Origin of the sequence: Pseudomonas sp. 008, assembly GCF_016861935.1 — a bacterium.
Taxonomy (GTDB): Bacteria; Pseudomonadota; Gammaproteobacteria; order Pseudomonadales; family Pseudomonadaceae; genus Aquipseudomonas.
Genome location: NZ_BOMA01000005.1, coordinates 114,171 through 225,954, shown reverse-complemented (window position 1 = coordinate 225,954; position 111,784 = coordinate 114,171). Strand labels below are relative to the sequence as shown.

At 58.5% G+C, this 111,784-nt stretch carries 109 protein-coding genes and 2 pseudogenes (2 of these 111 only partly in view); 58 read left to right on the top strand and 53 right to left on the bottom strand.

The annotated features are described in order from the left end of the window. Positions 1-1,258, top strand: the 3' portion of a protein-coding gene (locus JUI81_RS12560) for an MATE family efflux transporter (protein WP_204124367.1). 104 nt of this gene lie to the left of the window's left edge; 1,258 of the gene's 1,362 nt are visible here — the last part of the coding sequence; the start codon falls outside the window, past its left edge; the stop codon is at positions 1,256-1,258. A gap of 8 nt (positions 1,259-1,266) precedes the next feature. On the opposite strand, the gene JUI81_RS12555 is transcribed toward JUI81_RS12560, so the two are convergent. The 7 genes from JUI81_RS12555 to JUI81_RS12525 form a co-directional block, all read right to left on the bottom strand. Then, positions 1,267-2,016 (bottom strand): SDR family oxidoreductase, encoded by a 750-nt coding sequence (locus JUI81_RS12555; protein WP_096480747.1) that lies wholly within the window; start codon positions 2,014-2,016, stop codon positions 1,267-1,269. Between the two features lie 249 nt (positions 2,017-2,265). Beyond that, positions 2,266-3,201, bottom strand: a complete 936-nt coding sequence (locus JUI81_RS12550) for an SdiA-regulated domain-containing protein (protein WP_096480746.1) — start codon at positions 3,199-3,201, stop codon at positions 2,266-2,268. After that, positions 3,198-4,718: a glycosyltransferase family 39 protein gene (locus JUI81_RS12545; RefSeq protein ID WP_019582029.1), complete on the bottom strand. Its 1,521-nt coding sequence runs from the start codon at positions 4,716-4,718 to the stop codon at positions 3,198-3,200. Before JUI81_RS12545 ends, JUI81_RS12550 begins: the two co-directional genes overlap by 4 nt. Before the next feature lie 3 nt (positions 4,719-4,721). Next, a complete protein-coding gene (locus tag JUI81_RS12540; protein ID WP_018928220.1) occupies positions 4,722-5,000 on the bottom strand; it encodes a lipid-A-disaccharide synthase N-terminal domain-containing protein in 279 nt (92 codons plus the stop codon). Further along, a complete protein-coding gene (locus JUI81_RS12535) occupies positions 4,997-5,737 on the bottom strand; it encodes a glycosyltransferase family 2 protein (protein WP_204124366.1) in 741 nt (246 codons plus the stop codon). The genes JUI81_RS12540 and JUI81_RS12535 overlap by 4 nt, the downstream gene beginning before the upstream one ends. A 47-nt stretch (positions 5,738-5,784) precedes the next feature. Next, positions 5,785-6,762, bottom strand: coding sequence for an NAD-dependent epimerase (locus tag JUI81_RS12530; RefSeq protein WP_204124365.1), 978 nt, complete (start codon positions 6,760-6,762; stop codon positions 5,785-5,787). A 290-nt stretch (positions 6,763-7,052) separates the two neighbouring features. Beyond that, complete coding sequence (locus JUI81_RS12525; RefSeq protein WP_026331911.1) at positions 7,053-7,841, bottom strand: alpha/beta hydrolase; 789 nt, start codon at positions 7,839-7,841, stop codon at positions 7,053-7,055. A 256-nt stretch (positions 7,842-8,097) separates the two neighbouring features. On the opposite strand from JUI81_RS12525, the pseudogene JUI81_RS12520 reads away from it, so the two are divergent. After that, positions 8,098-8,917: pseudogene (locus JUI81_RS12520) on the top strand (aldo/keto reductase). 152 nt (positions 8,918-9,069) lie between these two features. Here JUI81_RS12520 and JUI81_RS12515 read toward each other — a convergent pair. The 3 genes from JUI81_RS12515 to fnr (JUI81_RS12505) form a co-directional block, all read right to left on the bottom strand. Next, complete coding sequence (locus tag JUI81_RS12515; protein ID WP_019582035.1) at positions 9,070-10,884, bottom strand: DAHL domain-containing protein; 1,815 nt, start codon at positions 10,882-10,884, stop codon at positions 9,070-9,072. Positions 10,885-11,055: 171 nt separating this feature from the next. Beyond that, a complete protein-coding gene (locus JUI81_RS12510) occupies positions 11,056-12,039 on the bottom strand; it encodes a zinc-dependent alcohol dehydrogenase family protein (RefSeq protein ID WP_204124364.1) in 984 nt (327 codons plus the stop codon). Between the two features lie 33 nt (positions 12,040-12,072). Next, on the bottom strand, positions 12,073-12,819 hold the full coding sequence (fnr, locus tag JUI81_RS12505; protein WP_204124363.1) for a fumarate/nitrate reduction transcriptional regulator Fnr: 747 nt from the start codon (positions 12,817-12,819) through the stop codon (positions 12,073-12,075). Positions 12,820-13,033: 214 nt separating this feature from the next. On the opposite strand from fnr (JUI81_RS12505), the gene JUI81_RS12500 reads away from it, so the two are divergent. After that, entirely contained in the window at positions 13,034-15,415 is a 2,382-nt protein-coding gene (locus JUI81_RS12500; protein WP_204124362.1) for a phosphoketolase, read from the top strand. A gap of 16 nt (positions 15,416-15,431) precedes the next feature. On the opposite strand, the gene JUI81_RS12495 is transcribed toward JUI81_RS12500, so the two are convergent. The 3 genes from JUI81_RS12495 to groL all read right to left on the bottom strand — a co-directional run bounded on the left by JUI81_RS12495 (position 15,432) and on the right by groL (position 19,502). Next, complete coding sequence (locus JUI81_RS12495) at positions 15,432-15,857, bottom strand: potassium channel family protein (protein ID WP_111453728.1); 426 nt, start codon at positions 15,855-15,857, stop codon at positions 15,432-15,434. A gap of 55 nt (positions 15,858-15,912) precedes the next feature. Next, a complete protein-coding gene (gene ftsH, locus JUI81_RS12490) occupies positions 15,913-17,739 on the bottom strand; it encodes an ATP-dependent zinc metalloprotease FtsH (protein ID WP_204124361.1) in 1,827 nt (608 codons plus the stop codon). A 146-nt stretch (positions 17,740-17,885) separates the two neighbouring features. After that, on the bottom strand, positions 17,886-19,502 hold the full coding sequence (groL, locus tag JUI81_RS12485; protein WP_204124360.1) for a chaperonin GroEL: 1,617 nt from the start codon (positions 19,500-19,502) through the stop codon (positions 17,886-17,888). A gap of 296 nt (positions 19,503-19,798) precedes the next feature. Between groL and JUI81_RS12480 the strand changes: the two genes are divergently transcribed. The 8 genes from JUI81_RS12480 (at position 19,799) to JUI81_RS12445 (ending at position 26,933) form a co-directional block, all read left to right on the top strand. Further along, complete coding sequence (locus JUI81_RS12480; RefSeq protein ID WP_204124359.1) at positions 19,799-20,296, top strand: BCAM0308 family protein; 498 nt, start codon at positions 19,799-19,801, stop codon at positions 20,294-20,296. A 90-nt stretch (positions 20,297-20,386) separates the two neighbouring features. Further along, the gene (locus JUI81_RS12475) at positions 20,387-20,620 is read left to right on the top strand and encodes a hypothetical protein (protein WP_204124358.1); all 234 of its coding nucleotides are present in this window, start codon (positions 20,387-20,389) and stop codon (positions 20,618-20,620) included. 175 nt (positions 20,621-20,795) lie between these two features. Further along, positions 20,796-21,680 (top strand): universal stress protein, encoded by an 885-nt coding sequence (locus JUI81_RS12470; protein WP_204124357.1) that lies wholly within the window; start codon positions 20,796-20,798, stop codon positions 21,678-21,680. A 72-nt stretch (positions 21,681-21,752) separates the two neighbouring features. After that, positions 21,753-23,516, top strand: coding sequence for an acetate--CoA ligase (acsA, locus tag JUI81_RS12465; RefSeq protein WP_204124356.1), 1,764 nt, complete (start codon positions 21,753-21,755; stop codon positions 23,514-23,516). Further along, positions 23,513-24,496 (top strand): pyruvate dehydrogenase (acetyl-transferring) E1 component subunit alpha, encoded by a 984-nt coding sequence (pdhA, locus tag JUI81_RS12460; protein ID WP_028939737.1) that lies wholly within the window; start codon positions 23,513-23,515, stop codon positions 24,494-24,496. Before acsA ends, pdhA begins: the two co-directional genes overlap by 4 nt. Next, entirely contained in the window at positions 24,493-25,479 is a 987-nt protein-coding gene (locus JUI81_RS12455) for an alpha-ketoacid dehydrogenase subunit beta (protein ID WP_096480737.1), read from the top strand. Before pdhA ends, JUI81_RS12455 begins: the two co-directional genes overlap by 4 nt. A 46-nt stretch (positions 25,480-25,525) precedes the next feature. Then, complete coding sequence (locus tag JUI81_RS12450; protein ID WP_204124355.1) at positions 25,526-26,644, top strand: dihydrolipoamide acetyltransferase family protein; 1,119 nt, start codon at positions 25,526-25,528, stop codon at positions 26,642-26,644. Positions 26,645-26,654: 10 nt separating this feature from the next. After that, positions 26,655-26,933 carry an acyl carrier protein gene (locus tag JUI81_RS12445; RefSeq protein ID WP_204124354.1) on the top strand — a complete coding sequence of 93 codons (279 nt, stop codon included), beginning with the start codon at positions 26,655-26,657 and terminating at the stop codon, positions 26,931-26,933. Between the two features lie 14 nt (positions 26,934-26,947). Here the strand turns inward: JUI81_RS12445 and JUI81_RS12440 are convergent, their stop codons facing one another. Genes JUI81_RS12440 through JUI81_RS12430 form a run of 3 tightly spaced genes read right to left on the bottom strand, consistent with a single transcriptional unit; the run spans position 26,948 to position 31,415 of the window. Beyond that, the gene (locus JUI81_RS12440; protein WP_239077685.1) at positions 26,948-29,326 is read right to left on the bottom strand and encodes an exo-beta-N-acetylmuramidase NamZ domain-containing protein; all 2,379 of its coding nucleotides are present in this window, start codon (positions 29,324-29,326) and stop codon (positions 26,948-26,950) included. Continuing rightward, on the bottom strand, positions 29,278-30,549 hold the full coding sequence (locus tag JUI81_RS12435; RefSeq protein WP_204124353.1) for a putative glycoside hydrolase: 1,272 nt from the start codon (positions 30,547-30,549) through the stop codon (positions 29,278-29,280). The genes JUI81_RS12440 and JUI81_RS12435 overlap by 49 nt, the downstream gene beginning before the upstream one ends. After that, the gene (locus tag JUI81_RS12430; protein ID WP_204124352.1) at positions 30,546-31,415 is read right to left on the bottom strand and encodes a polysaccharide deacetylase family protein; all 870 of its coding nucleotides are present in this window, start codon (positions 31,413-31,415) and stop codon (positions 30,546-30,548) included. The genes JUI81_RS12435 and JUI81_RS12430 overlap by 4 nt, the downstream gene beginning before the upstream one ends. A 459-nt stretch (positions 31,416-31,874) precedes the next feature. Here JUI81_RS12430 and JUI81_RS12425 point away from each other — a divergent pair, with 459 nt between their 5' ends. Then, positions 31,875-32,465 carry a Spy/CpxP family protein refolding chaperone gene (locus JUI81_RS12425; RefSeq protein ID WP_204124351.1) on the top strand — a complete coding sequence of 197 codons (591 nt, stop codon included), beginning with the start codon at positions 31,875-31,877 and terminating at the stop codon, positions 32,463-32,465. A gap of 35 nt (positions 32,466-32,500) precedes the next feature. Here JUI81_RS12425 and JUI81_RS12420 read toward each other — a convergent pair whose 3' ends face one another. Next, positions 32,501-33,067: a phosphoribosyltransferase family protein gene (locus tag JUI81_RS12420; RefSeq protein ID WP_028939728.1), complete on the bottom strand. Its 567-nt coding sequence runs from the start codon at positions 33,065-33,067 to the stop codon at positions 32,501-32,503. Positions 33,068-33,356: 289 nt separating this feature from the next. Between JUI81_RS12420 and JUI81_RS12415 the strand changes: the two genes are divergently transcribed. Continuing rightward, complete coding sequence (locus JUI81_RS12415) at positions 33,357-34,061, top strand: phosphoribosyltransferase (protein ID WP_374707265.1); 705 nt, start codon at positions 33,357-33,359, stop codon at positions 34,059-34,061. Continuing rightward, entirely contained in the window at positions 34,054-34,704 is a 651-nt protein-coding gene (locus JUI81_RS12410; protein ID WP_204124349.1) for a dienelactone hydrolase family protein, read from the top strand. The genes JUI81_RS12415 and JUI81_RS12410 overlap by 8 nt, the downstream gene beginning before the upstream one ends. A 34-nt stretch (positions 34,705-34,738) precedes the next feature. Here JUI81_RS12410 and JUI81_RS12405 read toward each other — a convergent pair whose 3' ends face one another. Continuing rightward, complete coding sequence (locus JUI81_RS12405; protein WP_096480730.1) at positions 34,739-36,106, bottom strand: erythromycin esterase family protein; 1,368 nt, start codon at positions 36,104-36,106, stop codon at positions 34,739-34,741. Positions 36,107-36,397: 291 nt separating this feature from the next. On the opposite strand from JUI81_RS12405, the gene JUI81_RS31810 reads away from it, so the two are divergent. Then, the gene (locus JUI81_RS31810) at positions 36,398-36,580 is read left to right on the top strand and encodes a helix-hairpin-helix domain-containing protein (protein ID WP_239077684.1); all 183 of its coding nucleotides are present in this window, start codon (positions 36,398-36,400) and stop codon (positions 36,578-36,580) included. A 418-nt stretch (positions 36,581-36,998) separates the two neighbouring features. Here JUI81_RS31810 and JUI81_RS12395 read toward each other — a convergent pair whose 3' ends face one another. Then, positions 36,999-37,541, bottom strand: coding sequence for an Hsp20/alpha crystallin family protein (locus JUI81_RS12395; protein WP_204124466.1), 543 nt, complete (start codon positions 37,539-37,541; stop codon positions 36,999-37,001). Positions 37,542-37,626: 85 nt separating this feature from the next. Then, positions 37,627-39,120 (bottom strand): arginine-ornithine antiporter, encoded by a 1,494-nt coding sequence (gene arcD / locus JUI81_RS12390; RefSeq protein WP_204124348.1) that lies wholly within the window; start codon positions 39,118-39,120, stop codon positions 37,627-37,629. 292 nt (positions 39,121-39,412) lie between these two features. Here arcD and JUI81_RS12385 point away from each other — a divergent pair, with 292 nt between their 5' ends. Continuing rightward, the gene (locus JUI81_RS12385; protein ID WP_204124347.1) at positions 39,413-41,695 is read left to right on the top strand and encodes a heavy metal translocating P-type ATPase; all 2,283 of its coding nucleotides are present in this window, start codon (positions 39,413-39,415) and stop codon (positions 41,693-41,695) included. Positions 41,696-41,709: 14 nt separating this feature from the next. Here the strand turns inward: JUI81_RS12385 and fnr (JUI81_RS12380) are convergent, their stop codons facing one another. The 3 genes from fnr (JUI81_RS12380) to JUI81_RS12370 form a co-directional block, all read right to left on the bottom strand. Further along, positions 41,710-42,456, bottom strand: coding sequence for a fumarate/nitrate reduction transcriptional regulator Fnr (gene fnr / locus JUI81_RS12380; protein WP_096480727.1), 747 nt, complete (start codon positions 42,454-42,456; stop codon positions 41,710-41,712). A gap of 164 nt (positions 42,457-42,620) precedes the next feature. Further along, the gene (locus JUI81_RS12375; RefSeq protein ID WP_204124346.1) at positions 42,621-43,268 is read right to left on the bottom strand and encodes a BON domain-containing protein; all 648 of its coding nucleotides are present in this window, start codon (positions 43,266-43,268) and stop codon (positions 42,621-42,623) included. A gap of 50 nt (positions 43,269-43,318) precedes the next feature. Further along, on the bottom strand, positions 43,319-44,239 hold the full coding sequence (locus tag JUI81_RS12370; protein WP_192351362.1) for a universal stress protein: 921 nt from the start codon (positions 44,237-44,239) through the stop codon (positions 43,319-43,321). A gap of 259 nt (positions 44,240-44,498) precedes the next feature. Here JUI81_RS12370 and JUI81_RS12365 point away from each other — a divergent pair, with 259 nt between their 5' ends. Together JUI81_RS12365 and JUI81_RS12360 are read left to right on the top strand one after the other, a co-directional pair. Beyond that, complete coding sequence (locus JUI81_RS12365; protein WP_204124345.1) at positions 44,499-45,737, top strand: DUF4010 domain-containing protein; 1,239 nt, start codon at positions 44,499-44,501, stop codon at positions 45,735-45,737. A 107-nt stretch (positions 45,738-45,844) separates the two neighbouring features. Then, positions 45,845-46,762: a universal stress protein gene (locus tag JUI81_RS12360; protein WP_028939721.1), complete on the top strand. Its 918-nt coding sequence runs from the start codon at positions 45,845-45,847 to the stop codon at positions 46,760-46,762. A 62-nt stretch (positions 46,763-46,824) separates the two neighbouring features. Here JUI81_RS12360 and JUI81_RS12355 read toward each other — a convergent pair whose 3' ends face one another. Then, positions 46,825-47,391 (bottom strand): GNAT family N-acetyltransferase, encoded by a 567-nt coding sequence (locus JUI81_RS12355; protein WP_204124344.1) that lies wholly within the window; start codon positions 47,389-47,391, stop codon positions 46,825-46,827. A 225-nt stretch (positions 47,392-47,616) separates the two neighbouring features. On the opposite strand from JUI81_RS12355, the gene JUI81_RS12350 reads away from it, so the two are divergent. The 3 genes from JUI81_RS12350 to JUI81_RS12340 all read left to right on the top strand — a co-directional run bounded on the left by JUI81_RS12350 (position 47,617) and on the right by JUI81_RS12340 (position 51,019). After that, positions 47,617-48,537 (top strand): universal stress protein, encoded by a 921-nt coding sequence (locus JUI81_RS12350; RefSeq protein WP_096480723.1) that lies wholly within the window; start codon positions 47,617-47,619, stop codon positions 48,535-48,537. 105 nt (positions 48,538-48,642) lie between these two features. Beyond that, the gene (locus JUI81_RS12345; RefSeq protein WP_204124343.1) at positions 48,643-49,554 is read left to right on the top strand and encodes a universal stress protein; all 912 of its coding nucleotides are present in this window, start codon (positions 48,643-48,645) and stop codon (positions 49,552-49,554) included. Between the two features lie 97 nt (positions 49,555-49,651). Continuing rightward, positions 49,652-51,019 carry an MBL fold metallo-hydrolase RNA specificity domain-containing protein gene (locus JUI81_RS12340; protein WP_230172797.1) on the top strand — a complete coding sequence of 456 codons (1,368 nt, stop codon included), beginning with the start codon at positions 49,652-49,654 and terminating at the stop codon, positions 51,017-51,019. A 71-nt stretch (positions 51,020-51,090) separates the two neighbouring features. Here the strand turns inward: JUI81_RS12340 and JUI81_RS12335 are convergent, their stop codons facing one another. Further along, on the bottom strand, positions 51,091-51,987 hold the full coding sequence (locus JUI81_RS12335) for a DMT family transporter (RefSeq protein ID WP_204124342.1): 897 nt from the start codon (positions 51,985-51,987) through the stop codon (positions 51,091-51,093). Between the two features lie 88 nt (positions 51,988-52,075). Between JUI81_RS12335 and JUI81_RS12330 the strand changes: the two genes are divergently transcribed. The 4 genes from JUI81_RS12330 to mqo all read left to right on the top strand — a co-directional run bounded on the left by JUI81_RS12330 (position 52,076) and on the right by mqo (position 57,012). Next, positions 52,076-53,407 carry a PLP-dependent aminotransferase family protein gene (locus JUI81_RS12330; RefSeq protein WP_204124341.1) on the top strand — a complete coding sequence of 444 codons (1,332 nt, stop codon included), beginning with the start codon at positions 52,076-52,078 and terminating at the stop codon, positions 53,405-53,407. A 288-nt stretch (positions 53,408-53,695) separates the two neighbouring features. Beyond that, the gene (locus JUI81_RS12325) at positions 53,696-54,265 is read left to right on the top strand and encodes a YceI family protein (protein WP_204124340.1); all 570 of its coding nucleotides are present in this window, start codon (positions 53,696-53,698) and stop codon (positions 54,263-54,265) included. A gap of 77 nt (positions 54,266-54,342) precedes the next feature. After that, positions 54,343-55,053: a GNAT family N-acetyltransferase gene (locus tag JUI81_RS12320; protein WP_204124339.1), complete on the top strand. Its 711-nt coding sequence runs from the start codon at positions 54,343-54,345 to the stop codon at positions 55,051-55,053. A 318-nt stretch (positions 55,054-55,371) separates the two neighbouring features. After that, positions 55,372-57,012 (top strand): malate dehydrogenase (quinone), encoded by a 1,641-nt coding sequence (gene mqo, locus JUI81_RS12315; protein WP_204124338.1) that lies wholly within the window; start codon positions 55,372-55,374, stop codon positions 57,010-57,012. 38 nt (positions 57,013-57,050) lie between these two features. On the opposite strand, the gene JUI81_RS12310 is transcribed toward mqo, so the two are convergent. The 4 genes from JUI81_RS12310 to JUI81_RS12295 all read right to left on the bottom strand — a co-directional run bounded on the left by JUI81_RS12310 (position 57,051) and on the right by JUI81_RS12295 (position 59,318). Next, positions 57,051-57,290, bottom strand: coding sequence for a hypothetical protein (locus tag JUI81_RS12310; protein ID WP_172901202.1), 240 nt, complete (start codon positions 57,288-57,290; stop codon positions 57,051-57,053). Then, on the bottom strand, positions 57,287-57,799 hold the full coding sequence (locus JUI81_RS12305; RefSeq protein WP_019582068.1) for a type VI secretion system amidase effector protein Tae4: 513 nt from the start codon (positions 57,797-57,799) through the stop codon (positions 57,287-57,289). The genes JUI81_RS12310 and JUI81_RS12305 overlap by 4 nt, the downstream gene beginning before the upstream one ends. 73 nt (positions 57,800-57,872) lie before the next feature. Next, positions 57,873-58,025 (bottom strand): hypothetical protein, encoded by a 153-nt coding sequence (locus JUI81_RS12300; RefSeq protein WP_019582069.1) that lies wholly within the window; start codon positions 58,023-58,025, stop codon positions 57,873-57,875. Positions 58,026-58,088: 63 nt separating this feature from the next. Then, a complete protein-coding gene (locus JUI81_RS12295) occupies positions 58,089-59,318 on the bottom strand; it encodes a hypothetical protein (protein WP_204124337.1) in 1,230 nt (409 codons plus the stop codon). A gap of 534 nt (positions 59,319-59,852) precedes the next feature. Between JUI81_RS12295 and JUI81_RS12290 the strand changes: the two genes are divergently transcribed. Further along, complete coding sequence (locus tag JUI81_RS12290; protein ID WP_204124336.1) at positions 59,853-60,317, top strand: hypothetical protein; 465 nt, start codon at positions 59,853-59,855, stop codon at positions 60,315-60,317. Next, positions 60,304-61,197, top strand: a complete 894-nt coding sequence (locus JUI81_RS12285) for a tyrosinase family protein (RefSeq protein WP_019582072.1) — start codon at positions 60,304-60,306, stop codon at positions 61,195-61,197. Before JUI81_RS12290 ends, JUI81_RS12285 begins: the two co-directional genes overlap by 14 nt. A gap of 6 nt (positions 61,198-61,203) precedes the next feature. Here JUI81_RS12285 and JUI81_RS12280 read toward each other — a convergent pair whose 3' ends face one another. Further along, entirely contained in the window at positions 61,204-62,097 is an 894-nt protein-coding gene (locus JUI81_RS12280) for a LysR substrate-binding domain-containing protein (protein ID WP_019582073.1), read from the bottom strand. 108 nt (positions 62,098-62,205) lie between these two features. Between JUI81_RS12280 and JUI81_RS12275 the strand changes: the two genes are divergently transcribed. Further along, positions 62,206-62,580 carry a tautomerase family protein gene (locus JUI81_RS12275; RefSeq protein WP_204124335.1) on the top strand — a complete coding sequence of 125 codons (375 nt, stop codon included), beginning with the start codon at positions 62,206-62,208 and terminating at the stop codon, positions 62,578-62,580. A gap of 89 nt (positions 62,581-62,669) precedes the next feature. Next, positions 62,670-63,131 (top strand): GNAT family N-acetyltransferase, encoded by a 462-nt coding sequence (locus JUI81_RS12270; protein WP_204124334.1) that lies wholly within the window; start codon positions 62,670-62,672, stop codon positions 63,129-63,131. A gap of 369 nt (positions 63,132-63,500) precedes the next feature. Here JUI81_RS12270 and JUI81_RS12265 read toward each other — a convergent pair whose 3' ends face one another. Beyond that, positions 63,501-63,932, bottom strand: a complete 432-nt coding sequence (locus JUI81_RS12265) for a hypothetical protein (protein WP_239077682.1) — start codon at positions 63,930-63,932, stop codon at positions 63,501-63,503. A gap of 256 nt (positions 63,933-64,188) precedes the next feature. Next, a complete protein-coding gene (gene katG / locus JUI81_RS12260) occupies positions 64,189-66,429 on the bottom strand; it encodes a catalase/peroxidase HPI (RefSeq protein WP_204124333.1) in 2,241 nt (746 codons plus the stop codon). Between the two features lie 365 nt (positions 66,430-66,794). On the opposite strand from katG, the gene JUI81_RS12255 reads away from it, so the two are divergent. Together JUI81_RS12255 and JUI81_RS12250 are read left to right on the top strand one after the other, a co-directional pair. Beyond that, positions 66,795-67,166: a hypothetical protein gene (locus tag JUI81_RS12255; protein ID WP_204124332.1), complete on the top strand. Its 372-nt coding sequence runs from the start codon at positions 66,795-66,797 to the stop codon at positions 67,164-67,166. A 3-nt stretch (positions 67,167-67,169) separates the two neighbouring features. Next, positions 67,170-67,352 (top strand): DUF1289 domain-containing protein, encoded by a 183-nt coding sequence (locus JUI81_RS12250; protein WP_081626539.1) that lies wholly within the window; start codon positions 67,170-67,172, stop codon positions 67,350-67,352. A 7-nt stretch (positions 67,353-67,359) separates the two neighbouring features. On the opposite strand, the gene JUI81_RS12245 is transcribed toward JUI81_RS12250, so the two are convergent. After that, complete coding sequence (locus JUI81_RS12245; RefSeq protein WP_204124331.1) at positions 67,360-68,253, bottom strand: LysR family transcriptional regulator; 894 nt, start codon at positions 68,251-68,253, stop codon at positions 67,360-67,362. 128 nt (positions 68,254-68,381) lie between these two features. Between JUI81_RS12245 and JUI81_RS12240 the strand changes: the two genes are divergently transcribed. Then, the gene (locus tag JUI81_RS12240; RefSeq protein ID WP_204124330.1) at positions 68,382-69,803 is read left to right on the top strand and encodes an MFS transporter; all 1,422 of its coding nucleotides are present in this window, start codon (positions 68,382-68,384) and stop codon (positions 69,801-69,803) included. A 277-nt stretch (positions 69,804-70,080) separates the two neighbouring features. Here the strand turns inward: JUI81_RS12240 and JUI81_RS12235 are convergent, their stop codons facing one another. Next, a complete protein-coding gene (locus JUI81_RS12235; RefSeq protein ID WP_019582081.1) occupies positions 70,081-71,382 on the bottom strand; it encodes an MFS transporter in 1,302 nt (433 codons plus the stop codon). 159 nt (positions 71,383-71,541) lie between these two features. Here JUI81_RS12235 and JUI81_RS12230 point away from each other — a divergent pair, with 159 nt between their 5' ends. Continuing rightward, positions 71,542-72,591, top strand: a complete 1,050-nt coding sequence (locus JUI81_RS12230) for an FAD:protein FMN transferase (RefSeq protein ID WP_239077681.1) — start codon at positions 71,542-71,544, stop codon at positions 72,589-72,591. A gap of 207 nt (positions 72,592-72,798) precedes the next feature. Then, on the top strand, positions 72,799-74,193 hold the full coding sequence (gene sthA, locus JUI81_RS12225; RefSeq protein ID WP_007935284.1) for a Si-specific NAD(P)(+) transhydrogenase: 1,395 nt from the start codon (positions 72,799-72,801) through the stop codon (positions 74,191-74,193). A 42-nt stretch (positions 74,194-74,235) separates the two neighbouring features. Here sthA and JUI81_RS12220 read toward each other — a convergent pair whose 3' ends face one another. Beyond that, positions 74,236-74,958, bottom strand: coding sequence for a glycerophosphodiester phosphodiesterase family protein (locus tag JUI81_RS12220; protein ID WP_019582083.1), 723 nt, complete (start codon positions 74,956-74,958; stop codon positions 74,236-74,238). 13 nt (positions 74,959-74,971) lie between these two features. Continuing rightward, positions 74,972-75,553, bottom strand: a complete 582-nt coding sequence (locus tag JUI81_RS12215) for a PilZ domain-containing protein (protein WP_204124328.1) — start codon at positions 75,551-75,553, stop codon at positions 74,972-74,974. A gap of 94 nt (positions 75,554-75,647) precedes the next feature. On the opposite strand from JUI81_RS12215, the gene JUI81_RS12210 reads away from it, so the two are divergent. The 3 genes from JUI81_RS12210 to JUI81_RS12200 all read left to right on the top strand — a co-directional run bounded on the left by JUI81_RS12210 (position 75,648) and on the right by JUI81_RS12200 (position 78,899). Next, positions 75,648-76,898: a lipoprotein-releasing ABC transporter permease subunit gene (locus tag JUI81_RS12210; RefSeq protein ID WP_007935280.1), complete on the top strand. Its 1,251-nt coding sequence runs from the start codon at positions 75,648-75,650 to the stop codon at positions 76,896-76,898. A gap of 7 nt (positions 76,899-76,905) precedes the next feature. Continuing rightward, positions 76,906-77,589, top strand: a complete 684-nt coding sequence (gene lolD / locus JUI81_RS12205) for a lipoprotein-releasing ABC transporter ATP-binding protein LolD (protein ID WP_020700644.1) — start codon at positions 76,906-76,908, stop codon at positions 77,587-77,589. 65 nt (positions 77,590-77,654) lie between these two features. Then, positions 77,655-78,899: a lipoprotein-releasing ABC transporter permease subunit gene (locus tag JUI81_RS12200; protein WP_018928148.1), complete on the top strand. Its 1,245-nt coding sequence runs from the start codon at positions 77,655-77,657 to the stop codon at positions 78,897-78,899. A gap of 35 nt (positions 78,900-78,934) precedes the next feature. Here JUI81_RS12200 and JUI81_RS12195 read toward each other — a convergent pair whose 3' ends face one another. Both JUI81_RS12195 and JUI81_RS12190 read right to left on the bottom strand, forming a co-directional pair. Further along, on the bottom strand, positions 78,935-80,284 hold the full coding sequence (locus JUI81_RS12195; protein ID WP_019582085.1) for a heavy metal sensor histidine kinase: 1,350 nt from the start codon (positions 80,282-80,284) through the stop codon (positions 78,935-78,937). After that, the gene (locus JUI81_RS12190; RefSeq protein WP_019582086.1) at positions 80,284-80,964 is read right to left on the bottom strand and encodes a heavy metal response regulator transcription factor; all 681 of its coding nucleotides are present in this window, start codon (positions 80,962-80,964) and stop codon (positions 80,284-80,286) included. The genes JUI81_RS12195 and JUI81_RS12190 overlap by 1 nt, the downstream gene beginning before the upstream one ends. Before the next feature lie 153 nt (positions 80,965-81,117). On the opposite strand from JUI81_RS12190, the gene JUI81_RS12185 reads away from it, so the two are divergent. Both JUI81_RS12185 and queF read left to right on the top strand, forming a co-directional pair. Continuing rightward, positions 81,118-81,654, top strand: coding sequence for a plastocyanin/azurin family copper-binding protein (locus JUI81_RS12185; RefSeq protein WP_028939699.1), 537 nt, complete (start codon positions 81,118-81,120; stop codon positions 81,652-81,654). 61 nt (positions 81,655-81,715) lie between these two features. Continuing rightward, the gene (gene queF, locus JUI81_RS12180; protein ID WP_019582088.1) at positions 81,716-82,546 is read left to right on the top strand and encodes an NADPH-dependent 7-cyano-7-deazaguanine reductase QueF; all 831 of its coding nucleotides are present in this window, start codon (positions 81,716-81,718) and stop codon (positions 82,544-82,546) included. Between the two features lie 85 nt (positions 82,547-82,631). Here the strand turns inward: queF and JUI81_RS12175 are convergent, their stop codons facing one another. Together JUI81_RS12175 and JUI81_RS12170 are read right to left on the bottom strand one after the other, a co-directional pair. Continuing rightward, the gene (locus JUI81_RS12175) at positions 82,632-82,895 is read right to left on the bottom strand and encodes a DUF4404 family protein (protein WP_019582089.1); all 264 of its coding nucleotides are present in this window, start codon (positions 82,893-82,895) and stop codon (positions 82,632-82,634) included. A 109-nt stretch (positions 82,896-83,004) separates the two neighbouring features. Beyond that, a complete protein-coding gene (locus tag JUI81_RS12170; RefSeq protein WP_019582090.1) occupies positions 83,005-83,625 on the bottom strand; it encodes a hypothetical protein in 621 nt (206 codons plus the stop codon). Positions 83,626-83,826: 201 nt separating this feature from the next. Here JUI81_RS12170 and JUI81_RS12165 point away from each other — a divergent pair, with 201 nt between their 5' ends. Then, positions 83,827-84,516, top strand: coding sequence for a VacJ family lipoprotein (locus tag JUI81_RS12165; RefSeq protein ID WP_019582091.1), 690 nt, complete (start codon positions 83,827-83,829; stop codon positions 84,514-84,516). 72 nt (positions 84,517-84,588) lie between these two features. On the opposite strand, the gene JUI81_RS12160 is transcribed toward JUI81_RS12165, so the two are convergent. After that, positions 84,589-84,888 (bottom strand): PilZ domain-containing protein, encoded by a 300-nt coding sequence (locus JUI81_RS12160; protein ID WP_204124327.1) that lies wholly within the window; start codon positions 84,886-84,888, stop codon positions 84,589-84,591. Positions 84,889-85,164: 276 nt separating this feature from the next. Here JUI81_RS12160 and rssB point away from each other — a divergent pair, with 276 nt between their 5' ends. Both rssB and rssC read left to right on the top strand, forming a co-directional pair. Further along, complete coding sequence (gene rssB, locus JUI81_RS12155) at positions 85,165-86,346, top strand: two-component system response regulator RssB (RefSeq protein WP_007935264.1); 1,182 nt, start codon at positions 85,165-85,167, stop codon at positions 86,344-86,346. Next, complete coding sequence (gene rssC, locus JUI81_RS12150; RefSeq protein WP_007935262.1) at positions 86,346-86,828, top strand: anti-sigma factor antagonist RssC; 483 nt, start codon at positions 86,346-86,348, stop codon at positions 86,826-86,828. Before rssB ends, rssC begins: the two co-directional genes overlap by 1 nt. Before the next feature lie 141 nt (positions 86,829-86,969). On the opposite strand, the gene tal is transcribed toward rssC, so the two are convergent. Beyond that, positions 86,970-87,896, bottom strand: coding sequence for a transaldolase (gene tal, locus JUI81_RS12145; RefSeq protein WP_019582092.1), 927 nt, complete (start codon positions 87,894-87,896; stop codon positions 86,970-86,972). A 357-nt stretch (positions 87,897-88,253) separates the two neighbouring features. Next, positions 88,254-89,240, bottom strand: a complete 987-nt coding sequence (gene dusA / locus JUI81_RS12140; RefSeq protein WP_275406299.1) for a tRNA dihydrouridine(20/20a) synthase DusA — start codon at positions 89,238-89,240, stop codon at positions 88,254-88,256. Positions 89,241-89,437: 197 nt separating this feature from the next. On the opposite strand from dusA, the gene JUI81_RS12135 reads away from it, so the two are divergent. Further along, the gene (locus JUI81_RS12135) at positions 89,438-90,448 is read left to right on the top strand and encodes a site-specific integrase (protein ID WP_204124325.1); all 1,011 of its coding nucleotides are present in this window, start codon (positions 89,438-89,440) and stop codon (positions 90,446-90,448) included. A gap of 2 nt (positions 90,449-90,450) precedes the next feature. Here the strand turns inward: JUI81_RS12135 and JUI81_RS12130 are convergent, their stop codons facing one another. Beyond that, complete coding sequence (locus JUI81_RS12130; protein WP_204124324.1) at positions 90,451-90,681, bottom strand: hypothetical protein; 231 nt, start codon at positions 90,679-90,681, stop codon at positions 90,451-90,453. A gap of 1,472 nt (positions 90,682-92,153) precedes the next feature. Between JUI81_RS12130 and JUI81_RS31995 the strand changes: the two genes are divergently transcribed. Beyond that, positions 92,154-92,378: a hypothetical protein gene (locus JUI81_RS31995; RefSeq protein ID WP_275406298.1), complete on the top strand. Its 225-nt coding sequence runs from the start codon at positions 92,154-92,156 to the stop codon at positions 92,376-92,378. A 76-nt stretch (positions 92,379-92,454) separates the two neighbouring features. Beyond that, positions 92,455-92,616: a hypothetical protein gene (locus tag JUI81_RS32210; RefSeq protein ID WP_374707264.1), complete on the top strand. Its 162-nt coding sequence runs from the start codon at positions 92,455-92,457 to the stop codon at positions 92,614-92,616. A 68-nt stretch (positions 92,617-92,684) separates the two neighbouring features. Here the strand turns inward: JUI81_RS32210 and JUI81_RS12115 are convergent, their stop codons facing one another. Beyond that, positions 92,685-93,182, bottom strand: a complete 498-nt coding sequence (locus tag JUI81_RS12115; RefSeq protein WP_239077679.1) for a helix-turn-helix domain-containing protein — start codon at positions 93,180-93,182, stop codon at positions 92,685-92,687. A gap of 593 nt (positions 93,183-93,775) precedes the next feature. Here JUI81_RS12115 and JUI81_RS12110 point away from each other — a divergent pair. The 3 genes from JUI81_RS12110 (at position 93,776) to JUI81_RS12100 (ending at position 95,188) form a co-directional block, all read left to right on the top strand. After that, positions 93,776-93,970, top strand: a complete 195-nt coding sequence (locus JUI81_RS12110; protein ID WP_204124322.1) for a hypothetical protein — start codon at positions 93,776-93,778, stop codon at positions 93,968-93,970. Between the two features lie 17 nt (positions 93,971-93,987). Beyond that, positions 93,988-94,716: a metallophosphoesterase gene (locus JUI81_RS12105; RefSeq protein WP_204124321.1), complete on the top strand. Its 729-nt coding sequence runs from the start codon at positions 93,988-93,990 to the stop codon at positions 94,714-94,716. 67 nt (positions 94,717-94,783) lie between these two features. Continuing rightward, positions 94,784-95,188, top strand: a complete 405-nt coding sequence (locus JUI81_RS12100) for a hypothetical protein (protein ID WP_204124320.1) — start codon at positions 94,784-94,786, stop codon at positions 95,186-95,188. A 29-nt stretch (positions 95,189-95,217) separates the two neighbouring features. Here JUI81_RS12100 and JUI81_RS12095 read toward each other — a convergent pair whose 3' ends face one another. Further along, positions 95,218-95,673, bottom strand: coding sequence for a hypothetical protein (locus JUI81_RS12095; protein ID WP_204124319.1), 456 nt, complete (start codon positions 95,671-95,673; stop codon positions 95,218-95,220). Positions 95,674-95,954: 281 nt separating this feature from the next. After that, positions 95,955-96,254, bottom strand: coding sequence for a hypothetical protein (locus tag JUI81_RS12090; protein WP_180205530.1), 300 nt, complete (start codon positions 96,252-96,254; stop codon positions 95,955-95,957). Between the two features lie 400 nt (positions 96,255-96,654). On the opposite strand from JUI81_RS12090, the gene JUI81_RS12085 reads away from it, so the two are divergent. The 3 genes and pseudogenes from JUI81_RS12085 to JUI81_RS32045 form a co-directional block, all read left to right on the top strand. Next, positions 96,655-97,020 carry a histone-like nucleoid-structuring protein, MvaT/MvaU family gene (locus tag JUI81_RS12085; protein WP_204124318.1) on the top strand — a complete coding sequence of 122 codons (366 nt, stop codon included), beginning with the start codon at positions 96,655-96,657 and terminating at the stop codon, positions 97,018-97,020. Positions 97,021-97,128: 108 nt separating this feature from the next. Then, positions 97,129-98,547, top strand: coding sequence for an IS1182-like element ISPfl3 family transposase (locus JUI81_RS12080; RefSeq protein WP_204124317.1), 1,419 nt, complete (start codon positions 97,129-97,131; stop codon positions 98,545-98,547). 128 nt (positions 98,548-98,675) lie between these two features. Continuing rightward, positions 98,676-98,843, top strand: a pseudogene (locus JUI81_RS32045) (alpha/beta fold hydrolase); the annotation flags it as partial. 303 nt (positions 98,844-99,146) lie between these two features. Here the strand turns inward: JUI81_RS32045 and JUI81_RS12075 are convergent. The 3 genes from JUI81_RS12075 to JUI81_RS12065 all read right to left on the bottom strand — a co-directional run bounded on the left by JUI81_RS12075 (position 99,147) and on the right by JUI81_RS12065 (position 101,214). Further along, a complete protein-coding gene (locus tag JUI81_RS12075) occupies positions 99,147-99,341 on the bottom strand; it encodes a hypothetical protein (protein WP_204124474.1) in 195 nt (64 codons plus the stop codon). 242 nt (positions 99,342-99,583) lie between these two features. Continuing rightward, a complete protein-coding gene (locus tag JUI81_RS12070) occupies positions 99,584-100,687 on the bottom strand; it encodes a GlxA family transcriptional regulator (RefSeq protein WP_204124316.1) in 1,104 nt (367 codons plus the stop codon). A gap of 95 nt (positions 100,688-100,782) precedes the next feature. Beyond that, positions 100,783-101,214, bottom strand: a complete 432-nt coding sequence (locus tag JUI81_RS12065; protein WP_239077678.1) for an MFS transporter — start codon at positions 101,212-101,214, stop codon at positions 100,783-100,785. Positions 101,215-102,143: 929 nt separating this feature from the next. Between JUI81_RS12065 and JUI81_RS12060 the strand changes: the two genes are divergently transcribed. From JUI81_RS12060 to hutH, 7 genes are all read left to right on the top strand, one after another. Next, on the top strand, positions 102,144-102,926 hold the full coding sequence (locus tag JUI81_RS12060) for a transporter substrate-binding domain-containing protein (RefSeq protein ID WP_204124315.1): 783 nt from the start codon (positions 102,144-102,146) through the stop codon (positions 102,924-102,926). A 55-nt stretch (positions 102,927-102,981) separates the two neighbouring features. Then, positions 102,982-103,710, top strand: a complete 729-nt coding sequence (locus tag JUI81_RS12055) for an ABC transporter permease (RefSeq protein ID WP_204124314.1) — start codon at positions 102,982-102,984, stop codon at positions 103,708-103,710. Next, positions 103,707-104,417 (top strand): ABC transporter permease, encoded by a 711-nt coding sequence (locus tag JUI81_RS12050; RefSeq protein ID WP_204124313.1) that lies wholly within the window; start codon positions 103,707-103,709, stop codon positions 104,415-104,417. The genes JUI81_RS12055 and JUI81_RS12050 overlap by 4 nt, the downstream gene beginning before the upstream one ends. 16 nt (positions 104,418-104,433) lie before the next feature. Next, entirely contained in the window at positions 104,434-105,198 is a 765-nt protein-coding gene (locus JUI81_RS12045; RefSeq protein WP_204124312.1) for an ABC transporter ATP-binding protein, read from the top strand. A gap of 119 nt (positions 105,199-105,317) precedes the next feature. Next, positions 105,318-106,070, top strand: coding sequence for a histidine utilization repressor (gene hutC, locus JUI81_RS12040; RefSeq protein WP_204124311.1), 753 nt, complete (start codon positions 105,318-105,320; stop codon positions 106,068-106,070). 302 nt (positions 106,071-106,372) lie between these two features. Then, positions 106,373-108,064: a urocanate hydratase gene (hutU, locus tag JUI81_RS12035; RefSeq protein ID WP_204124310.1), complete on the top strand. Its 1,692-nt coding sequence runs from the start codon at positions 106,373-106,375 to the stop codon at positions 108,062-108,064. Next, positions 108,061-109,593 carry a histidine ammonia-lyase gene (gene hutH, locus JUI81_RS12030; protein WP_204124309.1) on the top strand — a complete coding sequence of 511 codons (1,533 nt, stop codon included), beginning with the start codon at positions 108,061-108,063 and terminating at the stop codon, positions 109,591-109,593. Before hutU ends, hutH begins: the two co-directional genes overlap by 4 nt. Positions 109,594-110,278: 685 nt before the next feature. On the opposite strand, the gene JUI81_RS12025 is transcribed toward hutH, so the two are convergent. The 3 genes in view from JUI81_RS12025 to hisC are tightly spaced (at most 41 nt apart) and all read right to left on the bottom strand, a layout consistent with a single transcriptional unit that may run on beyond the window. Further along, the gene (locus JUI81_RS12025) at positions 110,279-110,461 is read right to left on the bottom strand and encodes a hypothetical protein (protein WP_204124308.1); all 183 of its coding nucleotides are present in this window, start codon (positions 110,459-110,461) and stop codon (positions 110,279-110,281) included. Positions 110,462-110,502: 41 nt separating this feature from the next. Beyond that, entirely contained in the window at positions 110,503-111,240 is a 738-nt protein-coding gene (gene hutC, locus JUI81_RS12020; RefSeq protein WP_204124307.1) for a histidine utilization repressor, read from the bottom strand. Beyond that, positions 111,240-111,784, bottom strand: partial view of a histidinol-phosphate transaminase gene (hisC, locus tag JUI81_RS12015; RefSeq protein WP_204124306.1) — the 3' portion only. It continues 592 nt past the right edge of the window; 545 of the gene's 1,137 nt are visible here — the last part of the coding sequence; its start codon lies off the right edge, out of view — the gene reads right to left on this strand; the stop codon is at positions 111,240-111,242. Before hisC ends, hutC (JUI81_RS12020) begins: the two co-directional genes overlap by 1 nt.

Here is a 111,784-nt window from a genome sequence, read left to right as displayed (position 1 = left end):
CAACAGCATCTACATCGGTCAATTGCTCGGCACCCAGGCGTTAGCGGCGGTGTCCGGCATGTTCCCCGTGGTGTTCTTTTTCATCGCCCTGGTTATCGGCCTCGGTGCGGGCGCTGGGGTGTTGATCGGCCAGGCCTGGGGCGCCCGTGAGCCGCATCTGGTGAAGGCCATCGCCGGTTCGACGCTGCTGTTGGGGGCGATGATCGGGTTGGTGGCGGCGGTGTTGGGCAGTGTGTTTGCCCGGCTGGCGTTGCAGGGGTTGGGCACGCCGGGGGATGTGCTGGACGATGCGGTGGCGTATGCGCATGTGATGATGTGGATTTTGCCGTCGCTGTTGGTGTTTGTGTTGTTCACGCAGTTGCTGCGTGGGGTGAGCGATACGCTGTCGCCGTTGTTGGCGCTGGTGGTGTCGACGTGTGTCGGGTTGGCGCTGACGCCGGCGTTGATTCTCGGTTGGTTGGGGCTGCCGCCGATGGGGATTCAGAGTGCGGCGTGGGCGGGGTTGGTGGGTAACCTGTCGGCGATGGGGTGGCTGGCGTGGCGGTTGATTCGCAAGGGGCATCCGTTGGCGCCGGATCGGGAGATGTTTGCGGCGATGCGGCTCGACAGGGTCATCCTCGGCAAGGTGCTGCGCATCGGGCTGCCGACCGGGTTGCAGATGGTGGTGCTGTCGTTGTCGGAGTTGGTGATTCTGGCGCTGGTGAACCAGCACGGCTCCCAAGCGACGGCGGCGTACGGGGCGGTGACGCAGATCGTCAATTACGTGCAGTTCCCGGCGCTGTCGATTGCGATCACGGCGTCGATCCTTGGCGCGCAGGCGATCGGGGCCGGGCGCATTGAGCGCATGGGGGAGATTTTGCGCACCGGGTTGTTGATCAACGTGTGCCTGACCGGCGGCCTGGTGCTGTTGGGTTATCTGCTGTCGCACTGGTTGCTGGGGTTGTTTCTTACGGATGATTCCACCCGGGCAATGGCCGAGCACTTGTTGCACATCATGCTCTGGAGCCTGCTGGTGTTTGGTTTTCAGGCGATTGTCGGCGGCATCATGCGCGCCAGCGGCACGGTGTTGGTGCCGGTAGCGGTGTCGATTGTGTGCGTGGTCGGGGTGCAGTTGCCGGTGGCGTATCTGCTGGATGCGCGCTTTGGGTTGCCTGGAGTGTGGATGGCGTTTCCGGTGGCGTATCTGGGCATGCTGATGCTGCAGACGCTGTATTACAAAATGGTCTGGCAGCATCAGAAGATCGAGCGGTTGGTGTAGGGGGCCTCTCAAGTATTGCTCTTGAGCCAGGTTTCGAAGCGTGTCGGCCCGACGATGGGGTGCTCGCCCGGCGTCAGCGAGTGGTCATCGATCGGCGCGCCGAAGTAGGGGACCGTGTCGTCCGGTTGGGCCTGGCGCGGGTCGTTGGTGTGTTGCAAAAACAAGCGCACGAACTCCACCAGCGGCCAGCGCTCAGGCCCGGCCACTTCCAGGGTGTTGTTGCTCGGCGCTTGCACGGCGACTTTCGCCAGCGCCGTCGCGACGTCGAACGCGGCAATCGGTTGCAACGCGGCGGAGGTCAAGCGCACGGTGTCGCCTTCCTGTACGCCCGAGTGGGAAATGGCCCCAATGAATTCAAAGAACTGTGTGGCCCGCAGGATTGTGTAAGGAATGCCTGAGTCCTTGATGAGTTGTTCCTGGGCCATTTTTGCCCGGAAATAGCCGCTGTCGAGCATGCGCTCGGTGCCTACCACCGACAGCGCGACATGGTGTTTGATCCCGGCGGCCTTCTCGGCGGCGAGCAGGTTGCGCCCGGAGGTTTCGAAGAACTCAAGCACTGCAGCGTCTTCGAAGGAGGGCGAGTTGGCCACGTCGACCACTACATCGGCGCCTTGCAAGGCGTTTTGCAAGCCCTCGCCGGTGAGGGCGTTGACGCCGGTGCTGGGTGACGCGGCCAGGGTTTCATGCCCCAGGTCTTGCAGGTTTTTGCAGAGCTGCCTGCCGATCAGCCCGGTACCGCCAATCACGACGATTTTCATGACGAGTCTCCCGATGCGTGTGCAGTGGGGTGCGAGGTGTCAGCCCCGCTTGGACATCGTGTTTCTGGTCGGGGAGGGGGCTGGCTTGGAATCCTGCAACCATTAAAGACCCGGAATCGGTTTAATGGCGCAAGGGGCGGGAAGTTGTCCGATAGGTGGTCAGTTCAGCCGTGATTCGATCCGTAGCAGCTGCCGAGCTTGCGAGGCTGCTGCTACGGATAGTGCCGGCACCATCCGGTGCAAAACCCATTATTGCTTCTGCTGATTCTCTGCCACAGCAGCCTTGGATTTGGAGAACCGATAGAACAGGTTGGGCTCGCTCACAATGTAAAGCTCGCCGGAAGTGTCCATGGTCATGCCTTCGGCTTGCGGTATGGTTTTTTTCAGGTCATTCAGGCCGAGCAGGGAGCGGAAGCTGACGAAGTTGCCGTCTTGGTCCAGTTCGGTCACGTTGTTGGATTGCTCGCTCAATAACAGCAAGTGACCGGTCCGCGGATCGTAGTAACCCTCGGAAAGGTCCAGGCCGGAGACGCTACGGTCGATCCAATGGGTCAAGTCCTGGATGTGCACCTGCAACGGGCTGCCGATGGACGCCAGCATGCCCGTGACCGTAAACAGCTGCCGCGGATCGCGCTCCTTGATCGCGAAGATACGATCATTGGCCGCGTCATAGGTCACGCCTTCAAAGCCCTTGTTGTGTTCGCTCAGGTTGATCTCGATGGCAACAAACGGGGTGTTCTCGACATGGATCGGGCCAGGGCTGTCCGGCAAGGTGACGACGTACAGTCGCTGCAACTGTTCATCGGCGATCACTACGCGACCGTTACCGAGGTAAGCAAGGCCTTCGGTGTCCTGGAAGCCGATCAGCGGGTAACGTTCAAGCAGATCACCGTTGCGGTTCATGGCCACAATCTGCATGGGCCCACCATTGGTGATGCCCAGCAGCCGATCATGGTCCGGGTCATAGGCGATGCCGGACAGATTGGTGATGTCCGCGACAGGCTTGGCCTGGATCACGGCTTTATAGTCCGGCAGCCAGATATTTTTATCGGGCGCCTGATTGCCATGCCAGAGGGTTTGCCAGTACGCATAAAGCTGCTGGTGGACCATGAAGCGTGCGGAAACCACGTAGGCGCCAAGTAGTACAACAATGAAAAATACTCCCAGCGTCCATCTCTTGCTCATGACCTGTCCTTGTCCCAGCTGAAGCGATAGACCTTGGCGGGTTGTCCGGGCTGGCATTGGCCGTTATCGGCATCGGCGCCCACGATCGACCACTGCGCACGAGATGTTTCGCCCAGCTCATGAGCGGCTTGGGGATTGAAACACTTGCTCAGCACATCGTCGGGGACCAAGGCGTAGGCGTCACGGTGTTCGCGCAGCCACTGCGCCGCCAGTTCGACCGTAGAGTTGGTCATCCCGAAATGCACGATCGGCTGCCGGGCGAATAACCAGTGGCCCTCGCGCCAGTTGACCAACACCAGATCGGCGCCGTGGGTCATGGTCGCCGCCTGCGCCATGATCGCTTCATGGGGGTTTTGACCTTCCTTGATCGGCTCGATGAACCCGCGGGCGAACCACAGAACAAACCAGGTCGCCACCAGCGCCTGGAATACCCGCATACCGCGCGGACGCTTGCCAAACCAGCGCTTAAGCAGCCAGGGAATCAGTGGCGCCGCCACCAGTACCAGACCGGGCAACGCCGGATAGATGTACAACTTGCGCTTGCCGGTGCTCAGGCAGAAAAACAGCACCACCAGCACGACCCAGCTCAGCAGCACCAGCACTCGACCGTCGTGCTTGCGCAGTTGCTTGCGCCAGGCCGGCACCAGCCACGGCAGGGCCAGCACCAATGGCAGCCAGTATTGCGGGATCACGTTGACGAAGAAGTACCAGAACGGTTCGCGATGGTCCCACGCGGCGGCATAGCGTCCCGCTGTCTGGCGCAGCAGGATTTCTCGCGCATAGGCGACTTCTTCAGCGGTGCCATTGAGCACGATGGACAGTGCCAGAGGCAGCAGCCAGATCGCGATGGCGCCGAGCGCCACCAAAAAGCCCAGGAACCACTTGCGCTTCTGGCCGGGCATGGCCACCACGCCGGACCAGTTTTTGCGCACCGCGTAGGCATACGGAATCAGCATCAAGGCCGGGACGAAGCCGACCCCTTTGGTGATGATGCCAATGCCCATGGCGGCGCAGCCTACGTAAAACCAGCGCCAGGCCGGCCCGAGCAGCAGGTGCCGTGCCAGTCCGTACAGACCCAGGGAGGTGAACAGAATCAACAGGCTGTCGATCTGGCCGGTACGCAGGATGCTGTAAGTCTGATAGGTGGCCAGGTACAACAGCGCCGCTATTCGACCGATACGCTGATTCCACAACCGGCGGCCCAGGTCATAGACCACGGCCGTGACCGTCGCCGCCGACAACATCCCCGGAATATACAGGGCGAGGGCGGGCAGGCCGGTGAGCCACGCGAAGAACGCCACCATCCACATGAAGACCGGCGGTTTATCGCCGTAGATCTCCGCAGCGCGGTGAGGGATGAACCACGACCCGTTGTGCAGCATCTCCAGCGCTACGCCGAGGAAACGTTCCTCGTCGACGTTTTGCGGTTGACGCAGCCCAAGGCCAGCGCCGATCAACAGCAAGGCAAGCAGCACCAGGCCCAGGCATTCGATGCTGGGCGACAGGTTTTTACGCATGGCTCAGTCCTTCAGGTGTTTGGTGCGGGCAATCAATTGCAAATTGCGCAGATAGACGATGGAACCAAAGGCCTGGCCGGCGATGAACACCGGGTCTGCCCGGTAAATGGCATAAGCGAGCAGCAGGGCGCTGCCGACAATGCTCAGGTACCAGAAACTCACCGGGATCACGCTGCGTTTTTTGTACTCGCTATACAGCCACTGCAGGATGAAGCGACCGGTAAAGGCGATCTGGCCAGCGAAGCCGACCACCAGCCACAGGGTTTCGCGGGAGAGGTTCATCCTTCGATCTCCTGCGCGTTGGTGTTCAACCGCGTGCGCTTGATCAGCCACCACACACCGAACAGGTCGAGAATACCCACCAGGGCGCGGTCGATGTTGCCGTATTTGGACACCCCGGCGGTGCGGGGCCGGTGGTTGACCGGGTGGACAATCATTCGGCCATTGTGACGCTGGATCAGCGCGGGAATGTACCGATGCATATGGTCGAAGTACGGCAGGCGCAGAAACGCCGCGCGCTCGATCAGCTTCAGCCCGCAGCCGGTGTCCGGGGTATCGTCATTAAGCAGGCGGCGACGCAGCCCGTTGGCGAAACGCGAAGCCCAGCGTTTGCTTGCGGTATCGCGGCGGTTGACCCGGTGCCCGGCCACTAGCTGAACGTCGACCAGACCCTTTTCACCGCGCACCAGCGCCAACATCCCGGGGATGTCCGCAGGGTCGTTTTGACCGTCGCCATCAAGCGTGGCCAGCCATTGCCCCCGGGCGGCGGTTGCCGCGTGGTAGAGCGAGGTGCTTTGCCCCAGTGAGCGCTCATGGCGCAGGATGCGCAACGCGTCCAGGCCATTGTTTTTCAGCTGCCGCAGTTCATGCAGGGTGGAGTCGGTGCTGCCATCGTCCACCACAATGATTTCGTAGGCCTCATCGGCCAATGCGGCGCGGACTTCCTCAAGTAACGGCTTGAGGTTGTTTGCTTCGTTCTTTGCTGGAATCAGTACAGATACAAAAATGTCTTGGCTCATAGAGTCCCCCCCTTGCTCCTTGGTCTTTTATTTATCAAGGGCTCGATTCATATCTGATAGAAGTGGCGATACCACTTCACAAATTCTGCTACACCGGTCTCGACCGTCACTTGAGGACGGAAGTCGACCCACTCGGCCAGTGCCGAAATATCGGCCCAGGTCTTGACCACATCGCCTGCCTGTAGCGGCATGAAATTACGTTGGGCCTTGATGCCCAGCGCCGATTCCAGGCAGTCGACAAACTCCAGCAGCGGCACGGGTTGGCCACGGCCGATGTTGAAAATCCGGTTGACGCCAGCGCCCGGCTCGTTCGGCACCGGTGGCTTGGAGCGCAGGCGGGCGATGCTTTCGACGATATCGTCGACATAGGTGAAATCGCGCGACATCTGGCCATGGTTATAGATGTCGATCGGCAAACCTTTGATGATCGCCTCGGTAAACTTGAACAGCGCCATGTCGGGGCGCCCCCAAGGTCCGTAAACGGTAAAAAAGCGCAATCCGCTGGCTTTCAGGCCATAGAGATGGCAATAGCTGTGCGCCAGCAGTTCATTGGAGCGTTTGGTGGCGGCGTACAGCGAAATGGGATGATCGACGGCGTCTTCGACGCTGAACGGCATTTTGCTGTTGGTGCCGTACACCGAGCTGCTCGAGGCATAGATCAGATGTGCGGGGCGATGGTGCCGGCAAGCTTCCAGCACATTCAGAAAACCCACCAAATTGGACTGCGCATAAACATCCGGGTTGTCCAGTGAATAGCGAACACCCGCCTGGGCGGCCAGGTGCACAACCTCGGTAAAAGCGTGAGTTTCGAACAGCGCCATCAAGGCCGGTTTGTCGACGATGTCCATGGCCTGGAAGCGAAAACCCGGCAAGGACTCCAGCTCCTTGAGCCGCGCGTGTTTGAGTTCTACGCTGTAATAGTCGTTGAGATTGTCGATACCGACGACTTCAAGGCCTTCTTGACACAAACGCTTGACGGTGTGATACCCGATGAAACCGGCGGCGCCAGTAACCAGAACAGTCATGAGGCCTGCGCCTGTGCGTGACTGATTCCGATTCTGCGCAAAGGACGCTTTTGCATCACAATACAATCCCCTGTAAGTACTCGTACTCGCTGATCAGTATATTTTTTGGGCTTGTTACCACCATTGGCTCCATGCCTTGCTCCATTGTATTGGTAAAGCCCTGTGCGGTGCTCATCATGAGCCGCAGAACTCGCAGCCGTATACCCTGCCAGTTGGATTGTAAAAAAAACGTTAAGTATTTACTTCGTTTTTCTGACCGTCTGCTTAAAAACGTGCTGCTGTGAGGGTGCTCACAACGCGGCGCCCAGCATTTGCAGGTAGTTGGGGCTCTCGGAGATCGAGTTGTGGCCCGTGTCCGGTATGACCTGCAGCGATGCTACACCCTTGGCGAAATGCGTGTAGAGCTGGTCTGTGCTTGCGCGCGGTACGACTTCGTCGTGCTCGGCCGCAACCAACAGCGTCGGGACCGTGATATGAGCGGCGTATTTCCAGGACTCGAACTTGTCCTGCAACAGCCATTTCACCGGGAACCAGGGAAACTGGCGGGCGGCGAGGTCTTCAAGGCTGTTGTAGGGCGTGATCAGGATCAGCCGCGACGCCGGTCGCTGGCTGGCCAGGCGCACGGCAACGCCTGAACCCAGGCTGCGCCCGATCACTGCAATATCGGGATGGCTGTTGTAGACATAGTCGAACAAGGTCATGGCATCACGCTGAATCGCCTCCTCGGACGGCGACCCGGTACTGCCTCCGTAACCTCGGTAATGCAGCAAGTAGATCGCATGATCCGCAAACGCCTGCGAAAACCCGGGCAGGCTGCGGGAAACGTCCTCGGCATTGCCACCAAAGTAGATCAACGCCTTCGGCCCGTCGTGTGGCCTGACGGTCACCAGCACCTGCGCGTCGGCGACTGACAAGGCAAGAAGTGATTCGGGTGTGCCGATGGCGCGAGGTTGCGGGTAGTAGATGAGGGCCCGTTGAAACACGAACAGCGCGACGCAGAGCAGCAGGTATGCAACGGCAAGGAAAGCGAAGAGAGACACCGGGGTTCGCGACATTCGGCTAAGTTTAGTGGACGGCATGGACTGCTTCGGGCCTTGAGACAGCTATTGCTGGAGCGTCGCCAGAGTGTAGTCCAGCAATTTCAGCTGTGCAGAGGCGCCGCCCAATGCCCGTGTGGGTGCGAGCACCTGTGGCGAGGGGGCTCGCCCCCGTTCGACTGCGTAGCAGTCGTAAATCCGTTGCATGCGGAGTACCTGATACACCGCGACTGCAGGTTTTGGGGCCGCTTCGCAACCCAACGGGGGCAAGCCCCCTCACCACACATGAGGCAAGAACATGCTGACCCGAGCGATTCCTTCCAGCAACGAGCCGTTGCCCATCGTCGGCTTGGGTACTTATCGCGGTTTTGATGTCACGCCCTCCGACGCCGCTTACAAGCAACTGCAGGCGGTGCTCAGCGCGTTGTTCGAGAAGGGTGGAAAGGTGATCGACAGTTCGCCCATGTACGGTCCGCGCCGAGCAGACCACCGGTGAGCTGCTGTCGATCCATCGCCCTCGCTCACCGGCCTTCCTGGCCACCAAGGTCTGGACCCGTGGCCGCGAGGAAGGCATCGCGCAGATGGAGCAGTCGTTCAAACTGTTGCAGACCGACCGGATCGACCTGATGCAGATTCACAACCTGCTGGACTGGAAAACCCATCTGCCGACCCTGCGTCAATGGAAGGCAGAAGGGCGTATCCGCTACATCGGCATCAGCCATTACACGGCGTCGGCCTACGACGAAGTGGAGACGGTGTTGAAAGGCGAGCCGATGGATTTTTTGCAGATCAACTATGCCCTGGACGACCGCGCTGTCGAGAAGCGAATCCTGCCGCTGTGTCGTGAGCGCGGTGTGGCGGTGATCTGCAATCGGCCCTTCGGTGGCGGGGGCCTGATCGCTCGATTGAAAGGCAAACCGCTACCGGGATGGGCTGCGCAAGTGGGGATCAACAGCTGGGCGCAACTGGCGCTCAAGTTCCTGCTGGCTCATCCGGCGGTGACCTGCGTCATCCCCGGCACCAGCAACCCGCGCTACATGACGGAAAACGCCGGTGCAGGTAGAGGACCGATGCTCACGGATGCACAGCGCCAGCAGTTGATTGCGCTGGTGGGTTGACGGCTACCGTGTAGCAGCTGCCGAGCAGCGCGAGGCTGCGTTCGGCTGCGCAGCAGTCGTGAGTCCGATTGACGCGGTCTGCCTGATGCACCGCAAGCTCTGGTTTGACGACGGCTTCGCCGCCGAACGCAGCCTCGCAGGCTCGACAGCTGCTACAGGCTTACGGCGGCCGGCATTACCTGCGCCATCTCCAGCGGAATCTCCAGGGTAAAAACCGCTCCCTGGCCGGGTCCATCGCTATGGACGCGAAGGTGGCCGTTCATTTCCACCGCCGCGAGCGCGCAGCTGTGCAGGCCGAATCCATGGCCTTCCTTGCGCGTGGTGAAGCCGTGATTGAAGATGCGGGTCATGTTCTCGGCGGCGATCCCTTCGCCCTGATCCTCTACGCTGAAGCGTAGCGTTGCGTTATCGATAATACTGACGCCCAGCGTCATACGGCGCTCATGATCGCTGACCCTGGACATCGCATATTTGGCATTGCTGATCAGGTTGATCAGGATCAACAGCAGTCGGTGTTTGTCGCCGATGATGGTCGGTGTGGCCTGGTAGTCTTTAATGACGGTGACATGGTGTCGACTCAAGGCGCCGGAATTCATGCGTAACGCATCTTCGAACAGATCGACGACATTCAACGGCTCGACCAGCCGGGCGGCGCCGGCATAGGCCTGTTGGGTGGCAACAATATCCTTGATGTGATCGATGCTCTTGGTGAGTTGCGCCAGCTCGTCAACGATGCTCGATTGCTCGGCCGCGATGGAATCCACCAGTTGATTGAAGTAAAGGGGCAGCAGTTTGCCTTTTTCATCGTGCGTCATGAACTGACCCAGGTCTTCGGCATGTTCATTGATCATTTTTACCGCTTTGCCCAGGCCGAGGGTTTTGCTGGTCGACAATTTGCGGGTGATCAATTCCGCGGAGACGTTAACGCTATTCAACACATTACCGACGTTGTGCAGCACGTTGGTCGCGATCTCTGCCATACCGGCCATCCGCGCGGCGTCGATCAGTTCGCGCTCGGCTTCAAACAGTTCGCGGGTGCGTTCCTCGACCCGTTGCTCCAGCCGCTCGTTCGCTGTCTGCAATTGGTTGTTCATCTTGTTGATCAGCGCATAACTGCGAATCAGACGGGCGGCCAGGTACAGCAACAGCAGCGCCATGATGCCGGCGCAGATCCCCAGGTAGAGGTGGTATTGGCGATCTGTCGCGGCTGTGCGCCGTTGTGTCTCGTTCAATAACTCGTTGATGCTGTCCAGTTGCTGTGCAACCGGAATGACACTGATGCGATCAACCAGGTCATTGACGATGGGCTGCTCTCGAACAATGGCATTCACAGCGTCTACGAGTGCAGTGAAAGTCGGGCGCCGTTCAGGCGGCAGTTGATTGATGTACTCATTCAGATATTCCAGATGCCCGGAGATTTCTTCGGCCCGTTCGCTGCTGACATAGAGGGCGTATTCAAGGGTGTCCAAGGTAAGGTCGAACACCACTGAGGCCGCCCGGGCATCCACCGACGAGAGTTTGTCGTTGGAATCTTCCTGCAACACCCGAATGGCATCTTCCAGCGTAGGCAGGGCCTCGAATGCTGTTCGCAAGGCCGTGTTGTGCTGTTTGAATTGCTCAACCAACCGGGCTTTGTTTTCTACCGCCTCCAGATAACCCTGGCGTCGGGTTTGCCAAAGGGTCGGGAGCGGGCCGACAGCGTTGAGGTTATCGAGCTGTTGCCAGCGCTCTTCCGCTTCAGGCGGCGCCACCAGCAACAGGTTGTTGTTCATGCCGATTTTGGCTCGCAGGAGCTTCACGTTCCAATTGGCATCGTATTGCTTGAGTTGACGAACGAAGTCGCGCGATTCGAAGTAGGTCGATGTGTCGTACGAGTAGGATTTGATCAGCAAAAATATCAGTACGCTGAAGAGGGTCAGTGCAATGGCTGCCAAGGCAGACCATTTGTAATGATTAGAAATCTGCATGGCGGCATTCCTCCCTGATACAGGCTGTCCTGAGAGAGAGAGGCTGCCAACGGTCAATTAATTCCATTTTTTGCGCTCCCTGCAGAATGACGAGGCATCGCCACGTCATCCGTAAGCCTAGCGTTGTTAGTGGACGGTGCCGGAAAAAACACCGAACGGCAGGGGCGAGCGTCAGGGGACGAGCACGATCGCTCCTTTGACCTGACCGGCCCGCAGGCTTGCCAGCGCCTGATTGGCATCGTCCAGGGCAAAACAGGTGACGTCGCTGTGCACGGGCGTATGACGCAGCTCTGCAAAAAACGCCGTGCCGTCTTCGCGAGTCAGGTTCGCCACCGAGCGGACGCTGCGTTCGCCCCACAACAGTCGATAGGGGAAGCTGGGGATGTCGCTCATGTGGATGCCGGCGCAAATCACACAACCGCCCTTGACGCTGGCCTCCAGCGCCAGCGGCACCAGCGCACCGACGGGGGCGAAGATCAGGCTGGCATCGAGCGGGTGCGGTGGCGGCTGATCCGAGGAACCTGCCCACACGGCGCCCAGCGTCCTGGCATAAGCCTGGCCCTCGCTGTCACCCGGTCGAGTGAAGGCGTACACCTGCTGCCCCCGTCCCCGCGCCACCTGAATTGCCAGATGCGCCGCCGCGCCGAAGCCATAGAGGCCCAGGTGGCGTGCGCCTTTGGCCATTTGCAAGGCGCGAAAACCGATCAGCCCGGCGCACAGCAGCGGTGCGGCTTCGGTGGCCGAGAGCGCGTCCGGGAGGGGGAAACAGAAGTGGGCATCGGCAACCGTGTGGTCGGCATAACCGCCATCCAGATGACAGCCGGTAAACTGTGCCCGGTCGCAGAGGTTTTCCCGGCCCGAGCAGCAAAACGTGCACTCACCACACGTCCAGCCAAGCCAGGGAACGCCGACGCGCTTGCCGACCCAGTCGGGCGCGACATCGGCGCCCACCGCTGTCACTTCACCGACGATTTCATGGCCCGGCACCCGCGGCAGCACTGCTTGCGGCAATTCACCGTCCACCAAATGCAGGTCGGTGCGGCACACGCCACAGGCCAACACCTTGATCAACAGTTGCTGCGCGCCGGGCTGCGGCACGGGACGTTCTTCGCGTTGCAGCGGCTGGCCGGGGGCATGCAGAACCATGGCGCGCATAACGACTCTCCAAAACCGATGCACCGCAAGACGTCAGAGGGGCGCCTCCCGGTGGCAGCCGGCGACCAGTTGCTTGAGCCCGTCCAGATTCAGCACTTTGACGTTACGCCCGGAAATCTCGACCAGTTCCGAGTCCCGTAGATGAGCGATGCCCCGACAGATGGTTTCCAGACGCAGGCCCAGGTAGGAGCCGATCTCTTCGCGACGCATCTTCAGCACAAAATCTCGGGACGAGTAACCTCGAATACTCAGCCGTTGCGACAGGTTCAGCAGGAAGGCGGCCAGGCGTTCATCGGAGTTCATGTTGCCCATCATCATCAGCAGGTTGTGCTCACGGACGATTTCCCGGCTCAGGATCTTGTTCATGTTGTGCTGCAACGAGGGCAGCTCCAGAGCGAGCTTCTCCAGTTGGGTGAAGTTGAAGGGGCAGACTTCGCTGTCCTCCAGGGCAAAGGCACTGCAGGTGTGATGATCGTCGCTGATGGCGTCCAGACCGAGCATCTCGCCGGGGATCTGAAACCCGGTGACCTGCTCGCGACCGTCGACCGACAGCATGCTGGTCTTGAATGAGCCGATCCGCACCGCGTAGAGCGAGCGCAACGGATCGCCGGCCCGGTACAGGGCTGCGCCTTTTTTAACCTTTACGCGCTGAATAATCAGGGTATCCAGCCGTTCGACTTCGTGGCTGCTCAAGCCAATCGGCAGACACAACTCCAGAACGCTGCAATTGGCACACGCGGCTTTCAGATAATGATGTTGATACGGCCGGGTTTCAGGCATCGCAAAAACTCCCCCTGACAGGAGCTTAGAGCATAGTTCGGATCCCCCATTTCAATCGGGCGTTTACAGATAGAATCGATGAGCGGGGAAAAGCTTGTTCCTGTTGAGCCGGGATAGACGGCCTAAGATTTGATGTAAATCAAGTCTTAGGCCGTGCAGACACCCAGAATCGACGCATGTCTCCCGGTTTACCGAGGCCCTGGCGGAGGACGTCATGAGCGATTTTCTGAGTGCCGAGCAACTGGAAGGGCTGGATGCCTACTGGCGGGCGTCCAATTACCTGGCGGTCGGGCAGATCTACCTCAAGGACAATCCGCTGCTGGCGGTGCCGCTGACGCTGGCGGATGTAAAGCCACGGTTACTGGGGCACTGGGGCACGACGCCGGGGTTGAACCTGATCTATACGCACCTCAATCGCCTGATCACGACCCACGACCTGAACATGATCTTCATTGCCGGTCCCGGGCACGGCGGGCCGGCCATCGTGGCCCAGACCTACCTGGAAGGCACGTACACCGAGTGCAACCCGTCGGTGGGGCGCAATACCAATGGCCTGGCCCGACTGTTTCGGCAGTTTTCCTGGCCGTATGGCATTTCCAGCCATGTGTCGGCGCAGATTCCGGGGTCGATCCATGAAGGCGGCGAGCTGGGCTACAGCCTGGCCCATGCCTATGGCGCCGCGTTCGACAATCCGGACCTGATCGTGGCGTGTGTGATTGGCGACGGCGAGGCGGAAACCGGGGCGTTGGCGGCCAGTTGGCATTCCAACAAGTTCCTCAACCCGGCGCGTGACGGGGCGGTGCTGCCGATTCTGCATTTGAACGGATACAAAATCGCCAACCCGACGGTGCTCTCCAGCATCAGCGAGGAGGAGTTGTCGGCGTTGATGTACGGCTATGGCTACGACCCGTATTTCGTCGAAGGCGATGACCCGACAGAGGTTCATCAAACCCTGGCCAGAACGCTGGACACCATCGTGCAGGAGATTCGCGACATTCAGCGGGGCGCGCGTCAACGATCATCGTCCCGGGCAGTGGAGCGACCCCTGTGGCCAATGCTGATCTTGCGCACGCCCAAGGGCTGGACGGGGCCGACATTCGTCGATGGCCAGCGGGTCGAAGGCACCTGGCGGGCGCATCAAGTGCCCTTGGCCGACTTCCAGCAGCCGCAGCATTTGCGGCAACTGGAGGAATGGCTCAGCAGTTACCGCCCCGACGAATTGTTTGATGCCAATGGCACCTTGTTGCCCGAGATCGCGGCGTTGGCGCCGACCGGCCATCGGCGAATGAGCGCCAACCCCCACGCCAACGGTGGGCTGCTGTTGCGCGCGCTGGACCTGCCACGGTTCACCCAGTATGCGGTGAACGTCGAGACGCCCGGTGGCCTGCGGGCAGAGGCCACGCGGGTGCTGGGCCGGTTTTTGCGCGACGTGATGAAATGCAATCTGACGTCGAGCAATTTTCGCCTGTTCGGCCCGGACGAAACCGCCTCGAACCGGCTGGATGCGGTGTATGAAGTCAGTGCCAAGGCGTGGATGGAGCCGCTGGGGCCTGATGACGTCAATCTGTCGACCGATGGCCGGGTGATGGAGATTCTGAGCGAACAGGTGTGCGAAGGCTGGCTCGAAGGTTATTTGCTGACCGGCCGGCATGGGGTGTTTTCCTGTTACGAGGCGTTCATCCACATCGTCGACTCGATGTTCAACCAACATGCCAAATGGCTGAAAACCGCCGCCGAAGTGCCATGGCGCAAACCCGTGGCCTCGCTCAACTATGTGCTCACCTCCCATGTCTGGCGCCAGGACCACAACGGTTTTTCCCATCAGGACCCGGGGTTCATCGATCTGGTGGCGAACAAAACGGCGGACGTGGTGCGGATCTACCTGCCGCCCGATACCAATTGCCTGCTGTCAGTGGCCGAGCACTGCCTCAGGAGCCGCAACTACATCAACGTGATTGTGGCCGGCAAGCAACCGGAGTGGCAGTGGCTGGACATCGATGCCGCCATTCGTCATTGCCAGGCCGGTATCGGACGCTGGGATTGGGCCTGCCGCGATGACAGCGATCCCGACGTGGTGATGGCCTGTGCCGGCGACGTTCCGACCCTGGAAACCCTGGCGGCGGTCACTTTGCTGCGCGAATACGTGCCGGATCTGCGGGTGCGGGTGGTCAATGTCGTCGACCTGATGGTCCTGCAGCCGTCGTACCACCATCCCCACGGTTTGCCCGACAGCGCCTTCGATGAATTGTTTACCGTCGACCGGCCGGTGATCTTTGCCTTCCACGGCTACCCCGCGCTGATCCACCGGCTGCTGTACAAGCGCACCAATCATGAAAACTTCCATGTTCGCGGCTTCAAGGACGAGGGGGCGACCACCACGCCGTTCGACATGGCGGTGCTCAATAATCTGGATCGGTATCAGTTGGCCCTGGATGTCATCGAGCGCGTGCCCAGGCTGCACGATCAACTCCAGACCGCCCGGGCGCGTTACTGGGCGACGATGGAGAAACACAAGCTTTACCTCATCGAACACGGGCAGGACATGCCCGAAGTGATGGAGTGGCAATGGACGCCTGCGCCGGGCAATCAGGGCTGATGGACGGCGCCCGGCGCTATTTGCTCTTCCAGTACTTCTGCATCTCCAGAAACAGGAACGAAGCGGTCCAGGAAATCAGCACCAGCCCTGTCAGTGCCTCCAACCCGGTCAGGTACTTGAGGTTTCCCATGGGTGAAATGTCGCCGAAACCGATGGTCGTGAACGTGGTGAAGGAAAAGTACACGCAGTCCATGAACGAACCATCGAAATTGCCGCTCAGGCTGCCCCATTCACCGGAGCGGATCAGCAGGTAATAGACCAGCGCGAAACACCAGACCTCTAACGCATGGGCCGCCATCGCGCCGAATACCCCGACGACGATCCGGAAGCGGCTCCAGAGTTTGAGCCTGGGCAGCCAATCGTTCAGACGCAGCAGGCATTCGTAGTGGATCACCACCGTGATGACCACCACCAACGTGTTGATCAGCGTGACTGCGAACATGATGAGCCTTCAGCGATGGGGGCAGGGCGCCGTATCCGGGCGATTGATCGGTGCGTCACGGTGCGGGTAATGCCGGGGTGGGCTTGAATGGCATCAGCGGCGGGAACTCCTCGGGCGTGAGGGTTTCCTTTTCCAGCAACAGACGGGCACCCTCATCCAAGTCGGCCCGACGACTCTGGAGCAGCGCCTTGGCCCGTTGGTAGGCTTCATCGAGCAGGGCGCGAATACCCAGGTCGATTTCCCGGGCAGTCTGTTCCGAATAATCCTTTTCGCCCATCGTGGCCATGCGATCTCCCAGGTACGTTGGGGTTTGCTTTTCCAGCACCGACTGGCCGAGCTCAGGGCTCATGCCGAAGCGGGTGATCAGTTGCCGGGCGATATCGGTCGCGCGGCCCAGATCGTCGGCGGCCCCGGTGGAGATCTGGCCGTAGACAAGGTCCTCGGCGGCGCGTCCGGCCATCAGCACGACAATCCGGTCCTTGAGTGTCTGGCAACTGATCAGGAAGTGATCCTCGGTCGGTCGCTGCAAGGTATAGCCCAGTGAGCCGATGGCCCGGGGCACAATCGACACTTTATGCACCGGGTCCATGGCCGGCAGGCTGCTGGCGGCCAGGGCATGCCCCATCTCGTGATAGGCCACCACCCGGCGCTCGTCGGCATCCAGCAGGCTGCTCTTGCGTTCAAGCCCCGCGATAAGGCGTTCCACCGCGGCGGTGAAGTCGTTCAGGCTGACCGCCTCGGCGCCGCGACGGGTGGCGACGATGGCTGCTTCGTTCACCAGGTTGGCCAGGTCGGCGCCGGTGAAACCAGTGGTGATTTCGGCGATACGCGCGCTATCGAGGCCTGGTTCCACGGTGATTTTCTTTAGATGAACCTTAAGAATCGACTGCCGCCCTTTGCGATCGGGGCGGTCGATCAGAATCTGCCGGTCGAAGCGCCCAGCGCGCAACAGCGCCGGATCAAGGACCTCCGGCCGGTTGGTTGCGGCCAGCAACACCACGCCCTCCCGCGGATCGAAGCCGTCCAGCTCGGCCAGTAACTGGTTGAGGGTCTGTTCTTTTTCGTCATTGCCGCCCAACACGCCGACGCCACGCATCTTGCCCAGCGCATCGAGTTCATCAATGAAGATGATGCAGGGCGACGCCTGGCGGGCCTGTTCGAACAGGTCGCGGACCCGGGCCGCACCGACCCCGACGAACATTTCGACAAACTCGGACCCCGAAATCGAGAAAAACGGCACACCGGCTTCACCGGCGATGGCTTTGGCCACCAGGGTCTTGCCGGTGCCTGGCGGGCCGACCAGCAAAGTGCCCTTGGGGATGTGCGCACCCAGGCGTGCGTATCGGGCTTTGTTCTTGAGGAACGAGACAATTTCCACCAGTTCGGCCTTGGCTTCGTCGATGCCCGCGACATCGGCGAAGGTCACTCCGGTGTCCCGTTCGACAAAGATCCTGGCCCGCGACTTGCCGACATTCATCAACCCGCCAAGGCCTTGTTTGTCCGCCATCCCGCGAAACAGGAAATGCCAGAACACCATGATCATTATGAACGGCAACAACCAGCCCAACAGGCTGTTCATAAAGGTGTTTTCGTTGACTCCGGTAAAACCGACGCCCGATTGGGAGAGTTCGGTCGCCAGCGACGGATCGACCCGCACCGTGGAGAACCGGTCGCGTCCGTCGATGGGTTCCACCAATTTGCCGCTGATCCGGTCCTTGTCGATCTGCAAGTCACTGACTTTTTGCTCGTTCAACAATTGCATGAACTGGCTGTAGGGGAGGGGCTGCACGGCCTGGCGCTCGACAAAGAAGACCTGCATGAGGCCCATGACGATAAATGCGATCGCCAAGTAGGACAGGTTCCACTGGTCGTTCTTTTTCATGGCCTTGGCTCAGAGTGGGAACGCATATCGGTAAGCCCGCGGCCAACCCGTTTTATAAAGATAGCCTGCTTCAGCTTCTCCCTCGCGCAGGGCGCCGGATGATGTGCACAGAGACCTCGGGTCTGGATCTCCTCACCTCGTGCCGGTCATTCAGGAAACGGTGGCTGGGCAGGCGATTCCTTTTCTGGAATATCCGTCATGGTCGCCTCGGTGAGCAGCAGGACACTGGCGACCGACACGGCATTTTCCAGGGCAATGCGTACCACTTTGGTCGGGTCGATGATGCCGGCTTCGTACATGTCCACATAACAATTGGTTGCCGCATCGAAGCCCACGTTGCCCGGTTCGGCGAGCATCCGGGCAATGACCACGCCGGCATCCACCGCCGAGTTTTCAGCGATGAACCTGGCCGGTGCTTCCAGTGCCCTGCGCAGAATCTGCAGGCCGGTTTTGACATCGCCCTCATGGCTGGCTTCCTCGGCGGCGATCATCGGCACCGCCTTGAGCAGCGCCAGGCCGCCGCCTGGAACAATGCCTTCGGCGATCGCTGCCCGGGTCGCGGAAATCGCGTCGTCGAGTGCATCCTTGCGCGATTTCATTTCCGCTTCGGAAGGCGCGCCGACGCGGATCACCGCCACGCCGCCAGACAGCCTGGCCAGGCGTTCCTGAAGTTTTTCCCGGTCGTAATCGCTGGTGGTGTTGTCCATTTGCACGCGGATCTGTTGCAGGCGCGCCTCGATAGCCTCGCGTGCACCTGCGCCGCCAATCAGCGCCGTGCTGTCTTTTTGCACCACGACGCGATGAGCCCGGCCCAACTGGCTCAACTCTACCTGTTCGAGGTTGATCCCCAGCTCATTGGAGATCACGGTTGCGCCGGTCAGAACGGCAATGTCCTGAAGCATTTCCTTGCGTCGATCACCGAAGCCTGGCGCCTTGATCGCCACCGCGCGCAATACCCCCCGAATCTGGTTGACCACCAGCGTGGTCAACGCTTCACCCTCTATGTCGTCGGCGATCAGGACCAGTGGCTGGCCACTTTTGGCAATCAGTTCCAGCAATGGCAGCAGGTCTTTGAGCACCCCGATCTTATGGTCACAGAGCAGCAGGTAGGCATCGTCAAGTTCGGCCTGCATCTTCTCGGTGTCGGTTACGAAGTAGGGCGAGACATATCCACGATCCAGACGCATCCCTTCCATGACCTCGACCACTGTTTCGGTGGTCTTGGACTCTTCGACACTGACCACACCTTCAATGCCGACCTTTTCCAGAGCGTCGGCCACCAGTTGACCGATGACCGCGTCGTTATGGGCCGAAAGCGTGGCCACTTGGGCCTTTTCCTTGGGCGTGCTGACCGGGCGCGATTGCGCCAGCAGTGATTGCATGACCAGAGAAAACCCCCGGTCCATACCGCGCTTGAGGTCGATCGCACTGGCGCCGGCGACGACGTTGCGGATGCCGTCGGCCAGCATTGCATGGGCCAATACCGTCGATGTACTGGTGCCGTCCCCCACGGCCTCGCCGGTGCGTTCCGCCGCTTGCCGCAGCATTTGCGCACCCAGATTCTCCTCGGGGTCCAGCAGGTCGATCCGTTTGGCAATTGTCACGCCATCGTTGCAGACCGTCGGATTGCCCCATTTATTTTGAATCAACACCGATTTCGATTTCGGTCCCAGGGTCACCCGGACAGCGTCCGCCAATTGTGTGGCTCCGCTGAGGATTTTCTCGCGAGCGCCAGCACGAAACAGGATTTTAGTGTGAGCCATCAGGTTGTTCTCCTGAAGAGTTCTGCATTGTTTCAGCTTCTATGAAATGGCACGTGCAGCGTTGATTTTTATCAACAAAGTCACACAGGCAGACGTGCAGTCGCAGTACGTACCGTTCGGATGATCGACCGTCGGTTGTTGGCCCGAATTGACAAATATCAACTTGCGCCGCAGCAAACCGGGCCCAAATGAAATCTTCAAATCCACCGTGTTTTCAGTGGACCTGACTGGAAGGGGGCGATTTGAAAACGCGGTTCGCGTGGGATTTTTAGCCAACTCATTTGCGAGGAAAGACCATGGACAAGTTTCAGCAGAGTCAGAAAAACCAGCTGTTCAAAACACCGGCCCATGATCCTTATTGCTTGCCGAAAATCGAAGGCTCTGCCGTCTGCCCGCAGTGTGGGGCCGCTTACCAGGCAGGTAACTGGACCTGGAAAGTTCCTGAAAACACGGTGGTTCATGATGCGCAATCAGTAACCTGTCCAGCCTGTCAGCGTACCAATGACAACAAGCCGGCGGGTACGCTCACGCTATCGGGCAGCTTCTTGGCCGCGCATCGAAGCGAGATCATCAACCTGATCGAAAACACCGAGAAAAACGAAAAAGCGGAACATGCCCTGGAGCGCATCATCAGCCTGGTCGACTCCGAGGGCGCGCTGGTTGTGACCACCACAGGCATCCATCTCGCGAACCGCCTGGGGCATGCACTGAAAGCGGCTTTCAAAGGGCACGCCGATTATCAGTACAGCGATGATGAGTTCGGGGTGAACATCGACTGGACGCGTGACGAGTAGAACCGGGCGAGGGTGTACTCGACGCTACGAACTTGAAGAGGTGACAGGAGGTCGGGATCGTTTACTGGTACTTGCGGGAGGAGTACGACCATGATCGCCAATGATTCAACGACACAATCTTCTGCCTGTTCTGAATCAATCAATCGATGTTCGGCGCTCTTTGCTGAGGCCGACCAACTGAGTAAACAAGCCTATGCGTTGTTGAGTGAGCCTGTTTCGACCCAGACGATACAGCGATTTTCTGCAGCGAAAAAACTGGCGGATGACAAATACCGTCAAGCCCACCAGGAATGGTTGAAAACCATGAGCAAGAGCGACTCATGATGGAGGGCTGCTGCCGGTAGCCTGCCCGGCGAAGGTATTTGATTTATATCAACGCCAAAGCGATTCCAACGGAGGACTCTGGGTTGACGCTGGTGCCTGATCCAGCGAGGGCGCAACGACCGCGCCCTCGCAACAGGCCATGGCGCGTTGAAGCCCACCTGCCTGGAGTCAGATCATGAGCCAGTATCAACGGTTGTTATTGATCATCAACCCGGCCCTGCGCCAGTCTCCTGCGATACAACATGCGGCGGCCCTGGCCAAGGCCAGCGGGGCACGTTTGCATATCGCTGCCTTGATAAAGTCGTTGGATATTCTGTCGCTGCTTGAAGAGGGCGTGCGGGAAACGGCGCGGGAGACCTATCTGCAGGACCATCGCGACTGGTTGAAGTATCAGGCAAAAAATATCCGTGGCCTGGGGATCGAGGTGACGGCAGAAGTGGCCTGGGCCGATGACCTGCAGCAGGATATTCTGGATCACGTCACGGAAATGCAGCCCGACCTGTTGATCAAGGAGGTTCAGCATGAATCGGCGCTCAAGCGCGCGTTCTTCACCCCGCTGGATTGGCACTTGCTGCGCCACTGTCCAGTGCCGGTCTATCTGATAGGCGGCAGTGGCCATACCTTGCCGCACAAGATCGTGGCCGCGGTTGACGCTTCGGGTACCGATGCCGACAAAGAGTTGAATGACCGGATCATCCAGCAGGCCAATGGCCTTGCGCTGCAGTGCAATGCCGAATTGCACCTGCTGTATGCCTGCGACACGACAGACTATCTGGGCGATATGGGCGGCGGCGGCCTGACTCTGTCGCAGCTGACCAAGCAGCTGCGCAGGGAACTGGAAAAATCGTTCCTGGCGCTGGCCGGTCGGTACGGTGTGGCCTCTGACCGTCGGCATTTCATTCTGGGGCACCCGGTCTCGGCGCTGAGTGAGTTTGCCGAGGCAAATCAGGTGGACGTGATCGTGATGGGCAGAGTCCAGTCCCATGGATTGAACAAACTGGTGGGCAGCACGACCGAACATATTCTGTATCAGGTGCCATGCAGCATCCTGGCGGTCTAGGGACAGTCCCGTTCACGGTTGATCACACCCCTGGGTGACGGGTTGTGATGAACAGCCGTTGAGGTGAAGCCCATGCATTTGCCGATGATCAAAAAGCAACTCACCCGTTTGCCGACAAAGCCCAATTGGCTGGACAGCGAGCAAGCCCGCGCAGCCTTTTCATGGCAGGTGGAGGCGCTCGAATTGGCCGGATTGCCAGGGGGCGGCATGAACCTCGCCTATGAGGCGGTGGATCGGCATGCAATGGGAGGGGAGCGTGAACAGACGGCGTTGCGCATTCTCGATCGCCATGGCGGGCACCGCGACATCAGCTATGGGCAACTGAGCACGCTGACTAACCGCTTTGCCAATGTGCTGAAAACGTTGGGCGTGGCCCCCGGTGAACGCTTGTTTGTGCTCTGTGGCCAAGGGCTGGAGCTGTATCTGGGCGTGCTCGGTGGCTTGAAGCTCGGTTGCGTGGTTTCGCCGTTATTCTGCGCGTTCGGCCCCGAGCCCATCGAAACCCGGATGCGTCTTGGTGAAGGCAGCGTGCTGTTGACCAGCGAAACTCTTTATCGACGCAAGATCGTAGCGATTCGTGAGCATTTGCCGGCACTCAAGCATGTGCTGCTGTATGACGCCGAGGGTGGGGATACGAACGCTGTGGCGGGCACCCTCAGTGTGCATCGATTGCTGGCCGAAGCCGCTGACGATTTCGACATCGCCCGGACAACGGTCGACAGCCCCGCACTTTTGCACTTCACCAGCGGCACGACCGGCACCCCCAAAGGCGTGTTGCATGTGCACGGTGCCGCGCTGACGCATCGGGTCACCGCCAAATACGCCCTGGATTTACACCCTGAAGATATTTACTGGTGCAGCGCCGATCCGGGCTGGGTCACGGGGACTTCATACGGGATTTTCGCGCCGCTGCTGATGGGGGTCACCAGCGTGGTCGAGGGCAACGAATTCGATGCCGAACGCTGGTACAGGATTCTCGAAGAGCAACAGGTGACGGTCTGGTACACGGCACCGACGGCCATTCGCCTCTTGATGAAAGCCGGTGACGCCTTGGCGCGCCGCCATCACTTTCCCTGCCTGCGATTTATTGCCAGTGTCGGCGAGCCGCTCAACCCCGAGGCTGTCTGGTGGGGCAAAGAGGTGTTGGGGCTGCCGATCCACGACAACTGGTGGCAGACCGAAACCGGCGGAATCATGATTGCCAACACGGTCTCGATGGCCATTAAACCGGGCTCCATGGGCAAACCGTTGCCCGGCGTCGAGGCGGCCATCGTCGAGCGCAAGGCGGACGGTTCGCTGGTGTTTCTCGAGGCAAATGAAGTCGGTGAACTGGCTCTGAAACGACCGTGGCCCGCCATGTTCCGTACTTATCTGGGGCAAGAGGAGCGCTATCGACAGAGCTTCGTCGGTGAGTGGTACCTCAGTGGTGATCTGGTGCGTCGCGATGCCGACGGTTATTACTGGTTCGTCAGCCGCGGCGACGATGTCATCAAGTCGGCCGGGCACCTTATCGGCCCGTTCGAGGTGGAAAGCTCACTGATGGAACATCCGGCGGTGGCCGAGGCTGCCGTGATTGGAAAGCCCGATCCTCTGCTGGGTGAAACCGTGAAGGCGTTTGTTTCGCTCAAGAGCGGATTCACCGCCAGCCCGGCCCTGCACGATGAATTGCTGGGCCATGGACGCAAGCGTCTCGGTGCCGTGGTTGCGCCAAAGGAACTGGCATTCATCCAGGCACTGCCGCACACCCGCAGCGGAAAGCTCATGCGACGCCTGCTCAAGGCTCGGGAGCTGGGTTTGCCGGAGGGCGATACTTCCAGCCTGGAGAATCCGTCATGAGTCTTCAATCGTTGCCCAAAGACTTTGCTCTCGATTTGCTGCGGGACATGGTGCGCATCCGTCGCCTTGAGGAGCGCGCCGGCGAGCTGTATGGAGAGGGCAAGATCCGTGGCTTCCTGCACCTGTACATCGGTGAAGAAGCGGTGGCGGTCGGCGCTCTGCATGCGCTGGCAGCCGACGATGCGGTGGTCGCGACGTATCGCGAACATGGCCATGCCCTGATCAAGGGAGTGCCCATGAAGACCATCATGGCCGAGATGTACGGGCGCCAGGAAGGCTGTTCGCGAGGGCGTGGTGGTTCGATGCACTTGTTCGATGCCGGTACACGTTTCTTCGGCGGCAATGCCATCGTCGCCGGCGGCTTGCCACTTACCGTCGGCCTGGCGCTGGCCGAGCGTATGCAGGGTGGATCGCGGCTCTCCGCGTGCTTTTTTGGTGAAGGTGCCATGGCCGAGGGAGCGTTTCACGAGTCGATCAACCTGGCCGCCTTGTGGCAGTTGCCGATGCTGTTTTGTTGCGAGAACAACCTCTATGCCATGGGCACGGCCCTGGAGCGTTCGCAATCGCAAACCGACCTGTGTGCCAAAGCCTCGGCGTACAAGGTCCAGACCCGGTCTGTCGATGGCATGGATGTGGTCGCGGTGTACGAAGCCACCCGTGAGGCGGTTGAACACATCCGGCAAGGGAGCGGGCCTTTTTTCCTGGAGTTTCGTACCTATCGGTTTCGCGCCCACTCGATGTTCGACCCGCAGCTGTATCGCGACAAGGCCGAGGTGGAGCAGTGGAAGACCCGTGGGCCGATTCACACCTACAGTGCCCGGCTCAAGGCCGAAGGCCTGTTGGACGAACCCGGTTTTCTGGCGATTCTGGCCCAGGTGGACGCTGAAGTGGAGGCCGCCATCGCTTATGCCGAAAGCGCCAGCCTGGAACCGCTGGAGGATCTGTCTCGCGATGTCTACACCCCGAGGGCTGCGCCATGAGCACTCGCATGACCTACCGCGACGCGTTGCGCGAGGCCCTGCGTGAAGCGTTGCAACGCGACCCTCGGGTGTTTCTGATGGGCGAAGACGTCGGCCGTTACGGTGGCAGCTATGCCGTCTCTTTGGGGCTGCTTGAAGCATTCGGCCCGGAGCGCATTCGAGATGCGCCATTGTCCGAGTTGGGCTTCGTGGGGGCCGGTATCGGGGCGGCGCTGGGGGGCATGCGGCCGATTGTAGAAATCATGACCGTGAACTTCAGCCTGCTCGCCCTCGATCCTCTGATGAACACCGCTGCTGCCCTGCGGCATATGTCCGGCGGACAATTCTCGGTTCCCCTGGTGGTGCGCATGGCGACGGGCGCGGGACGTCAGCTTGCGGCGCAACACTCTCACAGCCTCGAAGGCTGGTATGCGCATATCCCCGGGCTGAAAATTCTCGCCCCGGCGACCGTCGAGGATGCACGCGGTATGCTCTGGCCTGCGCTGCTGGATCCGGACCCGGTGCTGATTTTCGAACACGCCCAGCTCTACAACATGGAGGGTGATACTGGCGACTGGAAGGCTCTGGACATCAGTGCCGCCAAGGTCCGTCGAGTCGGCAAGGACCTGACCCTGATTGCGTATGGCGGCACCCTCGGCAAAGCCCTGACGGCGGCTGAGCAACTGGCCGGGGAGGGGATTGATTGTGAAGTCATCGACCTGCGGGTTCTGCGCCCTCTGGATGACAGCACAATCATGACCTCGGTCTGCAAAACCCGCCGCGCCCTCGTCGTCGATGAAGGCTGGCGCAGCGGCAGCCTGGCAGCGGAAATCATCACGCGGATCGTCGAGCAGGGCTTTTACGAACTGGATGCACCACCGGCGCGGGTGTGCAGCGCCGAAGTGCCGATGCCTTATCCCCGGCATCTTGAAGAAGCCGCACTGCCTCAAGTGTCGACGATCGTCGCCGCCGCGCATGAGCTGTGCGAGGGGACTGCAACGTGATGACAGGCATTTACCGCGTCCAGGTTTCGGGCCAGGAGGGGCAACCATGATCGAATTCAAATTGCCATCGCTGGGAGCCGATATGGATGAAGGCACGTTGCTGGAATGGAAAGTCCATCCCGGCGATGCGGTCAAGCGTGGTCAGGTGATTGCCGTCGTCGATACGGCCAAGGCTGCTATCGATGTGGAGTGTTGGCACGATGGCACGGTGTTGCAACTGCTGATCGATGTCGGCGCCAAAGTGCCTGTCGGTACCGCCATCGCGCAGTTGCTGGAACCGGGTGAAAGTCCGCAGAGCGTGCGACGGACAGCAACGCCCGCGCCTGTGCCGCGTGAGGTGGAAAACCTTTCTGCGCAGCGGCCGAAGATTTCCCCCGCAGCGCGCAAGCGCGCGGCCGAACTGGGGCTCGATGCCAGTCAGTTGCAGGGCCATGGTCCACACGGCGTGGTGACCCTGGAAGATGTCGAAGCCGCCGCCCGTGTGGCGCCGGAGCCCGACCGTAACCAGGCCATGCGTCGTACGATCGCGGCGGCGATGAGTCGTTCAAAACGCGAGATTCCCCATTACTACCTGAGCGAAACCATCGCCCTGGATAAGGCCATGGCCTGGCTGCAGGCACACAACGCGCAAAGCCCACTGCCGGAGCGTCTGTTACCCGGTGTCTTGTTGCTCAAAGCGGTGGCGTTGGCCTTGCGCGACTATCCACAACTCAACGGTTCCTGGCAGGACAACGGCTTTAAACCGGCGGCCGATACAGACCTTGGCGTGGCAATCACCTTGCGCCAGGGCGGGTTGGTCGCCCCGGTTCTGCGGCATGTGGCCGACATGTCCTTGACCGATCTGATGCGTGAACTGTCCAGCCTGGTGGAGCGCGCCCGCGGCGGTTCTCTGCGCAGCTCCGAACTGGGTGGCGCCGGCATCACGGTCACCCAGCTCGGCGATCAGGGCGTAGACAGCGTACTGGGGGTGATCTACCCGCCCCAGGTTGCCTTGGTCGGTTTCGGCCGTATCGGCGATCGGCCCTGGGTCAAGGATGGCCAGTTGTGTGTGATGCCCACCGTCGTCAGCAGCTTGTCAGCCGATCATCGGGTCAGCGATGGTCACTACGGCGCACGCTTCCTGGGGGAAGTCCGTCGTTTGTTACAAACCCCAGAGAATTTGTGAGGGTGAGCCCATGGACCCGCTATCGGTACGCAATCAGGTGTTGAACGCGTTGAAGAGCATCGCTCCTGAAGTCGACCCTGAGCAATTACCCGGTGACCGCCCGCTACGCGAGGAGGTTGATCTGGACTCCATGGATTGGCTTCGCCTCATCGATGCCCTGAATCGGAGCCTGGGGGTGGTCATTCCTGAAATCGAATACCAACAGGTGGACACCCTGGACAAGCTCGTCGCGTATCTGATGCAAAAGGAAAAAACCGGCGGACAGGCGCCATCGATAGGTAGTCGATGACGCTGCCGGGCGGGTCAATACAGCAAGTTCTCCTGCCGTAGCCGCGCGAAATGCGCAAGCAGCTCTGCGTCGAGCGCCTGCGCCGCGTCAGGTGTCGCGCCATCGCGAATCGCCTGCCACACGCTTTGCGAGCCGATTGAATCACGGGTCGCCGCCAGGTCGAGTATGTGGGGATAGAGCGTGTGCAAGGTGGCGAGCAGGGTCAGCCCCAGGCTGGCTACAGGGCGTTGCGCAGGCGTTGAGAGGCGGGTGATGCTCACACCATGACAGAGCCGACCGTGCCAGTTTGATTCGGTGGGGACGAAGTCGACCGGCTCGAAATGCGCGCCGACGTCAAACGCATTCAGTGCGTTTGCGAGCCGGGTCGCGTCGATCCACGGCGCGCCGACCCACTCGAACGGATGCGGCGTGCCACGCCCCACACTCAGATTTGCGCCTTCGAGTAAACCGATATCCGGGTACAGGTCCAGCTGGGAGAGCGTGCGCAGGTTCGGTGAGAGCGGCACCCATCCCAACCCGGTGTCGGCAAAGGTCATCGCGCGCTGGTATCCCAGCATCGGCACAACGCGCAGATCCGCACCAATGTGCTTGTTGCGATTGAATAGACGCGCCAGCTCGCCGACGGTCATGCCGGGCTGCAGTGGTGCAGGGAAATAGCCGGTAAACGATTCACGGCGACTGTCCATCACCGGGCCGCCGAAACGTTGTGCGCCGAGCGGGTCGGGCCGGTCCAGCACGAACAGCGCAATGCCTTGCGCCGCGGCGGCTTCGAGTGCGTAGCCGAGTGTCGTCTCATAGGTGAAGAAGCGCACGCCGGCGTCCTGAATATCGAAGATCAGCGCATCCAGCCCTTTGAGAGAACCGGCCGGGAAGCGCTGCGTTGCGCCGTAGAGACTGTGCACGGTGAGGCCCGTCGCCGGGTCGCGAGTGTCGCCGACTCGTTCGTCCACGTCGATGTTCAGCCCATGCTCGGGCGAAAACAGCGCCACCAGTCTGATGCCTGGCGCATGGGCGAGGACATCGACGGTGCGTCGGCCTTTGGCATCGAATCCGCTGCGATTGGTGATCAAGCCCACGCGCAGGCCGGCGAGCGGGGCAAACTGCTGTGCCTCAAGCACATCAATGCCTGTCTGCACCGGGCCCGTCGAGGTGGGCAGGCGATCGGCGGCACGCAGCGCCGGCAACGCTGAGGGCAGCAACCGGCCGATTTGCGCGCTGTTCGCAGGTGCCCCGCGACTGGCCATCAGTGCAAGCAATTGCGCACGAAGCGGGCGAGCGTCACCGCGGTCATCGGGATACACCCGGTTGCTCAGGATGACGATGAATTGGCGGGTCACCAGATCAATCCACAGCCCCGTGCCGGTGTATCCGGTATGGCCGATGACGCCAATCGGCGGCAGACGATCATGGTTCGATACGAACGGTGCGGCCAGTTCCCAGCCGAGGCCGCGCCACGGCACGCTGTCGAGCGGCGAAGCGGCGCTCGTGAGGGCGGCGATGCTCGCTGGCCGCAGAATCTGCCGGCTGCCTGCGCGTCCCTGGTTCAGCACCATCTGCGCGAAACGCGCAAGGTCGTCCGCCGTGGAAAACAGCCCGGCGTTACCGGATACACCGTCCATCCATTGCGCCGTCGGATCGTGTACGCGCCCCCGGAGCGTGCCGGCCTTGGTGGCGAGTGTCGGTGCGCTACGTATCGTTCGCAGGGTATCCGGCAGAAAAACCGTGTCGCGCATGCCCAGCGGCCCGAAGATGTGAGCCTGGCAATAGGCGTCGAGCGAGCTGTGGGTGATGCGTTCGACCAGCTCGCCGAGCACCACGAAATTCAGGTCACTGTAGATGACTTGGGCACCCGGCGCGTTGCGCAGCCGTTGCGCCGCGATGGCGCTCAACACACCTTTGCGGCCCGCACCGGGTGGCCGCCCAGGCAAATCTGGGCGCAGCCCGGACGTGTGTGCAAGCAGGTCACGCACCTTCACCGCCTCTTTGCCGTGCGCCCCAAAGGCCGGCCAATACCGTGCAACGGGGGCGTCCAGGTTGATGCGGCCCGTTTCGGCCAGTTGCAGGATGGCCGTGGTCGTCGCGATGACTTTGGTCAGCGATGCCAGATCGAACTCGGTGTCCAGCGTCATCGGCTCGCGGGGGGGCGTCGTCGTACGTTGTCCAAAGGCCTGGCGATAGAACACCTTTGTGGCGTCACCGACCAGGACAACGGCTCCCGGAACGCGTCCGGCGGCGATCTGGCCCTCGACGATCTGTGCGGCTTGCAGGCGCGTCGTCGCATCGAGATCGGCGGCGCATGCAATGTGCGCCGCCATCGCCAGGCCAAGCAGCATCGCCCAGCGCTTCAGCGCTGTGGCAAATCGGCGGCCTCGTAGTGATTGCGTGGGTTCCATAACATCCATCCATCGGTGCCGGCTGCGTCGGCGGCGTGAACCTGCGCACTGATCGCGGCCGCGTCAAACGGGCGACGATCGAAGGCATAGTCACGAAAGGCCTGCAACCAGGGACGAAAGCGCACGCCCGGCAGGTGGGTGCGCTTCATCGCCTCCGCCAGGGTACGCCTGACAATCTGGCCGGGGTCGGCTGTCGGGTTGGTAAAGCCCGGCAGCCCCCATGTGAAACTGGACGGGTACAGCATTGGCGAAATGTAGTCGAGCTCCGCGCCCAGCAGTTCGATTTGCTGGCCGATCGCCGTATCGTCGAGGTTCCAGCAGACGTAGCCGAAGATGTCCGCGGAGACGAATACATTGTAGGGGGCGAGCCGTGCGCGTGCGGCCTGCAGAAAGCCGATGATCGCCGCGGTCCGGTTGGCGCGGTTGTTGGGGAGGGCAAAGCGTAGCCCGCTCTTGTCGGGAAAACGCACATAGTCGAACTGGATCTCGTCGAAACCCATCTTCGCTGCCTCTTCGGCGACATCGAGATTGTGCTGCCAGACCTCATGGGAAAACGGATCCATCCATTGCAACGTTTCGAGATCCCGCCACGGCTGGCCGTCAACGGTGTGCACGCTCCATTCTGGATGCGCACTGGCGAATGGATCGTCCTTGAACACCACTATGCGCGCGATCAAGTACGGGTGTTGCGCGCGCAGCTTGGCAAGCAGCGCCGGAAAGTCGCGCATCTGAGGTGCCCGTGTGGTCAAGTGGGCTGTTGCACCGATCGCCTCGCGCGCCGCACTGCGATAGGGCGTCAGGCCACGGTCACCCTTGACGTCGATCACCAATGCATTGATCTCGGTGTTTTCAGCAAGGCTGACAGCGTTGTTGCGCAGGGTCGAACTGGTCACGCCGAACACCGACAGATAGACCGCTTTGGGGCGGAACGGAGTCAGGGCGAGCGTCACAGGCGTTTCGTCGCTCACTTTGGCCTCGGTGCGCAAATACCCAGGGGCGCGGGCGGCGACACTCTCGACTGCCTCGGCCGTCTCGAACCGCCCGTTTTCGTCGGTACGCATCACGCCGGCCGACGTCGTGATGATTGCGTCGGCGAGCGGGTTCTGCGTGCTCGAATCGAGCACGACACCGGTGACGGCCAGTGCGCCTTGCCCGGTCAGCAGGGCAGTGACGACGAGCAGCGCCGGGATCGCATAGCGCCTCAATGCGCGGATGAAGGTCATCGCGGGTTCCCCGCGGTCGGCTGAGTGTCCGGTTCACCGAGCAACTGCGCGAACGCGTGTGCGCCGTAGGCATCACTCATCAGAAAGCGCGGCAGGGCGAGCAGTCGCGCGTGCCGGTCAGCCTTGCGCGCGTCTAGTGTGAAGGCCACTGCGTAACCCTCGTCGGAGGCGAGTGCGATCAACTCGTCGTCATAGATACCGAACGGCCACGCGAGCATGTCGACCTGCTGCGCACCGGTTTGCGACTCGATGCGTTGACGTGATTTTTGCAGTTGGGTTCGGACGAATTGCTGGAAATCCGCCGGCGTGCGGTGCCTGCGCTCGACGTTGAAATTGGGATGCCAGTACGTATGCGACTGGATGTCGATGAGCCCGGTCTGCTTCAGGGTTCGCAACTGCTCCCAGGTCAGCGCATAGGACGCGTTGGAGATGGCCGATGGATAGATAAACAGGGTCACCGGAAAGCGTTCGCGCTGGATGATGGGCAGCAGTTTGTCGAAGACCGAACGGTGCCCGTCGTCGACGGTGATCGCCACCGGCTTTGACGCTAATGTCGCGTCGGGATTGCGCAGCCAGTCGACCACCTCGCGCAGCGACACAATGTGATAACCGTGCTCGCGCAGGACGCGCAACTGGGTTTCGAAGGTGCTCATGCGCACGGTCATCGAGTCGTCCGCCGTGTCCGAGAAACGGTGGTAAACGAGGATCGTGACGCCTGGCTCGACGCTCTGTGCGGCGTTCTGTGTGGCGTTCTGTGCGGCGCCGCCCGTGCTCCAGGCCAGTGCGCAGACGCTTGTCAGCATGACGCGGATCAGCAGCCGGAACGCGACACTCCCACCGATACACGCCATGATTTTCCCGCACATGTCAGCGCTCCTGCGCGAGCCAGACGCTTGCAGTGTGTATTGAGCGTTCATCGTCTATCTGGTGCAGATCAATTTCGCGCAATGTGGTCCGCTCCGAGGGGGGCGAGTCGTCAGACAAAACGGGAGGCCGGTTGTGCCTTGATTTGATTTAGATCAACAGCAAGCCCTCGTGGGCGGATGACTTTATAAAGGATATGACACTCTTTTGAGGTATGCCCCCCATGAACATCAATAAGGCGATCTTGGGCCCCCCGCCCCGGTACCCGTCCCCCGGAAGGAGCCAGTGATCCGCTGGATTAGCACCGCCAATAACGATTGCTGGCTGCTTTTCCAATTACGGGGGCAGCTCGACCGTTTATCCACTTGCCCGGAGGTCTGCCTGTTTTCTGATGTGGATCAGATACGCCCCCAGGCCGACTCCTATTCTCGAATCAACCCACGGTATCGAGATGAACTGAAATGAACAGATCAAGCCTGATCGGCCAATGCATGTTAATGGCGGCAAGCGTGTTGCTGGTGCCCTCTACCAGCGTCTTCGCCAACCCGCCGACGTCTGCTGCGCAAGGTGGTGGCATGTATCATCGTTTCCAGGATTTCGACTGGGTCAAATACACGCAACAGACCCTGGACGATCTCAAGGGCAAGCTCAATCTCAAGCCTGAGCAAATGGCTGCCTGGGACACATGGGCCACGGGGGTCATGGCGGACGCCAATCAGCATCAGGAAAAGGCCAAGGCCGAACGTGATGAAAGCGCGAGCATGAAGAGGGCGTCGATGAATGAAACGACCCCCGAAAGAATGGCCAGAGAGATAGAGCGTTTGCGCACACAAACCAAGTGGATGGAGGCGCATCTGGAGCGCATGGATGCTGCGCTGGTGCGTACCAAAACTTTCTACGAGGTTTTGGATGCTGAGCAGAAAACCATTTTCGATCTGTTCTGGACGGTGGTGCATCACCGGCTCTACGGCAATGACCGTTGGCAGATGCCGATGCACATGTTCAGACCACGAATGATGGAAGGCGACCAGGACGAAAAAAGTAAACAGTAAGCGCTACTCACTGTTCGATTACGCATGTCGCGCCGTCATCGCGCGGCGCCATGCCGCCAGACTTCAATACAGAACTCCTTTTCGTAAGGGGGCACGTTGCATTCGACGATGTCAGTGGCGGCCACTTGCAGATGCACGCCGACGATATCGGCATGGATCGGCTGCTGGCAGACGTGCCGGTCGACCAATACGGCCGTGTAGACCCGACGAGCACCGAGTTGCGCCAGATACGCGCAGGTACGCAGGAGTGAATGGCCTTCGAACAGCACATCGTCGACAACGAGCAGGGTGGTGCTGGCAAGGTCCAGCTCGCCCAGCAGCGGGTTTTCGGTCAGTTCGGTGTGGGCATGCAGCACTTTGAGGTCATCGGCATAGCGCTTGACCTTCAAGGGGTAGAGCGGCAGTTCTGGCTGGCCGGTCTGATGTGACAGATGCTGTTGTAAACGCTGCGCCAGAGGTTCGCCGCGGCGCTGGATGCCAATCAGTGCCACTTGAGTGGATGGCAACAGTGCCGCGGCCTGGCGCGCCATTGCCTGCAGCACCGAATCGAGTTCATCGCTGTCGTACAGGCGCAATCGCGGGCTCGCAAATAAGGTCGGCATGACAGTCTCCCATAGCGCGCCGCTGCGGGGCGGCGCTGTCCACTATTGGCAACGTAATCCATTGGGCCCCAGCCTGATTGATATTGATCAACAACGGCGAAATGAAATGCCCGGTCCCTTGCGCGGACAGGGTTGGCCTTGCGCGCGAGCTTGATAAAAATCAACGACAAGGAGACTCCAGCGGAGGACTTTTAATGAAAACTGATGCTTGATCCCGCAAGGACGTGGAGAGGTCAAGGCTGTGTGATACGAACCGACAGGTGTGATCGCCTGGGGAGGTGTTCAAGTGATTTATAGTCCCTCAACGCAAACCCTCCTGCGTGACCGGGTTGATGCCGGTCGAAGGCTGGTGGAGCCGCTGCTCAAATACGCTCATCGACCCGATGTCATCGTTCTCGCCTTGCCCCGTGGCGGCGTGCCGGTTGCCTATGAAATTGCCACGGCCCTGGAGGTTCGCCTGGACCTGATGCTGGTCCGCAAGCTCGGGGTGCCATTCCATGAGGAGTTCGCCATGGGCGCGATTGCCAGTGGCGGCATCCAGATCGTCAATGACGATACGCTGCGGGCGAACCGTATCGATCAGCGCACGCTCGATAACGTGGTGGCACGGGAAACCCAGGAGCTGTTGCGTCGCGAGCGCCTGTACCGGGGCTCGCGTGCCCCCGTGGCACTCAAGGATCAGGTGGTGATTCTGGTCGACGATGGCCTGGCGACCGGGGCCTCGATGATGGCGGCGGTCCAGGCGGCGCGCCTGCAAGCACCGTCGCGGATTGTCGTCGCCGTGCCGGTGGCGCCACCGGAGACGGTAGAGGCGCTGTTTAGCGAAGTCGATGAGGTGATCTGCCCGCTCACCCCCGAGTGGCTGATGTCGATCGGCAATTGGTATTTGAATTTTTCCCAGACCTCGGACGAAGAAGTCATCGATCTTTTACATCGGGCCTGGCGCAGAGAGTCCGGTACGAGTGCTTCCGGTCAGGAGAACTCCGATGTTTGAGCTTCGCTATCGAAAACTGGACCTGGGGAACGTGGAGCTGTCTGCCGACCTGCGTCTGCCAGTGCACGCTGGCGGCTTGGTGGTGTTCGTTCATGGCAGCGGCAGTGGTCGTTCAAGCCCGCGTAATCAACAAGTTGCGCTGTCTCTGGCTCAGCGGGGGTTGGGCACGTTGCTGTTCGATCTGCTCACAGAGCCAGAGCAATACCTGGATAACCAGACCCGGGAATTGCGTTTCAATATTGCGCTGCTGTCCAACCGACTGGTGAAGGTGATCGACTGGATTGGTCGGGACGCCGAACTGCAACCGCTACCGATGGGATTGTTCGGCGCAAGCACCGGTGCTGCGGCGGCACTGTTGGCAGCGGCCGAGCGGGCGGACGTGGTGCATGCGGTGGTGAGCCGGGGAGGGCGGACCGATCTGGCGGGTGAGGCGCTGTCCCGAGTGAAGGCGCCGACCTTGCAGATTGTCGGTGAGCTGGATCCGGTAGTGCTCAACCTCAATGTGCAAAGCAGTCGCGCCCTGCAGTGCGAGCAGCGTCTGGAAGTGGTGGCGGGCGCGACACATCTTTTTGAAGAAGCAGGAACCCTCGAAGAAGTCGCCAGACTGGCCGGCGACTGGTTCGAGCAGTATTTGCGACGGTAGTCATCCCACGCAGACGACCACCGTCCGATGCCTGTCATATGCCGAATGGAAAGGTTTCGTCTTCCGGTTCCAGCGCCTGGCTTTTTGGCAGGGGCAACGCGGTTACCGGTTGCGTCTGTTCAATCCAGACCATGGCGTCGAATTGTTCGGTCAGCACTGACTCGAAGTAGTGGCTGCTGCGCTCGCTGGCGGGTCGATAAATCACACCGATGGCCCGCTCCAGCAGCGGTTTGGACAGGGCCCGGCGCAGCTCTTTTCGCTGTGGATCCCGCCAGTCGGTCAATGAAGCCGGGACGCCGGCGTCGAGGAACTTGCGCTCCCAACTGTCTGGCCGGGACGGCCGGATGTCCTTGATGAGCATCTCGCAATCCCAGTCGTCAGCCGCGGCCACTTGGCCACGGTCGGTGCTCATGCCGATCAGAACCACATCGCGCCCATAGGCATTGCGGCACAGTTGACCGATATTGAACTGACCTTTCCAACCCATCTCCGTAGCGGCCGCATTGCCGATATGGGAGTTGTGCGCCCACACCACGGCCTTGGCTTGCGGACCGCGGTGTTCGAGCAACGCACGTAACGTGTCGAACATGTGCCTGTCGCGCAGGTTCCAGGAGGCTGTCGAACCTCGATAAATCGCTCGGTAATATTGTTCCGCCGCCTGGATGACCCGGGCGTTCTGGGTCGCATCGAAGAACGCTTCATCGTCCTTGATATCCCCGGCCAGTTGCTCGGCCAGCATGGCATTGAGCTGTTCGACCACCGCATGCTCGCAGGGCATTATGCCGTCGCGTTCGACGAAGTGGCCGTACAGCGCAGGATCATCCTGCCACGGGGTCAAACAGCCATAGCGCCGCCGTGCTTCATGTGCCAGTTGCGGGTCGGCACGGTCCAGATAGCTCAGCACCTCATGGATGGAGTTGCGCAAACTGTAAACGTCCAGACCGCGAAACTCGACGCGCTGTTCAGGTGCGTGTTGGTGGTTGTACTGATGCAGCCAATGGGTGAACGCTCTCACATCGGTGTTGCGCCACATCCAGGTCGGGAACCGGCTGAAAATGTGCCGCGTCCAGGCCGAGCGCGCCAACCCTCTGACATAACGGTCTACATGACCCGCGTCCGGCCAGTCTGCCTCAACGGCCACGATATTGAATCCGTGTTGCTCGATCAGCCGTTGGGTAATCGCCGCCCGGGTCCGATAGAAATCACTGGTGCCATGGCTGGCTTCACCGATCATCACCACGCGCGCATCGGCGAAGCGGTCGAACATTTCGCCAAAGGCTGGTGAGTTCAGTTCCGGCAAGGGTTCGGCGTATTGACGCAAGAGCGGAACAATTGAGGCTTCGTCAATGTGGGTATGCGTGCCATACAGGTGGTCCAGCATGTTTTGGGAAGGTGTGTTCATGAACGTCATCCCCCTAAGGGTGTATTGCCCGACGTGCGATGCGGCGCGGCATCACGTCGACTGTCAGGGCAGGGCTCGCACGGGGTTGTTTTCGATCCATTCGACGTCGCGGGCCTGTACCGCCTCTTCAATCATTCCTACGCCTGAATGCAGTCGAGCATTTGAGTTTTATCAATAGTCGGTGCACAAAATGGCCGATGAATGTCCGGTTGCTGTCTGACCTATATCAATGCCGGGAAGTCTGGATCGGTAATGCTGATTTCATGAAGCCTGTGCGATGGGAGTCATGCCATGAAGCACGCTGTCGCGCCTTTCCAGGCACCTTCGTCGGCCTTGCCGCCCACGACCAGCGGCAGTCAGGTGGTCGACAACGATCATATCGCTGCGGTTTTTGATGAAATCGCTGACCTGCTGGACATCGAGGACGCCAATCCCTTCCGGATCCGGGCTTACACAATGCAGCACGGACCCTGAGGGCGCTGACATTTGACGTGGCGAAAACCCTCGCTCGTGGCGAGCCGCTACCCAAACTGACCGGGATCGGGGTTGATCTTGCCGGCAAGATCAATGAAATCGTGACCACCGGTGATTGCTCGCTACGTCAACGCTTGCGTTCGACATTGCCACCCGGGCTGGTCGGGCTGCTTTCCATTGCCGGGTTAGGACCCAGGCGCGTCAAAAACCTTTATCACGACCTGGGTATCGAAACTGCGCAGCAACTTCCGGAAGCCTGCGACGCATGCGCGACACCGTCGGCGACATCGATATTCTGGTGGCGGCAGCGCCCTCGGTGGATGTCACCACGCAGTTCATCAGCCATCCGGACATTTTGTCTGGCACCCATAAAAAACCCCTTGTCGGTTTCCCGACAAGGGGCGGGTCTGCCCGGGACTCAGTTGCCTTTGATCTGCACGACCTTGTCAGCCTTCAGGGCTTCAGGCTTTTTCGGCAGCGAGATGCTCAGTACGCCTTTGCTGTAACTGGCTTCGATCTTATCGGCATCCACCTCTTTGGGCAGGTTGAACATCCGTTCGAAGGAGCCATAGCTACGTTCGCTGAGATGGTAGCCTTTCTTTTTTTCTTCCTTCGTTTCTTGCTTTTCCCCTTTGATGATCAGGCTGCCATTGGACAGTTTGATCTCAATGTCCTTCTGATCCATGCCGGGAAGTTCGGCAGTGATTTCGAAGCTTTTATCTTTCTCGACGATGTCTACCGCAGGCATGCTCTGACCGATCAACTCCCGGTCCCACAGGGGGGCGACATCGAACAGTCCACGGTTGAACAGCGACAACCCCGAGCCAAGACTGAAGTCTTCGAACAGATGGTCGACCTGTTGCCGAAGCTTTTCGAAGGGCCGCATCAGTTCAGTTGTCTTTGGGCGCAGAGCGGTTTTCGCTTCGGTATGAACGGGTACTTTCTTCACGGAGTTGCTCATTTTCTTTTCTCCTCTTGGCGAATAAGGTGAGCCGCGAGCATTGGTTTCGGCCCACCACGACAAAACAACAACCCGGCACTCGCCCTTACAAGGCCAGTGCTCCGGACCACAACATCCAGCCGGCGATGGCTGCCGCCACCCAGATAATGATCAACAGTCCCGTCTCGGGGCCGTTGAGCGCTTGTCCCTGACGAGCCTTCAGGGTGCCCAGGTAAATCAACGAGCCGGGGGCGTAGAGCAAAGCACTGAGCAACATGTATTTAGGACCGGCGGCATACAGCAACCACAGGCAATACAGCGTGGCGACCGAGGCAATGGCCATGTCACGCAGTTGCAGGCCTCGGTGGCCGGCGTAGGTCTGGCCCTGCCAGGTCAGTTTCAATGCGTACAAACCGCTGAACAGGTACGGCAGCAGAATCATCGAAGTGGCCAGGGAAATCAGGGTCAGGTAAGTGGCGCTCGAGTACAGCGTCAGCAGCAGGAACAGTTGTATGCAGCCGTTGGTGATCCACAGCGCATTGGCGGGCACGCCACGGGTGCTCTCCATGGCGAGCGTACCCGGCATGACCTTTTCCTTGGCGGGGGTGAATATCGATTCGGCTGCCAGCAGCGTCCAGGCGAGCAGGGCGCCACCGACTGAAATGATCAAGCCGATGCTGATCAACATCGCGCCCCACGGCCCGACAACTGCCTCAAGTACGCCCGCCATCGAAGGGTTTTTCAGGGTCGCCAGCTCCGGTTGCCCGAGAATGCCCAGCGACAACAGGGACACCGCAATCAGCAGCAACAAGGTAATGACGAAACCGATAACGGTGGCACGGCCCACGTTGACGCGTTCAGCCGCACGGGCGGAAAACACGTTGGCACCCTCGATCCCGATGAACACCCAGACGGTCACCAGCATGGTGCTTTTGACCTGATCCAGCGTGCTGCCCAGTGCGGGAGAACCCCAGAAGTCGACCATGAAGGTTTTACGCTGGAAGGCCGCGATCACCAGCCCGATAAACAGCAGCAAGGGCACGACTTTGGCCAGTGTGGTCAGGGCGTTGGCTTTGGCCGCGGTGCGCATGCCCCGCAGGATCATCCAGTGCAATGACCAGAGCACCACGGACGCCCCGACAATCGCCGCTTTGTTGTTGCCTTCGCCAAACAGCGGGAAGAAAAAACTCAGCGCGGAAAACAGAATCACCATGTAACTGACGTTGCCAACCCAGGCGCTGATCCAATAACCCCAGGCGGAGTTGAAGCCGAGGAACTCACCGCCCAACGCCCGGGCGTAGGCAAACACGCCGTTGTCCAGGGTCGGTTGACGGCTGGACAAGGTTTGATACACCAGGGCCAGCGACAGCATGCCGACGCCGGTGATCAGCCAGCCAATCAGGATGGCACCGGCACCCGCACTGGCGGCCATGTTTTGCGGCAGGCTGAAAATGCCGCTGCCGATCATCGAGCCGATCACCAGAGCCGTCAGCAGGCTCAGGGACAGGCGTTTAGGCTCCAGTTGTCGCCAACTGCCGGCCAGGGGTTGGGGGGCAGTCGGCGGGAGAATCGGTTGCGTGCCGTGTAGATGAGTCGCCATGTCAGGCCTCCACGAAACGAAAGAATGAGCGCTGACCGCAGATACGGCGGTTTGAACGCTGACTCTAAATGTCTACGTGAACGGCCCCTGGCTGTTTGATTTAAATCAGAAAGAAAGCACACAGCGATTTTGTCCCGCGGCGGCCATTGCGCTAACGCCAGACGAGGCTTCAATTGATAGCGCGCAGCGAACATGTCGGGCATTCGAGACCTAAGCTCTACCCATGACGGCGATGAGTCGCAGAGATTTGTACAACGAGGGCTGCGCAGCGTTTCTTGAGGAACCCACATCGATGTTCAGTAAGTGGCTGGACCCGGTTTTATTGCTGCTCACCACCCTGACCCTGCTGGCCGGGGGCATTGCGCAGCTTGCTCACAAGTCTGACTGGGCATCGATTTGCTGGGCCGCGGGCAGTCTGGTGATGGCCCTGGTGCTGCTCGTCGAGATTGTCAGGCGCCTGGCCCGGCGCGAGGCGGGTGTGGACCTGATCGCTCTGCTGTCGATTGCCGCCGCGTTGTTTTTTCAGCAGACGCTGGTGGCGGCGGTGATTGCCTTGATGCTGGCGTCGGGGCGCATCCTGGAGTTCTTCACCCAACAACGCGCCGAACGCGAACTGCGTGCGTTGGTCGACCGGGCGCCACGCGTTGCCTGGCTGCAGGAGAACGGCAATTTACGGCAGATTCCGGTCGAGCAGATCCAACCGCATCAGACGCTGCTTGTGCGCCTGGGGGAAGTGGTACCGGTCGATGGCCGTTTACTCAGCCCCACGGCGATTCTCGACGAGTCGGCGCTCACCGGCGAGTCATTGCCGGTCACCCGCCTGGAAGGAGAGCTATTGCCCAGCGGGGTGACCAATGTCGGCGCGCCAATGCTGCTGGCCGCCACTCGAACCGCAGCGCAGAGCACCTACGCCGGGGTAGTGCGCCTGGCTGAAGCCGCACGGCAATCGCGCGCGCCTTTCGTGCGCTTGGCCGACCGTTACGCGTTGCTCTTCATTCCGCTGACTTTGCTGATTGCCGGCCTCGCCTGGTACATGAGTGGCGACTCTTTGCGCGCGCTGGCGGTGCTGGTGGTGGCCACGCCTTGCCCGTTGATTCTGGCCGTGCCGATTTCGATCATGTCAGGTATCTCGAGGGCAGCGCGGCGCGGCATCCTGATCAAGGACGGCGTCACCCTGGAAGCGCTGGCCGAGGTCAAGCAAGTGTTTCTCGACAAGACCGGCACGTTGACCAGCGGCCACGCCCGGCTGCAATCGATCGAGACCAACGGAGCGCTCGATCCGCAGCGTCTGCTGGGCCTGGCCGCTTCGCTGGCACAGGCCTCGACACACCCTATCTCCCAGGCCATTGTCGAGGCGGCCTGTCAGCGTGGATTGCCGCTCAGCGTGCCGCAGGCGGTCGAGGAGAGTCCGGGTTCTGGTCTTTGCGGGTTGATCGATGGCCTGCGGGTGCGTTTCGGCACGTTGTCGTTTGTTCAAAATGAATCGCCGGTTGGCGACTGGGCTGCCACCATGCTGCGCCGCATGGATTACCTGGCGTGCAGCGGCAGCTTCGTTGAAGTGGATGGGGCTCTCGCGGGCCTGCTGATCTTCTCCGACAAGCTGCGTCGGGAAACCCCGCTGACCCTGCGCCGACTGCGCAACAGAGGCGTCGAGCGGATCGTTATGCTCACGGGTGACCGAGTGGAAACCGCCGAGATGATTGCCTTGTCGGCCGGGATCGACGAGTTGCGCGCCGGGTTGAGTCCTGGGGACAAGGTGCGTGCGGTACAGGATGCCTGCCAGCACGCCAGCACACTGATGGTCGGTGATGGCATCAACGATGCCCCCGCCCTGGCGGCGGCCAATGTCGGGGTGGCCATGGGGGCGAGCGGTGCCACGGCGTCCGCGCAAGCAGCGGGTGTGGTGCTGCTGGTGGATCGTCTGGATCGTCTGGTCGAGGCGTTGGACATCGCCCGTCAGACCCGCCACATCGCCCGTCAAGGTGTATTGGCCGGCATGGGCATGTCGGTGCTGGCCATGGGGGTAGCTGCCTTCGGCTACTTGCCGCCGCTGGTCGGTGCCGTGGTGCAGGAGGGTATCGACGTGGTGATCATCTTCAATGCCTTGCGTGCATTGGGGCCGTTACCGGGTTTGCGCCAACGCAAGCTGGCCGCCGAGCATATCGATCACCTGCAAGACGAACACGACCAGCTCGCTTCGGTACTCAGCGATCTGCACCAACTGGCAAGCGACTTCGCCCAGCGCCCACTCGAGCAAGCGCAGAGCGACTTGCTGGCGCTGGTAAAAAACCTGCAGGAATCACTGGCCCGCCATGAACGGGACGATGAGAACACCCTGTATCCGCTGTTGACGCAAAGCCTGCCCGGCGAGGACCCCATGTCGGCGATGAGCCACGTCCACCGCGAGATCTTTCGCCTGATCCATTTGCTGGCGCGCATGAGCACGGATTTCAGTGCCGACCCTGCAACAGCTTCTGTCGATGAGATCCAGCATCAGTTGATCCGCCTGGATACCCTCGTGCGGCTGCACTTCGATCAGGAGGAAGAGTTGTTTCGTTACCTTGATAAGCGCTGAAAAGCCGTGCAGCGTCAGTGGAGGATCGCTGAATGGCAACCGGCGACCAGCTGCTTGAGCCCGTGCAGGTTCAGGATCTTGACCTCACGACCGGCTATTTCCACCAGCTCCTGTTCCCGCAGATGGGCAATGCCCCGGCAGATGGTTTCCAGGCGCAACCCCAGGTAGGAGCCTATTTCGTCGCGCCGCATCTTGAGTATGAATTGGTTCGATGAGTAGCCTCGCATGCTCAAGCGCTGCGACAGGTTCAGCAGAAAGGCGGCAAGACGCTCATCCGAGTTCATATTGCCCAACATCATCAGCAGATCGTGATCGCGGACGATTTCACGGCTCAGAAACCTGTTCAGGTTGTGTTGCAGTGCCGGCAGCTCCCGGGCGAGTTTTTCCAGCTGAGAAAAATGGATGGGACAGACTTCACTGTCCTCCAGGGCAAATGCATTACAGGTGTGCTCGTCGGTGCTGATGGCGTCCAGGCCGAGCATCTCGCCGGGTAACTGGAATCCGGTGACCTGCTCGCGGCCATCGAGCGACAGCACGCTGGTCTTGAATGAGCCGATACGGATCGCATACAGAAAACGCAAGGGATCGCCTGCGCGGTAGAGGGGGGCGCCTTTCCTGACCTTGAACCGTTGCAAAATCAGCTTGTCCAGGCGCTCGAGTTCCAGTTTGTCGAGACCAAAAGGCAGGCAAAACGCTAATACACTGCAATTGGAACAGGCAGCCTTGAGGTGTTGACCCTGAAGCAGGTGGACTTCAGTCATGTCAATGGCGCCCTTGGGGGGTTATATATAAAGCATAGGTGCTGTGCACTCGGGCACGGATTCCGTTCGGAAGATCGCCGGAAGCAATCGACAAACGGAAAACCGTTGGCCCGTCGCAAGTGATTGTTATCCCTTGGAATTACAGGTTCCCCGGGCTCTTTGATTCAGGCAATGCGCAGATGATCATCAACTTGCCTCACCCCCGGTACTGACCAGGCGGCACGTTCGGCGATCTGACGCTCACGCCACAAGTGAACCTTGCCTTCAAGCTTCACCACGTCGCCTTCCACCTTGATGTGAATTCCCTTGGCATCGACTTCGGCATTGCGTTTGAGGGCTTCTTCGATACGACGCTGGATATCGTCCACGTTCACTTGCGGACGAAGGACGAGCCGATTGTCCACGCCTACCACTCCCGACAGCTTGCGCACGGCCATCTCGGCGGTTTCTTTCTGGTACTGCCAGTCCACTTCGCCTTCAAGGGTGATCCACCCTTTCTGCACAATGACCTTGATGTCCTGCTCGGGAATGTCGGAGCTCCAGGTGAGGATATTCAAGGCGCGGGAGGCAATGGCATCGTCCGCCGTGCCGGCGCCTTTCATCGGCCTGACCTGAATTTCTTCGGCCACGGCGCGTACCCCTTTTATGCTTTTTACCGCGCGTTCCGCGCTGACTTTTTGCGCGTAGCTCTTAACGTGCCCGGTGAGCGTGACGACGCCATTGTCCACGGTCACACCGATGTTGGCGGCATCGATCTCAGGCTGGAATTCAAGCTCATCCATAATGCTCTGACGCAGACTCAAGTCGTTCATGGTGATGTCCTTTGTCTGAAAGGTTGGTAGGCCAGGTGCGAAACAGCCCTCTACAGTTCCTCAGGTGAAACCACCCAGACACTGCACGGCATTTTGTACAGCAGATGCTCCACCGTGCTGCCCACCAGTCGACCCACGCCCCGGTGGCCGACCCGGCCCATGACAAGCACGTCGATGTCGTAGGCATCGGCGTATTGGGTAAGAACCTTGGTCGGGTTGCCCATGATCATGTGCTGTTGCTCTGGCGCAATACCATTGCGCTCAGCCAGTTCACGGAAGGCATCGGCCTGAGCATCAAACAGTGTCTTGGCCTTGCCTGGGGCAAACAGCGCTGAGCTACTGTCGAAATCGAACTCGTCCGCACTGAGGGATGAAAGGTCGTGGGCGTAGATCACGTCGAGCTGAGCGTTACAGGTGCTGGCCAGTTTTGAGGCTTCGCGCAAAATCCTGTCGTTGAAATCCTTGTACTGGGTATTGCTATGGAAGGGATCGACCGCGGCGACGATTTTGCGCGGCAGCGCGTGCTTCACGTGGCTGACAAAATGCAGCGGTACCGGGCATTCGCGCAGCAAATGGATATCCAGGGGCGTGAACATGATCCGTGACAGCAGCGACTCGTATTCCAGTGCCTTGATCAGTACCGCCATCGGCTGTTCTTTGAGATGAATGAGGATTTCCTGCAAAGGTCGTTCAACCCAGATCACCTCCGTGGTGACGGGCACCCCGATTTTACGCAAGGGGCGGGCCTGTTCTTCGAGCCATTGCCGATGGCGCTCGACATACCCCAGCCGCATCTCCTCCAGCGCTTGTTCGTTGACCATGCTCGCCGTTGCCAGGCCTTGCAGGTAATCGAAGGCGACGATATGCAGGGCCGCGCCCGAGGCCTTGGCCAACGCAGCGGCGCGGTCGAACGCGGGGCTGTTTTCCATGAGGGGCGAGACGACCAGCATGAAGCGTGATTGCTCAGACATGACCAAACTCCCGTCAATAATCGTAGATATTCCTGTACTCACTGGCACCCCTGCGTTTGGGCAGCGGTCCTCTGGCTTTTATCCTGCCGCTGACCGGGGGGCAGGGATTGATCTTTATCAATCTGGCGAGTGATCCAGCTTGTAGCCCGACGTGTGGCGGGGGGCGCCACGTCCATCTATAAAACATTGACCACTATCAATCTCTCCTGCGTCATGCCGGTGCAGTCTTGGGGTTGTGGCTTACCCGGACAGGAATCACATGAACGAAACCTTGGGCCTGGCAGGGGCGGCAGCTGCGCTGGGGATCGGCATGCTCGTCGGCCTTGAACGTGAACGGCACAAGGGGCGTGGGGACAGTCGCGCCTGTGCCGGATTGCGTACGTTCGCGATCACCGCGTTGCTGGGTTATGTGGCGATGCAAATCGGTGGTGGTTTGCTGGTGGGCATCATGGCGGTTTCGGTGGCCTTGCTGGTCACTGTGGCTTACTGGCGAAGCCTGGGCACTGACCCTGGTGTCACCAGTGAAGTGGCGTTATTCATGGTATTGGCACTGGGGGCGTTGTGTAACAGCGCGCCCGAACTGGCCATCGCCATCGGCGTGGTGGTGGCGGGGCTGCTGACGTATCGCCAGAAACTGCATCATTTTGCGCGCAGCCAATTGACTGAAAGGGAGATGCGCGACGGTCTGGTGCTGTTGGTCGCTGCCCTGGTGGTGTTGCCATTGGCGCCGGATCGCTTTATCGGCCCCTATGCCGCCATCAATCTGCGCACCATTTGCACCCTGACGGTGTTGCTGATGGCCGTCGGGGCGGTCGGGCATATGGCCGTTCGTACCCTGGGTGCCCGTTACGGCTATGTGGTCAGCGCCATCGCCTCCGGGTTTGCTTCCAGCATCGCGACCATCGCCGCGATGGGGCACCTTGTCGCCAAGGAGCCAGGCAACATCAAAGTCTTGAGTGCGGCAGCGATGCTGTCCAACCTGGCGACCATCATTCAGGTCGGCCTGATCCTGGGGGCGGTCGACATCGGTCTATTGCGCTACATGTGGGGGCCGCTGTTGTTGGGTGCCGCCGCCACGGCGCTGTATGGCTTGAGCCTGATGTTGCCCAAACCTGCGAGTGGCGACAATCAGCCGGTCAAGGTCGGCGGTGCGTTCAACCTCAAGCTGGCGTTGGTCATCGCACTGACCATGACCGGCGTTACCTTTGTGTCTTCGATGGTGCTCAATCACTTTGGCGAAGTGGGCGTGATGGTCACGACGACGCTCACCGGTTTCGCCGATGCCCATTCTTCGACGGCGTCCATTGGCGCCCTGGCCAAGGCCGGACTGTTGCCGTTCGACGCCATTGCCGGGCCCACGCTGGTTGCCATCAGCAGTAACTCCCTGAGCAAATGCCTGGTGGCCTGGGTCAGCGGTGGGCGACGGTTCGCCGCGTATGTCATTCCCGGCCAGGTCTTGCTGACGTTGGCGATGTGGGTGGGCATGTTGCTGCATTAACGGGCATCCGAGCGCTGTAGCTGACAAAGATCAAGTCGCCCGAATCTGCCGCGATCACTCTAGGGTTCTACTCATTGCATCGAGATGGCCGCGTGCCGAGGTGTCCCATGTCGCAGACTCAGCGTTTACTGTTGATCGCCCCCCATTCCATGACCTGTACTCCGGCGTTCGACCGGGCCGCCGCGCTGGCCCGCGCGATGCAATCGCCGCTGCACATCGTGGCATTCGATTACTTGCAGGCCTTGGCCGTCGCCGGCCTGTTCGCCCCCGAGCAAATTGCCCAGGCCCGGGAAGGCTATTTGCAAACCCATCGGCAATGGCTTGCCGAGCAAGCCCATTTGATAAGCAAGCACGGCGTCGAGGTCACCAGCGAGGTGGTGTGGGTACAGCACCCTTACGAGGAAATCCTGCAATTCGTCAACGAGATGTCGCTGAGTCTGATCATCAAGGACGCCCAGGAAGAGTCGGCGTTGAAACGGGTGTTTTTCACTCCGCTGGATTGGCAGTTGTTGCGCGATTGCCCGGTGCCGGTGCATCTGGTGACCAACGCCCGGAACGCGCGGCCACGTAACGTGCTGGCCATCGTCGATGTGCTGCGCAGCGAAGAGCAGGACCTGGTGTTCAATGACCAGATCATCGACGCCGCCACCAAGCTGGCTGAACAGTGTGAGGCGCAGATCGAGTTGGTGCATGCGTATGACTGGACAGCCGTGTATGCCCTGGACATGGGCGTTGGCGCACTCCCGTTGGCCTCCGGTCTTTACGAAGCCATGGGCACGGCGCAACACCAGGCGTTCACGGCGCTGGCCGAGCGTCACGGCGTGCCGTCGCAGCGTCGGCACTTCATCGAAGGTGCGCCAGTGCCGAGTATTTGCAAGTTCGTCGAGGACCATCACACCGATGTCATTGTGATGGGGACGGTGCAGCACTCGGGGTTGAACAAGCTATTGGGGACCACTGCCGAACAGCTCTTGCACCGGGCCCCTTGCAGTGTGCTGGCGATCAAACCCGACAGGTCGTTGTAACCCTGAACGTAGACTTGCCCCACGGCGGACCGTTGGCCGGTACGTCGTGGGGCAATCGGCTTTTATGACATGTACAGACGATGGATGACCTGACGACTGTCGTTAGGGTCATTGTGCCGCTCGAAACCCATGGCTTTGGCCAGGTCGCGCATGGGGGTATTGCTTGCAGCATCGATCGAATACATCTGATTAAAGCCGTTTCTGCGGGCGGCCTTGATCAGATGCTCCATCAAGGCGGTGCCGAGGCCCAGATGCTGCCATTCATCGGCGACCGTCACCGCGCATTCACACTCATGTTCCGACGTGGCGGCGTAGCGGCTGATGCCGATTTCGATCAATTTGCCGTTTTCGTGAACCAGCGCAATGTAAGCCATGCGCTGTTTGTTATCGGTGTCCATCAACTGATCGAGCATGGCGGCGCCGGGCTCGTTGATCTGCGCGAGAAAACGCATGTGTCGGGACTCGGGCGACAGGCGCTTGATGAAGGCGTATTCAAGTTCGCGGTCCTTTTCCAGCAGTGGCCGGATCAGCACATGGCGGCCGTCCCTGAGCGCTTCGATCCAGTATTTTCCGGGGACTGCGGCATAGGCGGCCGCGGCCCGATCATTGTGGTCTTTGACAGTGAGCATGGATGGTCCTCCATCTTGTTTGAAAGGTCGGTGCGTATTCACCCATCACGCGGTTGATTCCTTTCTACGCCACTGGCAGCCCTTGAATCTGATCTGGATCAGACACCTGTCACGAGGGCGTTCATTTGCGGGTATTTGATGTAAATCAACCTCGGGGAGGGGGCAACGAGCGCAGTCTTGGCCCATGCCGGCGGGTAAGGGACCGGTTTCGAGCGGAGGTGTGAGATGGGGCAATATCAACGTTTGTTACTGATCGCCGACCGGACCCTGCATCAGTCTCCTGCCTTGCTCCGGGCTGTCGCGCTGGCCAAGGCGAGCGGGGCCGCGCTGGATGTGCGGGCCTTTGTCGATCCGGCACCGATTGTTCATTTATGGGAAGAAAAAATCGACGAGGCGGGGTATCAGCGCTATCTGCGCCACTGTCATCGTTGGGTGGCTGACGAGGTCGAGCGGCTCAGCGGGCAGGGCGTGGACGTGACGGTTGAAGCGGTCTTCACCACCCATCCGTTGCTGGACATTTTGAAGGCAGTCGAAGACCTCAAGCCCGACCTGCTGATCAAGGATGTCACCCTGGAACCGGCGCTCAAACGGGTGTTCATCACTCCGCTCGATTGCCATCTACTGCGCGAATGCACGATCCCCGTGCACCTGGTCAATCAGGTCCGTTACGGGTTGCCGCACCGGGTCGTGGCCGCCGTGGACCCGTTCGATCCGGCGACGCAAATCAGTGGATTGAACGACACCATCATCCAGACGGCCAACGCGCTGGCGCTGCAATGCGACGCACCACTGCACCTGCTGTACGCCTACGACTTGTCGCCGGCGTTCAATGGCGATGCACCGTTGATCGCCGGTGGCTGGGGCATGGACTTCGTCGAGGAGCTGCGCGAATCCCTGCACCGGGCGTTTATTACCCTGGCGGATCGCTACGGTGTTCCTCCCGAGCGTCGGCACTTTGTCATGGGCCTGCCGGTGCCGGTCATCAGTGAGTTTGTCGAGCAATACCTGGCGGATGTGGTGGTGATGGGCACGGTGCATCGCGTGGGGATCGACCGGTTGATCGGCAGCAACACCGAGCGGGCTTTGTACTCGGTGCCGGGCAGCATTCTGGCGGTCAGGCAGCCGGGTTCGAGCGTCGCGCGGTAAGCCGATCGCTGGCCGGCCATTAGTTGATAAAAATCAGAGCCTCATGGCGAGAGCCCCTCGATACTTGAGCCACAACCTGAAGCTATCCAGATGAGGTGGGTGAGGGTGAAAATTCAACGTTTGCTACTGATTGCCCCGACCGAAATGATCCGCACCCCGGCGTTCGATCGGGCGCGGGCCCTGGCCTGTACAACCGGTGCGATGCTGCACATTGTCGCTTTCGATTATGTCCAGGCGCTGGCGGCGGCCGGCCTGTTTGACCACGACGCCATGGCTCAGGCGCGGGAGGGTTACTTGCAGGTACATCGTCACTGGCTGGAGCAGCAAGCCCGGTTTCAACGATGCGAAGGCGTGCAAGTGACCACTGAAGTGGTGTGGGCCAGACCGACCCTGGCGCATCTGCTGGAGTACGTGAATGACTTCCATGCGGACCTGGTGATCAAGGACACGCACCGCGTATCGGCCCTCGATCGCGCTTTCCATCGGCCTCTGGACTGGCAGTTGCTGCGCGACTGTCCAGCGCCCTTGCACTTGGTCATCGATGCCACAAATCCCAAGCCGTTGAGCATACTTGCGACCATCGATTTGTCCCATCTGGAGGAGCTGACCCAAGGGCTCAATGACCGGATTCTCGACTTGGCCTCGAGCCTGGCCGAACCCTGCGGCGCCACCTTGCACCTGCTCAATGTCAGCGGCTGGTCGGAGCTGGGGGAGGCTGAAGTGAACGTGCCGACCGCGACGCTGGCTAGCAGTTTGAGAGACGCGGTCAGCGATGCTCAGCTGGAGGCCTTTGAGGCGCTTGCCGACCGCTACGGCATCGAGAAACAACAGCGCCATTTGCTGCCCGGTACTCCCGCCGAGGTGATTGCCCGTTTCGCACAACAAGGTGCCTTCGACATGGTGGTGTTGGGAACGACCTACCATCGCGGGATCGATATATTCATCGGCAGCACGGCCGAAAGTGTGTTGAACCGGTCACCTTGCAGCCTGACGATCGTCAAGCCCCGGCTAGACTGAAAAGATTAACCCGTGTGGCCCCGGTTGATAAAAATCAACTGCCCATGGGCGTAAAGGAGCGATCAATAGCGCTCCATGAATGCGCAAGGAAACGGCCATGCGAATGACATTTCTCGGTGCTGCGGGCACGGTCACGGGTAGCAAGTATTTGCTGGAACATCGCGACCAGCATGTGCTGATCGATTGCGGTCTGTTCCAGGGCTATAAACAACTGCGCTTGCACAACTGGGACCCGTTCCAGTTGCCGGTTCGCGACCTCGAAGCCATTGTGCTGACCCACGCTCATCTGGATCACAGCGGCTACCTGCCGGTGTTGGTGCGCAACGGTTATCGCGGCCCGGTGTATGCGACGCCAGCCACCTGTGAACTGGTGAAAATCCTGCTGTGCGACAGCGGCCGCTTGCAGGAAGAAGAGGCCGAGTTCGCCAATCGCCATGGCTTCTCCAAACACTCTCCGGCCTTGCCGCTTTACACCGAGCAAGACGCCGAGCGGGCATTGAAATTGCTGCGGCCGGTGCAGTTGCACCACCGGGTCGACATTGTCCCGGGGATGAGCATTCTGTTGCGCGGTGCCGGGCATATTCTGGGCGCAGCGACCGTGGAAGTCGTCGCCGATGGCATGACCCTGGTGTTCTCCGGGGATCTGGGGCGGCCGAACGATCCATTGATGTTTGCCCCGGAGACGATCGAGCAGGCCGATTATCTGCTGGTGGAGTCGACCTATGGTGACCGTCGGCATCCCGACGAGCCCCCGGAGGATCAACTGGCCGAGGTCATCACCCGTACCGCGCTGCGCCATGGCATCACGCTGGTGCCATCGTTCGCGGTCGGTCGCGCGCAGTTGCTGATGTATCACCTGTATCGCTTGCAACAAAAACGCGCGATTCCCGACCTGCCGATCTACCTCAACAGCCCCATGGCCACCGACGTCACGCGCTTGTACCAGCGCTTTCGCAGTGAACACCGGTTGTCCCTGGAAGAGTGCGAAGGCATGTGCCGTGTCACGCGTTTTGTGCGCTCCACCAGAGATTCCATCGAGCTGGACCAGCAGCGCACACCGGCGGTGATCATCGCCGCCAGCGGCATGGCCACTGGCGGGCGGGTGCTGCACCACCTCAAGGCGCTGGCGCCCAACCCGCTCAATACGCTGCTGGTGCCGGGCTTTCAGGCGGGCGGCACCCGCGGCGCGCAGATCATCGCAGGCGCCCCGTCAGTACGTATTCACGGCAAAGACGTGCCGATCCGCGCCGAAGTGGTGCCGATGGAAACCCTGTCCGCACACGCCGACTGCGATGAAATCATGCTGTGGTTGCGCGGCTTCAAGCGGCCGCCGAAACACACCTATGTGGTACATGGCGAACCCAATGCCTCGGATGTATTGCGCCGGCGAATCAGCCTGGAGCTGGGCTGGTCGGTCTCGGTGCCGGAGTACCGCGACAGCGTGGAGCTGACGGGGCCTCTTTAGTGCTCTGGCCACTACAGAAAAGGGCCTCTAAAAAAAAGCTCCTGGCCGATTTGTTTCGCCACGCGAGCCGTCTATTTCGAGAACTTTCGTGCCCCGGCCACGCAAAGAATCACCGCCACGGTCACCCCCAGCATGGCAAGGCTGACCTGCTCATGCAGCAACGTGGCAGCCAGTGCCAGGCCAAAAAACGGCTGCAGCAACTGAAGCTGGCCGACGGCGGCAATCCCGCCCTGAGCCAGCCCGCGGTACCAGAACACAAAGCCAATCAACATGCTGAACAGCGACACGTAAGCCAGGCTCAACCACGCAGGCGGGGTAATTGCCGAGAGCGAAGGCGGGGCCAGCAACCAGGTCAACGGCGCCATGACGGGCAGCGACAGCACCAGCGCCCAGGAAATCACCTGCCAGCCTCCCAGAGTCTTGGAAAGCTTCGCACCTTCGGCATAGCCCAACCCGCACGCCAGGATCGCCAGCAACATCAGAATGTCCCCCGCAGGAGAGGCCGTCAGGCCTTGGGAGACGGCAAACCCCACCACCAGCAGGCTGCCCAGCACCGAGAAGAACCAGAACACCGGCCGGGGCCGCTCGCCGCCGCGCCAGACCCCGAACGCTGCGGTGGCGAGCGGCAACAGGCCAACGAAGACGATGGAGTGCGCAGACGTTACATATTGCAGCGCCAGTGCGGTCAACAGCGGAAACCCTAATACAACGCCCAGGGCCACGATGGCCAGGGAGAACAGTTGATGCCTGGCCGGGCGTTTTTCCTTGAACAGCAACAGCAAGCACAGCGCCACAATGGCAGCGATACTGGCCCGGGCGACGGTGAGGAAAACCGGGTCGAACTGCATAACGGCCACCCGTGTCGCCGGCAGCGAGCCGCTGAAGATGAGCACGCCGATGAACCCGTTGAGCCATCCGCTCGCGGTCGTTTCCGTGGTGTGCTGTTGCAGGTTCGATGTGCGTTCCATTGAGGATCCCCTTCATGCCAGGTTGCATGGAGGCATCGTATGGACGAAACTCAATACAATCAAAATATTGTCATGGATACATCTGCTCATGCCTCGTTCCCGCTACAAATCACTGGTGGATACGTTTGCCGCGGATATTCGTTCAGGGCGCCTGTTGCCGGGCACACGCTTGCCGACTCACCGTCAGTTGGCGACCACGGAAGGCCTGGCCCTGGTGACGGCTAGCCGGGTCTATGCGGAGCTGGAAGCCATGGGCCTGGTCAGCGGGGAGACGGGGCGGGGGACATTCGTCAGGGAAACCTCGTGGTCGCCCAACCAGGCTATCGATCAACACAGCGTTGCCGCCGGCATGACCGACCTGAACTTCAACTATCCAGCGCTTCCCGGGCAGGCCGAATTGTTGCGCAATGCCCTGCGCCAACTCGCCTCGGCCGGTGATCTGGAAGCGTTGCTGCGCTACCAGCCACACGCCGGGCGACCCCATGAGCGCGCCGCTGTAGCGCGCCATCTGCGCGTTCGAGGGCTGACGGTCGAGGCTGAGCAAGTGCTGATCGTCACCGGCGCCCAGCAAGGGCTGGCGGTGACGATGATGGCGCTGTTGCAACCTGGTGACGTGATTGCCGCGGACGCGTTGACCTACCCGGGGTTCAAGGCCCTGGCCGACACGCTGCACCTTGAAATCGTGCCCATTCCGGTGCTCGATCACGGGCCGGATCTGCAAGCGCTGGAAAGCCTGTGCCGGCATCGACGCGTGCGGGCTGTGTACACGATGCCGACCCTGCACAATCCGCTGGGCTGGGTGATGAGTGCCGAGCAACGGGAACACCTGGTGACGATTGCGCGCCAGTATGGGCTGCTGATCATTGAAGACGCCGCTTACGCCTTTCTCGCAGAGAATCCGCCCGCACCGCTGGCGGTACTCGCCCCCGAGAGGACGATTTATGTGTCCGGGCTGTCCAAAAGCGTGGCCACCGGACTGCGCGTCGGCTTCGTCGCCGCCCCCCTGCAGAACGTGCCCGCGCTGGAGCGCACAATCAAAGCGACCACCTGGAATACCCCGGGTGTGATGACGGCGATTGCCACCACCTGGCTTGACGACGGCACCGTCATGCAACTGGAAGCCGAAAAGCGCCGGGACGCGCAGGCCAGGCAAATCGTGGCCGGCGAGGTACTGGGGGGGCTGCGCTGTATTCGCCATCCGTCGTCGTATTTTCTTTGGCTGCCATTGTCGGAAGACGCACGGGCCGACCAGATCGCCATGGCGCTGACGCGGGAAAACGTCTCGGTTTCAACCGCCGAACCCTTTGCCACATCGGCCAACGTTCCACATGCGTTTCGCCTGGCGCTGGGCTCCGTGGAGATGGGGGCGCTTAGGGAGGCGCTGGAGAAAGTGAAGTGGGTGGTGGGGGCTTATACATAGTCAGCCTCTACAGACGAAGTCTTAAGTTGTGATGCGCTCCGTAGCAGCTGGCGAAGCCTGCGTTCGGCTGCGCAGCAGTCGTAAACCCTGAATGCACAGTGTGCCTGACGGACCGCAGTGCCTGATTTTACGACTGCTGCGCAGCCGAACGCAGCCTCGCGAGCTCGGCAGCTGCTACGGAGCGTAGTTTGGCTGGAATAACCTCCGAATATTTGCTTAAGTCCAGCTATCGCAGCCACACGGGTGCAGCACTTCAATCCCTGAAGGGTATTCCACCCGGAGAATTCCATGCCTCTTCGATTCCCGCGTTTAGCCGCATTGCTCGCCATCCTCACGATCGGCGTCTTGCCCTGTGCCCAAGCCGTTGAATACACCCGGGTCAACACCACCGCCAGCAAGATCTCCTTCACCTATAACCAATTCGGTTCGAGGGTGTACGGCACCTTCGGCAAATTCGACGCCACGCTCGATTTCGACACGGCAAACCCCACCGCGGCCCACGCCAGGCTGACCATTGACCTAGCCAGCATCGACGCCGGCAGCAGCGATGCCAATGCCGAACTGCAAAAGCCTGCCTGGTTCAACACGGCGGACTATCCGGTGGCGACCTTTGAATCGACCCGGGTGAAAGCGCTGGGCAATCAACGCTATCTGATCACCGGCAAACTTAACCTCAGGGGCATGACGCGTGAGCTGCAGGTAAAGGTGCTGTTGAAGCCGGAGCAGGCCATCGGGATTTTCGATGGCAATATCATTCTCAAACGCAGCGACTTCAAGATCGGGGAGGGGGAGTGGGCCGATACGGTGGTCTCCAACGACATCGACATCCGCTTCCGCATCGTCGCGCCGCAGCGTTGATTTTCCTGCGAGGGGCTCGATCTGTGACAATGGCGGGGCTGATGCTCAGTAAGCCTTAACCCGGAGTCAGAAACGCAATGCCCCAGCTCACCCACTTTGCCACTCCATGCCCGGAGCCCATCAACAGCCAGATTCTGCAGATGGTCGTCGACAACCTGACCGACATCAGCATGGTAGGCATCGCGCCGAGCAACCCGTTGTACAACGTCTATCAATACGCAGTGGGCTATGAGGTTCATCTGTACCTGGAAGCGCTCGGCGGCGCCAAAGGCATTGCGGTCGAATTGATCGTCGCCATGGATGACGAAGATCCCGAGAAGGTCATCGGGTTTTTGCTGTACCTGCCGGTCAAGGACGATCCCGAGGCCTGCGGCGTGGCGTACATGGCGGTGCAGGCCAGTCAACGGCGACAGGGTGTTGCGCGGGCGATGCTGCAAGACATGCTCGGTCGCTACCCGCATGCCGAGTTGACGTGCACCGTCGCCAAGGTGCCCTGGTTCGAGTCGATGGGCTTTCAAGTGCTGGGCGTGCGCGGCACTCAGGTGCTGATGAACACCCGGGATCACGCCACTGAGGGCCTGATGGGCCTGTTGGATGTCACCTCGATCTACAGTTCTTTGGAGGTGCGGCAGATACATACGTATCTGCTGCAAAAACACGGCAAGCGGGCAATGATCGATGCAGAGAAGCAACGCGACCGGCATCTCGACCAAATGACGCGCAACGCCAAGGCGTTTGTGCTGGATCGTTTGAGCAAAAACGCCGAGCGCGGGCCTCGTCCCGTCTAGACTGTCGAGTCCTTTCGGGCGCGCAGGCTGGCCGAGGCGTGATATTCTGTCGCATTAACTTGGTTTGACTTATTCGGTTCGTACGTCCACAGACGTGCGACAGAATCAATGTCGCTCAAGTAGCTGAGCCAATAATGATAAGAAGTCAGTGCACGAGGGACATATAACTGAGGTCGATGGAGACACGTCGGCCTTGTGTGCCCACCTTCAAATCTTTCTGAATGCAGAAACCCGCGGCACGCTGCCTGCGTACCCGTGAACCTGGGTTGCTCATGAATGAGGGTTGGAGGCGGATGGCGTTTATCATAGGTGCTACAAATGTTTAAGAAACTGAACACAGCCCTGCTGGGGCTGGCTTTGTCGATGGGGATCACGTCCGCTTACGCGGAGGCAAAGAAAGTCGATGTGCTGCTCATTGGCGGCGGCATCATGAGTGCAACGCTGGGTGTATGGCTCAATGAGCTGGAACCCGACTTGTCGATGGAAATGGTCGAGCGCCTCGACGGCGTCGCCCAGGAAAGCTCCAACGGCTGGAACAACGCCGGTACTGGTCACTCCGCTCTGGCCGAGCTGAACTACACCCCGGAAGACGACAAGGGCAACGTCCAGATCGCGAAAGCCGTTGAAATCAACGAAGCCTTCCAGATCTCCCGTCAGTTCTGGGCCTGGCAGGTTCAGCAAGGCGTACTGAAGAACCCGCGTTCGTTCATCAACTCCACTCCGCACATGAGCTTTGTGTGGGGCGATGACAACATCAAGTTCCTGAAGAAGCGCTACGAAGCCCTGCAAGCCAGCCCGCTGTTCGCCGGCATGCAGTACTCCGAAGACCCGGCTGTGATCAAGAAGTGGGTTCCGCTGATGATGGAAGGGCGTGACCCGAACCAGAAAGTCGCGGCCACCTGGAGCCCGATCGGCACCGACATGAACTTTGGCGAGATCACCCGCCAGTTCGTTGCGCACCTGCAAACCACACCGAAATTCGACTTGAAGTTGTCTAGCGAAGTGCAGGACATCACCAAGAACGCAGACGGCAGCTGGCGCGTCAGCTACAAAAACCTGAAAGACGGCACCAAAACCGAAACCGACGCCAAGTTCGTGTTCATCGGCGCGGGCGGCGGTGCACTGCACCTGCTGCAGAAGTCCGGCATTCCTGAAGCCCAGGAATACGCAGGCTTCCCGGTTGGCGGCTCGTTCCTGGTCACCGATAACCCGACCATCGCCGAACAACACCTGGCCAAGGCCTACGGCAAAGCCTCCGTTGGCGCACCGCCAATGTCGGTTCCGCATCTGGACACCCGTGTCCTGGACGGCAAGCGCGTCATCCTGTTTGGCCCATTCGCGACCTTCAGCACCAAGTTCCTCAAAGAAGGCTCGTACCTGGACCTGCTGACCACCACTACCACACACAACGTGTGGCCAATGACCCGCGTCGGCATCAAGGAATACCCACTGGTCGAGTACCTCGCAGGCCAACTGATGCTGTCTGACGAAGACCGCCTCAACGCCCTGAAAGAATACTTCCCGAACGCCAAAGCCGAAGACTGGCGCCTGTGGCAAGCCGGCCAGCGCGTGCAAATCATCAAGCGTGATGAAGCCGCCGGTGGCGTGCTGAAGCTGGGTACCGAAATCGTTGCTTCCGCTGACGGCACCATCGCCGGCCTGCTGGGCGCATCGCCAGGCGCATCGACTGCCGCACCGATCATGCTGACCGTGCTGCAGAAAGTGTTCAAGGACAAGGTTGCTACCCCAGCCTGGCAGGAAAAACTGCACCAGATCGTGCCTAGCTATGGCACTCAGCTGAACAACAGCCCTGAGAAAGTGGCTCAAGAGTGGGCTTACACCGCCAAGGTGCTCGAGCTGACTCCGCCGCCGGTGATTGGTCAGGCAGCGGCTCCCGCTGCTCCGGCTGAGAAGCCTAAGGCTGTGAAAGAGAATGCTGCGACGGATATGGCTCTGTAACTAGAGGCCCTGTCAAAAGCCCACTGAACCGTTGACGGTCAGTGGGCTTTTTTGTGTCTGGGAAGATATCGCCGATACAAAACGACACCCATGAAAACCGAAAGCAACCCAACCCCCGCATTACCCAAAAGCCAAATTGCAAAATTCCGACTTTGGTCTGCCTCACTCTCGTAGAACGGCCCAAAGTAGCCAGACACTGCCACGAATATCAAATTAAACGCCCCAACGGCCAGGGCAACAACAAGGATGACGAACAATGCCCCTTTGACAATTTTCATATGACCTTCCAAAACCATATTTCCTTCGACTCGTGGTAGTCGGAGAAGCTGCCCTCAATGGAAAACCCCAACTGAATACGAGGGTAGCTCATCCAGTCCGTTAATCTACGCCCGTTCCATAGATCGATATGATCGCCGCTGCGATTGCCGAAGGTCTCGTTTCCTCGGCGCCAGAAATCCTTGAAGAAAATGATGCCTTGTTGCCCTTCAAGATCATCTTCGAAGTCCTTCGGCTTTATCTTTTTGATGGCGTGCAGCCCGGGTATTTTGGCTTGGCTTAACGCCTGCGCGATCTCTTCTGCTGCCAATACATGCCCTTCGCTCTTGGGGTGCTGCCAACAGTGGCGGACATCCTTGAGCTTGCCGAGATCAGCACCTGCCCGGCGTAGTGCCACACCGAGGTTGATAGCACACTGATCACTGAAGTTTTTGGCGCCGTTGGTTCTGCACGGAGCTGCGTCTCCAAATATTTCTGGGTGGTTTTTCCATAACGTGTCGAATGTGAGCACCCTTCCTTCTCCCTGTGGCCCTTTAATCCTGACGGCTAGCCTAGCAGAAGGCCCTGTTTGCTGAAGAGACCTCTCAGAGGTCAATGGAAAAATCGGAATATTCCTTCATCCTGCCGTAGGGAAGCGCAGTCTGTGACAAGCCGGCCAACGCGTGCAAATCATCAAGCAGCGCCATCGCCGGCCTGCTGGGCGCATTGCCAGGCACGTCGACTACCGCAGCGATCATGCTCTGCCTCTACCGTCCCGGCACGACTGTATATCCGGTACGTGAAGCAGCATTGCCAGTCGCTCACCGTAACTTTGCTTTTTCCCTCTTCAAACATTCATCCATAGCTCTTTCTTGCACTGCTGATACCTTGTTTTGAGGTTGATAGAGTCCCGACACGGTTGTATATCCGGTGCGTGAAGCGGCATTGTCTTTCGCTCCCTGTAACTTTGCTTTTTCCGCCTTCAAACATTCATCCATCGCTCTTTCTTGCTCTGCCGATACATCGATTTGAGGTCCGCTGGTGTCATAACTTGGCGCGTCGTTTTTAATGGTGTCATCCTTCAATGGCTCCAATGAGCTAGTAATGCCGCTTGAACTGCTGTCGTCTGTTTTAGTTTCAGTCGCAGCCTGGCTTGAGTTCTGACTGACAGGGTTTTCACTCGATGTAACGGTGTTTGCGGTGGGGGGCTCGCTAGCTGTGCTAGGTTTCAGAGGGAGGGTAGCGGGAGCGGAGACGGTGTCTACTCTAACGGTTGACTTATTTTTCTTAGTCGATTTATTGCTGTTTTTTTGCGTTTTCTTAGCCATTGAAAAAGCAGAGTTTAGTTCTTTTTTGTTCTTGTGAATAAGGCTGTCTATCGGCACATAGCTAATAATTTGGTTGGGCTTTCTTTTAATATTTGAATTATAAAATTTCACTTGCTTCTGCGTTAGCTGGATATCGGCAACAGGCGACAATCGAACGAGGCCAAAAATCGCCTCGCGAGCAATAGCGTATGTCAGTTGATCAAGGCTGTAAGAAAAACTATTACTGGGTTTTGGTATGGCAGAGGATGGTGCTATTAATTCAATGGCACTGTCATGCCTGGAGAGTATTTTTCCTGCTGCTAAATCTTTATATGTGTAAACAACATTGCATTTCGATCGAGTCCCGCCTCGGGCGTTGCTTATAGATACTGAAGATATTTCTGTACTGATTTCAATGCGGCCGCTGTAATGTCCAAATTCGATAAAGCGATCACTGTTATGAATTTCTTTCTGGGTCGCATCCTTGATGGCATTTCCCCAGTTTGAAATTTGTAATTCGCCTGAAAAGTTATTGTCTATATCTACATTTTCTTTGGTTTTTATTTCTGCAGGAAGCACAATAACATCTACGTTGTATGCAAGGTCATAATAGTCAATATCAGGAACAATGCTCTTGTTTCTTTCGCTTGAGACTTCTGAATAATTTCTTATGCTGGCACAACTCGTCACTCCGAAAAAGCTAAAAGCCAGCACGAGTAAGGCAGTTGTTTTTTTTATCGACATGTTACCCTCCCATAATTATTGATTAAGGGCTTGCGTTGTCGTTGGCGCATAACAATGATTGGACCGAATTCGGCGGTAACGAAATAATAGAAGCCTCTAGATAACTCTGCGCTACCAATTCAGATATTTTTAAAAGTCTATATAAATCATAGGCTTATATTTCACGCCCAACCCCTCAGCTGTAATCGCGCGACTTCTGTTTTTTTGACGTCAATATCCTGTTGGCTCAGATTGATCCGCAGGAGTAGGTGAAGTTCAAGACGGTATCTACGGTCACCAACTGCCTGTGCTCAACCAGTTCAGGCATATAACAGGGAGCCATGAAATCAAGGCTCCACCACTGGTCTTTCGGATCATTCTTTCCTGACAAGGGATCAGAGGACTGGCAGCCGTGTTCAAACTGAATGTCCGCCCCCCGGGAGAGATGAAATCCGGTCCCATTACTCTGGCTTCAACAGCATCTCTACCCATCACCGACTACACTTTCTCCAGCCAGTCCGGGCAATCGTCCGGGGGCACACTCCAGGAGGAATCATGACAAGGAAAAATGTCTCCAGCCCTGAACCCCCAGCAACCGAAGCCAACGTGCTGTTGAGCCCGCCCGACATAGCTGCTCTCGCCGAGATATCCATCACTGATCCTGACAAAATGCACCCAGCGTGGATCAAGGAGCAGTTTCCCGAGTACGTGGACCCGCATGCAGGCCATGAGGCCAGGACGGTTCGCGAGATTAACCACAAAGGGCACGTTGTCCGGATCGTGACTACCTATCAGGTGGAGGTGGATGGCGCTCCGGTCCAGGCGCATCTGTTTGTGGACGATGCTGGGCAGGTCCATACGCACGCCACTCCATTCGTTTCTTACGGATCGGCTCTCGATTTGATGACAGCGGTGATCGATGCCTATCCCGAGTCTTTCGCCAAGAGCGATGGCGACGGGAAAGAGCACTCCGACCATCCCGTCCACCATGATCACGGAGCACATCATGATCAGGTCTAATGCAGTTAAAGATCTCGCGGCGCTCCAGAAATACGTCGAAGGGGTGAAGCGGCTCAAGGACCCCGTGCAGAATCCCTGGCCTGGGCAGGCCAATCTCTCGATTTATGACTCCTTGGTGGCTTGGCACCACCGAGCCATGATGATTTCAACGCCTGCGGGCCAGATGGCCAGGAATGCTGCGCATGGAGGCCCGTCATTTTTACCGTGGCATCGCTACTTTCTCGTGCGGCTGGAATCGTTGCTTCGCAAAGCGGTAAACGACCCACACTTTCGAATTCCGTACTGGGACTGGAACACTGACGCGGAACTTCAGGACCCCAGGACATCAGTCATCTGGTCGAATCAGTACCTTGGACAGTTCGTGGACGGGAAGTGGCGGGTACGACTGATGGGTGACGGCCGCACCATGGAACTGGGTCGGGTAAACCGCCCTCTGGTGCGTTATCTGGGTGGAGATGGAGCACTGCCCAGTCGAGCCAATGTACGCAAGGTCATCCAGGAAAATACCGTGTATGACAAAACACCCTACGACGCGGCGCAATCCACCGGTGGTGCGCGCAACTCCATCGAGGGATGGGCGGGCAAAGAGCGCATTCATAACAACGTCCATGTGTGGGTCGGCGGTGACATGGGGTTGTCGTCTTCGCCAAACGACCCGGTGTTCTTTCTGCATCATTGCAATGTCGACCGACTCTGGGCTGCATGGCAAGCGAAGCATCCCACCGCCGCTTACGTACCTGACGCAGCGGCTCCCGATACGCTCAAGTTCCATCGGATCGATGATCCGATGTACAGCCCTTTTCCGGAAAAGGTGACACCTCGAGATGTTCTGAATTACAGCCAGTACTACAAGTACGACACTTTGAGCGACCTGCTTTAGGCAGCATCAAGCGGGGGAGCCTCTAGTCATACTGAACGCCTGCTCTTGCAGACTCGTTTGTATCAACGCAGCCAATTGTCGGGGGGCAGGCGCCAAGTGTTCTGCTCCTCGATGAAGTACATAGCCGAGGGTCGGCAACGAGGGTAGACCGGCAATCACGGCGAGATGCGCTGGCAGCCCAATGCGAGTTCGCAATGTGAGGCCCAAACCGGCCGCAACGGCCGCCCAGATTCCACCAACGCTGGGGCTGGTCAGCGCGATTCGCCAGGGAATCCGCGCCTCATCCAGTGCCTGGGTTGCCGCGCTGCGTAACACGCAAGGGGCGTCGAACATGATCAATGGCAGGGGGGAATCGACAGAGCCGTTGATGGGGGGCGCGTCACGAGGCCCGATCCAGTGCATCTGCGTTTCACCCAGGTGCGTGGCGTAGGGGGATTTGTGCCCTGTGTCCCAAGACAGGGCCAGGTCCAGGCCACCGCTGTCGATCAATGCAAGCAGTTCGGTATTACGCGCGATCCTGACTTCGAGGCTCACCATCGGGTACATCTTGATGTAGCGTCGCAGAATGTCGCTGAGAAAGTGTTCGCCAAAGTCTTCCTGAAGCCCCAGGCGTACCGTGGCGGCGGTCTGGCTTTCGTGCAGGGTCTGGAAAATGCTGTCGTTCAATTCAAGCAGTCGGCGTGCATGGCTGAGCAGGGTTTCACCCACCGGCGTCAACACCAACCCTCGACCGGATTTTGACAGCACTGGCGTGCCTACCTGTTCCTCAAGCTTCTTGAGTTGTGCGCTTACGGCAGACGTCGAGCGATTGAGCCGATCCGCCGCCTTGGCAAAGCTGTTGAACTCCACACCGGTCACGAAAGTACGCAGCACATCAAGATCGAAGGTCGGACGGCGCATCGAATCATCCATTAATTCGGGACTAAGGCCGCTATTAAATCTGATATTCGGAATGATCGCGACTTGATAGTTTTCCCCGGTCAGTTGGATTTTCAGGAGTAGGTCTTAATGCCATTTGCCCGTATTTCACTGCACCGGGGAAAGTCTGCCGAGTATTTACAGGCCCTCTCACAAGGGCTGCACGACGCCTTGGTAGAAAGCTTCGAAGTGCCGATGGCCGACCGGTTCCAGGTCATTCACCAACACGAAGTGGGCGAACTGATCTTTGACCCCAACTACCTGGGCGGTCCGCGCAGCCATGACTTTGTGTTGATCGCGATTACTGCCGGTCGCCCTCGAGACATCGAGACGAAACAGCGTTTCTATCGCAACCTGGTCGAGAGACTGGGCCGAGCGCCGGGCATCGATTCTGAGGACGTGATGGTGGTGATTACCACGACCGCGGCAGATGAGTGGTCGTTTGGTGGCGGGCGGGGCAACTAGTTCCTACGCGGTTGTGTGTAAAACACCTGACGCCGTGGTGTCCACACAGATGAGTCAGGCAGGGTGCCAAAACAAACAAGGGATATCGAGTGGTTACGTCAACGGGCGAACTGGCGATACGTCAGATATCAGCGCTTTCTCCGGAAATCCTGATACTGGAAGCGGAGGCCGTTACAGAGGGTTTCAGGTTTCTCACGCGCTTGGTTGCAGATTGGAAAAACGGGTCGAATCGATTCGATCAACCAGGTGAATGTCTTTTGGGAGCCTTCCGCAACGGGCAACTGATGGCCATCGGTGGTCTTTCATATGATCCATATGCCGGGTCGGATATCGGGAGACTACGGCGGGTATACGTCGCGCGCGCATCAAGGGGCCAGAATGTGGGTAAAGCTCTGGTGGAGCGGCTTCTGGAATATGCGGCTCAGAGATTCCGTGTCGTGCGCCTATCCACGGATACCCCAGAGGGATCGGCATTTTACCTTCGCTGCGGGTTCCAACAGATACACGATGATTTTGCGACTCATGTGAAGTCATTAGTAGACGCCACATAACCAGGGCGACGTGTTTAAGATCAAAAGATCGCAGCCTTCGGCAGCTACAGGGGGCGTGAATCGCGGATCTGATCCGTATTTTTCTTGGCTATCTGCATCTGTAATGGGATCAGCCTGCGGCTCACAATGACGGCACGGTCAGCAGTGGTGGTAACCGCTGCACCGCAAACTCATAGCGTAGGAGGCCCCATGGGCAAGATGGCAATTTTCCTGGGTGGATTTCTGGTGTTGACCATTTTGATTGGCGCGCTGGCCACGATTTCTCCCGTTTAGTCTCGTCCTGCGATCAGCAAAAAGCACAACGCCTCCACACATGGAGGTGTTGGTTTTCTTCGGACAAGCTGATGGCAGAGGGGGATCAAGACCGCTTCAACGAATATGCTTGGAATAGGCCGCCTTAAGTGCCTCGGATACAAGGGCAATCAGTATCGGGGTCGAGCTGGACTGCATGTCTCTGCCGATGTCAGTTCGCCGCTCCAGCACTTTGCCAGCGTATTTGGATGCCTGGCCTTCAGACGCGAGTGATAACAGCTCTTCTTCAGTAAAAGACTTCTCATAAGCCGCAGCAAGATTTTGATTCCATTTCGGCTGGTACTGCGGAAGTAGTGCGTCAATTTCGCTCGATACGGCACTGTGTGCTTTTTCACTTCCTAACTTTTCAATGAGCATCGCAAAGGTTTGCGTCTTCTTTGCCGCCAACAGTGCCAGTGTTGGCAGGCTGTCACCCACATGGGTTTGAGCAACAAAAGCGAGCGCTGTCTTATGCGCAAGTACTTCAGCAGTGACCGTGGTGGACAACACGATGGGCGCTACGAATGCGACCGCGACACACAAAGACCTCATCAATTGATCTGGCTCCTTCGGTTCGCCACGTCGGTGATGCACCACTGCGATTAGGTGGTTTAATCGCAATCACACAGAGAACCCTAGTTGGGAAAAACCTTTGTCGCTAGTGCTTTGGTTCCACTTGGGATTGAACCTGAGGGCCAAGCCATAAAAAGCCCACTGAACCAGTAACGGTCAGTGGGCTTTTTTCACACTGGATTGAGTGCCGGCATCACCTCAGGTCAAACCGGTCCAGATTCATCACCTTGACCCAGGCCGCCACGAAGTCGTTCACAAACTTCTCCTTCGCGTCGTTGCTGGCATAAACCTCAGCCAACGCCCTCAGCTGTGCATTCGAGCCAAACACCAGATCAACACGCGTCCCTGTCCATTTGAGATCGCCGGTTTTGCGGTCGCGTCCCTCGAACTCTTCATTGGCCTGCGACACCGGTTTCCATTCCACGCCCATGTCGAGCAGGTTTTTGAAGAAGTCGTTGGTCAACGCTCCCGGTTGCTTCGTGAACATGCCGTGTTGGGTTTGGCCGACGTTGGTGTTCAGCACGCGCAGGCCACCAATGAGCACGGTCATTTCCGGCGCGGTGAGGGTCAGCAGCTGTGCCTTGTCGATCAGCAGTGCCTCGGCCGGTACGCGATAGCGGGTTTTGAGGTAGTTGCGGAAGCCATCGGCGGCGGGTTCGAGGTAGCCGAAGGATTCAACGTCCGTTTGCTCTTGCGAGGCGTCCATGCGTCCCGGTGTGAAAGGCACCGTGATGGTATGGCCGGCATTTTTTGCCGCTTGTTCGACGCCGGCACAACCGGCCAGCACGATCAGGTCGGCCAGGGAGATTTTCTTGCCGCCGGTTTGCGCGCTGTTGAACTCGTTCTGGATGCTTTCGAGTTTCGCCAACACGCTCGCCAGTTGCTCAGGCTGGTTGGCCTGCCAGGATTTCTGCGGGGCCAGACGCAGGCGTCCGCCGTTGGCGCCGCCGCGTTTGTCGGAGCCGCGGAAGGTGGAGGCCGCTGCCCAGGCGGTCGATACCAGTTGCGAGACGGTCAGGCCGCTGGCCAGGAGCTTGCCCTTGAGTGCGGCGATGTCGCTGTCGTTGACCAAGGCATGGTCGACCGGCGGGATCGGGTCTTGCCACAGGAGTACTTCGTTGGGCATTTCCGGGCCGAGGTAGCGGGTGAGGGGGCCCATGTCGCGGTGGATCAGTTTGAACCAGGCGCGGGCGAAGGCGTCGGCCAACTGATCCGGATTGGCGAGGAAGCGCCGCGAAATCGGCTCATAGATCGGGTCGAATCGCAGTGACAGGTCCGTGGTCAGCATGGTCGGATTACGCCGCTTGGACGGGTCGTGAGCATCGGGAATGATGCCCGCGCCGGCACCACCTTTCGCCGTCCACTGGTTGGCACCCGCCGGGCTCTTGGTCAGTTCCCACTCGAAGCCGAACAGGTTTTCCAGGTAGTTGTTGCTCCACTTCGTGGGCGTGGTGGTCCAGGTCACTTCCAGGCCGCTGGTGATGGTGTCGCCGCCTTTGCCGCTGCCGAAAGTGCTCTTCCAGCCCAGGCCCTGTTGTTCAAGCCCCGCGGCTTCGGGCTCGGGACCGACGTTGTCGGCAGGGCCGGCACCGTGGGTTTTACCGAAGGCATGGCCGCCGGCGATCAGTGCCACGGTTTCTTCATCATTCATCGCCATGCGCCCGAAGGTTTCGCGGATGTCTATCGCCGCAGCGACTGGGTCCGGGTTGCCTTCCGGGCCTTCGGGGTTGACATAGATCAGGCCCATTTGCACGGCGGCAAGCGGGTTCTCCAGGTTGCGTTCGCCGGGTTGTTGCGTGGCTTCTTTGTCTTTGCCGTAGCGGACGTCACCGCCCAGCCACGTGCTTTCGGTGCCCCAGTAGACGTCTTCATCCGGTTCCCAGACGTCTGGCCGACCGCCGGAAAAGCCAAAGGTCTTGAAGCCCATGGACTCCAGCGCGACGTTGCCGGTGAGGACGATCAGGTCAGCCCAGGAGATGTTGTTGCCATACTTTTGCTTGATCGGCCAAAGCAGCCGGCGCGCCTTGTCGAGGCTGACGTTGTCCGGCCAGCTGTTGAGCGGGGCGAAGCGCTGCTGACCGGAGCCGGCACCGCCACGACCGTCACCGACGCGGTACGTGCCGGCGGCGTGCCAGGCCATGCGAATAAACAGTGGCCCATAGTGACCGAAGTCCGCAGGCCACCAGTCTTGCGAATCAGTCATCAGTGCATGCAGGTCTTGCTTGACCGCCGCAAAGTCCAGTTTTTTGAACGCTTCGGCGTAGTTGAAGCCCTCGTCCATGGGGTCGGACAGGGGCGAGTGTTGGTGCAGGATCTTCAGATTCAGTTGGTTCGGCCACCAATCGCGGTTCGTCGTGCCACCGCCAGCGGCGGCGTGATTGAACGGGCATTTCGATTCATTTGCCATGTATGCGCTACCTTTGGTCGTGTTCATCCGGCTATCCGGCCCGGGGTTGGGCACGCAATAGCGACGAGCGGAATCAATGACATAGGCTGTAGCCGTGCGATCAATTGATCGTCGTGGTCACACGGGAAATCCGGATAGCGGCAATCGAGTTGCCAGCACGGTGGCCCACGGCAAGCCTAGTACGTTTCCTGACTCATTCGTATCTCTTCTCAGGTCTCAACCGGCCGGCTGACGCCAGCGCTCCAGTAAGGGTAGACGCCTATAAAGCAGTCAGCTAATAGGGGGAGTATTGGGGGGTGATAGGGATAGTCTTTTATCTGAGCCGTCGAGATGGAGTCGATCAAAAGGTATGCTGGGCCTTTTTCGTTGACCGCCACCCAAGGATCCACCCGATGTCTTTAAGCAAACGCGATCAGGCACACATCGAACGTCGCCTGGTCGCCACTCTGACCGAGGCGTGCGAAACAGCCAAAGCGGAAATAGTCGGGTTTTGCTGGTTGACCCACGAAATCGATTACGACGCCTTTCCATCAAGCCTGCGGGTGATCTGGGTCTTCGATACGCAGGCCCATAAGGATCAGGCGCTGGCGAGCGGGCAGGGCGAGCGCGTGGTCGAACTGACGGCCGTAGCATTAAATGAAGCGGACGTTCTCGTTAGCCCGGTCGCGGCCCATGTGCAGTTTGATTCTGAGGAGCAATGTCAGCGCGCCAATGGCGGCAACTGGCAGCAACGCCTGGCGTCCAAGCGCTCGACGCGGGGTTGAAACGTGGCCAAGGATATCGAAAATCCGTGTATTTCCGTTTGCCAGTTGAGTGGTGAACTGTGTGTCAGTTGTGGCCGCACCAAGGACGACATCAGAAAATGGAAACGCATGAAGCGTCCGGAAAAAATGGCGGCGGCGCAACGGGCGAGTGTGCGGTTGAAGGGGCTTCAGAAAAGGAAGGGTTGAGGGTTCCTCAGGGCCGCGCACAAACCTCTCGAACACATTCACGCAGCCACCGATGTGCCGAATCGGCATCCATCCGTGGATGCCACAGCATCGAAATGGTGATCGGCGGCAGCTCGAACGGCAGCTCGAAACTGTGCAGGCCGGTGCGCAGGTTTTGGGTGTGTCGGGCAGGCACGGTGGCGATCAGGTCCGAGGCGCGAGCCAGCGCCAGGGTGGCCGAGAAACCGCCGACGACGGTGATGATTTCCCGCTGCAGTCCCAGCGCCTCCAACGCTTCATCCATCGGCCCCTTATCGAGCCCGCGCCGTGAGACCAGGATGTGCCGGCCAGCGGCGTAACGGGAGGTGCTGACCTCGCCTTGGCTCAGCGGATGCCCCGTGCGCACGACGCCGATGAAACGGTCCTCGAACAGCGCGCGGGTGCGCACTTCCGGGCTGGTCGTGCCGCCGACCACACCGGTTTCCAGATCGACGGAGCCGTCGCGAAGTGCGGCGCTGTCCTTGCTCAGCTTCTGCACAAAGTGCAAACGCACGCCGGGGGCTTGCTCACCGGCGCGGGCGATCAGCGCCGGGCCGAAGTTTTCGACGAAACCGTCACTGGTGCGCAGCGTGAATGTTCGAACCAGTTGCTTGAGGTCGAGTTGTTCGGCGGGGCGCAAAACTGCTTCGGCGTCTTGCACCAATCGACTGACGTGCTCGCGCAGTTCCAGTGCTCGGGGCGTCGGTACCAGGCCGCGTCCGGCCCGGACCAGCAGCGGGTCGCCCGTCGTTTCGCGCAACCGCGCCAACGCCCGGCTCATGGCCGACGGGCTCAGCCGCAGTCGTTGGGCGGCGCGGGCGACGCTGCCTTCGGCGAGCAGCACGTCCAGGGTAATCAGCAGATTGAGATCGGGAGTGGTCATGCCGCAACGTTAGCACGGCGCGGGGCCGACATGGCGTCAAACGCATCTATCAAGTGCAAATGCTGCGCCTTCCGCCTTGTCACGCACGGGCATACGCTGCTGCTCTACCTTTCAGACGTGGCCAGACAATGAAATCCATCACTCAATCAGGTTCGGTGCGCTGGTCGCTCGCCAGCCTTTCGCTGTCGATGTTGATGCCTTCACTCGACACCAGCATCGCCAATGCAGGATTGCCGACGTTGGCCGAGGCATTCGATGCTTCCTTCCAACACGTGCAGTGGATTGTGCTGGCGTATCTGCTGGCGATCACCACGCTGATCGTCAGCGTCGGACGGCTTGGCGACATGCTCGGCCGTCGGCGTTTGCTACTGGTGGGCATCGCCATTTTTACCCTGTCATCGCTGGCCTGCGGTGTCGCGCCGTCGCTTGGGTGGCTGGTCGGCGCCCGGGCGGTGCAGGGGCTTGGGGCGGCGATCATGCTGGCGCTGACCGTGGCGTTTGTCGGTGAGACGGTGCCGAAAGCGCAGACCGGCAGCGCCATGGGGGTGCTCGGAACGATGTCGGCGATCGGCACCACGCTGGGGCCGTCGCTCGGTGGGATGTTGATTGCCGGCGTTGGCTGGCAGGCGATTTTTCTGATCAACATACCACTGGGTGTGCTGAACATCTGGCTCGCGTATCGCTATTTGCCGGCGGATGTTCAGCGGGTGAAAGCAGGGCGGGTGGGGTTCGACAAGGCCGGCACGTTGCTGCTGGCGCTGACGCTCGCAGCGTACGCGCTGGCCATGACGATCGGGTACGGTGATTTTGGACCGCTCAATATCGCGCTGCTGCTGGCGGCTGTTTTCGGCGTTGGGCTTTTCATCTTCGTCGAGGCCACGGTCGCATCGCCATTGATCACATTAGCGATGTTCCGCCAGCAGGGATTGAGCGCCAGCCTGGCCATGAGCGCGCTCGTTTCGACGGTGATGATGGCGACGCTGGTGGTCGGGCCGTTTTATCTCTCGGGTGCGCTTGGCCTCGGCACGGCACTTGTCGGTTTCGCCTTGTCGGTCGGCCCGTTGGTGGCTGCATTGACCGGCGTGCCGGCCGGTCGCCTGGTGGACCGTTTTGGCACTCGGCGCATGACCCGTCTCGGACTCGCGACAATGGCGCTCGGCGCGAGTGCTTTATCAATGATGCCAGCGGGGTTCGGCCTCCTCGGTTACCTCGCGCCCATCGCGGTGATCACGGCCAGCTACGCGTTGTTTCAGGCGGCCAACAACACCGCGATCATGACCGACATCCGTCCGGACCAGCGCGGCGTGATTTCCGGCATGCTCAGCCTGTCACGCAATCTCGGCCTGATCACCGGAGCCTCGGTGATGGGCGCGGTGTTTGCGCTTGCCTCGGCGACGACAGACATCACCAGCGCGTCTCCCGCAGCCGTCGCCAGTGGCATGCGGATAACGTTTGCCGTCGCCGTGGTACTGATCAGCCTGGCCCTTGCTGTGGCCCTGTTGCCGAGGGTTTCGGACTGCTGCACTGTGTGCAGTAATGAACTGCAGTGAGCCTATATTGTTCATCTAAAATCGAATACCGATACTGCCTGAACATCGCGCAGTCGACGCTCATGGCGTTCAAGACATGGCTGGAGGCCAGATTTGCAGAGGGGCCGCCTTGGCTGCATGTGGACCGAAGCGAACTAAAACCTATGGGGCACGCCGATTAAATGTGGGAGCGGGCTTGCTCGCGAAGGCGGTGTGTCAGGCAACATCAGTGTTTACTGACACTCCCTCTTCGCGAGCAAGCCCGCTCCTACAGGTTCTGCACCTGACTGCGTTCCTTTTAGTGAGCGCCTCTGATGACAGCCGCTTGCGCCGTACGCAACGCATGCCGATTGCCACGGAACAATACCAGTGTCGCGATCAACCCCAACACCGCCGCACCACTGAGCCAGATCCCCGGTGCTGCCTTGTTGTCCAGCACATGGATCAGGTACGTACAGGCCGCCGGGGTGAAACCACCGAACGTTGCGGTCGCCAGGCTGTAGGCCAGGGAGAAACCAGTCGTACGCACTTCCACCGGCATGATCTCGGTCAGGGCCACCACCATGGCGCCGTTGTACGAGCCATACAGGAACGACAGCCACAGTTCGACAATGAGCAAATGGCTGAAGCTGGGGTTCGCCACCAGCCACGACAGCGCCGGATAAGCCGTGAGGATCGCCAGAATCGTCGCGCCCAGCAGCAGAGGTTTGCGGCCGATCTTGTCGGAAAGCGCGCCCATCACCGGCAGCCAGAAGAAGTTCGACAGGCCGATGCACACCGTCACCAGCAGCGCATCCAGATCCGACAGATGCAGCTCGGCTTTGCCGAAGGTGGGGGTGTAGGCGGTGATCAGGTAGAACGACACCGTGGTCATCACCACCAGCGCCATGCCGGCGAGGACGATGCCGAAGTTCTGACCGATCGAGCGGACGATGTCCCGCAGGGTAGGGCGGTGTTTGCGTGCCTGGAATTCCGGGGTTTCTTCCAGCGAACGGCGGATCACGAAGATCGCCGGCACGATCATGCAGCCGATCAGGAACGGCACGCGCCAGCCCCACTCACCCATTTGGTCGGGGCTCAGCCAATGGTTCAAACCCACGCCGAGCAGGCCGGCGAATACCACCGCGGCTTGCTGGCTGGCGGACTGCCAACTGACGAAGAAGCCTTTGCGGCCCGGCGTGGAGATTTCGGCGAGGTACACCGACACACCGCCCAGTTCCACGCCAGCGGAGAAGCCTTGCAACAGGCGGCCGAACAATACGATCAGCGGCGCCGCGACGCCCAGCGTGGCATAACCCGGCACACCGGCAATCAGCACCGTGCCGGCGGCCATCATCGCCAGCGTGATGATCAGGCCTTTACGACGGCCGTGGCGGTCGATGTAGGCCCCGAGGAAAATCGCCCCCAGCGGACGCATCAGGAAACCGGCCCCGAAAGTGGCCAGAGACAGCATCAGGGAAGCAAACGCGCTATCGGCGGGAAAGAAGGTTTTGGCAATGGCCGTGGCGTAAAAGCCGTAGACCATGAAGTCGAACATTTCGAGAAAGTTACCGCTGACAACGCGAAAAATCGCTTTGCCTTTGCTCGTGCTGGAAGACATTTGTAGATACTCACTCTGGTCAATCTTGTTTGAAAGCGCTGCACCTGTGGAGCGAGCCTTTGTGGCGAGGGAGCTTGCTCCCGTTCGATTGCGCAGCAATCGTAAAACCGGTCACCGCTATCGCGAGCAGGCTCGCTCCCATACGCGCTGAAGCCCATAATGGCGGGCGCGGTTTTGAGGGGAGATGAAGATTTGTTAACTGGACGGTGGAGTGGACTTGTGGTGCTGGCCGGCATTTTGTCCGGTTGCGGTAACGGCGACAGTCTGGAACGCTTCGACGGCCCGACCATGGGCAGTCGTTATTCCATTCAATATGTAAGGCATGCCTCCACGCCCGGGCCGAAAGCGGTGCAGGCCGAAGTGGAAAATATCCTCGCCGACGTGGATCGACAATTTTCGACCTATCGCAGCGACTCGGACATCGAGCGCTTCAATAATTTGCCCGCCAACCACTGTCAGAAAATGCCCGCGCCGATCCTTGAATTGATCCGTGTGGGCGAACAGTTGTCATCCCAAAGCGACGGCTCCTACGACCTGACGGTGGAGCCGCTGCTCAACCTCTGGGGATTTGGTCCGCAGGCGCGTGAGGAAAAGGTCCCGAGCGCCGAAGCGCTGGCCGAGGTGCAGCAGCGCGTCGGCCACCGTCACTTGCGCATTGACGGTGACCAGTTGTGCAAGGATGCCGCGGTCGAGGTCGACTTCAACAGCATCGCTGCCGGTTACGCGGTCGACACGATTGCCGCCAGACTCGAAGCGCTGGGCATCCACGACTACCTCGCTGAAGCCACCGGTGAACTCAAGGCCGTCGGCAAAAAACTCGACGGCTCACCGTGGCGCATCGCCCTGGAAGAACCCCGTGATGATCAGCAAGTGGCCGAGCGTGTCATCGCCGTCGACGGCTACGGTGTGTCCACCTCCGGCGACTACCGTAACTATTTCGAGCAGGGTGGCCGACGCTATTCCCACACCTTCGATGCCCGCACCGGAACACCGGTCCTACACACCCTGGCGTCAGTCACGGTGATTCATCCTTCAGCGTTGATGGCCGATGGCTTATCGACGCTGTTGCTGATTCTTGGCCCTGAACGGGGTTGGGACTATGCCCAAACGCATGACATTGCTGCATTGTTTGTGATTCGTGCCGATACAGGTTTTGTCACACGCACCAATCAGGCTTTTGAGCGCCTGGCCGGTGAGAAAACCGAGTGATTGCGGCTGCAAAAGCATTTTTCGATGGCTTTGTAGTGCAGGCAAAACTAGCCTACGACGCGACCAAGGGTTAATGTGCGCGGCGTTGACGCTTCTATAGACTGTGTCCGGGTTCTGCACTGGCCCCAAATTGTTCCTTCACGCCGCCGATCGGTGTGATTTAGCCGCAGGCGCCGAGGGTGCCGCGGCCTGTTCTGAGGAGTACGCATGGCTGTCTACAACTACGATGTGGTGGTGTTGGGTTCCGGCCCGGCGGGAGAAGGCGCGGCAATGAACGCCGCCAAGGCAGGGCGCAAGGTGGCGATGGTCGATAGCCGTCGCCAGGTCGGCGGCAACTGCACCCACCTGGGCACCATCCCGTCCAAGGCCTTGCGTCACTCGGTCCGGCAGATCATGCAGTTCAACACCAACCCGATGTTCCGGGCCATTGGTGAGCCGCGCTGGTTCTCGTTCCCGGACGTGTTGAAGAGTGCTGAAAAAGTCATCTCCAAACAAGTCGCCTCGCGCACCGGCTACTACGCCCGTAACCGCGTCGACGTATTCTTCGGCACCGGCAGCTTCGCCGACGAGCAAACCATCGAAGTCGTCTGCGCCAACGGCGTGGTCGAAAAACTGGTGGCCAAGCACATCATCATCGCCACCGGCTCGCGTCCTTATCGTCCGGCGGACATCGATTTCCATCACCCGCGTATCTACGATAGCGACACCATCCTCAGCCTCGGCCACACCCCGCGTAAACTCATTGTTTACGGCGCCGGCGTGATCGGCTGCGAATACGCCTCGATCTTCAGTGGTCTGGGTGTATTGGTTGAACTGGTGGACAACCGTGGTCAGTTGCTGAGCTTCCTCGACTCGGAAATTTCCCAGGCCCTGAGCTACCACTTCAGCAACAACAACATCACGGTTCGCCACAACGAAGACTACGACCGCGTCGAAGGCGTGGACAACGGCGTGATCCTGCACCTCAAGTCCGGCAAGAAGATCAAGGCAGACGCCTTGCTCTGGTGCAACGGCCGTACCGGCAACACCGATCAGCTGGGTCTGGAAAACATCGGCGTGAAGGTCAACAGCCGTGGCCAGATCGAAGTCGACGAGAACTACCGCACCTGCGTGCCGAACATTTATGGCGCCGGTGATGTGATTGGCTGGCCGAGCCTGGCCAGTGCCGCCCACGACCAGGGCCGTTCGGCCGCTGGCAGCATCGTCGACAACGGCAGCTGGCGCTTCGTCAACGACGTGCCGACCGGCATCTACACGATTCCGGAGATCAGCTCGATCGGCAAGAACGAGCAGGAGCTGACTCAGGCCAAGGTGCCGTACGAAGTGGGCAAGGCATTCTTCAAGAGCATGGCGCGTGCGCAAATCGCCGGCGAGCCTCAGGGCATGCTGAAGATCCTGTTCCATCGCGAGACGCTGGAAGTGCTGGGCGTTCACTGCTTCGGTTATCAGGCGTCGGAGATCGTGCACATCGGTCAGGCGATCATGAACCAGCCGGGCGAGCAGAACACCCTGAAGTACTTCGTCAACACGACGTTCAACTACCCGACCATGGCTGAAGCCTATCGGGTAGCGGCGTACGATGGCCTCAACCGGCTTTTTTGAGCGGCTCCGGCCGGTGGCCTGAGCCGGCCGGGGAGACCGATTTCAGCAATTCTCGAGCGTGGCGGTGGCCAAACCGGGAAAGTCTGTAATCAGGCTGTCAACGCCGAAGTCAGCGAGCCTGCGCATCAGCGCGGGCTCGTTGACTGTCCACACCGACACATGCAGCCCCTGACGCTGCGCCTTCTGCAGGCGTTCCGGCGTGCACAGGGTCCAGTTCAGCGCCAGCATCTCGCAGCCATAGTTTTGCGCGACCTTCAACGGGTCGAGCCAGGCGTATTCGGCCACCAGTCCGCGAGACACGTCCGGCACCAGGTCCAGCGCGGCTTTCAACACTTCGCGTGAACTCGAGGTAATCGTGACCTTGTCCCGTATGCCGAAACGCTGGGCCATTTCGCGAATCGCCAGCACGGTGGTCGCGGCGCGGGTGCGTGAGGCGCTTTTGACTTCCAGCTGCCAGTGCTCGAAATCGCATTTTTCGAACAATTCTTCCAGCGTTGGTATCGGGCAAGGTTTGATCCAGCCCGGGCCACCCTTGCGCGCGTCGTAGGTCACCAGTTCCGCAGCCGTGTGTTCGGCCACTTTGCCGCGGCGGTCGGTGGTGCGTTTGAGGGTCGGGTCGTGGATCACCATCAATTCGCCGTCCATGGACAGGTGCAGGTCCAGTTCGCAGCGGCGCACTCCGTGCTTGAGGCATTGCTGAAAGCTGGTCAGGGTGTTTTCCGGTGCTTCGCCCTTGGCGCCGCGATGGCCGTAGATGAGAGTCACGGTTCTTCCTTAATTAATGGCCGGTTTCGTTTTGTTCGCGCGCCAGGCGTCGTTCTTGTGCCTGTCGCTGCAAGATGTAGCGGGCCAGCAGTTGTCGCTGGGCATCGGACAGGTATTCGAACTCGGTGCCGACGTCGTAGCCGCCACCCTTGCGGTCGCAATGGGTGACGCGGGCCCGCAGCAACAGGCCGAGGGCTTGTGGCATCAGCACCAGCTTGACCGACAGGTGCGCGCCGACGGCAATGGACGTCGGATGCTGAAAGTCGATACCGCCTTCGGAGATGATCACCGGCTGCGGTTCGCCGATCTGTCCGAGCACGGTCAGGGCGACCACCTGGCTCAGCAGATCGATGCGTTTGTTCTGTGATTTCAGGAATGCGGCGATGGTCCGGTCGCGTTCGTTGATCTGGCGCAACAGGTGTTGCGACTCGAATTCGCTCAGGTGCAGTTCGCTGAGCAGGTTGAATAGCGGGGAAGCATCCTGCAACACTTCCTGGTCTGCTGCTTCGGGAGCAGACAGGGGCCGAATTTCCAGTGCGATCGTGTCCTCGATACGGTAGTATTCGCGGCGATCTTCTTCATCTAATGTCGACATGGCGAACCCATGGTAGCGGCGGTGGTCTGAGTGTAAAGCTGGTTATCGACCCCCGCCACAAGGACGTTCCTTTTCCCTCCGAACAAGCCCCGACATGTTCAGACCTCTCTTCGTATTTATCGGCACGCGTTATACCCGTGCAAAACGTCGCAATCATTTTGTGTCATTCATTTCCCTGACCTCGATGATCGGACTCGCCCTCGGCGTGGTCGTGATGATCGTGGTGCTGTCGGTCATGAACGGCTTCGATCATGAGATGCGCACCCGTGTGCTGGGCATGGTGCCCCACGCGACCATCGAGTCCGGCGAGCCGATCAGCGACTGGCAAAGCCTGGCCGCCAAGGTCAAGCAGAACCCGCAGGTGGCGGCGGTTGCGCCCTTCGTCCAGATGCAGGGCCTGCTGACCAACAACGGCAAGGTTTCCAAAGTGTTGCTCAATGCCATCGACCCTGTGCAGGAACGGCAGGTGTCGATCATTGATAACTTCATGCAGCAGGGCAAACTCGACGACCTGGCGCCGGGCAGTTTCGGCATCGTGATCGGCGACAAGGCGGCAGCCAAGCTCGGCGCGGCGGTTGGCGACAAGCTGACGTTTGTCGCGCCGGAAGTCACCGTGACCCCGGCCGGGATGTTCCCGCGCATGAAACGCTTTACTGTGGTCGGCATCTTCCATGTCGGCGCCGGTGAGCTGGATGGCTATCTGGGCCTGACCAATCTGCAGGATCTGGCCAGGTTGCACCGCTGGCAACCGGATCAGGTCCAGGGCTTGCGACTGAAGTTCGACGACCTGTTCCAGGCGCCGCGCACCGCGTGGACCATCGCCCAGCAGCTCGGCGAAGACCGTTACTACGCCCGCGACTGGACTCGTACCCACGGCAATCTGTATCAGGCAATCCGCATGGAAAAAGCCATGATCGGCCTGCTGTTGCTGCTGATCGTCGCCGTTGCTGCGTTCAACATCATTTCCACGCTGGTGATGGTGGTGAACGACAAGAAGGGCGACATCGCGATCCTGCGCACCCTGGGCGCCACGCCGGGCTCGATCATGGCGACGTTCATGGTCCAGGGCACGGTCATTGGTGTGGTCGGTACGCTGATCGGCGCCGTGGTCGGGATCTTCGCCGCGCTGAACGTCAGCGCCGCGATCTCGGCCCTTGAAGGGCTGATCGGCCACAAGTTCTTGAACGCCGACGTGTATTTCATCGATTACCTGCCGTCGCAAGTGCAGAGCCAGGACGTGTTGATGGTCTGCGCCGCCGCGTTGGTCCTGAGTTTCCTCGCCACCCTGTATCCAGCCTGGCGTGCCGCGCGCACCCAGCCTGCGGAGGCGCTACGTTATGAGTGAGTCGGGCATGAGTGATAAAGCAATCTTGAGCTGCCGCAACCTGGGCAAATCCTACGTGGAAGGCCCGGAATCGGTAGAGGTTCTGGCCGGTCTGCAACTGGAACTGCATCCGGGTGAGCGCGTGGCGATCGTCGGTACGTCGGGTTCGGGCAAAAGTACCTTGCTCAACCTGCTGGGCGGCCTCGATACGCCGACCAAGGGCAGCGTCTGGCTGGCCGGTGAAGAACTCTCGGCCCTGAACGAAAAGGCCCGTGGCCTGTTGCGCAACCGGTCGCTGGGTTTCGTTTACCAGTTCCACCACTTGCTGCCTGAGTTCACCGCGCTGGAAAACGTCTGCATGCCGTTGCTGATCGGCAAGACCGCGATCCCGGAAGCGCGTCAGCGTGCGACGGCGTTGCTGGAGCGGGTAGGGCTGGGCCATCGCCTGGAGCACAAACCGGCGGAGTTGTCCGGTGGCGAACGCCAGCGTGTGGCTATTGCCCGCGCCCTGGTGAACAAGCCAGGCCTGGTGATGCTCGACGAGCCGACCGGCAACCTCGACTCCCACACCGCCCAGGGCATTCAGGATTTGATGCTGGAACTCAGCACCTCGATGCGCACGGCGTTCCTGGTGGTGACCCACGACATGAACCTGGCTCGCCAGATGGATCGCGTCCTGCATTTGCAGGAAGGTTACCTGACCCCCATCTGATTGGCTGAAACCCGGCACACTGAACAGTGCGTCGGGTCTTTTATTTTTATACGGTGCCCCAGCGAATGTTCAGACCGTTATCGATCTTTATCGGCACGCGCTATACCCGCGCCAAGCGCCGCAATCGCTTTGTTTCCTTCATCTCGATGACCTCGATGATCGGCCTCGCCCTGGGCGTACTGGCGATGATCGTGGTGCTGTCGGTGATGAACGGCTTCCAGCGCGAAATGAGCTCGCGCATCCTCGGCATGGTGCCCCACGCGACCATCGTCGGCGTGAACCCTATCGACGATTGGCAGCCGGTGGCCGCCGCGGCAATGAAGAATCCTGAAGTCACCGCCGCCGTGCCGTTCACCGAGATGGAAGGCATGCTGTCCTACAAGGGCACCATGCAGCCGATCCAGGTCAGCGGGGTCGATCCGGCGCTGGAAAGCAAGGTCTCGATCGTTGCCAAGCACATTGTTCAGGGGCGTCTCGACGCCTTGAAGCCGGGTGAGTTCGGCGTGGTGATCGGCGAGATCACCGCGCGGCGCTTTCGCTTGAACGTCGGCGACAAGATCACCCTGATCGTGCCGGAAGTCAGCAATGCACCGGGTGGCATCACCCCGCGCATGCAGCGGCTGAACGTGGTGGGCGTGTTCAAGGTCGGTGCCGAACTGGACGGTTCGATGGCGCTGATCCACATGGCCGATGCCGCGCAAATGCAGCACTGGCAGCCGAATCAGGTACAGAGCGTACGCCTGGCGGTGAAGGATCTGTACGCCGCGCCGCAAGTATCGAGCGACATCGCAACGGGCCTGGGTGCCGCCTACAAGGCTGACGACTGGACCCACACCCAGGGCAGTCTGTTCAGCGCGATGAAGATGGAAAAAACCATGATCGGCTTGCTGTTGCTGATGATCGTCGCCGTGGCGGCGTTCAACATCATCGCCACCCTGATCATGGTGGTGAACGACAAGGGCGCGGACATCGCGATCCTGCGCACCATCGGCGCCACACCTCGGCAGATCATGGCGATCTTCATGGTGCAGGGCACGGTGATCGGGATTGTCGGCACCTTGATCGGTGGTGTGCTGGGCGTGATCGCGGCGTTGAACGTCAGTGAACTGGTGGGCTGGATGGAGCGGGTCAGCGGGCAGCACATCTTCAGTTCCGATGTGTACTTCGTCAGCAACTTGCCGTCCGAATTGCAGGGCGCGGATGTGCTGTTGATCTGCTCCGCCGGTTTCATCATGAGCTTTCTGGCGACGGTTTATCCGGCGTGGCGTGCGGCGAAAGTCGAGCCGGCTACTGCGTTGCGGTATTCGTAGTCCGTTAGACCGCGAAGGGGCCAGTCCTGCTGGCCTCAGTCCTTTCTTGGCAACTCAATTATGAACCGCGTCCACCCCTGAGCCGATTCGCAACGAATCTGCCCGCCATGGGCGCGGATGATCGACTGGGTGATCGCCAATCCCAATCCCGCATGCTCACTGCTGCCTTCACGGCGCGCGGGGTCTGCCCGGTAGAAACGGTCAAACAAACGCGGCACCAGGTCCTCGGAAATCCCTTCACCACTGTTTTCAACGGTCAGGCTCAAGCCTGCCGGTTGCTCGACGATCTTTACCCGCACCTCACCACCGGCCGGGGTAAACCGCAACGCATTGTCCAGCAAATTGGACAGTGCCCGGCGCAACATGCTGCGATCGCCCTGCATACGCGCGTGGCCGTCACGACTCAACTTCACCCGGGCGTCCTCGGCCAGTGGCGCGAAAAACTCCAGCAGCACATCCGCTTCTTCCGCCAGGTCCAGCGGTTCGCGCTTGGGCATCAGCAAGCCGTGGTCAGCCTTGGCCAGGTACAACATGTCGTTGACCAGTTGCGCCATCCATTGCAGTTCTTCGAGGTTGCTGTGCAGCGCCTCGCGGTAATCCTCAAGGGGGCGAGGGCGGGTGAGGGTGACTTGGGTGTGAGTCAGCAGGTTCGACAGTGGTGTGCGCAGTTCATGGGCGATGTCGGCGGAGAAGGCCGAGAGCCGCTGAAAAGAGTCATCGAGGCGTCCGAGCATGGCGTTGAAGCTGTGGGCCATTTCCGCGAGTTCCGGCGGCATGTCTGCTTCCGGCAGACGGGCGTTGAGTGATTGCGCCGACACGCCGCTGGCGACCGCACTCATACGCAGCAACGGACGCAAACCACTGCGCGCCGCCCAGGCACCGAGCAGGGCAGTGGCCAGGGCCGAGAGGCCAACCGTCAGCCAGATCAGGTGTTGCATGCGCTGCAGAAAGTGTTGGTGATGGGTGATGTCCAGCAACAAGGTCAGTTGCGGTGAGTCGGGTTTGTCGAGGAACAGCGGCGCATTCAGGACGCGGTAATCGGTGCCGTCGTCGCTCACTGTCGACAGGCCACGCTTGCGCGGCAAATCTTTGGGCACGCTGGGCGAGCTGTCGTACATGCGTTGGCCGTCACTGCTAATGATGCGCAGCGAAAGATCGGCCTGTCGGCTCAATTCATCGGCCAGCCTGGCCTCGGCGTCGCCGGCCTGAATGTCATCCAGCGCCCGGCGTAAACCAATCAGTTTGTCATCCAGCAACTGCTGGTCCAACTCGACAAAGTGCGCCTCGCTGGCGCGGCTGAACAACACCCCGGCGAACAACGACACCACCGCAGTACAGGCGGCAAACAGCAGTGCCAGGCGGTTGCTTAATGAAAGCCGGCGCATCAGGCGGGGCGCTCTTCAAGGACGTAACCCATGCCGCGCACGGTGTGAATCAACTTGTTCGGGAAATCGTCATCGATCTTCAGGCGCAACCGGCGGATCGCCACTTCGATGACGTTGGTGTCGCTGTCGAAATTCATGTCCCACACCTGGGACGCGATCAGCGACTTGGGCAGAACTTCGCCCTGGCGCCGCAGGAGCATTTCCAGCAGGGCGAATTCCTTGGCGGTCAGGTCGATGCGCTGACCGTTACGCTCGACCCGTCGACGGATCAGGTCCAGGCGCAAATCGGCCAGTTGCAGGCTGGTTTCCTGAGGCGTGGCGCTGCCGCGACGCAGCAGGCTACGAACCCGGGCCAGCAGTTCGGAGAAGGCGAAAGGTTTGACCAGGTAGTCGTCGGCGCCCAGTTCCAGGCCGTGGACTCGGTCCTCCACCGCGTCTCGTGCGGTCAGAAACAGTACCGGCGTGTCCAGGCCTGCACCGCGCACCGCTTGCAAAATCTGCCAGCCATCGCGTCCGGGCAGCATCACATCGAGAATCAACAAGGCGTAATCGCCACTCAAGGCCAGCTGCTGGCCGGTGGTGCCGTCGGTCACCAGTTCGGTATTGAACCCGGCCTCGGTCAGGCCCTGGCGCAGGTATTGGCCGGTTTTCGGTTGGTCTTCGACGATCAGCAGTTTCATGGGCGACTCGGGTAGTTGGAACAGGTGCGTTATACCGTGGGCGGCGAGGAAGCTGGCCAATCTGACAAAGTTGTAATCTGCCTGTCAGGTAGCTGGCAGAGCCGGCTGGTAGAGTTTCCCACAAGCTGAACCTCATCTTGTTGGAGTACGACTATGTTTTTGCAAAAGCGTCTGGCACTGGCCGCTTGTTTGCTGACTCTGAGTTTAGGGCTGGAAGCCTCACCGGCGCAGACCTACGATTTCGGTCGACCAGCCTCGGCCGCCCAGGCCACCCGCAGCGTTGAAGTGGTGATGGGCGATATGACCTTCAGCCCCAAGACCATCGATATCAAGGCCGGGGAAACCGTGCGTCTCGTACTGGTGAATAAAGGACAGTTGCTGCATGAATTCAACCTCGGCGATGCACAGATGCATGCCAGGCATCAGCAGGAAATGCTCCAGATGCAGCAAAGCGGCATGCTGATGCCTACAGGCATGAAGGCCATGGACCACGGTTCCATGGCCGGAATGGATCATGGCGCCATGGATCACGGCATGAAGCATGACGACCCCAATAGTGTGTTGGTGGAGCCGGGTAAAACCGCCGAGCTGACCTGGACCTTCACCAAGGCCACTAACCTGGAATTTGCCTGCAACATCCCCGGCCATTACCAGGCCGGCATGGTCGGCAAACTGACAGTCAGTCAGTAAGCACTCAAAGGCGGGAGCAAAGGCTGGTAGAATCCGCTGATTCTTCAGTCAGGTTTCCGCCATGCATCCCGCAGCCGAACATTCGCCGCTGGGCAAATCCAGCGAATACATCGCCACCTACACGCCGTCCTTGCTGTTCCCGATCCCGCGCACAGCGAAATGGGCCGAGCTGGGCCTGACCGCGCAAACCCTGCCGTACAAGGGGGTGGACTTCTGGAACTGCTTCGAGCTGTCGTGGCTATTGCCGTCCGGCAAGCCTGTGGTGGCGATCGGCGAATTCAGCATCCCGGCGGATTCGCCGAACATCATCGAGTCGAAGTCGTTCAAGCTGTACCTCAACTCGCTGAACCAGACGCCATTTGCCGACACCGCCAGCCTTGAAGCGACGCTGGTGAAAGATCTCTCGGTCGCTGCCGGCAAACCGGTGGGCGTGCGGGTTCGCAGCCTGAAAGAGGTAGAGGCGGAAGGCGTCGTGGCGTTGCCGGGCGTGTGCATCGATGACCTGGACATCAGTGTCAGCAACTATGAGCATCCGCGTCCGGAACTGCTGCGTTGCGATGAGTCGCGCATCGTTGAAGAGTGCGTGCACAGCCATTTGCTCAAATCCAACTGCCCGGTCACGAGTCAGCCGGACTGGGGCAGCGTGGTGGTGGAATATCGTGGCGCGGCGCTGGATCACGCGAGTTTGCTGGAATACATCGTGAGCTTCCGCCAGCACTCGGACTTCCATGAGCAGTGCGTGGAGCGGATTTTCCTCGACCTGCAGCGGTTGCTAAAGCCGGAGAAATTGACGGTGTACGCGCGGTATGTGCGTCGTGGTGGATTGGACATCAACCCGTATCGCAGCACCGAAGAGGTGCAACTGCCGAACCATCGCTTGGTCCGACAATAAAGAGCCAGTGCGGGATTGCATTTGCAAATCCCGGAAATGAAAAAGCCCCGCTATCAATAGCGGGGCTTTTTTGCATCTGATGGGTTCAGATCCCCATGCTGACCAAGGCTTGCATGATGTTACGCAAGGTGCCGGCAAGGGCGGGATGTTCGACTTCGAAGCGATCGACTGCCAGGTTCACACTGTCGGCGAGGTTGGTGTCCTGGGTTTTGGTTTCCAGCTCAAGCTCCAGTTGGATCTGTTGCATCAGCGCGTGCAGGTCTTCGCGCTCGGCTTCGGTCAGTGGCGGATTCTGTTCCAATTGCTCGCGCAGTTTATTGAGCTGATCTTGCAGTTCGCGGGCGGGCATGGCGTTCTTCCTTTTCTCGATAGGCACTGGCATAGACCGCAGCGGCGTGCCAAAGGTCTATGGCTGACCTTTAGATTAATCCACTCCCGGGCAACCTGCATGATCTCAGTCAGGGCTTTTCGCCTTTGAGCCGACGCAGGCTGATATCGGCCAGGCAGGTATCGAGCTCGCCCAGATGATCGATCACCGAATGCACGCCCAGGCCGAACAACTGCACCGTCGCCTTGCCGCGCAAGTGTTCCCGTTCCTTCTGGCTCAAGGCTTGCCATTCGTTCGGCGCGAGCCCGCATAACGAGCCGCACGACGCCAGGCCGATGGTCCACAGCCCGGCGTTCAGGCCCGATTGCAGCAGTCGCGGCTCGCCGCTGACCAGCACGCAACCGTCCAGGCGCTCGACATTCAGCGCCATCAAGGCTTGCCAGCAGGCATTCGGGGCCGGCCATGGATTGATTGTTTCAGAGTGTTGCAAAGATTTGATCCAGGCCGGAAGTGCGACGGCCAGGGAATGGCTGAGGGCAGGGGGTAGTTCATCAAGCCAGGCGCAGGGAATCCGTTGTCGCTGCAAGCTGGACAGGCTCTCCAGGGCGCCGGGCGTGACCTCGGTGTGCTCGGCAGAAACGGTGCCGTGCTGACGCGTGCGCGCGCCGAAATCCACCAGGCAACCACTGAGGCCGAACAGCACGGCGGTCAGATTTGGTGCGGCAAGGGGCAAGACTTCGGCGTGCGGCATGGAAACGTCCCTGAAATAGCGACAAGGCTATTCACGGACGATGACAATCGAGTGACACGGATGTGAATCGCTCGCCGTCAGGAGGGCGTCGTTCGTAGACCATCGTGCACGATGCTGCCTAAACCGGGTTTTCCGTCATATACTAGCGGTCTTTGCGGCTGGGCCAAGCGCCCGCGTCAGTACAATCCAAGGAGTTTTTCTATGCGCTGGAGCAATCGACTCGCTCAGCTTTGTATGTGTGCCAGCGTGTTGCTGGTTCCGTTCGCGGCCCAGGCTGCCACGGAAGAAGACCCTTGGGAAAGCATCAACCGCCCGATCTACAAATTCAACGACTTTGTCGACACCTACGCACTGAAGCCGTTGGCTCAGGGCTACCAGTTCGTCACACCGCAGTTCCTGGAAGACGGCATCCACAACATGTTCCGCAACGTCGGCGATGTGACCAACCTCGCCAACGACGTGTTGCAGGCCAAGCCCGCTGCGGCTGGCGTCGACACCGCGCGTTTGATTTTCAACACCACCTTCGGCCTGCTGGGCTTCTTTGACGTGGGCACCAAAATGGGCCTGCACCGCAACGACGAAGACTTCGGCCAGACCCTCGGTTACTGGGGCGTGGGCAGCGGCCCGTACGTGATGCTGCCGCTCTTGGGCCCAAGCACCTTGCGTGATACACCTTCCAAGTATGTCGACGGCTATACCGGTCCGTACCCTTACATCAACGATATACCGGTACGTAACTCGATTTACGGCCTGAACATCGTCGACACTCGCGCCAGCCTGTTGTCGGCCGAGAAACTGATCACTGGCGACAAATACACCTTTATTCGCAATGCATACCTGCAAAACCGCGAATTCAAAGTCAAGGACGGTAAGGTCGAAGACGATTTTTAATCTCGACCGGTAAAACGAAGAGGGCGGCCAATTGGCCGCCTTCTTTCGTTTGGCTTGCGGGTGAAGTCAGGGCTATTTCATCTTCAGGATTGTAAGCCCGAGTTTCTGGCCGCCACCGTCCTGTGCTTTCACCCACACCACCTCGGTGTCGGCTTCAAGGCCTTTGAGGGCTACGTGATCGGAATCGATCCGCACGCTGAGCCGGTCACCGACCTTGAATGAGCGGGGCGCCTCCAGCTGCATGCCACTGCTGGAAAGGTCGATGCAGACGGCTTGCACCTCATCGCCTTCATGAATCAGCGACACATCGGCATCAACCCGCATGCGGATGAAATCGCGCTTTTCGCTGTAGTCCCGATCGGTTTGGCTCATGGGCTCGATCCTTCCTTTGGGTTACGGTTTTGCCTGTTCTTATAACTCTCGGTGATTTGACAAGTAAAGACGTCAAGCGACCATCGGCGTGAGCTTGAAACGCCTCGCGGATGGGAGTACCGTCTGCGCCTTAGAAGGGCACCTCTGGTGGAACAGTGAGTAGGGCAAACGCTCGAAAACGGTGCAGCAGAGAGGCTAGAAAGCGAATCCAGTAGTGTGTGCAGGGCCAAATGCCCAGCCTGCTACGCCAACCTAATTCTGGCGCCGTTTGCCCACATGCCAAAAACCAGTGCCACGCTGCTGATAATCGATGATGACGAAGTAGTGCGTGCGAGCCTCGCGGCCTACTTGGAAGACAGTGGTTTCAGTGTCCTGCAGGCCAGCAATGGCCAGCAGGGTCTTCAGGTATTCGAGCAAGACAAGCCCGACTTGGTCATCTGCGATCTGCGCATGCCGCAGATGGGCGGACTCGAACTCATTCGCCAGGTCACCGAACTGTCGCCGCAAACCCCGGTAATCGTGGTTTCGGGCGCCGGCGTGATGAACGACGCCGTCGAGGCCCTGCGCCTGGGCGCAGCGGACTACCTGATCAAGCCTCTCGAAGATCTCGCCGTACTCGAGCACTCCGTGCGCCGTGCCCTGGATCGTGCGCGTCTGCTGCTGGAAAACCAGCGCTACCGCGAGAAGCTGGAAAAGGCCAACCGCGAGCTCGAAGCCAGCCTGAACCTGCTCCAGGAAGACCAGAACGCCGGTCGCCAGGTGCAGATGAACATGCTGCCGGTGAGCCCCTGGACCATCGACGAGTTCCAGTTTGCGCACCAGATCATCCCGTCGCTGTACCTGTCGGGCGATTTCGTCGACTACTTTCGGGTCGACGAGCGTCGGGTAGCGTTCTACCTGGCGGACGTTTCCGGTCATGGCGCCTCTTCAGCCTTCGTCACCGTGCTGCTGAAGTTCATGACCACACGCTTGCTGTTCGAATCCAAGCGCAACGGCACATTGCCGGAATTCAAGCCTTCAGAAGTCCTTGGTCATATCAACCGGGGCCTGATCAGTTGTAAGCTGGGTAAACACGTCACAATGGTCGGTGGAGTCATCGACGAGGAGACAGGTTTGTTGACCTATAGCATCGGCGGTCATCTGCCGTTGCCCGTGTTGTACACGCCAGACAGTGTTCGTTACCTGGAAGGGCGTGGTCTGCCGGTGGGCCTCTTCAATGAAGCCACCTACGAAGACCACGTACTGGAGCTGCCGCCGGTATTCAGCCTGACGCTGATGTCTGATGGCATTCTGGACCTTTTGCCAGAACCCACACTCAAAGATAAAGAAGCTGCTTTGCCTCAACGGGTGAAAGCGGCGGGCGGCAGCCTGGATGGTCTGCGCCAGGTTTTTGGATTGGCCACGCTAGGGGAGATGCCGGATGATATCGCCCTGTTGGTGTTGAGCAGGAATCTTTAATGAGTACCGGTAGAATCCAGTTCGCCGAGCAGGACGGCACCTTCGTCCTGAAGTTCGTCGGTGAAGTTCGCCTGACCCTGTGTTCGGCGTTGGATGCGACTATTGAGCGGATCTTCACTGCGTTGAACTTCAACGCCATCGTGATCGACCTGACCGAAACCCGTAGCATCGACAGCACCACCCTGGGCCTGCTGGCCAAGCTGTCGATCCTGTCGCGGCAAAAAGTCGGCCTGTTGCCGACTGTCGTCACCACCCACGAAGACATCACCCGTCTGCTGCAGTCCATGGGCTTCGAGCAAGTGTTCAACATCGTTGACCGCCCGATCCCATGCCCTGAATGCCTGACCGACCTGCCAGACCAGGACCAGTCCGAAGAAGTGGTGCGGATCAAAGTCCTCGAAGCACACAAAATCCTCATGGGCCTGAACGACTCCAACCGTGAGGCGTTTCATGACCTGGTGAACGCGCTGGAGCGTCACTGATTAATTCCCTGTGGGAGCGGGCTTGCCCGCGAAGGCGCCCTAACAATCACCACATCTTCCAGTGCTAAGCCCATTACCCGAATTCAACGCAAAAAAAGGGCGAACCCATGGTTCGCCCTTTTTGCATCCAGCTAACTCAAATCACAGCTTGGCCTGCAACAACGCCTCAAGCTTCTCCTGGTCCCGAGCAAACTGACGAATGCCCTCAGCCAGCTTCTCGGTCGCCATCGCATCCTCGTTGGACAACCAACGGAACTGCGCTTCATTCAAGCTCAGACGCGCTTCACCCGCATGCCCAGGCACCAATTTGCGCTCCAGCTTGCCGGTATCCGCCGCCAGTTTCTCTAGCAGATCAGGGCTGATGGTCAACCGATCACAACCGGCCAATTGCTCGATCTGATTCAGATTACGGAAGCTGGCACCCATCACTACGGTTTTGTAGTCATTGGCCTTGTAGTAGTTGTAGATGCGCGTCACCGACTGCACGCCCGGATCATCCGCGCCGGTGTAGTCGTTGCCGGTGGCCTTCTTGTACCAGTCGTAGATACGGCCCACGAACGGCGAAATCAGGAAAACCCCAGCGTCAGCACATGCCGCCGCCTGAGCGAAAGAGAACAGCAAGGTCAGGTTGGTCTGGATGCCTTCCTTTTCCAGCTTCTCGGCAGCGCGGATGCCTTCCCAAGTCGAAGCAATCTTGATCAGCACACGGTCACGGCCAACGCCGGCCTTTTCGTACAAGTCGATCAGACGGTGCGCACGCTTCAATACGGCGTCAGTGTCGAACGACAGGCGCGCATCCACTTCAGTGGAAATACGGCCAGGAATCACCTTCAGAATCTCTTGCCCCACCGCCACACCAAAACGGTCACTGGCCAGGCCCACATCGCCCTTGCAGTCGCTGACGCAAGCGTTTAGCAACTCGGCATAACCGGGAATGGCCGCCGCTTTGAGCAGCAGGGAAGGGTTGGTGGTGGCGTCCACGGGTTTAACGCGAGCGATTGCTTCGAAGTCGCCAGTGTCGGCAACTACGGTGGTCATTTGTTTGAGTTGTTCCAGCTTGGAAGTCATGGGCGTGCTCTGTCCTATGGGTCTAATGACATTACCCGAGCGCTGACAGCCACTCAAGGGTGCATGTGCGTATCGAAGGCCCCAGCGGCAACATCCTGAAAACGGATGTTTGAAAGGCGGGGCGTGGTCTCGGTAAATACGATGCTGAAATGGAGGGCAGGTTCAATGGAGGTGACGGTTAGCGTGCTGAGCAGGCCTGGGTCATGTCCTCAATGCTTACCGATTTGACCAGCTTGCGAATTAGACCTTTGAGCGCTCGGGCCGAACAAGTGACGGCCGCCATTTCAAAGCGGCCATTTTCTAACGAGACAGAGCGCGGACACCGGCGCGCGAAACCTGCAAGTGAGTGACGAGGGATTAACGTCCCTCCAACAACTCTGCCGCCTGATCCAGCAACGCCAACGGCTCTTTAGCCTTGTGAATATCCACCGACAACAACTGCCGAAACTTGCGTGCCCCCGGAAACCCGGTGCCCAGCCCCAGTACATGCCGAGTGATGTGGTGCATCGCGCCACCCGCCAGCAGATGCTCGGCAATATAAGGCCGCAACTGCGCCAGCGCCTCGGCCCGGCTGATCACCGGCGCCGTGCTGCCGAACAGCTGCTGATCCACCTCAGCCATCACATAAGGATTGTGATAAGCCTCACGGCCCAACATCACGCCGTCGAACGTCTGCAAATGCTCGTGACAGGCCTCGAGCGTCTTGATCCCGCCGTTGAGAATAATCTCCAACTCCGGAAAATCCGCCTTCAACCGCGCCGCCACGTCATAGCGAAGAGGTGGAATGTCGCGGTTCTCCTTCGGCGACAACCCCTCCAGAATCGCAATCCGCGCATGCACGGTAAAACTCGTGCACCCGGCATCCCGAACCGTGCCGACGAAATCGCACAGTTCCTCGTAACTGTCCCGCCCATTAATCCCGATCCGATGCTTCACCGTCACCGGAATCGACACCGCATCACGCATCGCCTTCACACAATCGGCCACCAACTGCGGATGCCCCATCAGGCACGCGCCGATCATATTGTTCTGCACCCGATCACTCGGGCAGCCGACGTTCAGGTTTACCTCGTCGTAACCGTGATCCTGGGCCATGCGTGCGCAGGCGGCTAGGTCCAGCGGAACACTGCCACCGAGTTGCAGGGCGAGCGGGTGCTCGGCTTCGTTGTGACGCAGGAAGCGCTCGTGATCGCCGTTGAGGAGCGCGCCGGTGGTGACCATTTCGGTGTAGAGCAGGGCGTGCTTGGAGAGCAGTCGCAGGAAGAAACGGCAGTGGCGGTCTGTCCAATCCATCATGGGGGCGACCGAAAATCTTCTGCTAATAACACCTTGATTTATAACGATTTTTTCTTCTGAAGAAATCACTTTATAGCCTTCGTGTGTAGCATTGGTGCACACGCGGTGTGCATGACGGGTGTGTGCAGTGTATTATTCGAGTACAGCGAATTGAACAGGGATTGCACACGACGATGGCGAGTATTGTAAAGCTTCCGAGTGGCAGCTGGCGCGCTCAGGTTATGCGCGGTGGCGTGCGGAAAGGGATGACGTTCAAGAAGCATGCTGACGCGAAGAGGTGGGCTGCTGAGATTGAGAGCAAGCTTGAGAGCATCCGGGCCGTAGGGACGGCACCAACCCCCAAGGGCTCGACTGTTGCGGACTTCATCAATAAATACATCGAAGAAACCGAACCGGTCAAACCGCACGGCAAGAACAAAAAAGCGACACTCTTACGGCTGAAATCGGAGTTCAAAGGTGTCCTGATGTCAGAGTTCTCGATCCTTCATCTTCGTGACTTTGTAGACAAAAGACTCAAGCAGAAGACTCAGGCCGGCACTACGGTTTCGGGCGTCACTATCGCTGTCGATTTGTCGTACATCTCCACGGTTTTGCATTGGGCGCGCGAAGTGAGGCACTACGACGTTGATGCAGGCATTGCAAACGAGGTTCGCAGCAGTCTGTCGCGCCGTGGTGTGAGTACGCGTAGCAAACAACGTGAGAGAGAAGCTACCGAAGATGAGCTCGACAAAATTTTCGCGGCATACGAAAAGAAGGGGGCGAGACAGAAGATCCCAATGCAGCATCTGATTGCTTTCGCCCTGGCTTCTGCAATGCGCCAAGAAGAAATTTGTCAGATTCTCATTGAAGACATCGACCATGTTGATAAAACAGTGAAGATCAGAAGCCGCAAGCACCCTCAGGAGAAGATCGGAAACAATCAGACTGTTCCTCTTCTGCCGGCAGCCTGGAAAATCGCTATAGCGCATGCTGGAGATCGAAAAGAAGGGCGTATTTTTCAATACAACCCAGCGTCAGTCAGCTCATCGTTTACTCGTATCTGTCAGCAATGCGAAATTGATGACCTGGTTTTTCATGATCTGCGCCACGGAGCAATCGGCAAGTTGTTTACTGTTGGTCTTCGAATCGAGCAGGTTGCTCTGATTTCTGGGCATCGGGACTGGAAGATGCTGAAGCGCTACACGCACATTAAAGCTAAAGATGTGCAGAAGGCCTTCAATGACTTGCTGGGTGTGCAGGCATCGAAGGCCGAATGAAGTCAAATTGAGCGCAATATGGACTCGCGACTACGTGTTCTTCTCAGTGAGTGCATGTAGTCTTTGACATCATCAAATGCATAGAAAAAGGCACGTCCGAAGAGAGTAGGGATTGGGCCTTTGCCGTGCTTTCGCCAGTGTTCGAGTGTCTCTTTCTTCACTTGGGTGATTTCGATCATCTGTTCTTCGGTCAAGAAGCCCAGGGACATGACAAGTGCGTTACGTTCAGACATTGGATAGCTCGTAATCCGTGAGCGCGCGTACCCTCCTAGTCGTAGCGCCAAATGTTTGATTTGCCGGTTCCATGAGTACTAAGGCGTTGAGAGTGCAGGTTGTGTAGGCGGATCAATCGATGGCACTTCTGTTCGAATCCGAAGAACTCAAGCCATCATTACGTTTGTTAAAATTGGCCGGCTGACATTTGTGTATAGCGTAAGAACCACGAAGTGCCGCCGTTCTGCTGCCAAAATCGAGGCGCTCGACCGATACGAACGGGTCGCGGCGATTTCTTTGCAGAAATGAAGGCTCGAGTTACAGGCGTGCGTATCAAGATTTCCCTTTTCAAGTCAGTAGCGTGCATCAAGGCGCCGTCCGGTTCGATGTCAATTCATGGTGAATGTTTAGTGATTCGCTGTCAATGAAAAAAATCAGCATGCATATTGACAATCCGTCAATTTTCAGGGTTAAAGAGTATATGAAAGGTATACTGTAAACACTGAAAAGACCTGCAGGGGATCAGATCGCACTCAGCAATGGTCAGCCAGCGCCTATCGGGAAATACGCATGAGCCTGCTCTTGAGTACTGCAAGAGATATGTGAGGAAGGACGATGTTGTCGCCTTGGGATGTGCGTTCGGGTATGGCTGACGTGCCTCGTGCCCGATCCGCCTTAACGAGGTAGTCGAGCTCTTCCTAAATTTTGTCGGCTGTGAGTTTTTTAACCCTTTTTTCTGACGGCATGGCGATTCTCAAATTTTGGACGTAGTTATCCCAAAAAATTAGCCGCTTGGTTTGGGCTCAAAAGACAAGCTAGCCGTCCTTCGGCCGAAAAAACGACTCCTATAAGCAAAACGGCCTCCTTAGGCTTTCGGTAAGGTTGATTGGATTTTCTTATCAAGCTACCAATTAGCCAGTAAGCAAATTGAATATCAGAAGCGCTGGGCAAAGGTCAGTTGGGTTTTGCTTGAAAAGGTGAGTAGAGATTGAGAGGTTTGGAGAAAGCTGTTTTTGAATTCAATAACTATACACTCCGTTTGGAAAAAATGATTTCAAGGGGGGGGGTGAAGATATATATTGCTTGACATTTCGTGAGTGCAGAAAAATCTAGGGTTTGCGACCCTTGTGGCTAATTGATGGCTGACGTGAAAGTAGCTAGCTGCCCGAGCCTCGTATCATTTTCAAACCGTCACTCGAGGGGGAGGCGCTGGCTAATGCCGCCCCGATGCTCTCTCGATCACGCCTGAGCTTCCGTGCGCAATGTTTGTAGCTTGCTAAAATGGTGGCTCTGTGCCATTGAAATTGTCCGGTTATTTAAACCCGCACTTGATTTGTTGCTACTGCAAACTGAGCTGAAGTGGATCACTCCGAAGATCTTCGTCCGTTCGCGGTGTCTGAAATCATCACCCTGGGGAAACCGCACCATGTCATCAAGGTCGTGATGGGCTGGAGATGATAGCGGGTGAAAAGTACGATACCCCAGAGCCTGATTGCTGGGGGCCGCCGGTAAACCAGAGGCTCACAAGACGTTTGTCAAAGCGCTGTACTGCGTAATTGCACCTCTACCCGCCATCGCGGCCTCTCCACTGCCGTATTACGTTGATGGCGTGAATGCTTGTCCGACAGCAGACGTAGGTGGAGTGTCAGATTACAAGGATTTTCTACAGTTTATGACAGACCCCAAGCATTCAGGGTACGACGACGTGGTGGGCTAGTACGGCGAGGTATTTGAGCCGATGGCATTTGGCCGCGACCGGGTTAAGGAGTGTTTTAGAAGAATCAAGGTTTGAGATGCAAGGCGTTGTAGCTCGAACGCCTGCGATGAAAATGCCTCTCCTGTGTATCTGTTATGGCCATCAACTCATGGCTGAAGCTTGGGGGGCACGATCGGTTTGCATCCGAAAGGTAGTGAGATCGGGCTGCATGAAATCAGCCTTCATCAAAAGGCCATAAGTGTTATCGAATTCGCTTAAACGCCGACACCATCACTCTTACTACTTGAGTTCGGGCGGTGTGTCCCTTCAAGTCTGCCAGTACCGATACACTGTTGAGCTCGCCAATCCAAGCGTCCGCGCCACCTCAGCCTGACTCAATCCTAAAGCCTTCAGCTCTCTCACCGAATCGGCATTCTTGGTATTACCAGGCTTACCCGAAGGCCTCTTTTTCAGCTCTTTGCCCACAAACTGACTCCTGACAAGCTCCTCTCCTCCTTCGTCTTTGAATGAGTCGAGTTCTGCACGTGCCCGCTCTAGAGTGGTATCGGTAGGTTCATCCTTCTGGATAGCGACGCAGAGGGTCATAAGAGCAATAGGATCGAATTGGAGGGCCTCTGCTAGCTCGATCAATTTCGCAACCGTGATATTGCTCTTTCCTTGCTCCAGCTTACCTATGTTTGCTTTTGCACTGACGTCTGCCAAATCACCGTAGTCGAAGCCTCGGATTGTCCTGATTGCCCTGAGCGTACCGGCGATCTCATTCTTAAGCGACATGGTCTGCCTCAAAAGCGAGGATAGAGCCATAACGGCTATCTTCCGATAAACCACGTTTGGTGGTAGTATCGGAAATATGCGTTGCCGCTTTTTCAGAGCTAAGCCGCACAATCATGGGTTCAGAGTCTTTTTGAGATGGGCATCAGGCAGTTTTAGCGACCTGAGCACCAAACATATCACATGTATTGTCAGACGCTTTTTGATCGGATCTGAAAGAGATACCGATGGCCAGCGGGTGCGTCCAAGCATCGGAGACGCCTCGATGGATCGACGGAAAGCCCGGATATGAAAAATCGTCAGTGGGACAACTTGAGGTCATTCACTGACTTGGATGGTAAGGAAAAAGCGAAATGTTTATTACACATGAATCTTATAGGGAAGGGCGCCCCGGCTTCCCGGGGCCAGGACGAACCGCATGGCGAATGATCGAACGGGAATCAATGGATCCTTGGTATCACGTCATCCTTCGGTTCACAGAGGGAGCCAGACAATTCACCAAGAGGTTTATGCCAACGGACGCCTCTTTATTGTCCAACCTACTGGAGCTGGAGGGCCCAACTTGCCTTGTTGAAGAGGTTCAGGTCATAACCCCACCGTGGGTCAATGGAGGCCTCTCAGAGCGTATGGAGAAGCTAATCAGCCTGGTCATCGGTTACGACCAGAAAGGCGAGTGCGTGTTGCTTCATAAGGTGGCGGGTGGCGCCGTTTATAGCAGTGCTCGAGATGGCCTCGACGCCGGTTCACTCACTGGCATTCGGACGATCTACGAAGATACAAAAACTGCGCCTTCAGCAGTTCCGGAATTTGCTGACCACTGACCTAAACGGCGACTCCAATGAAGCTTCAAATCTATTCAGATCTGCACCTCGGTTTCGCTCGTTTCGATCCTACTCCAAGCGATGCGGATGTGATCATTCTCGCTGGTGACATTGATATCAAATCGCGTGGAGTCTTATGGGCGAACGACGCATTCCAGTGCCCAGTGATTTACGTGTGCGGCAATCACGAATTTTACGGCGGCCACATCGACCACACGCTTCGCAAGATGAAAGAGGCGGCTGCGCCTCATGTTCACGTCCTCGAAAACGAAGTATTGATCATCAACCAAACTAGATTTTTGGTCACGACTGCATGGACAGATTACTCGTCGACCGGAGATGTCGTTGCCGCGAAACGAGTCGCTTGGGACTGGATGAACGATTTCACCGTGATCAGAACCGATGAAAATTTCCGACGTTTGCGTCCTGATGACTTGATCGCTAAATCACAGGCGGCGTACGCCTGGCTTACTGGGGAACTGGACAAGCCCTTCGCCGGTAAAACTGTTGTCGTCACGCACCATGCTCCTATGTCGGAATACGTGAGTGGGGATTTTCCTGCACACCTTATTGCTGCGTACGCAAACAATTGGCCTGAGCTTCTGGGGAAGGCCGATCTTTGGGTGTATGGACATACCCACATCGCTGCGGATTTCGTTAAAGGAGGATGCCGAGTAGTGTCAAATCCTCGCGGATACCCGACCGAAGAGACCGGTTTCGATCAGGATTTTCTGATCGAGATTTGATGAGCCGTCTCTCAGTGATGAACCTTAGCGAACTGAATTTCGCTGCGTACGAATTCGAGAAAATTACATGGTCACGTTAGAAGAAATCTCGCAGCTACTTTACGGCGCAGGCGCGGAGATGGCTGGCTGGTTGGGGACTGAGGAAGACCTGATCTATTTAGCAGCAAAGTCATTCCCAGGCAAAGCATTCTGCGTTGTTCGGCAGTGGATTTTGCTCGACCTCACGGTCAATTCAGATGAGAAAGAAAAGCTCATCGGACTGGGCCTGCTGCCCGCGACTCTGTACGCGCATGAAGTCGTTTTTGATAGCCGAAATCGATTTCAGGCAGGCATGTGGGTACGCAGCAATTTTGGCGTGTCTTTTAGTCAGGGTTGCATGTTTGAAACCAGGAGTACGGTCTACCTCCTGCTGGGATCGGGCCTAAGAAAAAATGCCAGCATAGGTGCTGCTTTTTCCATGAAAGCGGTTTGAGCAATGACTGGCGAAAAATACTACTTGAGTCATTTGGAGATGGCCGGATGCCTGAAATCATCGAAGTTGAATTTCATACCAAATATCTCAGTGACTTCCAAATGAGTCGCCTTGTACACGCGAGTCTCCGAAAATACACAGTACCCATTACGGCATTTATCAGCGATGCAGTGATCATCGAGGACAGATGCCTTGGCGTGTCCTTCGACCACTTTCCGCATGACGACGCGTACCGAATCGCCAATGGCGGAATCATTCGCACGGAAAAAGTTCGATCGGCTAGGAAAGAAGGACGGTTTTGGCTGCTCGAAACCCAAGCTGGTAATTACATCATCGCTAGCTTCAAGCGAGGCCTCGGCAGAGCGAGTTTTCTGAAGCTTCTCGAATCCGCCGACCATTTCTAAATGATGGTGAGACGTCCACTTTTTCATCTCGAGATAGGGCCTGGCACATGGCGTAAGAACGATGGTCAGTTGCTCGAGCAACAACCCACTTTGACGAGTTGCTCGACCAGGTGATCATGACTCGAAAACCGGTTTTCATCGAAGGGGAACGCAGGACTGCGGTGCTCATTTCAATGGTGGAATGGGAGTCGATTCAGGCCAAGCTTATACCTCGAGCTCCGTCAGACCTCTGAATAAGCACTTGCAAGGCCTCTTACAGTTTTAATCAGAAGCGCTTCGGGTTAGCCGTGCGGAGCGCTTCAAGCTGCCTCTATCCTGAGATGCTCATTTTGCCGTCGGACGGATTCACAGCTCGCCTTGACTCAGTAACCGTACTCGTTCAGCAGCCTCTGCAAAAACTCACGACGCCGTTGGACGATGCTTAAGACAAGATAGTCGCGCTCGGTATCTCTCGTCGACAAGTGTCCCGCGTCCACAAGACCATGAATGTAGCCTTCGGCTCGGCCTCTTGCTTCAAGCAACGCCTCTTTAGATGTGCTTTTGATGATGTCTTCAGCGATGAGCTGCCACCGCTTTTTCTGGTTGTGCCCAACAGGGTCGTCGGAAAATTTCGGTGCATTGATGAGGGTGTTGAAATCGGCATGTGCGTTAGGTGTGTTCAAAGCGAGCTCTCACAACAGATACGTCTGTGCCGGAGGCTATCATGCGCACACTTAATCGCCTGTTGCTGGCTGGCTTATCGGTTTCAATTTTCTGTAGGGGGGGGGCGCGACCACAAGACTAGGCGCTTACGCGAAAAAGCGATCGCCATAGCGCGACATGCACATCGGAATGCATTAGTGATTTAGCTCTCATTGCCTCGGCACGACACGAGTTTTCGCTATCGACGGAGACGATCGAGCAAGCGGTAAAACTGAATTATTCAAAATTATCGCTCAACCATAATTATTGCTGAGCCATAATTTTCTGCTTCTTCGTTTCATTCTCAGTTGTCACAAGCAGTGCCTTTTGCGATTACCGATTTGCAATATACTGTTTGCCACCTACCAAAAGAGATTCGTCATGTCCAAACTCGCAGAATACCGCCAACTCGAAAAACACCTAGCCGAGCAACTCCAGGCGCTGGAAGCCCTGAAGGGTGATGTTGGCTTGAAGCAAGAAATCGAATTTGAAACCAAGCTGCGCGCTCTACTCGCCGAGTACGGTTACAGCCTGCCGAACGTGATCAACTTGCTGGATCCTCAAGCTCGCCGTCGTGCTCCAGCCGTCGAGTCCAAAGCCGGCAGCCGCAAGCCGCGCCAGGTAAAGGTTTATAAGAACCCACACACCGGCGAAGTCGTCGAAACCAAAGGCGGCAATCACAAGACGCTGAAGGAGTGGAAAGGTAAGTACGGCTCCGCCACTGTTGAATCCTGGCTGACCAAGTGATTTTGGATTGAGTACAAAGGGCCCTGCGCAGACTGTGTGAAATCCTAGCAATCTGTCCGGCCCTTTAAGAGAATGCTCCGTATCGAAAGATACGGAGCATTTTTCGTTATGGCTTACATACAAGGAGAGTCCCGTAGCCAGACCAGCCTGTTCCCGGTCTCGCTGGAGGAACTGATCCCTGAAGATCACCTCGTACGGGTCATCGACCTGTATGTCGCCAAGCTCGATCTGGGCCAGCTCGGTTTTGAGAAAGCTCAGCCCAAGGCCACTGGGCGCCCTGCTTACGACCCCGCCGATCAACTCAAGCTCTATCTCTATGGCTATTTTCAGCGCATTCGCTCGTCGCGGCGCCTAGAAGCTGAGTGCCAACGCAACATCGAAGTGATGTGGTTGATCAACCGACTTAAACCCGACTTCAAGACCATCGCCGACTTTCGCAAGAACAACAAAGTAGCTTTCGTTACGACGTGCCGAGCTTTTGTGCAGCTCTGCCGATCCGTCGGCTTGATTGCGGGTGATCTGGTTGCGATCGACGGCAGTAAGTTTCAGGCAGTCGCTTCCTCGCGACGCCACCTGAATTTGAATCAGCTCAAGCGTCAGGAGGAGAAGCTGGATAAGCGGATTGCCCAATACCTGGCTGACCTGGATGCCGCTGATAAAGCAGAGGGCGAGCAAGTGGTCGATCGCACTGCGATCAAGGCGGCACTGGCGAAGCTTGAGGCCAAGCAGCAAGACAACCGTAGTTGCCAAGCTTTGATGAAGTCGATGGGGCTGGAGCAATTCAACACGCACGAAAGTGATGCCCGAATGATGCGCACGCCAAAGGGGGCGCGTGTTGCCTATAACGTGCAAACAGCCGTGGATGCAGAGCACTGTCTGATTTTGCACCATGAGGTGACGCAAGATGGCGACGACCGCAAACAGCTTGAACCCATAGCTAAAGCTACCAAGGCCGAACTGGGGCAGGATACGCTGACCGTGACAGCCGATATGGGCTACTCAAATGGCCAGCAATTTCAGGCGTGCGAGGAGGCCTCCATTACCGTGTACGTGCCGCCAAACCGCACTTCGAACCCAGGCGGAGAGACATTATTCGAGCGCCAGGACTTTACCTATGACGCTGAACAGGATCGATACCAGTGCCCGGCAGGTCAATGGCTAACCCTGAAGCAGCGTTACAAAGGCGACCGGATCTACCAGGCGGCAGTCAGCGACTGCGCTGGATGTGCGCTGAAAGCCCAATGTACAACGGCTCAGCGCCGCTATGTCTCACGTCACGCACAAGAGGAAGCCTTTGAGCGTATGGCACAGCGGATGCAACTGCATCCAGAGATGATGGAGCGACGCAGATCCATCGTGGAGCACCCGTTTGGCAATCTCAAACAATGGCTATTTGGGAACGGGCGGTTCTTGCTACGACAACTTGAAGGGACGAAAGCTGAAATGGCCCTGGCCGTGACCGCGTACAACTTCAAGCGGGCGATCAGTGTCCTGGGAGCCAAGAAAATGATGCAACTGATGGGCTGAAGAGCCTTTTTCAGCACAAAAACAAACGCCCCGAACAAGTCGGGGCGTTTGGTCTAAGGCCTGTCAGTGTGTTTTCACACAGTCTGTCAAGGGCCCTTTTTTATGCGGAGCAGTGCTTCACTGTCTCGCCTGATATCAAGGCGAAGATCGGTCACTACCGTGTCCTTGGGAGGTAGGCAGCCAAGTTGATTCCAGGAGCGAGGTTGATCGAGTTTGCAGGCAAAGGCCATGTGCCACAGATGGCAGACCCGATCAGTTTTAACAAAGTGTTGGTCGAAGAGCCGAACCGCAGTTAAGACAATGACGCGGGTGGAAGAAAAGCAAAACCCCGGAGGTTGGCCCTGCCGGGGGTTCTATGGTCTCCCTGTTTCCCTGATGGGAAGAGAACATCATGAAATGGTATCAAAGCGGTGCTTCTAGATCATGTCGATACGCGACACGTTACCGGGCTGTAGGACGGCGTCACGACATTAAAGGTTGATGATCGTGGTCGGTCGGCAGGGTGGCAGAGAGGGAGGTAAAGTTGGCCAAGTCAGCCATATCCCGGCGCCGATTGGGGCCGTATCGATTACTGTCTTTATTGCTTTCCGGGATTTCGTTCAATGCAACTGAGGTTTAGGCCCGCCGAGGGCTTGGCGTTGATACTCGTGAACAGCCGCGAACAACGCCTCCGCTTCGAGGCGCAGCTTCTCCACTTCCTTCACAGATTGCGTTTCTTGTGCCTCGTGGTAGCGGCGTAACGCCTGCACCGTAAGCTCCATCAATGGCTCGCCTGCCTTGATCCTGTCGACCAAGCACCGGCTTCCCCGCCTTCTCTATCCTTGCTCATCGAATCTCCCTGCTCCAATTCCATTGCCAGCGCAACATGGAATTCGACTACGAATCTTGTCTTAAGTCTGTCCTCACGGCACAGGTTTGAAGCCAGCTAGCTGTTACATTAGGTGCGACCGGCTGTAGTGGTTTTATAGATGCATCGCCCTTCAACGCTCCGCATTTGGGGAAGAAAATAAGTTTTCGGATCAGCATGATGCAAAACCTAAAGACGGACGCTGGCAAAGGTTGATTCGTCGCGGGCGTCGTTGAGCGTCGACAACGCCCTGGACAACGGTGACAGCACCAGGGTTTGCGGCAACGGAATCATCGCGACGTGTTTCGCGGTGTTGGAGCTAACGCGCTCGTCGCGTGGCGGAGTACCGAAGTATTCGCGGTAGCACTTGGAAAAGTGTGGTGTAGATACGAAGCCACAGATAGACGCCACTTCGATGATCGACATCGGCGTTTGCTTAAGCAGTTGCCGTGCGCGAACCAAGCGTAGTTTCAAGTAGTACCGCGATGGCGAGCAGTGCAGGTACTTCTGGAACAGGCGCTCGAGTTGACGGCGCGACACCGAAACGTAGACGGCCAGCTCATCCAGATCAATCGGTTCTTCCAGGTTGGCTTCCATCAGTGCGACGATTTCCTGCAGCTTCGGCTGGTTGGTGCCGAGCATGTGCTTGAGTGGCACGCGCTGATGATCTTGCTCGTTGCGGATGCGCTCGTAGACGAACATTTCCGAGATCGCCGCCGACAGTTCACGACCGTGATCGCGACTGATCAGGTGCAGCATCATGTCCAGCGGCGCGGTGCCGCCGGAGCTGGTGAAGCGGTTGCGGTCGAGGGTGAACAGGCGGGTGCTCATGTTCACTCGCGGGAAGGCTTCCTGCATGGCGGCCAGACATTCCCAGTGCACGCTGCAATCGAATCCATCAAGCAAGCCGGCGCTGGCCAATGCCCAACTGCCGGTGCACACCGCGCCGAGGCGCTTGGACTGACGCGCCTGGCTCTGCAGCCAAGTAATGTGCTCACGGGTAACGGTGCGTTGAATAGCGATGCCACCGCAAACGATCACAGTGTCCAGGGTCGGGGCCTTGTGCATAGCGGCGTCGGGGGTGATTTGCAGGCCGTCACTGGCCCACACCTGACCGCCATCTACGGTCAGGGTAGACCAGCGATACAGCTCACGACCCGATAGCTGGTTGGCCATGCGCAGCGGTTCGACCGCCGAGGCCAGGGAAATCAATGTGAAATTATCCAGCAGCAGAAAGCCTATGGATTGTGGAGTGCGGTTCTGGGGCTGGGCCCCGGAGTTGAGCGTCGTCATCGCGGTATCTCCTCACACAAAGCGAGTGGCGGCCCTAGGCGCGGGCTCTTTTTATTACCCATCCAGCAAATGGCGGGCTACTGGTATTGACCCAATTAGGCAGTGCTAGTGGCTACTTGGTGATTCTCTGGCTTTAGTCGAGCGGGATCTCCCAACCACACCATTAAGCATGTCCCAACCAAAAGTATTGCCGCCACTGCGAAGAAAGGCATCGAGTAGCTATGGGTGGCATCTTTGATTAGGCCAATCATGAAGGGGCTAGTAAATCCGCCGAGATTGCCGATTGATACAATCATTGCAAAGCCACCAGCAGCGGCGCGACCAGTGAGGAAGGTTGATGGGATTGCCCAGAACGTCGCTTGGAAGGAAAGGATGCTTGCGACAGTTAAACAGAGGCAGGCAATCTTCAAAATTGGATGCTCAATTAATGCCGCAGCGACAAGCCCCGCAGCAGCCATCGACAAAGCGCCCACAACATAAGGTAAGCGTAGTCGGCTTTGATTGGCCAAGCGAGCCCATAGAGTCATGGCAATCGCACCTAGCAGATAAGGTCAGGGTGTTGCCGCCGACGCCGAGTTGACCCAGGTGCTGACGCAAGATTTACCCGCCTCCGAATCTGCAAAGCCCAGCACACGCAATGGTTCGCGATGGATCAAGCTGAGTCAGTGACATCTCGGCAACGGGGTCGTAAGCGCCAAAAGTCCAGCACCAACACCGCCTCACCTAGCGTGTCCTCTACCTGCTTGTAATCATGCTGCAGGTTTTCCATCTCCCGCTCCATGCGCGCAACCGATGCAAGTGGCATCTGCCCATAGGCTGACCAATGGCTCTACGGTTTTTTCTGGTCTGTGTGCACCGAGACAGCGAGGAAGGGTTCCGGTGCAATTCGAGGATTGTTATGTCAATCCCGAGCAAGCGTCTGAATTTTTGGAGCAAGACTTTGGCGAGCACCTGCAGCCAGCCAAGTTCCTGTTGTAGGCATCAAGCTCGATAAAATGGAACATGCTGTCGCAGCCTGTCACCCAGCAGCGATGAGAGCAAAGCCATGTAGAAAGATGGCAGTAGGCCTTACCTGGTGCTCACAGGCCAACCTGAAGTCAAAGCGGACTCATCTACCTTCTTCCCACTATCGCCCGGGAGGCCGCCCACCGACGATCGGGGCTCTGAGGGATAGTTGACTGTCTGGCTCTACTCGTGTCGCAGATGCTTGAATCCCCCCATTCCCGGTGCCCTCCAGCCTTCCTCGCGCTTCCTGAAGCAGTCGACCAGATCAATGGTTCATTGATTGCCTATGCCTGTCTGTACAAGTATGTATTTACGCGTTAGAGTCGATCGGGCGTCTCGACACGTTTATCCGCGAATTGGGGTCTGTGCGTGTTCTGTGTAACGACACACGTGCCCCATAACTGTACTCGTGCGCCACAAGCGCTTCTGTTGGTTATTAGGAATAAAAACAATGAAAAAATCTATTTTGACCCTTTCAGTATTGGCTCTATGCGTGGCTACTGGCTCTGCCTTGGCCAAGGAGTACAAGGAGTTGCGCTTTGGTGTCGACCCCTCTTATGCGCCCTTCGAATCCAAGGCCGCTGACGGTAGCTTGGTGGGATTTGATATCGACCTGGGCAACGCGATTTGCGCGGAACTGAAGGTCAAGTGCAAGTGGGTAGAAAGCGATTTCGACGGCATGATCCCTGGCCTGAAGGCCAACAAATTCGACGGCGTAATTTCTGCCATGACCGTGACCTCATCGCGGGAAAAAGTCATCGATTTCTCCAACGAATTGTTTTCAGTGCCCACGTCGTTCGTGTTCAAGAAGGGCTCTGGCTTAAGCGAAGACATCACGACGCTGGCTGGCAAGACCGTGGGCTATGAGCAAGGCACCACCGAGGAGGCCTACGCCAAGGCCGTGCTGAATAAGGCCGGGGTGAAAACCCAGGCCTATGCTAACCAGGATCAGGTTTATGCTGACTTGGTGACTGGTCGCCTCGACGCCTCAATTCAGAACATGCTGCAAGCTGAAATGGGTTTCCTAAAGTCCCCGCAAGGCGCCGACTTTGAAGTCAGTAAGCCAGTCGAACACGAACTGCTGCCAGCGAAAACAGCGATGGGTCTTCTAAAAGGCAACGTCGAGCTCAAAGCCTTGGTGGACAACGGTATAAAGGCACTGCACGACGACGGAACCTACGCGGCTATCCAAAAGAAACACTTCGGTGATCAGAATATTTACAGCGGCAAATAACGACGCTGCGCCCATTCGCGGATGGGCGTTTTCCTGATTGACGAAGGGCTCCCCAATGTTAGAAAACATATTGCAGATGCTGGGGCTGTCAGGTTTCAGCCTCAAGGGCTTCGGCCCACTGTTGATGCAAGGCTCCTGGATGACTGTCAAGTTATCCTTCCTTTGCTTACTGCTAAGCGTGGTCTTGGGCCTCATCGGTGCCAGTGCCAAGCTATCAAAGTCACCACTGTTGCGCATCCCCGCGCATGCTTACACCACGCTGATTCGTGGAGTGCCGGATCTGGTTCTGATGCTGCTGATTTTCTACAGCCTGCAAACCTGGCTGACCAATCTGACCGCAGCTATGGGTTGGGATTACATTGAGATCAATCCATTCAGTGCCGGAGTGATAACCCTGGGCTTTATCTACGGGGCGTATTTCACCGAGACTTTCCGCGGAGCGATCCTCGCTGTGCCACGTGGCCAGATGGAAGCAGCCACTGCTTATGGCCTTACCCGTGCTCAGCGTTTCCGCTTCGTGCTATTCCCGCAGATGATGCGTTTTGCTTTACCGGGTATCGGTAATAACTGGATGGTCATCCTCAAGGCCACTGCGCTGGTCTCGATTATCGGACTGGCCGACCTGGTGAAAGTGGCTCAGGACGCCGGCAAGAGCTCATATCAACTGTTCTTTTTCCTGGTGCTGGCGGCGTTGATCTATCTGGTCATCACCACTGCATCGAACTACGTCTTGCGCCGGCTGGAAATACTCTACGCCGCAGGTACTCGGGAGGCCGTGCGATGATCGAACTACTGCAGGAGTACTGGAGGCCCTTCCTCTATAGCGACGGCTATTACATCACCGGGTTGGCGATGACCCTATGGCTGCTCAGTGCCTCGCTTTTCTTAGGCTTTTTGATGGCAGTTCCGCTGTCGGTTGCCAGAGTCTCAAGCAACGTATGGGTGCGCTGGCCGGTGCAGTTCTATACCTATCTGTTTCGCGGCACGCCCCTGTATATACAGCTTCTGATCTGCTACACCGGTATCTACAGTATCGCAGCGGTGCGTTCCCAGCCAATGCTCGACGCATTCTTCCGCGATGCATTGAACTGCACCATTCTTGCCTTCGCCCTAAGCACTTGCGCTTACACCACCGAGATCTTTGCCGGGGCGATCCGCAACATCAGTCACGGTGAAGTCGAAGCGGCCAAGGCCTTCGGACTGCGCGGCTGGAAGTTATATGCCTACATCATCATGCCGTCTGCACTGCGCCGCTCGCTGCCGAACTACAGCAACGAAGTAATACTGATGCTGCACTCTACCACCGTAGCGTTCACCGCCACTGTGCCGGACATCCTCAAGGTCGCCCGGGATGCTAACTCGGCTACGTTCCTGACTTTCCAGTCGTTCGGTATCGCCGCCGCGATTTACCTCGCTGTCACTTTCTCTCTGGTTGGCCTGTTCCGTCTGGCTGAACGCCGTTGGCTGTCTTTCCTCGGCCCGGCTCATTAATTCAGGATGTTTGAACATGTACAAATTGACCGTTGAAAATCTGCATAAAAGCTATGGCAATCACGAAGTGCTCAAGGGCGTTTCGCTTAATGCCAAGACGGGCGATGTGATCAGCCTGATCGGCGCCAGTGGATCAGGAAAGAGCACCTTCTTGCGTTGTATCAACTTTCTGGAGACGCCCAACGATGGTGCCATGGGCCTGGATAACCAGCCAATTCGTATGATTCATGACCGCCACGGCATGCATGTGGCCGACGCTGATGAACTACAGCGTCTGCGTACGCGCCTTGCGATGGTGTTTCAGCATTTTAACCTGTGGAGCCACATGACAGTGCTCGACAACATTACGATGGCCCCGCGCAGGGTATTGGGCGTCAGTAAGAAGGATGCGGAGGAGCGGGGCCGGCGTTACCTGGATAAGGTAGGTTTGCCGTCCCGCGTCGCCGATCAATACCCGGCCTTTCTCTCCGGCGGGCAGCAGCAGCGGGTTGCTATTGCTCGGGCTCTGTCTATGGAGCCGGAGATCATGTTGTTCGACGAGCCGACTTCGGCTTTGGATCCGGAGTTGGTGGGCGAGGTGCTTAAGGTTATCCAGGGTCTGGCAGAAGAAGGCCGAACAATGATCATGGTGACCCATGAGATGAGCTTCGCGCGCAAGGTGTCGAACCAGGTTTTGTTCCTCCATCAAGGGCTCGTGGAAGAACAGGGCTCCCCCGAAGACGTCCTGGGCAATCCCAAAAGCGAGCGCCTTCAGCAGTTCCTCAGTGGAAACTTGAAGTAACCGGAATGGATTCGAGCGACTGTTCGGTCGCTCAGATGCTCCTTCGCAAGCGCTCTGCCCACTCGGTCGTTCGTTTGCGGTGGGAGTAGGTCTCTGTCCAGTTTGACGAGGAAAGCCACGTGCCGAAGAAATCCCGGAATTTTCCTTCGCAGGTCAATCAGCTCTGTGATTCCCCTGGGCCGCTATATGCACAAGTCAAGCAGATGATCACCCAATTGATTTTGAGTGGCACCTGGTCGGCTCACGAACGTATACCTTCGGAAAGTGAACTGGCTCAGGAACTTGGATTGAGTCGCATGACTGTAGGTCGTGCTCTTAGTGAGCTCACCGCCGATGGTGTGTTGGTGCGCATGCAAGGGGTGGGGACTTTCGTAGCCGAGCGCAAAGGTCAATCAGCTTTATTTGCCGTCAATAACATTGCTGATGAGATCAACAAGCGTGACCATCGCCACCACTGCAAGGTGATTCTCCTATGCGAGGAGGGGGCTAGCGCTGAACACGCCTTGTCGCTGGAAATGCGCGAAGGGCAGCGCGTGTTTCATTCAGTGATCGTGCACTACGAGAATAATGTGGCGGTGCAATTGGAGGATCGCTACGTGAACGCGGCAGTGGCTCCGGATTATCTGCGTCAGAATTTCGTGGTGCAGACGCCCTATGCCTATCTTTCCAAAGTCGCCCCTCTGACTGAAGGTGAGCATGTGGTCGAGGCGATCCTGGCCGACGAGGAGGAGTGCAGACTGTTGCAGATCACACGTTATGAAGCGTGCTTGTTGATTCGTCGGCGGACTTGGTCTGGATATCAGTCTGTCACGTCTGCGCGCCTGATTTTACCGGGTTCACGGCACCGTCTGGAGGGGAAATTCGGTGCATAACTTGCGGCGAAGCCTTGGCGCTCACGAGCCGCGCGCGTCAATTGCATGCCAAAAACTGTGACAGCGCAGCACTATTGAGTTGATGAATCCCATCACTTCGCTGTCTTAACCACCTCTTCAAATAGCCTTGACCTTCATCTGCGATAGGCACAACCCCACTGGATGAGCGGGTCGCAAAAGACAAATTGCGGGCGAGTAAAATTTTGCTTGATTATGGTTGTATAGACATGATTATATTTATTTGCGACCTGTAGCGACAAACCAATAAATAGGCTGAGAAAGTCATTTCGAGAGGATTACCGGTGAGCAAGCCATCCCATTTCCGTAATGTCGAAATCCGCGCCGCGCGTGGTAACAAGCTGACCGCCAAAAGCTGGCTGACTGAAGCTCCACTGCGCATGTTGATGAACAACCTCGACCCGGAAGTGGCCGAGAATCCTAAAGAACTGGTTGTTTACGGTGGCATCGGTCGTGCGGCGCGTAACTGGGAGTGCTACGACAAGATCGTCGAGAGCCTGACCAACCTGAACGACGACGAGACCCTGTTGGTGCAATCCGGCAAGCCGGTCGGCGTATTCAAGACCCACAGCAACGCCCCGCGCGTACTGATCGCCAACTCCAACCTGGTACCGCACTGGGCGAGCTGGGAACACTTCAACGAACTCGACGCCAAAGGCCTGGCCATGTACGGCCAGATGACCGCCGGCAGCTGGATCTACATCGGCAGCCAGGGCATCGTTCAAGGCACGTACGAAACCTTCGTCGAAGCCGGTCGCCAACACTATAACGATAACCTCAAAGGGCGTTGGGTGTTGACCGCAGGCCTGGGCGGCATGGGTGGCGCTCAGCCTCTGGCCGCTACATTGGCAGGCGCTTGCTCACTGAACATTGAATGCCAGCAGGTCAGCATCGATTTTCGTCTGAACAGCCGCTACGTCGACGAGCAAGCTACCGACCTCGACGACGCGCTGGCCCGCATCACCAAATACACCAAGGAAGGTAAGGCGATTTCCATCGCGCTGCTGGGTAACGCGGCAGAGATTCTGCCGGAGTTGGTTAAGCGTGGCGTGCGCCCGGACATGGTCACCGACCAGACCAGCGCTCATGACCCACTCAACGGTTATTTGCCAGCCGGCTGGACTTGGGAGGAGTACCGCGCTCGCGCCAAGACCGAGCCTGCTGCCGTCGTCAAAGCTGCCAAGCAATCGATGGCCGTGCACGTTAAAGCGATGCTCGACTTCCAGAAACAAGGCATCCCAACCTTCGACTACGGCAACAACATCCGTCAGATGGCCCAGGAAGAAGGCGTGGAAAGCGCCTTCGACTTCCCAGGTTTCGTACCGGCCTACATCCGTCCGCTGTTCTGCCGTGGCATTGGCCCGTTCCGTTGGGCTGCACTGTCGGGCAGCGCCGAAGACATCTACAAGACTGACGCCAAGGTCAAGGAGTTGATCCCGGACGACGCCCACCTGCACAACTGGCTAGACATGGCGCGCGAGCGTATCAGCTTCCAGGGTCTGCCGGCGCGTATCTGCTGGGTCGGGCTGGGTCTGCGCGCCAAGCTCGGCCTTGCATTCAACGAAATGGTGCGTAGCGGTGAGTTGTCGGCGCCAATCGTCATCGGTCGCGACCACCTGGACTCCGGTTCTGTGGCCAGCCCGAACCGCGAAACCGAATCGATGCAAGACGGTTCCGATGCCGTGTCCGACTGGCCATTGCTCAACGCCCTGCTCAACACCGCGAGCGGCGCGACCTGGGTCTCCCTGCACCACGGCGGCGGTGTTGGCATGGGCTTCTCCCAGCACTCGGGCATGGTGATTGTTTGCGACGGTACCGATGAGGCGGCTGAACGCATTGCCCGTGTTCTACACAACGACCCGGCGACCGGTGTGATGCGTCACGCCGATGCGGGTTACCAGATCGCAATAGATTGCGCCAAAGAGCAAGGCTTGAACCTGCCAATGATCACCCCTGTTAAAGGAGCCAAAGCATGAACACACTCAACATTATCCCAGGCCAACTGAGCCTTGCCCAACTGCGTGATGTTTACCAGCATCCGGTGAAAATCACCCTCGACAACAGCGCTTCGACCCAGATTGAAGCTAGCGTTGCCTGCGTGGAGCAGATCCTCGCCGAGAACCGCACCGCCTACGGTATCAATACCGGTTTCGGCCTGCTGGCCTCGACCCGCATCGCTACCGACGACCTGGAAAACCTCCAGCGCTCGTTGGTTCTGTCCCACGCTGCCGGTGTTGGCGAGCCGATTAGCGATGCGCTAGTCCGACTGGTTATGGTTCTCAAGGTCAACAGCCTCAGCCGTGGTTTCTCCGGTATTCGCCGCGTCGTTATCGAAGCGCTGATCGCATTGATCAACGCCGAGGTTTATCCGCACATTCCATTGAAAGGTTCGGTCGGCGCATCCGGTGACCTGGCGCCTTTGGCGCACATGTCCCTAGTACTCCTGGGTGAAGGTAAAGCCCGCTACAAAGGCGAGTGGCTGGAGGCGACCGAGGCGCTGAAAATCGCCGGTCTGACTCCACTGACACTGGCTGCCAAAGAAGGTCTGGCATTGCTCAACGGCACGCAGGTGTCTACCGCATACGCATTGCGTGGTTTGTTCGAGGGCGAAGATCTGTTCGCTGGCGCACTGGCCATTGGTGGTTTGACTGTTGAAGCAGTCTTGGGCTCGCGCTCGCCGTTCGACGCTCGCATCCACGCCGCTCGCGGACAAAAAGGCCAGATCGACACCGCTAGCGCTTACCGTGACTTGCTAGGCGAGCGCAGTGAGGTCTCTGACTCGCACCAGAACTGCGGCAAGGTTCAGGATCCGTACTCCCTGCGTTGCCAACCGCAAGTCATGGGCGCGTGTCTGACCCAGTTCCGTCAAGCCGCAGAAGTGTTGGTCGTCGAAGCTAACGCCGTCTCCGACAATCCGTTGGTCTTCGCTGCCGAAGGCGATGTGATCTCCGGTGGTAACTTCCATGCCGAGCCTGTGGCCATGGCCGCAGACAACATGGCATTGGCCATCGCTGAAATCGGTTCCCTGAGCGAGCGTCGCATTTCGCTGATGATGGACAAGCATATGTCGCAACTGCCGCCGTTCCTGGTAGCTAATGGCGGCGTGAACTCCGGTTTCATGATCTCCCAAGTTACCGCAGCGGCGCTGGCCAGTGAGAACAAGGCACTGGCGCATCCACATTCGGTAGATAGCCTGCCGACTTCCGCAAATCAGGAAGACCACGTGTCCATGGCTCCAGCAGCCGGCAAGCGGTTGTGGGAGATGGCTGAGAACACCCGTGGCGTGCTCGCTGTGGAGTGGCTAGCTGCCTGCCAGGGCCTGGATTTGCGTGAAGGTCTGAAGACCTCGGCGAAGCTGGAGCTTGCTCGCACCAGTCTGCGCAGCAAAGTGGCCTACTACGAGAAAGATCGCTTCTTCGCGCCCGATATCAATGCGGCGAGCGAGCTGTTGGCTTCCCGATGCTTGAACGAACTGGTGTTGCCGAAGTTGCTGCCTAGCCTGTAATCGTGAGGGAGGGGTCTTTGGCCCCTGTCTCGGGTGGGTTGAGTTGGTTGAGTAATCTCGCTCATTGGCTTTATGCAGTTTTTTGCTCTACAGCTATGGCGACAGACAGTCGTTGTAGCTGTGGAGCTTTTTTGCGTTTGTAGTACATGAAAGCTCGCGAAGGTTGCCACCTGAGAATATGAGTCCCAAGGAGGTTCCCATGACTGCCACGCTTTCGCTGAAGTGGTGCATGCAGAATTCCCGCTCGCTTCACCGGAAAACCTTGTGCCGGATTGTTGGCAGTAAGATCGGAGTTTTCAGTATTAGATTCATCTGACTGCTTGCCGAGCCTCCATCCCAGTCAGCCCAGAGCAATGCGCACACTGTACCTACAAGCACAAGCCGGCCGCCTTGGCCCATCACACTAAGTGCACTTTTGACCTTGCCACTAATGGTCTCGCCTGCACGCTGAGCGACGATATCGATGACGCTTTTGGCTTTGTATTTACTATCGGCGTCGAGTGGCGCGAAGAGCTACTCCTGGCCGGGATGGACGAAGACATGTTGCCGATGCGGCGCACGATCATTCGGGTAGTGAGTATGATAAAACTTGATGTTAGCGTGCCCCCTAATGACGCCGATGCATACCATCAGCGGCACAATGGCTAGAAGCTTGCACCCGTCCCAACCTCCGCTAGGCGGCCTGTCAGGAATAGCTGTGAGAGCAGGGCGCCAGCCCGAATAATGAGAATTCGCGGATCGGACGCAGCATGAAGTAGCCGGTGAACAAGCAAAAAAATAGCAGGAAGCCTGAAGTCGCGGGGAGCAACTCCTGAGATTTGGCGTTGATGCCTTGGCTCAAACGAAGCTGCAGGAATGACGTGTTCATCCCAAGTCATGATGGTTCAATTCATCAAGTGCCTTCAGGCCTCAACTGTCTCTGTGCGCCCCATTTACTGGCAGGCGACTGCCTAGGCGATAGCGTGAGGACGGGTGCACTAAACGCACATAAGTGACGATTTTGTTCTGAATCCAGGTTCGACGTATGAGCACCAAGCAAGGTTCATTGGTATCGATTTGCATGTGTTTGCTTTCGTCGCTGCTGGGGTGACAGGCTTCGACGATATGCTCCATTTCATCGGGTTTGATGACCCGCAACAGGTATTTTGCCGGTTGCAGGTGCTCGCCAAAGTCTTGCTTCAGAAATTCTGGCACCAGCTCGGGATTGACGTAACGATCCTCTAGTTGCACGGGCACGCCTTCTTCGCTGTGAACACAGACCAGATGAAAAACTGAAGAACCGGTGCTCAAGCCCAATGCAGACGCCACCGGCATTGAGGCCGACTCTCGCCCCAGGTGCAGGACACGGCAGGTGTAACTGTGACCTCGGGCAAGGATTTCGTCGGCAATGTTGGTGATACGCAGCAAGTTAGATTGCGGTTTGCTTTCGGCTACGAACGTGCCAACGCCTGAAATCCTGACCAGATGACCTTCTTCGGCCAGTTCGCGCAAGGCCCGGTTGACGGTCATGCGCGAAATGCCCAGTTCTTGCACCAGTTGGTTTTCTGAAGAAATCAGGTCACCAGGTTTCCAAACGCCCGCGCGAAGTTGGTCTTGCACATAATCCTTTGCACGGCGGTAGAGCGCTTGTGGTGCATTTTTGATCATCAGTCAGTCCGTGTCTCTAGTGCGGCAAGGACGCTTGCCAGTGCTTTGAGGAAAAGGTCGTTATCCTCACAGCTTCCGACAGAAACGCGCAAGTGCCCAGTGTAACCAACTTCGCGCCAAGGTTTGATGATAACCCCTTCGCGCAGCAGTGCCTGATTGATTACTTCGGCCGGATAGGGCGTGCTGAAAAACAAGAAGTTGGCCAAGGACGGTGCGGTCGTAATGCCTTGCTCGTGCAGCGCCACTTCCAGACGCCGGCGTTCGCTGGCGACATGGGATAGGCAAGCGTTTAGATATCCATCATCTGCCAGTGCCGCAATCGCTGCAGCTTGTGCCACGCTGTTGACGTTGAACGGGGTGCGCAGGCGGTTGATCAGATCTGCCAGCAGTGGATCGCTGACGATACCGTAGCCGATGCGCAAACCTGCCAGGGAATAAGCCTTGGAGAAAGTCCGCAGCAGGATAAACGGCTTGCCGCTGGCCTGAATCAAACCGAGGCAATCCGGGTACTCGGCTTCCCACTGCGCGTATTCGTAATAGGCCT

Bases quoted from the DNA above. Each gene is read 5' to 3' on its own strand.
- sthA (WP_007935284.1), top strand. From the start codon at position 72,799: ATGGCTGTCTACAACTACGATGTGGTGGTGTTGGGTTCCGGCCCGGCG.
- JUI81_RS12060 (WP_204124315.1), top strand. From the start codon at position 102,144: ATGAAAAAATCTATTTTGACCCTTTCAGTATTGGCTCTATGCGTGGCT.
- JUI81_RS12430 (WP_204124352.1), bottom strand. From the start codon at position 31,415: ATGTGCGGGAAAATCATGGCGTGTATCGGTGGGAGTGTCGCGTTCCGG.
- JUI81_RS12245 (WP_204124331.1), bottom strand. From the start codon at position 68,253: ATGACCACTCCCGATCTCAATCTGCTGATTACCCTGGACGTGCTGCTC.
- JUI81_RS12240 (WP_204124330.1), top strand. From the start codon at position 68,382: ATGAAATCCATCACTCAATCAGGTTCGGTGCGCTGGTCGCTCGCCAGC.
- JUI81_RS12540 (WP_018928220.1), bottom strand. From the start codon at position 5,000: ATGAACCTCTCCCGCGAAACCCTGTGGCTGGTGGTCGGCTTCGCTGGC.
- JUI81_RS12215 (WP_204124328.1), bottom strand. From the start codon at position 75,553: ATGTCGACATTAGATGAAGAAGATCGCCGCGAATACTACCGTATCGAG.
- JUI81_RS12480 (WP_204124359.1), top strand. From the start codon at position 19,799: ATGGACAAGTTTCAGCAGAGTCAGAAAAACCAGCTGTTCAAAACACCG.
- JUI81_RS12405 (WP_096480730.1), bottom strand. From the start codon at position 36,106: ATGAACACACCTTCCCAAAACATGCTGGACCACCTGTATGGCACGCAT.
- JUI81_RS12160 (WP_204124327.1), bottom strand. From the start codon at position 84,888: ATGAGCCAAACCGATCGGGACTACAGCGAAAAGCGCGATTTCATCCGC.
- JUI81_RS12535 (WP_204124366.1), bottom strand. From the start codon at position 5,737: ATGAGCCAAGACATTTTTGTATCTGTACTGATTCCAGCAAAGAACGAA.
- JUI81_RS12055 (WP_204124314.1), top strand. From the start codon at position 102,982: ATGTTAGAAAACATATTGCAGATGCTGGGGCTGTCAGGTTTCAGCCTC.
- JUI81_RS12130 (WP_204124324.1), bottom strand. From the start codon at position 90,681: ATGTCTGAACGTAACGCACTTGTCATGTCCCTGGGCTTCTTGACCGAA.
- JUI81_RS12110 (WP_204124322.1), top strand. From the start codon at position 93,776: ATGGAGAAGCTAATCAGCCTGGTCATCGGTTACGACCAGAAAGGCGAG.
- JUI81_RS12555 (WP_096480747.1), bottom strand. From the start codon at position 2,016: ATGAAAATCGTCGTGATTGGCGGTACCGGGCTGATCGGCAGGCAGCTC.
- JUI81_RS12340 (WP_230172797.1), top strand. From the start codon at position 49,652: ATGCGAATGACATTTCTCGGTGCTGCGGGCACGGTCACGGGTAGCAAG.
- hutC (WP_204124307.1), bottom strand. From the start codon at position 111,240: ATGATCAAAAATGCACCACAAGCGCTCTACCGCCGTGCAAAGGATTAT.
- JUI81_RS12200 (WP_018928148.1), top strand. From the start codon at position 77,655: ATGTTCAGACCGTTATCGATCTTTATCGGCACGCGCTATACCCGCGCC.
- JUI81_RS12280 (WP_019582073.1), bottom strand. From the start codon at position 62,097: ATGCGCCGTCCGACCTTCGATCTTGATGTGCTGCGTACTTTCGTGACC.
- JUI81_RS12455 (WP_096480737.1), top strand. From the start codon at position 24,493: ATGAGCACTCGCATGACCTACCGCGACGCGTTGCGCGAGGCCCTGCGT.
- JUI81_RS12135 (WP_204124325.1), top strand. From the start codon at position 89,438: ATGACGTTCAAGAAGCATGCTGACGCGAAGAGGTGGGCTGCTGAGATT.
- JUI81_RS12515 (WP_019582035.1), bottom strand. From the start codon at position 10,884: ATGCAGATTTCTAATCATTACAAATGGTCTGCCTTGGCAGCCATTGCA.
- JUI81_RS12025 (WP_204124308.1), bottom strand. From the start codon at position 110,461: ATGAACACGTCATTCCTGCAGCTTCGTTTGAGCCAAGGCATCAACGCC.
- JUI81_RS12395 (WP_204124466.1), bottom strand. From the start codon at position 37,541: ATGAGCAACTCCGTGAAGAAAGTACCCGTTCATACCGAAGCGAAAACC.
- lolD (WP_020700644.1), top strand. From the start codon at position 76,906: ATGAGTGATAAAGCAATCTTGAGCTGCCGCAACCTGGGCAAATCCTAC.
- JUI81_RS12085 (WP_204124318.1), top strand. From the start codon at position 96,655: ATGTCCAAACTCGCAGAATACCGCCAACTCGAAAAACACCTAGCCGAG.
- JUI81_RS12235 (WP_019582081.1), bottom strand. From the start codon at position 71,382: ATGTCTTCCAGCACGAGCAAAGGCAAAGCGATTTTTCGCGTTGTCAGC.
- JUI81_RS12355 (WP_204124344.1), bottom strand. From the start codon at position 47,391: ATGCTCACTGTCAAAGACCACAATGATCGGGCCGCGGCCGCCTATGCC.
- JUI81_RS12185 (WP_028939699.1), top strand. From the start codon at position 81,118: ATGTTTTTGCAAAAGCGTCTGGCACTGGCCGCTTGTTTGCTGACTCTG.
- JUI81_RS12190 (WP_019582086.1), bottom strand. From the start codon at position 80,964: ATGAAACTGCTGATCGTCGAAGACCAACCGAAAACCGGCCAATACCTG.
- rssC (WP_007935262.1), top strand. From the start codon at position 86,346: ATGAGTACCGGTAGAATCCAGTTCGCCGAGCAGGACGGCACCTTCGTC.
- JUI81_RS12230 (WP_239077681.1), top strand. From the start codon at position 71,542: ATGGCGGGCGCGGTTTTGAGGGGAGATGAAGATTTGTTAACTGGACGG.
- JUI81_RS12370 (WP_192351362.1), bottom strand. From the start codon at position 44,239: ATGTCTGAGCAATCACGCTTCATGCTGGTCGTCTCGCCCCTCATGGAA.
- pdhA (WP_028939737.1), top strand. From the start codon at position 23,513: ATGAGTCTTCAATCGTTGCCCAAAGACTTTGCTCTCGATTTGCTGCGG.
- JUI81_RS12320 (WP_204124339.1), top strand. From the start codon at position 54,343: ATGCCCCAGCTCACCCACTTTGCCACTCCATGCCCGGAGCCCATCAAC.
- JUI81_RS12445 (WP_204124354.1), top strand. From the start codon at position 26,655: ATGGACCCGCTATCGGTACGCAATCAGGTGTTGAACGCGTTGAAGAGC.
- JUI81_RS12165 (WP_019582091.1), top strand. From the start codon at position 83,827: ATGCGCTGGAGCAATCGACTCGCTCAGCTTTGTATGTGTGCCAGCGTG.
- JUI81_RS12290 (WP_204124336.1), top strand. From the start codon at position 59,853: ATGACAAGGAAAAATGTCTCCAGCCCTGAACCCCCAGCAACCGAAGCC.
- JUI81_RS12470 (WP_204124357.1), top strand. From the start codon at position 20,796: ATGAGCCAGTATCAACGGTTGTTATTGATCATCAACCCGGCCCTGCGC.
- JUI81_RS12210 (WP_007935280.1), top strand. From the start codon at position 75,648: ATGTTCAGACCTCTCTTCGTATTTATCGGCACGCGTTATACCCGTGCA.
- JUI81_RS12500 (WP_204124362.1), top strand. From the start codon at position 13,034: ATGAGCGATTTTCTGAGTGCCGAGCAACTGGAAGGGCTGGATGCCTAC.
- arcD (WP_204124348.1), bottom strand. From the start codon at position 39,120: ATGGCGACTCATCTACACGGCACGCAACCGATTCTCCCGCCGACTGCC.
- JUI81_RS12105 (WP_204124321.1), top strand. From the start codon at position 93,988: ATGAAGCTTCAAATCTATTCAGATCTGCACCTCGGTTTCGCTCGTTTC.
- JUI81_RS12115 (WP_239077679.1), bottom strand. From the start codon at position 93,182: ATGGCTCTATCCTCGCTTTTGAGGCAGACCATGTCGCTTAAGAATGAG.
- JUI81_RS12310 (WP_172901202.1), bottom strand. From the start codon at position 57,290: ATGAAAATTGTCAAAGGGGCATTGTTCGTCATCCTTGTTGTTGCCCTG.
- rssB (WP_007935264.1), top strand. From the start codon at position 85,165: ATGCCAAAAACCAGTGCCACGCTGCTGATAATCGATGATGACGAAGTA.
- JUI81_RS12330 (WP_204124341.1), top strand. From the start codon at position 52,076: ATGCCTCGTTCCCGCTACAAATCACTGGTGGATACGTTTGCCGCGGAT.
- JUI81_RS12435 (WP_204124353.1), bottom strand. From the start codon at position 30,549: ATGACCTTCATCCGCGCATTGAGGCGCTATGCGATCCCGGCGCTGCTC.
- JUI81_RS12070 (WP_204124316.1), bottom strand. From the start codon at position 100,687: ATGACGACGCTCAACTCCGGGGCCCAGCCCCAGAACCGCACTCCACAA.
- mqo (WP_204124338.1), top strand. From the start codon at position 55,372: ATGTTTAAGAAACTGAACACAGCCCTGCTGGGGCTGGCTTTGTCGATG.
- JUI81_RS12300 (WP_019582069.1), bottom strand. From the start codon at position 58,025: ATGATCGCTGCGGTAGTCGACGTGCCTGGCAATGCGCCCAGCAGGCCG.
- JUI81_RS12050 (WP_204124313.1), top strand. From the start codon at position 103,707: ATGATCGAACTACTGCAGGAGTACTGGAGGCCCTTCCTCTATAGCGAC.
- JUI81_RS12170 (WP_019582090.1), bottom strand. From the start codon at position 83,625: ATGCCGCACGCCGAAGTCTTGCCCCTTGCCGCACCAAATCTGACCGCC.
- JUI81_RS12450 (WP_204124355.1), top strand. From the start codon at position 25,526: ATGATCGAATTCAAATTGCCATCGCTGGGAGCCGATATGGATGAAGGC.
- JUI81_RS12545 (WP_019582029.1), bottom strand. From the start codon at position 4,718: ATGCGTAAAAACCTGTCGCCCAGCATCGAATGCCTGGGCCTGGTGCTG.
- JUI81_RS12530 (WP_204124365.1), bottom strand. From the start codon at position 6,762: ATGACTGTTCTGGTTACTGGCGCCGCCGGTTTCATCGGGTATCACACC.
- JUI81_RS12525 (WP_026331911.1), bottom strand. From the start codon at position 7,841: ATGCCGTCCACTAAACTTAGCCGAATGTCGCGAACCCCGGTGTCTCTC.
- JUI81_RS32210 (WP_374707264.1), top strand. From the start codon at position 92,455: ATGCAAGGCGTTGTAGCTCGAACGCCTGCGATGAAAATGCCTCTCCTG.
- JUI81_RS12425 (WP_204124351.1), top strand. From the start codon at position 31,875: ATGAACAGATCAAGCCTGATCGGCCAATGCATGTTAATGGCGGCAAGC.
- JUI81_RS31810 (WP_239077684.1), top strand. From the start codon at position 36,398: ATGAAGCACGCTGTCGCGCCTTTCCAGGCACCTTCGTCGGCCTTGCCG.
- JUI81_RS12295 (WP_204124337.1), bottom strand. From the start codon at position 59,318: ATGTCGATAAAAAAAACAACTGCCTTACTCGTGCTGGCTTTTAGCTTT.
- JUI81_RS12440 (WP_239077685.1), bottom strand. From the start codon at position 29,326: ATGGAACCCACGCAATCACTACGAGGCCGCCGATTTGCCACAGCGCTG.
- JUI81_RS12100 (WP_204124320.1), top strand. From the start codon at position 94,784: ATGGTCACGTTAGAAGAAATCTCGCAGCTACTTTACGGCGCAGGCGCG.
- JUI81_RS12275 (WP_204124335.1), top strand. From the start codon at position 62,206: ATGCCATTTGCCCGTATTTCACTGCACCGGGGAAAGTCTGCCGAGTAT.
- JUI81_RS12420 (WP_028939728.1), bottom strand. From the start codon at position 33,067: ATGCCGACCTTATTTGCGAGCCCGCGATTGCGCCTGTACGACAGCGAT.
- JUI81_RS12175 (WP_019582089.1), bottom strand. From the start codon at position 82,895: ATGCCCGCCCGCGAACTGCAAGATCAGCTCAATAAACTGCGCGAGCAA.
- JUI81_RS12285 (WP_019582072.1), top strand. From the start codon at position 60,304: ATGATCAGGTCTAATGCAGTTAAAGATCTCGCGGCGCTCCAGAAATAC.
- JUI81_RS12045 (WP_204124312.1), top strand. From the start codon at position 104,434: ATGTACAAATTGACCGTTGAAAATCTGCATAAAAGCTATGGCAATCAC.
- JUI81_RS12375 (WP_204124346.1), bottom strand. From the start codon at position 43,268: ATGAACGACTTGAGTCTGCGTCAGAGCATTATGGATGAGCTTGAATTC.
- JUI81_RS12360 (WP_028939721.1), top strand. From the start codon at position 45,845: ATGTCGCAGACTCAGCGTTTACTGTTGATCGCCCCCCATTCCATGACC.
- groL (WP_204124360.1), bottom strand. From the start codon at position 19,502: ATGGCTCACACTAAAATCCTGTTTCGTGCTGGCGCTCGCGAGAAAATC.
- tal (WP_019582092.1), bottom strand. From the start codon at position 87,896: ATGACTTCCAAGCTGGAACAACTCAAACAAATGACCACCGTAGTTGCC.
- acsA (WP_204124356.1), top strand. From the start codon at position 21,753: ATGCATTTGCCGATGATCAAAAAGCAACTCACCCGTTTGCCGACAAAG.
- JUI81_RS12065 (WP_239077678.1), bottom strand. From the start codon at position 101,214: ATGACTCTATGGGCTCGCTTGGCCAATCAAAGCCGACTACGCTTACCT.
- JUI81_RS12255 (WP_204124332.1), top strand. From the start codon at position 66,795: ATGTCTTTAAGCAAACGCGATCAGGCACACATCGAACGTCGCCTGGTC.
- JUI81_RS12365 (WP_204124345.1), top strand. From the start codon at position 44,499: ATGAACGAAACCTTGGGCCTGGCAGGGGCGGCAGCTGCGCTGGGGATC.
- ftsH (WP_204124361.1), bottom strand. From the start codon at position 17,739: ATGAAAAAGAACGACCAGTGGAACCTGTCCTACTTGGCGATCGCATTT.
- fnr (WP_096480727.1), bottom strand. From the start codon at position 42,456: ATGACTGAAGTCCACCTGCTTCAGGGTCAACACCTCAAGGCTGCCTGT.
- JUI81_RS12325 (WP_204124340.1), top strand. From the start codon at position 53,696: ATGCCTCTTCGATTCCCGCGTTTAGCCGCATTGCTCGCCATCCTCACG.
- JUI81_RS12495 (WP_111453728.1), bottom strand. From the start codon at position 15,857: ATGTTCGCAGTCACGCTGATCAACACGTTGGTGGTGGTCATCACGGTG.
- JUI81_RS12410 (WP_204124349.1), top strand. From the start codon at position 34,054: ATGTTTGAGCTTCGCTATCGAAAACTGGACCTGGGGAACGTGGAGCTG.
- JUI81_RS12350 (WP_096480723.1), top strand. From the start codon at position 47,617: ATGGGGCAATATCAACGTTTGTTACTGATCGCCGACCGGACCCTGCAT.
- JUI81_RS12510 (WP_204124364.1), bottom strand. From the start codon at position 12,039: ATGCGCGCCATGGTTCTGCATGCCCCCGGCCAGCCGCTGCAACGCGAA.
- JUI81_RS12080 (WP_204124317.1), top strand. From the start codon at position 97,129: ATGGCTTACATACAAGGAGAGTCCCGTAGCCAGACCAGCCTGTTCCCG.
- JUI81_RS12385 (WP_204124347.1), top strand. From the start codon at position 39,413: ATGTTCAGTAAGTGGCTGGACCCGGTTTTATTGCTGCTCACCACCCTG.
- JUI81_RS12475 (WP_204124358.1), top strand. From the start codon at position 20,387: ATGATCGCCAATGATTCAACGACACAATCTTCTGCCTGTTCTGAATCA.
- katG (WP_204124333.1), bottom strand. From the start codon at position 66,429: ATGAACACGACCAAAGGTAGCGCATACATGGCAAATGAATCGAAATGC.
- JUI81_RS12335 (WP_204124342.1), bottom strand. From the start codon at position 51,987: ATGGAACGCACATCGAACCTGCAACAGCACACCACGGAAACGACCGCG.
- hutH (WP_204124309.1), top strand. From the start codon at position 108,061: ATGAACACACTCAACATTATCCCAGGCCAACTGAGCCTTGCCCAACTG.
- fnr (WP_204124363.1), bottom strand. From the start codon at position 12,819: ATGCCTGAAACCCGGCCGTATCAACATCATTATCTGAAAGCCGCGTGT.
- JUI81_RS12195 (WP_019582085.1), bottom strand. From the start codon at position 80,284: ATGCGCCGGCTTTCATTAAGCAACCGCCTGGCACTGCTGTTTGCCGCC.
- JUI81_RS12550 (WP_096480746.1), bottom strand. From the start codon at position 3,201: ATGAGCAAGAGATGGACGCTGGGAGTATTTTTCATTGTTGTACTACTT.
- queF (WP_019582088.1), top strand. From the start codon at position 81,716: ATGCATCCCGCAGCCGAACATTCGCCGCTGGGCAAATCCAGCGAATAC.